95 protein-coding genes and 5 pseudogenes (2 of these 100 cut by a window edge) are annotated in these 115343 nt (G+C 60.9%); 48 read left to right on the top strand and 52 right to left on the bottom strand.

The features are described from left to right. Window positions 1-51 carry the beginning of a tyrosine-type recombinase/integrase gene (locus tag ACEN42_RS42080; RefSeq protein WP_371884248.1) on the bottom strand. It extends 1128 nt beyond the left edge of the window, so the window shows 51 of its 1179 coding nt (coding positions 1-51); the start codon lies at window positions 49-51; the stop codon falls past the left edge of the window. 189 nt (window positions 52-240) lie between these two features. Here ACEN42_RS42080 and ACEN42_RS42075 point away from each other — a divergent pair, with 189 nt between their 5' ends. The 3 genes from ACEN42_RS42075 to ACEN42_RS42065 all read left to right on the top strand — a co-directional run bounded on the left by ACEN42_RS42075 (window position 241) and on the right by ACEN42_RS42065 (window position 1959). Continuing rightward, window positions 241-1248 (top strand): DNA-binding protein, encoded by a 1008-nt coding sequence (locus ACEN42_RS42075; protein WP_371884247.1) that lies wholly within the window; start codon window positions 241-243, stop codon window positions 1246-1248. 85 nt (window positions 1249-1333) lie between these two features. After that, the gene (locus ACEN42_RS42070) at window positions 1334-1609 is read left to right on the top strand and encodes a hypothetical protein (RefSeq protein ID WP_371884246.1); all 276 of its coding nucleotides are present in this window, start codon (window positions 1334-1336) and stop codon (window positions 1607-1609) included. Between the two features lie 71 nt (window positions 1610-1680). Further along, entirely contained in the window at window positions 1681-1959 is a 279-nt protein-coding gene (locus ACEN42_RS42065; RefSeq protein ID WP_371884245.1) for an HU family DNA-binding protein, read from the top strand. Window positions 1960-1987: 28 nt separating this feature from the next. On the opposite strand, the gene ACEN42_RS42060 is transcribed toward ACEN42_RS42065, so the two are convergent. After that, window positions 1988-2191, bottom strand: a complete 204-nt coding sequence (locus ACEN42_RS42060) for a hypothetical protein (protein ID WP_371884244.1) — start codon at window positions 2189-2191, stop codon at window positions 1988-1990. Window positions 2192-2291: 100 nt separating this feature from the next. Between ACEN42_RS42060 and ACEN42_RS42055 the strand changes: the two genes are divergently transcribed. Both ACEN42_RS42055 and ACEN42_RS42050 read left to right on the top strand, forming a co-directional pair. Further along, a complete protein-coding gene (locus tag ACEN42_RS42055) occupies window positions 2292-2732 on the top strand; it encodes an SET domain-containing protein (protein WP_371884243.1) in 441 nt (146 codons plus the stop codon). Window positions 2733-2858: 126 nt separating this feature from the next. After that, on the top strand, window positions 2859-4064 hold the full coding sequence (locus tag ACEN42_RS42050) for a hypothetical protein (RefSeq protein WP_371884242.1): 1206 nt from the start codon (window positions 2859-2861) through the stop codon (window positions 4062-4064). 511 nt (window positions 4065-4575) lie between these two features. Here the strand turns inward: ACEN42_RS42050 and ACEN42_RS42045 are convergent. Beyond that, window positions 4576-5679, bottom strand: coding sequence for a PHB depolymerase family esterase (locus ACEN42_RS42045; protein WP_371884241.1), 1104 nt, complete (start codon window positions 5677-5679; stop codon window positions 4576-4578). Window positions 5680-5712: 33 nt separating this feature from the next. Further along, window positions 5713-6129 (bottom strand): CopG family transcriptional regulator, encoded by a 417-nt coding sequence (locus tag ACEN42_RS42040; RefSeq protein WP_371884240.1) that lies wholly within the window; start codon window positions 6127-6129, stop codon window positions 5713-5715. A gap of 298 nt (window positions 6130-6427) precedes the next feature. On the opposite strand from ACEN42_RS42040, the gene ACEN42_RS42035 reads away from it, so the two are divergent. Beyond that, the gene (locus ACEN42_RS42035; RefSeq protein ID WP_371884239.1) at window positions 6428-7336 is read left to right on the top strand and encodes a hypothetical protein; all 909 of its coding nucleotides are present in this window, start codon (window positions 6428-6430) and stop codon (window positions 7334-7336) included. Window positions 7337-7408: 72 nt separating this feature from the next. Then, the gene (locus tag ACEN42_RS42030) at window positions 7409-7798 is read left to right on the top strand and encodes a hypothetical protein (protein ID WP_371884238.1); all 390 of its coding nucleotides are present in this window, start codon (window positions 7409-7411) and stop codon (window positions 7796-7798) included. Window positions 7799-7826: 28 nt separating this feature from the next. Here the strand turns inward: ACEN42_RS42030 and ACEN42_RS42025 are convergent, their stop codons facing one another. The 3 genes from ACEN42_RS42025 to ACEN42_RS42015 all read right to left on the bottom strand — a co-directional run bounded on the left by ACEN42_RS42025 (window position 7827) and on the right by ACEN42_RS42015 (window position 12488). After that, on the bottom strand, window positions 7827-9293 hold the full coding sequence (locus ACEN42_RS42025) for a 3'-5' exonuclease (protein WP_371884237.1): 1467 nt from the start codon (window positions 9291-9293) through the stop codon (window positions 7827-7829). 453 nt (window positions 9294-9746) lie between these two features. Then, on the bottom strand, window positions 9747-11951 hold the full coding sequence (locus ACEN42_RS42020; protein ID WP_371884236.1) for a TonB-dependent receptor: 2205 nt from the start codon (window positions 11949-11951) through the stop codon (window positions 9747-9749). A 183-nt stretch (window positions 11952-12134) separates the two neighbouring features. After that, on the bottom strand, window positions 12135-12488 hold the full coding sequence (locus ACEN42_RS42015) for a winged helix-turn-helix domain-containing protein (RefSeq protein ID WP_371884235.1): 354 nt from the start codon (window positions 12486-12488) through the stop codon (window positions 12135-12137). A gap of 174 nt (window positions 12489-12662) precedes the next feature. Between ACEN42_RS42015 and ACEN42_RS42010 the strand changes: the two genes are divergently transcribed. The 4 genes from ACEN42_RS42010 to ACEN42_RS41995 all read left to right on the top strand — a co-directional run bounded on the left by ACEN42_RS42010 (window position 12663) and on the right by ACEN42_RS41995 (window position 15080). Then, a complete protein-coding gene (locus ACEN42_RS42010; protein WP_371884234.1) occupies window positions 12663-12974 on the top strand; it encodes a hypothetical protein in 312 nt (103 codons plus the stop codon). A gap of 79 nt (window positions 12975-13053) precedes the next feature. Beyond that, window positions 13054-13626, top strand: coding sequence for a hypothetical protein (locus ACEN42_RS42005; RefSeq protein ID WP_371884233.1), 573 nt, complete (start codon window positions 13054-13056; stop codon window positions 13624-13626). A 152-nt stretch (window positions 13627-13778) separates the two neighbouring features. Then, window positions 13779-14549 (top strand): flagellar brake protein, encoded by a 771-nt coding sequence (locus ACEN42_RS42000; protein WP_371884232.1) that lies wholly within the window; start codon window positions 13779-13781, stop codon window positions 14547-14549. Between the two features lie 327 nt (window positions 14550-14876). Continuing rightward, window positions 14877-15080, top strand: a complete 204-nt coding sequence (locus ACEN42_RS41995; protein WP_371884231.1) for a cold-shock protein — start codon at window positions 14877-14879, stop codon at window positions 15078-15080. Between the two features lie 1049 nt (window positions 15081-16129). Here the strand turns inward: ACEN42_RS41995 and ACEN42_RS41990 are convergent. Next, entirely contained in the window at window positions 16130-16399 is a 270-nt protein-coding gene (locus ACEN42_RS41990) for a hypothetical protein (RefSeq protein ID WP_371884230.1), read from the bottom strand. A gap of 598 nt (window positions 16400-16997) precedes the next feature. Here ACEN42_RS41990 and ACEN42_RS41985 point away from each other — a divergent pair. Further along, window positions 16998-19371, top strand: a pseudogene (locus tag ACEN42_RS41985) (PAS domain S-box protein). A gap of 53 nt (window positions 19372-19424) precedes the next feature. On the opposite strand, the gene ACEN42_RS41980 reads toward ACEN42_RS41985, so the two are convergent. Beyond that, on the bottom strand, window positions 19425-20360 hold the full coding sequence (locus tag ACEN42_RS41980; protein WP_371884692.1) for a Dyp-type peroxidase: 936 nt from the start codon (window positions 20358-20360) through the stop codon (window positions 19425-19427). Between the two features lie 460 nt (window positions 20361-20820). On the opposite strand from ACEN42_RS41980, the gene ACEN42_RS41975 reads away from it, so the two are divergent. Continuing rightward, on the top strand, window positions 20821-21270 hold the full coding sequence (locus ACEN42_RS41975; RefSeq protein ID WP_371884229.1) for a phosphoglycerate mutase family protein: 450 nt from the start codon (window positions 20821-20823) through the stop codon (window positions 21268-21270). A 301-nt stretch (window positions 21271-21571) separates the two neighbouring features. On the opposite strand, the gene lon is transcribed toward ACEN42_RS41975, so the two are convergent. Further along, window positions 21572-23965 (bottom strand): endopeptidase La, encoded by a 2394-nt coding sequence (gene lon / locus ACEN42_RS41970; RefSeq protein ID WP_371884228.1) that lies wholly within the window; start codon window positions 23963-23965, stop codon window positions 21572-21574. A 34-nt stretch (window positions 23966-23999) separates the two neighbouring features. Further along, a complete protein-coding gene (locus tag ACEN42_RS41965; RefSeq protein ID WP_371884227.1) occupies window positions 24000-24404 on the bottom strand; it encodes an Hsp20/alpha crystallin family protein in 405 nt (134 codons plus the stop codon). A 415-nt stretch (window positions 24405-24819) separates the two neighbouring features. Here ACEN42_RS41965 and ACEN42_RS41960 point away from each other — a divergent pair, with 415 nt between their 5' ends. The 4 genes from ACEN42_RS41960 to ACEN42_RS41945 all read left to right on the top strand — a co-directional run bounded on the left by ACEN42_RS41960 (window position 24820) and on the right by ACEN42_RS41945 (window position 30640). Further along, window positions 24820-25218, top strand: coding sequence for a host attachment protein (locus tag ACEN42_RS41960; protein ID WP_371884226.1), 399 nt, complete (start codon window positions 24820-24822; stop codon window positions 25216-25218). A gap of 627 nt (window positions 25219-25845) precedes the next feature. Then, window positions 25846-26916 carry a Dyp-type peroxidase gene (locus ACEN42_RS41955; RefSeq protein WP_371884225.1) on the top strand — a complete coding sequence of 357 codons (1071 nt, stop codon included), beginning with the start codon at window positions 25846-25848 and terminating at the stop codon, window positions 26914-26916. After that, a complete protein-coding gene (locus ACEN42_RS41950) occupies window positions 26909-27712 on the top strand; it encodes a family 1 encapsulin nanocompartment shell protein (protein WP_371884224.1) in 804 nt (267 codons plus the stop codon). Before ACEN42_RS41955 ends, ACEN42_RS41950 begins: the two co-directional genes overlap by 8 nt. A 147-nt stretch (window positions 27713-27859) precedes the next feature. Further along, window positions 27860-30640 (top strand): AAA family ATPase, encoded by a 2781-nt coding sequence (locus tag ACEN42_RS41945; RefSeq protein WP_371884223.1) that lies wholly within the window; start codon window positions 27860-27862, stop codon window positions 30638-30640. A 39-nt stretch (window positions 30641-30679) separates the two neighbouring features. Here the strand turns inward: ACEN42_RS41945 and ACEN42_RS41940 are convergent, their stop codons facing one another. Next, window positions 30680-30895 (bottom strand): hypothetical protein, encoded by a 216-nt coding sequence (locus tag ACEN42_RS41940; protein WP_371884222.1) that lies wholly within the window; start codon window positions 30893-30895, stop codon window positions 30680-30682. A 271-nt stretch (window positions 30896-31166) separates the two neighbouring features. Here ACEN42_RS41940 and ACEN42_RS41935 point away from each other — a divergent pair, with 271 nt between their 5' ends. The 3 genes from ACEN42_RS41935 to ACEN42_RS41925 all read left to right on the top strand — a co-directional run bounded on the left by ACEN42_RS41935 (window position 31167) and on the right by ACEN42_RS41925 (window position 32561). Further along, entirely contained in the window at window positions 31167-31484 is a 318-nt protein-coding gene (locus ACEN42_RS41935) for a DUF6566 family protein (RefSeq protein ID WP_371884221.1), read from the top strand. Between the two features lie 120 nt (window positions 31485-31604). Continuing rightward, a complete protein-coding gene (locus ACEN42_RS41930) occupies window positions 31605-31751 on the top strand; it encodes a hypothetical protein (RefSeq protein ID WP_371884220.1) in 147 nt (48 codons plus the stop codon). Window positions 31752-31904: 153 nt separating this feature from the next. Further along, on the top strand, window positions 31905-32561 hold the full coding sequence (locus tag ACEN42_RS41925) for a DUF1345 domain-containing protein (RefSeq protein WP_371884219.1): 657 nt from the start codon (window positions 31905-31907) through the stop codon (window positions 32559-32561). A gap of 70 nt (window positions 32562-32631) precedes the next feature. Here ACEN42_RS41925 and ACEN42_RS41920 read toward each other — a convergent pair whose 3' ends face one another. The 6 genes from ACEN42_RS41920 to ACEN42_RS41895 all read right to left on the bottom strand — a co-directional run bounded on the left by ACEN42_RS41920 (window position 32632) and on the right by ACEN42_RS41895 (window position 40178). After that, entirely contained in the window at window positions 32632-33081 is a 450-nt protein-coding gene (locus ACEN42_RS41920) for a DUF1269 domain-containing protein (RefSeq protein WP_371884218.1), read from the bottom strand. Between the two features lie 21 nt (window positions 33082-33102). After that, on the bottom strand, window positions 33103-34014 hold the full coding sequence (locus ACEN42_RS41915; RefSeq protein ID WP_371884217.1) for a bestrophin family protein: 912 nt from the start codon (window positions 34012-34014) through the stop codon (window positions 33103-33105). A gap of 99 nt (window positions 34015-34113) precedes the next feature. After that, a complete protein-coding gene (cydB, locus tag ACEN42_RS41910; RefSeq protein ID WP_371884216.1) occupies window positions 34114-35121 on the bottom strand; it encodes a cytochrome d ubiquinol oxidase subunit II in 1008 nt (335 codons plus the stop codon). A gap of 1 nt (window position 35122) precedes the next feature. Beyond that, window positions 35123-36514 (bottom strand): cytochrome ubiquinol oxidase subunit I, encoded by a 1392-nt coding sequence (locus tag ACEN42_RS41905; protein ID WP_371884215.1) that lies wholly within the window; start codon window positions 36512-36514, stop codon window positions 35123-35125. A gap of 157 nt (window positions 36515-36671) precedes the next feature. Next, on the bottom strand, window positions 36672-38951 hold the full coding sequence (locus ACEN42_RS41900) for an FdhF/YdeP family oxidoreductase (RefSeq protein ID WP_371884214.1): 2280 nt from the start codon (window positions 38949-38951) through the stop codon (window positions 36672-36674). A 330-nt stretch (window positions 38952-39281) separates the two neighbouring features. Further along, window positions 39282-40178 carry a LysR family transcriptional regulator gene (locus ACEN42_RS41895; protein WP_371884213.1) on the bottom strand — a complete coding sequence of 299 codons (897 nt, stop codon included), beginning with the start codon at window positions 40176-40178 and terminating at the stop codon, window positions 39282-39284. Window positions 40179-40472: 294 nt separating this feature from the next. Here ACEN42_RS41895 and ACEN42_RS41890 point away from each other — a divergent pair, with 294 nt between their 5' ends. The 3 genes from ACEN42_RS41890 (at window position 40473) to ACEN42_RS41880 (ending at window position 45583) form a co-directional block, all read left to right on the top strand. Further along, on the top strand, window positions 40473-41903 hold the full coding sequence (locus ACEN42_RS41890; protein WP_371884212.1) for a PLP-dependent aminotransferase family protein: 1431 nt from the start codon (window positions 40473-40475) through the stop codon (window positions 41901-41903). Between the two features lie 757 nt (window positions 41904-42660). Next, complete coding sequence (locus ACEN42_RS41885) at window positions 42661-43671, top strand: MerR family transcriptional regulator (RefSeq protein ID WP_371884211.1); 1011 nt, start codon at window positions 42661-42663, stop codon at window positions 43669-43671. Between the two features lie 382 nt (window positions 43672-44053). Then, window positions 44054-45583: a PAS domain S-box protein gene (locus ACEN42_RS41880; RefSeq protein ID WP_371884210.1), complete on the top strand. Its 1530-nt coding sequence runs from the start codon at window positions 44054-44056 to the stop codon at window positions 45581-45583. Between the two features lie 711 nt (window positions 45584-46294). Here ACEN42_RS41880 and ACEN42_RS41875 read toward each other — a convergent pair. The 16 genes from ACEN42_RS41875 to ACEN42_RS41800 form a co-directional block, all read right to left on the bottom strand. Next, the gene (locus ACEN42_RS41875) at window positions 46295-47233 is read right to left on the bottom strand and encodes a substrate-binding domain-containing protein (RefSeq protein ID WP_371884209.1); all 939 of its coding nucleotides are present in this window, start codon (window positions 47231-47233) and stop codon (window positions 46295-46297) included. 27 nt (window positions 47234-47260) lie between these two features. Then, the gene (locus tag ACEN42_RS41870) at window positions 47261-48253 is read right to left on the bottom strand and encodes an ABC transporter permease (protein WP_371884208.1); all 993 of its coding nucleotides are present in this window, start codon (window positions 48251-48253) and stop codon (window positions 47261-47263) included. A gap of 3 nt (window positions 48254-48256) precedes the next feature. Then, entirely contained in the window at window positions 48257-49744 is a 1488-nt protein-coding gene (locus ACEN42_RS41865) for a sugar ABC transporter ATP-binding protein (protein WP_371884207.1), read from the bottom strand. A gap of 38 nt (window positions 49745-49782) precedes the next feature. Further along, window positions 49783-50805, bottom strand: a complete 1023-nt coding sequence (locus ACEN42_RS41860; RefSeq protein WP_371884206.1) for a zinc-binding dehydrogenase — start codon at window positions 50803-50805, stop codon at window positions 49783-49785. Between the two features lie 94 nt (window positions 50806-50899). Then, a complete protein-coding gene (locus ACEN42_RS41855) occupies window positions 50900-51916 on the bottom strand; it encodes an aldo/keto reductase (RefSeq protein ID WP_371884205.1) in 1017 nt (338 codons plus the stop codon). 751 nt (window positions 51917-52667) lie between these two features. Beyond that, a complete protein-coding gene (locus ACEN42_RS41850; protein ID WP_371884204.1) occupies window positions 52668-54119 on the bottom strand; it encodes an MFS transporter in 1452 nt (483 codons plus the stop codon). Window positions 54120-54397: 278 nt separating this feature from the next. Further along, window positions 54398-55306 carry a shikimate dehydrogenase gene (locus ACEN42_RS41845; protein WP_371884203.1) on the bottom strand — a complete coding sequence of 303 codons (909 nt, stop codon included), beginning with the start codon at window positions 55304-55306 and terminating at the stop codon, window positions 54398-54400. Further along, entirely contained in the window at window positions 55303-56310 is a 1008-nt protein-coding gene (locus ACEN42_RS41840) for a Gfo/Idh/MocA family protein (protein WP_371884202.1), read from the bottom strand. Before ACEN42_RS41840 ends, ACEN42_RS41845 begins: the two co-directional genes overlap by 4 nt. Window positions 56311-56334: 24 nt before the next feature. Next, complete coding sequence (locus ACEN42_RS41835; protein ID WP_371884201.1) at window positions 56335-57291, bottom strand: electron transfer flavoprotein subunit alpha/FixB family protein; 957 nt, start codon at window positions 57289-57291, stop codon at window positions 56335-56337. Window positions 57292-57306: 15 nt separating this feature from the next. Beyond that, window positions 57307-58056 carry an electron transfer flavoprotein subunit beta/FixA family protein gene (locus ACEN42_RS41830; RefSeq protein WP_371884200.1) on the bottom strand — a complete coding sequence of 250 codons (750 nt, stop codon included), beginning with the start codon at window positions 58054-58056 and terminating at the stop codon, window positions 57307-57309. Between the two features lie 52 nt (window positions 58057-58108). Then, window positions 58109-59068 (bottom strand): ABC transporter permease, encoded by a 960-nt coding sequence (locus ACEN42_RS41825; RefSeq protein WP_371884199.1) that lies wholly within the window; start codon window positions 59066-59068, stop codon window positions 58109-58111. 7 nt (window positions 59069-59075) lie between these two features. Beyond that, entirely contained in the window at window positions 59076-60575 is a 1500-nt protein-coding gene (locus ACEN42_RS41820) for a sugar ABC transporter ATP-binding protein (RefSeq protein WP_371884198.1), read from the bottom strand. Between the two features lie 17 nt (window positions 60576-60592). After that, window positions 60593-61612: an ABC transporter permease gene (locus ACEN42_RS41815; protein ID WP_371884197.1), complete on the bottom strand. Its 1020-nt coding sequence runs from the start codon at window positions 61610-61612 to the stop codon at window positions 60593-60595. Continuing rightward, complete coding sequence (locus ACEN42_RS41810) at window positions 61609-62688, bottom strand: sugar ABC transporter substrate-binding protein (RefSeq protein ID WP_371884196.1); 1080 nt, start codon at window positions 62686-62688, stop codon at window positions 61609-61611. Before ACEN42_RS41810 ends, ACEN42_RS41815 begins: the two co-directional genes overlap by 4 nt. Before the next feature lie 119 nt (window positions 62689-62807). Beyond that, entirely contained in the window at window positions 62808-64481 is a 1674-nt protein-coding gene (locus ACEN42_RS41805) for a GMC family oxidoreductase (RefSeq protein ID WP_371884195.1), read from the bottom strand. Window positions 64482-64574: 93 nt separating this feature from the next. Beyond that, entirely contained in the window at window positions 64575-66083 is a 1509-nt protein-coding gene (locus ACEN42_RS41800) for an aldehyde dehydrogenase family protein (RefSeq protein WP_371884194.1), read from the bottom strand. A 302-nt stretch (window positions 66084-66385) separates the two neighbouring features. Between ACEN42_RS41800 and ACEN42_RS41795 the strand changes: the two genes are divergently transcribed. Then, complete coding sequence (locus tag ACEN42_RS41795; RefSeq protein ID WP_371884193.1) at window positions 66386-67069, top strand: TetR/AcrR family transcriptional regulator; 684 nt, start codon at window positions 66386-66388, stop codon at window positions 67067-67069. A 44-nt stretch (window positions 67070-67113) separates the two neighbouring features. Here the strand turns inward: ACEN42_RS41795 and ACEN42_RS41790 are convergent, their stop codons facing one another. After that, window positions 67114-68658, bottom strand: coding sequence for an acyl CoA:acetate/3-ketoacid CoA transferase (locus ACEN42_RS41790; protein ID WP_371884192.1), 1545 nt, complete (start codon window positions 68656-68658; stop codon window positions 67114-67116). Between the two features lie 201 nt (window positions 68659-68859). On the opposite strand from ACEN42_RS41790, the gene ACEN42_RS41785 reads away from it, so the two are divergent. From ACEN42_RS41785 to ppc, 8 genes and pseudogenes are all read left to right on the top strand, one after another. Continuing rightward, a complete protein-coding gene (locus ACEN42_RS41785) occupies window positions 68860-70005 on the top strand; it encodes an acyl-CoA dehydrogenase family protein (protein ID WP_371884191.1) in 1146 nt (381 codons plus the stop codon). Then, a complete protein-coding gene (locus tag ACEN42_RS41780) occupies window positions 70002-70781 on the top strand; it encodes a 3-ketoacyl-ACP reductase (RefSeq protein WP_371884190.1) in 780 nt (259 codons plus the stop codon). The genes ACEN42_RS41785 and ACEN42_RS41780 overlap by 4 nt, the downstream gene beginning before the upstream one ends. 8 nt (window positions 70782-70789) lie before the next feature. After that, complete coding sequence (locus tag ACEN42_RS41775) at window positions 70790-71959, top strand: dihydrodipicolinate synthase family protein (RefSeq protein WP_371884189.1); 1170 nt, start codon at window positions 70790-70792, stop codon at window positions 71957-71959. 2 nt (window positions 71960-71961) lie between these two features. Next, a complete protein-coding gene (locus ACEN42_RS41770) occupies window positions 71962-72381 on the top strand; it encodes a Dabb family protein (protein WP_371884188.1) in 420 nt (139 codons plus the stop codon). Further along, complete coding sequence (locus ACEN42_RS41765; protein WP_371884187.1) at window positions 72296-73147, top strand: sugar phosphate isomerase/epimerase family protein; 852 nt, start codon at window positions 72296-72298, stop codon at window positions 73145-73147. Before ACEN42_RS41770 ends, ACEN42_RS41765 begins: the two co-directional genes overlap by 86 nt. After that, window positions 73119-74159 carry a Gfo/Idh/MocA family protein gene (locus tag ACEN42_RS41760; RefSeq protein WP_371884186.1) on the top strand — a complete coding sequence of 347 codons (1041 nt, stop codon included), beginning with the start codon at window positions 73119-73121 and terminating at the stop codon, window positions 74157-74159. Before ACEN42_RS41765 ends, ACEN42_RS41760 begins: the two co-directional genes overlap by 29 nt. A 28-nt stretch (window positions 74160-74187) precedes the next feature. Then, window positions 74188-74424, top strand: coding sequence for a hypothetical protein (locus ACEN42_RS41755; protein ID WP_371884185.1), 237 nt, complete (start codon window positions 74188-74190; stop codon window positions 74422-74424). Window positions 74425-74784: 360 nt separating this feature from the next. Further along, window positions 74785-77577 (top strand): annotated as a pseudogene (gene ppc, locus ACEN42_RS41750) (phosphoenolpyruvate carboxylase); the annotation flags it as partial. Between the two features lie 62 nt (window positions 77578-77639). Here the strand turns inward: ppc and ACEN42_RS41745 are convergent. From ACEN42_RS41745 to ACEN42_RS41725, 5 genes are all read right to left on the bottom strand, one after another. Beyond that, entirely contained in the window at window positions 77640-78482 is an 843-nt protein-coding gene (locus ACEN42_RS41745; protein WP_371884184.1) for a GntR family transcriptional regulator, read from the bottom strand. A 69-nt stretch (window positions 78483-78551) separates the two neighbouring features. Further along, window positions 78552-79514: an ABC transporter permease gene (locus tag ACEN42_RS41740; protein ID WP_371884183.1), complete on the bottom strand. Its 963-nt coding sequence runs from the start codon at window positions 79512-79514 to the stop codon at window positions 78552-78554. Next, window positions 79511-80464, bottom strand: coding sequence for an ABC transporter permease (locus ACEN42_RS41735; RefSeq protein WP_371884182.1), 954 nt, complete (start codon window positions 80462-80464; stop codon window positions 79511-79513). The genes ACEN42_RS41740 and ACEN42_RS41735 overlap by 4 nt, the downstream gene beginning before the upstream one ends. Continuing rightward, on the bottom strand, window positions 80461-81936 hold the full coding sequence (locus ACEN42_RS41730) for an ATP-binding cassette domain-containing protein (protein ID WP_371884181.1): 1476 nt from the start codon (window positions 81934-81936) through the stop codon (window positions 80461-80463). Before ACEN42_RS41730 ends, ACEN42_RS41735 begins: the two co-directional genes overlap by 4 nt. A gap of 84 nt (window positions 81937-82020) precedes the next feature. Continuing rightward, entirely contained in the window at window positions 82021-83055 is a 1035-nt protein-coding gene (locus ACEN42_RS41725; RefSeq protein ID WP_371884180.1) for an ABC transporter substrate-binding protein, read from the bottom strand. 193 nt (window positions 83056-83248) lie between these two features. Between ACEN42_RS41725 and ACEN42_RS41720 the strand changes: the two genes are divergently transcribed. After that, window positions 83249-84358, top strand: coding sequence for a lactonase family protein (locus tag ACEN42_RS41720; protein WP_371884179.1), 1110 nt, complete (start codon window positions 83249-83251; stop codon window positions 84356-84358). Between the two features lie 2 nt (window positions 84359-84360). Here the strand turns inward: ACEN42_RS41720 and ACEN42_RS41715 are convergent, their stop codons facing one another. From ACEN42_RS41715 to manD, 3 genes are read right to left on the bottom strand one after another with little or no spacing between them, the layout of a single operon-like run. Next, window positions 84361-85656 (bottom strand): MFS transporter, encoded by a 1296-nt coding sequence (locus ACEN42_RS41715; RefSeq protein WP_371884178.1) that lies wholly within the window; start codon window positions 85654-85656, stop codon window positions 84361-84363. A gap of 57 nt (window positions 85657-85713) precedes the next feature. After that, window positions 85714-86751 (bottom strand): L-idonate 5-dehydrogenase, encoded by a 1038-nt coding sequence (locus ACEN42_RS41710; RefSeq protein WP_371884177.1) that lies wholly within the window; start codon window positions 86749-86751, stop codon window positions 85714-85716. 34 nt (window positions 86752-86785) lie between these two features. Further along, window positions 86786-87994: a D-mannonate dehydratase ManD gene (gene manD / locus ACEN42_RS41705; protein WP_371884176.1), complete on the bottom strand. Its 1209-nt coding sequence runs from the start codon at window positions 87992-87994 to the stop codon at window positions 86786-86788. A gap of 94 nt (window positions 87995-88088) precedes the next feature. On the opposite strand from manD, the gene ACEN42_RS41700 reads away from it, so the two are divergent. Then, window positions 88089-89552, top strand: a complete 1464-nt coding sequence (locus ACEN42_RS41700; protein ID WP_371884175.1) for a mannitol dehydrogenase family protein — start codon at window positions 88089-88091, stop codon at window positions 89550-89552. Window positions 89553-89821: 269 nt separating this feature from the next. On the opposite strand, the pseudogene ACEN42_RS41695 reads toward ACEN42_RS41700, so the two are convergent. Beyond that, window positions 89822-90004, bottom strand: a pseudogene (locus ACEN42_RS41695) (porin); the annotation flags it as partial. A gap of 159 nt (window positions 90005-90163) precedes the next feature. Between ACEN42_RS41695 and ACEN42_RS41690 the strand changes: the two are divergent. Continuing rightward, window positions 90164-90349 (top strand): hypothetical protein, encoded by a 186-nt coding sequence (locus tag ACEN42_RS41690; protein WP_371884174.1) that lies wholly within the window; start codon window positions 90164-90166, stop codon window positions 90347-90349. A gap of 335 nt (window positions 90350-90684) precedes the next feature. Here ACEN42_RS41690 and ACEN42_RS41685 read toward each other — a convergent pair. The 3 genes and pseudogenes from ACEN42_RS41685 to ACEN42_RS41675 all read right to left on the bottom strand — a co-directional run. After that, window positions 90685-90900 (bottom strand): annotated as a pseudogene (locus tag ACEN42_RS41685) (hypothetical protein); the annotation flags it as partial. Window positions 90901-90993: 93 nt separating this feature from the next. Beyond that, window positions 90994-91224, bottom strand: a complete 231-nt coding sequence (locus ACEN42_RS41680) for a hypothetical protein (RefSeq protein WP_371884173.1) — start codon at window positions 91222-91224, stop codon at window positions 90994-90996. 464 nt (window positions 91225-91688) lie between these two features. Beyond that, the gene (locus ACEN42_RS41675) at window positions 91689-91985 is read right to left on the bottom strand and encodes a DUF6723 family protein (RefSeq protein WP_371884172.1); all 297 of its coding nucleotides are present in this window, start codon (window positions 91983-91985) and stop codon (window positions 91689-91691) included. 317 nt (window positions 91986-92302) lie between these two features. Here ACEN42_RS41675 and ACEN42_RS41670 point away from each other — a divergent pair, with 317 nt between their 5' ends. The 4 genes from ACEN42_RS41670 (at window position 92303) to ACEN42_RS41655 (ending at window position 97736) form a co-directional block, all read left to right on the top strand. Further along, window positions 92303-92536, top strand: a complete 234-nt coding sequence (locus tag ACEN42_RS41670) for a type II toxin-antitoxin system ParD family antitoxin (protein WP_371884171.1) — start codon at window positions 92303-92305, stop codon at window positions 92534-92536. After that, the gene (locus ACEN42_RS41665) at window positions 92533-95667 is read left to right on the top strand and encodes a CheR family methyltransferase (RefSeq protein ID WP_371884170.1); all 3135 of its coding nucleotides are present in this window, start codon (window positions 92533-92535) and stop codon (window positions 95665-95667) included. The genes ACEN42_RS41670 and ACEN42_RS41665 overlap by 4 nt, the downstream gene beginning before the upstream one ends. 9 nt (window positions 95668-95676) lie before the next feature. Beyond that, a complete protein-coding gene (locus tag ACEN42_RS41660; protein ID WP_371884169.1) occupies window positions 95677-96045 on the top strand; it encodes a response regulator in 369 nt (122 codons plus the stop codon). Between the two features lie 389 nt (window positions 96046-96434). Beyond that, the gene (locus ACEN42_RS41655; RefSeq protein WP_371884168.1) at window positions 96435-97736 is read left to right on the top strand and encodes a cation:proton antiporter; all 1302 of its coding nucleotides are present in this window, start codon (window positions 96435-96437) and stop codon (window positions 97734-97736) included. Between the two features lie 207 nt (window positions 97737-97943). On the opposite strand, the gene ACEN42_RS41650 is transcribed toward ACEN42_RS41655, so the two are convergent. Beyond that, entirely contained in the window at window positions 97944-98960 is a 1017-nt protein-coding gene (locus ACEN42_RS41650) for a chemotaxis protein CheB (RefSeq protein WP_371884167.1), read from the bottom strand. A gap of 680 nt (window positions 98961-99640) precedes the next feature. Here ACEN42_RS41650 and ACEN42_RS41645 point away from each other — a divergent pair. From ACEN42_RS41645 to ACEN42_RS41635, 3 genes and pseudogenes are all read left to right on the top strand, one after another. Further along, a pseudogene (locus tag ACEN42_RS41645) lies at window positions 99641-100103 on the top strand (error-prone DNA polymerase); the annotation flags it as partial. A 47-nt stretch (window positions 100104-100150) separates the two neighbouring features. Then, complete coding sequence (locus ACEN42_RS41640) at window positions 100151-100867, top strand: YrzE family protein (protein WP_371884166.1); 717 nt, start codon at window positions 100151-100153, stop codon at window positions 100865-100867. Window positions 100868-101067: 200 nt separating this feature from the next. Beyond that, window positions 101068-101271: a type II toxin-antitoxin system RelE/ParE family toxin gene (locus tag ACEN42_RS41635; RefSeq protein WP_371884165.1), complete on the top strand. Its 204-nt coding sequence runs from the start codon at window positions 101068-101070 to the stop codon at window positions 101269-101271. Between the two features lie 1287 nt (window positions 101272-102558). On the opposite strand, the gene ACEN42_RS41630 is transcribed toward ACEN42_RS41635, so the two are convergent. Together ACEN42_RS41630 and ACEN42_RS41625 are read right to left on the bottom strand one after the other, a co-directional pair. Continuing rightward, window positions 102559-103923: a sensor histidine kinase gene (locus tag ACEN42_RS41630; RefSeq protein ID WP_371884164.1), complete on the bottom strand. Its 1365-nt coding sequence runs from the start codon at window positions 103921-103923 to the stop codon at window positions 102559-102561. After that, window positions 103910-104593 (bottom strand): response regulator transcription factor, encoded by a 684-nt coding sequence (locus tag ACEN42_RS41625; RefSeq protein WP_371884163.1) that lies wholly within the window; start codon window positions 104591-104593, stop codon window positions 103910-103912. The genes ACEN42_RS41630 and ACEN42_RS41625 overlap by 14 nt, the downstream gene beginning before the upstream one ends. A gap of 149 nt (window positions 104594-104742) precedes the next feature. Here ACEN42_RS41625 and ACEN42_RS41620 point away from each other — a divergent pair, with 149 nt between their 5' ends. The 6 genes from ACEN42_RS41620 (at window position 104743) to ACEN42_RS41595 (ending at window position 112647) form a co-directional block, all read left to right on the top strand. Next, entirely contained in the window at window positions 104743-105423 is a 681-nt protein-coding gene (locus tag ACEN42_RS41620; RefSeq protein WP_371884162.1) for a response regulator, read from the top strand. Window positions 105424-105536: 113 nt separating this feature from the next. Further along, window positions 105537-106994: an efflux transporter outer membrane subunit gene (locus ACEN42_RS41615; RefSeq protein ID WP_371884161.1), complete on the top strand. Its 1458-nt coding sequence runs from the start codon at window positions 105537-105539 to the stop codon at window positions 106992-106994. After that, window positions 106991-108202, top strand: a complete 1212-nt coding sequence (locus tag ACEN42_RS41610) for an efflux RND transporter periplasmic adaptor subunit (RefSeq protein WP_371884160.1) — start codon at window positions 106991-106993, stop codon at window positions 108200-108202. Before ACEN42_RS41615 ends, ACEN42_RS41610 begins: the two co-directional genes overlap by 4 nt. Further along, complete coding sequence (locus ACEN42_RS41605; protein ID WP_371884159.1) at window positions 108199-111312, top strand: efflux RND transporter permease subunit; 3114 nt, start codon at window positions 108199-108201, stop codon at window positions 111310-111312. Before ACEN42_RS41610 ends, ACEN42_RS41605 begins: the two co-directional genes overlap by 4 nt. A 71-nt stretch (window positions 111313-111383) precedes the next feature. After that, window positions 111384-112166 carry a hypothetical protein gene (locus ACEN42_RS41600; protein WP_371884158.1) on the top strand — a complete coding sequence of 261 codons (783 nt, stop codon included), beginning with the start codon at window positions 111384-111386 and terminating at the stop codon, window positions 112164-112166. A 28-nt stretch (window positions 112167-112194) separates the two neighbouring features. Further along, a complete protein-coding gene (locus ACEN42_RS41595) occupies window positions 112195-112647 on the top strand; it encodes a hypothetical protein (RefSeq protein ID WP_371884157.1) in 453 nt (150 codons plus the stop codon). 821 nt (window positions 112648-113468) lie between these two features. Here ACEN42_RS41595 and ACEN42_RS41590 read toward each other — a convergent pair. Both ACEN42_RS41590 and ACEN42_RS41585 read right to left on the bottom strand, forming a co-directional pair. After that, on the bottom strand, window positions 113469-114815 hold the full coding sequence (locus ACEN42_RS41590) for a 2-hydroxycarboxylate transporter family protein (RefSeq protein WP_371884691.1): 1347 nt from the start codon (window positions 114813-114815) through the stop codon (window positions 113469-113471). Window positions 114816-115151: 336 nt separating this feature from the next. Continuing rightward, on the bottom strand, window positions 115152-115343 hold the final stretch of the coding sequence (locus ACEN42_RS41585; protein WP_371884156.1) for an ABC transporter substrate-binding protein. Its footprint extends 837 nt past the window's final position; 192 of the gene's 1029 nt are visible here — the last part of the coding sequence; its start codon lies off the right edge, out of view — the gene reads right to left on this strand; the stop codon is at window positions 115152-115154.

The following is a 115343-nucleotide window of genomic DNA, read 5'->3' as shown; positions in this document are numbered from 1 at the left end:
GCCCGTGCTGCCGTCCAACTCGGACGGAATGACGAGCCTCTCCAGCGGCATAGGCTGAAGTGCAAGTAGGGTGGGCGGGGGCGGGGGCGGAGCGGGCGTCAAGATCACGTGAATCCGTTATCGACATTTCGACCATTGTAGCTAACATTATAAGCGTAATGTCAAAAATCCGGCGAGCGATCGTCAGATTTACTGCGAAATACGTTGTACTATAGAGGCGATCTCTGCCTACGTTGATCCATGTCCGACGTTTATTCTGACGAAGCGCGCCTCGCGGCCGATATCGAGCGGCTCAAGGTCGAATTTCCCAAGACGCGCGAGCTCTATCGCGAAGTGTGCGCGCTGCTGTTCTTCCGCTTCGGCGTCGCCCCGACGGCCAACCGGCTCTATAACCTGGTCCGGCGTGGCACCATGAGCACGCCCGCGTCGGTGCTGAGCGAGTTCTGGGCAGAGTTGCGCGCAAAGAGTCGCGTGCGCATCGAGCACCCCGACTTGCCGAAGGATCTGAGCGAGGCGGCGGGCGAACTGATCGGGACGCTGTGGACGCGCGCGACCACATCGGCGCACGCAGAACTGACGTCGCTGCGCGATGAGGTCGAAGCACAGCGCGCCGATGCGGAGCAGAAAGTCATCGCCGCACGGGAAGAGCTGGGCCGCACGGAGACGGCGCTGGAGCAGCGCACCGCGGCGTTGCTGACCGCGCAGGTGGAGATTCGTGAGTTGGAGCGGCAGCAGGCAGAAGAGGCCGCCACGCGTAAGGCGCTCGACGCGGAGATCAAGCGTCTCGGCGACGAAGCGGCCGCGCGCGACCGCGAGCTGGAGAAAATCCGCAGTACATTTTCCCGCGATCTCGAGAAGCTTCGAGAGACGGCGAATCGCGCCGAGGAACGCTTACGCGCATCGGAAAAGCGCGCGCTGTTGGAGATCGATCGCGAACGCAGCGCCGTGGCCAAGGCTCGGAAGGAACTGACGGAGGCAGCCAAACGGGCGGAAAAACGAGAGGCCGAGCATCGGCGCACCGTCGAAGCGCTGCAGGCGCAGCAGGGCGACACGCTCTACCAGAACGGGGTGCTTCAGGGCAAGGTCGCCGCGCTCGAAGCGGCACATCAGTCACTTCAGGAACAGTTGACGTCGTTGCGCACAGATGCGCGGCCGTCCACGCGCGTGCCCGCTTCCGAAGCCCGTTCGGGGCGAGCCGCCCGCAAGGCAGCGGCTGGCAAAACGGCGAGAGTGAAAGGTCGCCCGTAGATAATGACCGGACGGCGCCGGCGAGTCGCGCGGTCCAGGACCGAGTAGCGCGCCAGTCGCATTGTCGGCTGAAAGGAGCGAACAGATGAGAAGATCAGCAGAGAACAGGTTAAGGGTCGTGGCCGTGCGCATCGATCCCGTCATCGAGCAGCGGTTGCGCGTGTTGGCAGAGGCCACGGGGCGCAAGCAATCGTTCTTCCTACAGCGGATGATCGAGGAAGGCATTGAAGCGATGGAAGACACCTGGCTATCGCCGGACACGCTCGCCAAAGTGCGAAATGGTCACTTGGCCGAGTTGCTCGCTGCACACAGTACGACCTCGGATCTGTTCGACCTGGATGCCACCGACGCGGCCTCGTAGCACCGGCGGTCGTTTTTTCTCAAAGCGGTTCGGTAAGATCGCGTACTTTCAATAGTGAGGAAGAGACTTCAATGAACAAGCAGGAACTGATCGACGCGGTTGCGTCGGAGTCGGGTACGAGCAAGGTCGCGGCAGAAGAGACCATCAATGCCGTGTTTGAGACGATTTCGAAAGCGGTGGCTGCCGGTGACGCCGTTCAGCTGATCGGCTTCGGATCGTTTGGGACAGGCGAGCGGGCCGCGCGAACGGGTCGAAATCCGCAGACGGGTGAGACGATCGAGATCGCGGCAGCCAAGACCGTCAAGTTCACGGCCGGCAAAAGTTTCAAAGACGCCGTCAAGCAAGCGTGAACCAGGGCGGCTTCAGTCATGCCGCCGCTTAGAAGAGCTGGTCGTCCAACGGCTGCAGATTGTTCAGCTTGACTGCCGTGAGGCGTTCGCTGCCGTCCGCGTGGATCGAGCGGATCATGATCCGTTGGCCACGCGCTTCGCCCAGCACCTCGACGATGCGGTCCTCATAGCGCACAAGCGTACCGCGAGGCGGTTTGCGTTTGATGCGGTTGCGGCCGGTCGAAGAAGGCATAGGGCGTCAAAGCTCGTGCGTCGATCGCATTATGCCAATTCGCAGCGGCGGCGCCACATCGTTTAGTCGGTTACGACACAAAAAGAGAAGGGGGATCGTCATGCGCCGCATCGTGGTACGTTCTTCGCCGGTCCACGGACGCGGCGTATTTGCACTCACCCAGATCGGTGCTAACGAGAAAATCCTGGAGTACAAGGGAAAGCGCGTGTCGTGGGCCCAAGCGCAGCGCCAGTATGCGCGCTCGGCCGCCGAAGACGGTCACACGTTCTATTTCGATCTCGACGACGGGCGCGTGATCGACGGTGCACTGGGCGGCAACTCAGCGCGCTGGGTCAATCACAGCTGCGCGCCGAACTGCGAAGCCGAGCAAGATGGCAGCCGGGTTTTCTTCCACGCGCTGCGCGACATTGAGCCGGGCGAAGAGTTGTTTATCGACTATCGACTTTTTGTGGAAGGGCGAAAAACAGCTGCGCTCAGGACGCTCTATGCGTGCCGCTGCGGCTCCGATGCGTGTCGAGGCACGATGCTGGCCGGGCCCTGAAACCGCCGACGAAATGATGTTCACGCATCACCGACTATCGCACTTCGACTACGGCACCCCAACTACCGCACCCGCTCGACCGCGACGACTTCGACGCTCTAAATATGCCGACGGAACGTGACTGTCATGCCCTCACCAAAATGGACCTTTGTTTCGCGCTTCCGACGCAACGCATTCGGATGGAGATCGTCGCTGCCCATCCAACGCCTGAAGGAAGCGGTATCTGAGATTCGTTCGGTCGCCCGCGCCGATGGTGCGCTTGCCGCCGAAGGGGCCGTTCTTCTTCTTGAAAAACTGTCGCCGGCACTTGAGCAGGTCGATAGTTCCTCGGGCGCACTGGGCAGCGCGGTCAACCGCGCGATTGAGGCGCTCGTCCCGCTGATCGCCGCCGCCGACGTTGCGCCCGCAGTACGAGAGCGCTGGCTAGAAAGGCTTTTCGAGGCGTTGCAGGACGATCAGATGCCCTACATCGAGAGCCTCGGCGAACATTGGGGAAGCTTATGCGTGACGCCCGAGTTGGCATCTCAATGGGCGGATCGGCTGTTGCCGCTCGTCACGCATGTGCTGCAGGCTGAAGGGTTCAACTACTTCGTCGGTGTCGTGCCGTGCTTGAGTGCGCTTTACGCAGCCGGCCGCTTTGAGGAAATCGTTGAGCTTGTGCATCGCGATCGGCTCAGTTCCTGGTGGTATCGGCGGTGGGCCGTCGAGGCGCTGGTCTGCCTCGGACGTCCGGGCGACGCACTTCGCCTTGCTGAAGCGAGTCGAGGGCTGAATGCGCCCGAAAGCGCGATCGCACGCGTCTGCGAGACGATCCTCCTCGCGTCCGGAATCACTGAGGAAGCCTACCGCTATGCGATTGCCGCCAATCGTGCTGGCACTTACCTCGCAACGTTCCGCGCGATCACCAAGAAATATCCCGGGAAAGCCCCGGAAACGATCTTGTCGGACCTGGTTCGAAGCGAGCCCGGGTCGGAGGGCAAATGGTTTGCCGCCGCCAAAGACGCGGGGCTATTCGATCAGGCCATTGCGCTGTCCAGACGGAGTCCCACCGATCCGAAAACGCTCATACGAGCCGCGCGAGATTTCGAGACGAAGCAGTCCCGGTTCGCGATGGAGTGTGCGCTGTGTGCACTGCAATGGATGGAGGCCGGCTACGGCTATGAAGTCTCGATGACTGACGTCACCGATGCCTATGACGCCCTCGTCGCAGCGGCAAGTGCGAGTCAGGTTTCGAAGGCGGCGGTGGACAACAGCGTGCGACGCCTCATTCGCAATGCGGACTCGCTTGTTGGGCGAGCATTGCACACGCGAATCGATGCCGACAGGCGCTAGAAAAGAAGAAAACGGCATTGCTGATACAGCGCGTCGGCGCCGTTTGCGCCTTTGCAGGAGCCCGGCAAGGACCTAGCCCCTAGTCAAGGTCCGATACACGGCTCCGCATGCTTCCTTGACTTCTCGTGAGCCTCGATACGCTGGTCTCAACGGATCAGGAGATGCACAGCGTATGAAGTCAATCGTAGCGAACCGAAATCATCAAGTGCCGGCTACTTGTCCCGGCGTGCCGAAGCGGACCTCCCTGGAAGCGGATCGTGAACTCGCTCATATACAGAAAGTGGTGAGAGCAGTACGCGCAACATGCATTCCGTTGCCGATAAGCGTTCAATATTGGAGAACGCGCCTTCATGAGCTTCGCATTGGCTATACGTTGCTTCCCGTCCAACTTGCCCGACTGTCCGCGCTTGAGCTTGACGTCGAGAATATCGCACAAGGACAGGTGGACATCGGCACGAGCGACGATCGTCGCGCGGCGTAGAACCTAAGCGCATTGTAAGCGCGCCGTCGATCAGCGACGGCCCGGGTGGTCGAGGAAAAATCGCACCATCTCGGCGCTGGCATCGGGTCCGGCGGGATCGGTATAGCTACCGTTCGAAGAACCGCCTGACCAGGCATGCGGCGCGCCATGGATAGTCCACAGTTCCGCGGCCACGCCCTCCGGGGTCGTCGTCCGACGGACCGTATGTTTGCGTGCTCCGTTACCCATCGACGCGGATGATCCGGATGCGACATCGCTCGCGGTGAATCCGCTCACCAGAGCGATGGCGTTGACGTGATGCACCGTCGCGTCGGCATCGCCGTGAAAGACAATGAGCGGGCACTGAGGTGTCGACGTGCCCGCCAAGTTTGCATGCCCGGCTTTTCCGGTTTTTGCCCTGCTCTTGCCACCGCGCATTGCTGCGAGCGCGGATGGCAGATCGTGTGCGCATCCGACGGGAAGACCAGAGTGAACACCTGCGGCCGCATACAGATCGGCGTAGCGCTGCGCCATGATTGCGGCCATCGCGCCCCCGGCCGACAGGCCCGCTACATAAACCCGGTTCGGGTCCACGTTGTGTTGGGCCATGACCTCGCGAGTGATGCCCGCGATCAGCGACGGTTCGCCCTGCTCACGTTGCTGATCCCCCGGCTTGAACCAGTTCCAGCACTTGGAGGTATTCGCCCCCTGTGACTGAATGGGATACGCGACCATGAAGCCGTGGGCCTCTGCGAGCGCGTTCATTTGCGTGCCTGCCGCGAAATCATCAGCGTCCTGCGTACAGCCATGCAGCATCACGATCAGCGGCACGGGAGCATCGCGATAGCTGCTCGGGGTGTAGAGCTTGTAGTCGCGCTGGCCTGCGCCATTCGCATAACGTCGAGTGGTGAAATATCCGCAATCCTCCACGTCGGCGACCGTTTGCCTGGACTGCGACGCTCGCCGAGGTTGAAAGGCATCGGCAAAGCGCGTGCGCGTCGTGTCGATGCGCTCTTCGTGGCTTGCCGGCGCCTCGTCTGTCAGCTCACCGAGCATGGCACGTTTCACGATCTCCGCCGCCGCGGCGGGATCGCTGTTGCGAAAGCGCGCGAACGCCTCTTTCATCGAGTCCAGAAAGCCTTCGTTGAGTTTCATGTTTTTTCCGTTATCGAGCAAAGGGTCAGGCGGCTAGCGGATTCGATCCGCGAGCGCCGCCTTGACCGCGGGTGATGCATGAAGGGCGCCGCGAACCAGGATCGAGTCAATCGTTGCCAGTGCCAGTTCGGGCGTTACGTCAGGGGCGATGCTGGCTAATCCCAGCACCTGGATCTTGAGTCGCTGATTGGCTGCGCGCGTCGCTTCGAGATCTTGTCGCGAGAAGTACTGGAGCCCTAGCACCAGTTCACGCCGGGTCACCGTATCTTTGACGACCGGTGCATGAATCGACAGTTGATTGCGGATCGCCGTGCGGATCAAGTCCGTGCGATTCGAGTAAAAGCCTTCTTCCACGAGCAGATCGATCTGGCCCAGGTCCACCGGACCGAGGTTGATCGTGATCTTTTCCGTCTCGCTGCCGCGTGACCGTTCCAAGGGTTCTTTCGCCATGCGCCCCTCTAGACCTCCTGCTACCATCCACGTGGATGGTTATAGGCAATTTCAAGGATCCTGCAACGGATAATTCACCCGGCCTAATTTGCCCGGCGATGCGCCTGAGGAGTTGCGGCGAAAAAACGTCAAAGGCGGACAGGGAGGTGGGTGACAATCCCCGGAGCGGGCTCTTGAGACTCATCGGTCGTGCCCAGGGCAATTGCTGTGACTTCTTAGGCAACGAGGCCGGGTTGGCGCCGGTTCCGGACGCGAGTAAATCGACTAATCTGCCTCTTCACAACGTTCTCTGAGCACGATGACGGTACTGCAGACCATGCAACAACTGGATATCTTCGCTGACAGCCGCGACGTGATATTGCGTAACGATGTACTGGAGCCGTTGCAGCGGCGCGCTGCGCAAGCAGCGCAGGCGGCACTGGTGCTTTTGGCCAACGAATATTCGCATGACGGCGCGTTATCCTCGATGACCGTTCTCGTCGAGCACCTTCAGCGCCGATCGAACGCACCCTTCGCTGATCATGCAGCCCTGGCCATCGCCCGTCACGACCTTGAGGGCGCGGTGATACCCGCCGCCCTGCGCGCACTGCCCGCGCACACCGTGCAGGCCTGGCTGACTCCGAGCTGGAGAACGCTCGCCCAGCGGGCCACAGGCCTAGTCTATTCCGGCGCCGAAGCAGAACACCACGCCGCGCCGCTTTGGCTACGCGCGGGCGACTGGCAGTGCGCGCGGGAATCGGTCGAACAGATTGAGTCCTGGTGGCGCATCCCGGCGCCCCTCGCGTGGATGACTGAGGCGCGCTACCGCGCGGATGGCCTGGATGCCGCGTGGCCGCTCCTCGCAGAACTGGCGTGGCTCGCACCCGCCCGGTTCGCAGCGTTGTTATCCTCATTGAGCGACGCTTCGCTTGACGCCCTGCGCCGGCGCTTCGATGCCGAATTCCCTGGCACCGGCGAATTGGACGATTACGCGTGGTTCGCGACGTGGCTGCTGGTGGTCAAGCCAGCACTGGCCGGGCAACTGGAAAAGGCGCGGGTGCGTCGAGACCAGGCGCCATCGCGCGCAATGGCGTTGCTAGGGGAGATCCTGCGTAGGGAGCACGAAGGGGATCAGCACGAACTCATCAGGCTGCGTCAGGAATTCAGCGGGCTGCACGGCGCGCTTTTTGAGGCGTACATGGCCACACGCAAGGTCCAGCACCGATAAGCGCAACGCGATCGACCGGTACGCGCGTCGCCGGCCACTTGTTCGTGTGGGACCGCGAGGCACGGAGGCATCATGACATTGAAGGCGCAGTGGTATCGGGACAAGCTCGCGAAAAAGAGCCGCAAAGGATTCTGCGGCTACCCAGCTGCAACGGTTGCCTTCTATGGGCCAGACGACACACATGCAACGAAGGTCGCGGTCGGCATTGTCCAGTACGAAGGTGCGGATGCCGATCCCATGGAGCGGTGGTTTTGTGCCTCCACCGATGCGAGAACCGATCCGGAAGTCATTGAGGCAGTCGTCCGGTTCATCGACCAGCACAGCGTCAGGTCCGTCGTATCGGCCAACCGCATCATCGGCTGTCCACATGAGGAAGGCATCGATTATCCGGAAGGCGAAAACTGCCCGCTGTGTCCGTTCTGGGGCAATCGTGACCGGTGGAGCGGTCAGAAGATCCGTTGAAGGCGAGAGCCCAGGTGCAGGCGAGGGCTCATCGATGAACGTTGAACAACCTCAACAGTTCTTCGCGGAGGTCCGAAATATCGAGCACGTGTTGCGCGCGCGTCACCGCAACGTAAAGCAGTCGCATCTCGTCTTCATCCAGCGTGAGTCGACCATTGACGAGCACGAAGCGGAAATCGTTCACGAGTCTGACCCGCTTCCATTCAAGCCCTTTGGCGCGGTGGACCGTCGAGATGACGTAGTCGGCTTCGCGTTCGGGCGTCAACCGCTGCGCGAGCGCGCGGAGATAACCGGTGCCGCGCTCGTCAATTATTTGGACAATCGGAAGCAGATCTTGTCCGGGTGCACTGCGCGCGAATGACTGCACCTCCTTCCAGCTTTCGAACAACGCAAAGGCCAACGGGCGGAAAGCGCGTCGACCTGCGAGCAACTGATCCGCGCCGTCCGCGAACGCAACGATTTCGCTGGAATTCATGCGAATCGCCGGCCGATGGCCCATTTCGAGACCTGCAGCCAATTGCCAGATGGCCGTCGCGTTCTTTCGGCACAGGATGGCATCGACCGGCGGCGAAATCGCGGGATCTTCTACCATGATGGAGCCGATGCCCGACTGGCCACGTATCGGTGTGGGTTCACCAAGGAGCGCGAGTATACGGCTCGCGAGCGCGGCGAGCGTCTGTCCAAAGCGGAAGGATTCAGTAAGCGGTCGCTCTGGCGCGTCGATCTGGGCCATGGCATTGACCGCAGCTCGCCATTCGTAGATCTGCTGATAGGGGTCCCCTACGTAGATGATCTGGGCGTGGCGCTGTTGGCCGAGCACGGACAGCATGACGCCATCGCTGTCCTGCGCCTCATCGAAGAGGATGAAGTCGGCGTTGATGCGCGGATCTTGCTGCGCCCAGACCTTGAGATAGACATCCGGCAAGATGGCGCTGCGCCCGCGTGGATGAATGCTTTCGTGCCACAGGCGCTCGACACTCGGAAGCAGGTTTTCACGTAGCCAGTCGGCAGCCGTTTCATGGACCTTCTCGTCGACCGGGATGTGGTACGCGCGTGGCACCGCATCCGGCGAGCGACAGAATCGACCCAACCCGTCGACGATCATTCTTCCGATTTCGAAAGGCGTGATCTCGACGTCTTTGCCAGTGATGGTTGGGACCTCGATCGCGCCGATTCCGTACCGAGCGGACAATTCGTGGAGCGGCTCAGCGGGAAGATTCACACGCGAGGTCAATGTCGAAGGCACGCCCGCGTACGCGAGCGAATGCACGGTGCGCGCGCTGACATTTGGCGGAAATCCGCGGCGCGCCGAATCTGCGATCTCTCGATTGAACGCAAGGTAAGCGCCGCGCCTGCTCGCAAATTGACGAGCGACCAACCGCAAGGTCGACGTCTTTCCGGCCCCGGCATATGCCTTGACTTTGAGATCACCGCCGCCGAGCGCTGCTTCTACGACCGCGTCTTGTTCAGCTGTTGGTTTGAAGGAGGAGGGCATGGTGACCAGGACAAGGGTGCGGTCACGAGTCTACCGGAGTCTCGCACGAGCCGAATCGAAGACGACACCAGATCACAGGCACGGTGAAGGTTGAGGCTCACTTGTCTTAAGGTTTGTTCGACGCCTGCCCATGCCGCCTGCCCGCAAGCGCGAGACAGCGTATGCGGGCAGGCGTTGGACAAACCTGAAGAGTGTCGGTCAAAAATGGAACCGAATGTGAGCCGCGCCGATGCGCGCGAAGTTCGCGCGATGGAAGCAGCCAGAGTTCTTGTGCAATACGGTCCGTGGGACGGGAGGGCAGTTCATGGCCAAGGCCTATGGATGGCCGACCGTGCTTCGTTCAAGAATTGCTTCGTCACAGAAGACGGGCGTCGCGCCGTGTCACGGTCGGCACGAACGGTTCAGGAGCGCGACGCTTCTCGGACAACTTTCGGTCGAGCAGACCTTCGCCGCTCACCAGAAATACGTGGCCTTCACACCGAAGGTACGCGGCGCCGCAAACGCGTAGCGGTACGAGTCATCGAACGTGTATTCCTCGGCGGCCGTGAAGACGCGCTGGTTGGTCACGTTGCGCACATACGCCATCAGCTCGATGTTCTTGCGGTTCGGTATCCAGGTCGCCGAGAGATCCGCGGTTAGATTCGGCTTCTGATAGTCGTCGCCGTAGTTGTATATTGTGAAGTGCTGGCCCGTCTGAAACTTCGCGTTCACGCGGCCGATGAATTTTCCCGCGTCCGTGGTCCACGCATGTTCGAGCCCGACCCCGATGGTGAAGGCCGGGCTTTGCGGCGGCGCGTTGCCCGCCAGCTGCACGTTCTGGCCGCTGCCGTCATCGACGGCGAAATCGGTGAAGCGCGCATGCAGCCACGCCACCGACAACGTCACGAGCCCGACCGGGTCGATCAGCGCACGGATATCCGCATCCGCGCCGTAGATGCGCGTGCGTCCCGCGTTGACGATCTTCGTACCCACGCGCCCGTCCGCGAACGGCACGAGCTGCGCGATCTGCTGGCCCGAATAGTCGTAGTCGAAGACGCTCGCGCTGATCTGCACGCGCTGCGCGTTCCACAGCGACTTCGTGCCGATCTCGATGCCGCGCAACGTCTCCGGCGCATACGATCCCGACGATGAAAAGCCGCCCGACTTGTAGCCGGTGTCGTAGCGCACGTAGTTCATCATCGCCGACGTCGGCGCGTACTCGGCCGCGACGTGGACGGTTGGCTTCGACCACGAGCCCGAGTCGTTCTGCGGCACGTGGGTATAGTCGAACGGCGGCTCTCCCGAGTTCGCGAAGAAGTATTCGCCGTCGCGGCTCTTTTCATCGTGCGTGACGCGCATGCCGGCGGTCAGCCGAATCTTGTCCGTCACCCAGTACGACGACTGGCCATACGCCGCCGTCGATGTCGTGCGAATGCCGTAGGCGAACGCGAGCGTGGGCAGATAGGCGCCGCCATCGAACGGCGACTCGTTCGCGCTGTACAGCGACGAAGACTCGTGGAAGTACGACACGCCCGCCTGCCACGACCATTGTCCATCGCCCAGCGAGCTCACGCGCACTTCGTGCGTCTGCGCCTTCGGAAACTCGTTCTGGCGATATGAAACCGGGTCGGCGAAGCTCGGGCTGCTGTCGGCAGCATGACGCCAGGTGAGATTGTCGTAGCTGCCGGTGTAGCTGAGTTCGACGTGCGGGAAGTCGTACGCGATGCTCCAGCGCGCGACCGTGTCTTCGATGCTCTGCGCTTGCGCGGTCGCGTAGGTGAAGGTGCGCGGATCGGCGGGGAGGGGCGGCTTGTCGTGCGAGAGATTGCCGTTAGCGTCGTAGAGGTAGGGGATGTCGAGCGACACTGGACCCACGCCGTTCAAGGTCGTCTGTTGCGCGGTGAACAGCATGCGCAGATGCGAAGTCGGCTCCAGCGCGACGGAAAGGCGACCCGAGCGCGTGTCCTCGTCGTCGCCGTCGGCCTGCGGCGCGTTGTTCACGTAGCCGTCATGCCGGCGCGAGATCGCCGCCACCCGAAACTGGAGCACGTCGTTCACGGGGACGTTCACCATCGCATCGAGATTGCGCGCGGCGTAGTTGCCGAGATCGACCGATGCGCGGCCTTCGAATGATCTCGAAGGCTTCGACGTCACGATATCGACGATGCCGCCCACCGCGTTGCGCCCGTACAGCGTGCCTTGCGGACCGCGCAGCACGGCGATGTGATCGAGATCATAGAGCGTGCCGCTCAGCGCATACGGCCGATTGTTCGAGCTTCCGTCCGTCACGACGACCACCGAAGGATCGCCGATCTCGGTCGTGTCGCGGCTCGAGATGCCGCGAATCGTGAGCACCGGCACGACGGTCTGCACCTGCGCATAGTTGAGGTCGGGCGCGATCGAGGCGAGGGACTTGATATCGCTGACGCCCGTGCTTTCGATGAAGGCATCGCCATAGACGCTCATGGCGATCGGCGTGCGCTGCTCGGCCGCGGGCTGCCTTTCGGCCTTGACGATGATCGGCGTGAGCTGTTGCGCGGCCGGATCGCTTTCAGCGGCCCACGCGCTCGACAATGGAAGGACGCAAGCCCCGAACGCGCCGACGAAAACGAGACGGATACGACGCGCGGCCGTCGAAGCACGACGGCTGGATGCGACCTCGAAACACGGGAAGGACATGACAATCGCAGACTGGGTGCAGCACAACACCTGCGATTGCGACGGAGGCTGTCGGACACTGCCGGCCGTCCCCGCTCTCCGATGGGAATACGACCTGGTGGAAAATTTACTGCGCCATGGCGCGGGAAAGCGACGAATTATAACGTTCGTTGCCGGTGTTCGTGATATGCCGACCCGCGAGACTCAGCGCTTCTTGGCCTCTTCGAGACACGCCGCCAGTTTTTCGAAGTAGTCGAGCGCCTTGCGCGTGGGCACCACGGTCTTGATGCGCAGATCGTCGCTGCTCTCGTCCACGGACACGAGACCCTGTTTCCTCAGGTTGGTCAGCTTGCGATGCACGGTGGCCGGTGCGCCCGCGACAGAAAGGGCCATCGTCTCCGTGACCGTCAACGTATGGCCCGCATGCCACGACGCCGTGAGCGCTTCCAGGAGGCGTTCCTCGGCGGCATCGAGCTTCGGCACCGAGGGCAAAGCCTGGACAGCCTGAGCCAGATTCAGGAAGCGAAAATAAGCATCGAAGACGCGCTTTCTGGACATGAAGAAGCGGTTGAATGAGAACGGCGTTCATCATAGCATCGGCGAAAATCGATGTATGAGGGCGGCCCTAGTATTTATCAGTGTGATAAGTAAGTGCTAAGATAGTTGAGACAGCGAGGGCCTGGCGAAGACATCGATATTTCTCTTGCCCGAGCGGCTATCGGGGGCACGAGCGTGATTCAACGACGCGATTTCACTTACATCACACCGACTTTCATCGAGCAGGAAATCGATCATCTGGCGAGGATGATCCGTTCACGCCACTGGCATCGAAGCGCCGCGTGGCCGGTGTCGTACTGGCGCGAGCGCATCGAGGAGTTGCGGCACGCCCCGGCCGTCGCGCCGCTCCAGCAGGAGGGGCTACGCTCGCTGCTCGTCGAGCTGGAGCGAATCGCCGCGCAGCTCGATCCCGCTGCGAGCTACGGCGAGCTTCCGCAAGCCGACGCGCACGCGGCCAGCGTGGCTTTTGGCAAGGCGCGGCGATAACGTTTGCTGCGCGCCCGTCCGTGAAGCCGGATGAGCGCTGCGGTAAGATACGTCCGCCGCTTACTGGCTCGTCACGCCAATGTCTTCGTTTCTGCTTCGTTTATGTTCCGTCGTCGGAACGGCGCTCTTTTTCGTCGCTTCGCTCTGGGTCAATCAGGAAATCTTCGTTCACTCCGAGTTCGTGCGCGGGGTGAACTGGGTCTATCTTCCGGCCGGCATCCGGCTGCTCAGCACGCTTCTGCTCGGCGCGGACGGCGCGCTCGGACTGCTGCTCGCGAGCTGGGTCGTCGACTTCTTTTATTTCTTTCCCAATGACCCGGTGCGGTCGTTCGTCGGCGGCATCATCGCGACGGCCGCGCCTTATGCGGTCTATCGGCTGGCGCGCGAGACCTACGGGCTGAACGCATCGCTGTCGAATCTGACGGCGGGCAGGCTCATGATCCTCACCGTCGCGTACGCAATCGCCGGTTCGTTGCTACACAACATCTGGTTCTATCTTCAAGGCGACGCGCAGAACATCACGTCGAGATTCCTTGCGATGTTCGTCGGCGACCTGGCGGGAACCGTCATCGTCATCTACACGCTCAAGGCGCTGCTGCATTTTCTGCCGGTGCCGCGCGGCCCGAAAGCACGTAGCTGGCAAGATCATTAACGGACCCCGCTGGCCCCGGGGCGCCGCTCGTCTCTGAGATTCAGAGTCGTCATACCAGTGATGTCGTCACTCTACCATTTGCTTATCAATTTGATAATATATGGCAAAGAGCGATACGCCGGCAGGCCGCCCAGCAGAATAACGAAATCACGATGATTACCGAACCTACCCTGAGCGGTGCAAGCGCCTCGACAACGAATGCGCGGGAGGCCGACGACCGCTATGCGCAGCGGCATACGCTGCAGATTGCGGTATGCCTGCGGACGTTGCTCGGGCGCCGCGATTTCCTGACAGTCGAGTTCGGCGATATGCAGATCGTCACGCAACTGCTCGACGTCGATTCGGGCCGCGCGCATTTTGTCTTCGATTTCGGCAGTACGGCGAAAGACAATCGCGCGCTCGTCGATGCGGACGAGCTTACGTTCCGCAGCCAGCCGTCGGGCATCCGCACGCATTTCGTGACAGGCGGCGCCGTGGTGGTGACGTTCGAAGGGCGTCCGGCCTTCGAAGTGCCGTTTCCTGCAGTGCTTCATTACGTGCAGCGCCGCGAGTTCCATCGCGTCGATACGCCCATGTTCGATCCCTTCGTCGCGAGCGGGCTCGACGGAGCGGGCGCCGCGTTCCGGCTCGAACTGCAGGACCTTTCGCTTGGCGGCGTGGCGCTGCGTATGCGGGATGCACGCTTCGAAGCGCTTGCGGCGAGAACCGTGTGGAACGACGTGCGGCTTCAGATGGGCGGACTCGGCGCGGTGCCGGTCGATCTGGAGGTCGTCGCGCCCCGGCAGATAGTGACGCCGACGGGCGAGCATCGAACCGTTCTGGGCTGCCGGTTCATTCACCTAAAGGCAAATGCGGAGCGTGTGCTGCAGCGTGCGATCACGCTGCTGGAGACCCGCCGCAAAGAGCATACGGCGCGCGATTAATACGGACACGCGCCGCGCTTCTGGCTCAATCGGAACATTCATTATCAGCGTCGCGAACAAAGTAATTCACTGCGGATGAACTCGCTGCTTTTCTTTCCGCGGTGAAGGCGGGCGGAACGGCGACATTGGAGACGCCGCGACGAAGAACGGCCTCATTTCGCGGCTAAAACACGAGGGTCCCGAGCCAAACCCAAGGACGATCGATCGTGCCGGAAGATTTTTCCTTACCGTTATCAAAATGATAAATATATCTGTTAAACGTCATACTGCGGCGCGCCAGCCGCTGCTATTCTCTTCGATCACAACTTCTTTTGGTAAGGGACGAGCATGGCAACGGGTACTGTGAAGTGGTTCAATGACGCAAAGGGCTATGGATTCATCACGCCGGATGACGGAGGCGACGATCTGTTCGCACATTTCTCCGAGATCCGAACAGAAGGTTTCAAGTCATTGTCCGAAAACCAAAAGGTGAGCTTCGAGATTAGACAAGGACCGAAGGGCAAGCAGGCGGCAAACATCCAGCCGCAATGAGCTAACGCTGATACAACGGCCGGCGCCAGCACGGCTTGTCCAGCAATATGACGGGAAGTTGTTCGGGGCCCCGTCGCAAGGATGAATCTGAGAGATCTATAACAATATGACACTAGCATTTGACGCACTGACCAGCTTCACACCCAGAAACCTCGACTCTGAAATCGAGCATCTTGAACACGTTCTCGCCGGAGACGCGGCGACCTCCCTATTCGGTCGAACTTATTGGCGCAATCGCGTCGTCAAGGCGCGTGCGACGCCAGGACTAGTACCCTCGCAACGCTCACGACTCGAGCGTCTGTTGTCCGTCTTGACTGATCCCGCAAGACGCCCAGGCTAGTCGGCTGCGTCATTGATTTCGCACCGGACGAACCCGGCGTGAAGGGATCTCACAACATAGGGACGCGGATGGAAGGACCTGCGACCGGCGATTGCAAGGTCTTGCCGCAACGATCCATGCCCACGTGGATCGTTTAGAAAATGCTGAGGCGGCAACATTCTGCATTAACGCAGTCGATCGCTCTGTAGGAGAGCAGACGCGTTTTCAAGCACGCGAGTTCAGATACAGAACAGAACTATTAGGATAGTGAGAGTTATCTTAACAGCGGCACCTGAATAGAAATTTGATCGACGCTGAATGATGATTGATCAACTTGTCTTATTCGCATCCCGTGTCTTGAGCCAGTGGCGCGCGGGTATCACCCAGTCGGACTTCGCCTTTTAACTGAAAGCCCTATCTTCAATGCGATTCTCCTGCATGTCCGCCGCGTTAGGAGCGCCTTGCGTTGTGTTAGCCAAGAGAGGGTCGCGTCATCGCAATTGCATTGGAAATAATCGTGACGCCGAGTATCAGAAATCGCGACTTAGCCTGACGCACGATGACCTTGAAGCGGATCGGCTGGCGTCCCTATCTATCTAGCCGGATCGCCAAGAAGGGGCGTTCGGCGGCCGAAGAACATTCCGCGACGATCGGCTGTTGGTGGCGCAGGAGCGAACATGCACATTGCCACGCCTGTTTAACGACTGCTATTGGGCAGTCTGAAGGGCGCTTAGGGTCGACCTCGGTCGACTGGTTTTCGGTGTCTGCGATGCAGCTGCGAGGGAACCGCTGTGCTAATAGCCCGAGCGGGTGAAAAGGGAAGCAGATTCTGTGTGTTATAGGCGTTGATCTCGACTGCCAAGCCTTCGAGATCCGGCGACACTTTGCCGAAGCAAAGCATCGCGACGTCGAGCTGGTAATCCTGCACGCACAGCAATGCGCGTTGCACGGCGACGATGATCCATGCGCGTTCATTGCCGAACGCGCCGCTGCCGACCATGGCAGAAACACCTTCGGATTGCGGTTCGTCAGCGATTGCGCGCGGGCCGACAGCAGCGCCGATTTCTAGCTGGCTTGCATCACCAGCGACGCGAACGGCGCCCAGTCCACACTTGAGGCGGAGTTTTACGCGACAGGCAAGGCACAGCACGAGGCTTGCGCTACGCGTTGTCCGGATGTTGCACCCTCGTCAGCAGTGACCTCCGTGTCACTATGCAGACCGATTCGCAACTGCCTGCGCAGCGCATCCCGTCCGGATTCGTCGAGGCTTCGAATGTGCTGACCGGTTGCCTACACGGTGCGCGTGGCCAGTAGCGCATAGCGTTCTGCATACGAACGCCGGATAAACCGAGCGCCCGGTGGGGCCGTGTAAGGCATCGGATTTTCCATTTCTGTCTTGCCCTGAGTCCACGATAAGGCGCCACACGTATCTCTGGATCGGAATTTGTTCCGTGAATGCTTTCGCTTGCCATCGGGAGCATGCTTGGTGACTATCATCTACTGGGCGAGAGCCGGTAAAATCATCAGCACGCACGCTTTGGATCGCTTTCTTGACCGTAGTTTCGTAGTCGAACTCGAGAACAACACCGCCCATTGTCATGCCGCGCTGTGAGAAAACCACTGACCAAGCCCCGGTGAACTGGGCACAAAAGTGGGTCGATTCGGCTATTGAGCTTGCCGCATTCGCCCTGACGCCCGAAGGGGTGGTTGCTTCCTGGAATCCCGGCGCCGTTGCCATCTATGGGCTACGATGCCGGCGAAATCATTGGCCGGCACTCGTCGGTCTTCCTTCCCGACGACGGTCGCGAAAGGGATGCGCTCGAAACGGAGCTTCGCAAGGCGCGGGCGCAAGGCAGTCGGGTCACCGAAGGCTGGCGCAAGCGCAAGGTCGGGTCCGTGTTCTGGGCGAGTGTCGTGACGACGGCGATATTCGACGACGATCGTCGATTGCTCGGCTTCGCCAAGCTGGTTCGCGACAAAAGCGGAAAGCGCAAGGCGCACGATGCGGTGATCGAAAGCGAGCGGCGATTCAGACTGCTCGTGGAAGGGGTGACCGACTACTCGATCTTCATGCTTTCGCCGCAAGGGCACGTCACCAACTGGAACCAGGGCGCACGGCGCATCAAGGGATACACCGAGCAGGAGATCGTCGGCTCTCACTTCTCCCGGTTCTACGCGCCCGAAGACGTGGCGGCGGGATTGCCCCGGCGTGCACTCGAGATCGCCGCACGCGAGGGGCGTTGCGAGTCCGAGGGGTGGCGCGTGCGTCGCGACGGCACACGCTTCTGGGCGCATGTGATCGTCGACGCCATTCGCGACGAAGCGGGCCTGCTGATCGGCTTTGCGAAGATCACGCGCGATGTCACCGAGAAGCGCGAAGCGGATCGGCTGCTCGAACAGACGCGCGCGGCGCTCTTTCAATCGCAGAAAATGGAAGCTATCGGCAAGCTGACGGGCGGCGTGGCGCACGACTTCAACAACGTGCTCCAAGTCCTGCGCGGAAATCTCGAACTGCTCGAAAGCCGGTGCGCGCGTGACAACTGGACGAGCGAGCGCCTTGCCAGCGCCATCGACGCCGTCGAGCGGGGAGCGAAGCTGGCGGCTCAGTTGCTTGCTTTCGGCCGCCGTCAGGCGTTGCGTCCCGTCTCGGTGAACCTTGGCGCGATGGTGCGGGACATGGACGACCTGTTGCGCCGCGCCCTTGGCGAAACGATCGACGTCGAGACGGTGATATCCGGCGGCCTCTGGAATGCTTTCGTCGATCCTCATCAGCTCGAAAACGTCGTCCTGAACCTGGCGATCAACGCGCGCGATGCCATGCCCGACGGCGGCAAGCTCACGATAGAACTGGCCAACGCCATGCTCGACGACCGCTACGTGCGCTCGTTATCCGACGTTCCCGCCGGACAGTATGTGATGCTGGGCGTGACCGACAATGGCAGTGGCATGACGTCCGAGGTGATCGAGCGCGCGTTCGATCCATTCTTCACCACCAAGCCTGAGGGCGTGGGAAGCGGACTCGGACTCAGCATGGCCTATGGCTTCGTCAAGCAATCGGGCGGGCACATTCGCATCTATAGCGAAGTCGGTCACGGAACAACCGTTCGCATCTATCTGCCGCGATCTTCGGCGGAAGCGCTCGAGCGAAAGGCGCGAATCAATGCGCCCATGATGGGCGGAAGCGAAACGGTGCTCGTGGTCGAGGATGACAAGAAAGTTCAGGCAACTGTGATCGCCATGCTGGAAGACCTCGGCTATCGCGTGCTGAAGGCGGACAACGCCGAACAAGCGCTCGTGGTTCTGAGCAGTGGCGCTCATGTCGATCTGCTGTTTACGGACGTGGTCATGCCGGGCGCGTTGAAGAGTCCGGACATGGCGCGGCGCGCTTTGCAACTGCAACCGCATCTTCGGGTGCTGTTCACGTCGGGATACACGCAGAATGCGATCGTTCACGGGGGGCGACTGGACGCTGGCGTGGAACTGCTGAGCAAGCCCTATAGCCGCGAGGACGTGGCCTACAAGCTCAGGGACGTATTCGGCTCGGCCGGACAGGTGCTCGGAGCCGACGCACAGGGCGAACGGCCGCTCGACGTGTCGACCATCCAGAGAAGCGAGATACGCGTGCTCGTGGTCGACGACGACGAACCCACGCGCGAGGCGGTGAAGGAGTTGCTCATTCTGCTTGGGCACAAGCCCTTCGTCGTCGCCAACGCGACGATTGCGCTGCAGGCCATGAAGGACACGCCATTCGATGCATTGCTCACCGATATCAATCTGCCCGACATGTCGGGCGTCGAGCTGGCGCGATGCATCGTCCGGGTGCACGCGCAGATCAAGGTCATCTTCGCATCGGGCGACCCGGTCGTCGCGGAGGACGTCCAGGACTTCGCCTGGCTGGCGCTGCGTAAGCCGTACACGGTCGATCAGCTCCAGGATGCGATAGTGGGGGCCCCGTTCGCCTCGCGCCGTTGACGCCCGATCCCGGGCTTCGCCGTTCGAAAGAAGCCCGGCGCGAAACCTTCGGGCTAGCCGTCGAGACTGCCCAGAAAGGCATGGCTCGGAGCGAAGAACGTCACCCCGGCCACGGCTTTCGAGAAGTCCAGAATGCGGTCGTGCAGGGGAGGCGGGTCGCCGATGAACATCCGCTCGATCATCTTTTCCATCACCCACAAGTGGCGCGAGTAGCCGATGAAATACGTGCCGTACTGTCCAACGCCCGGCACGGCGAACGGCATGTTGTCTCGGAGGATGGGGTGCTCGCCTGCTTCATCCACGATCGTGCACAGCGTCTTGTGCGATTTCTGGCCGCCCTTGGCGTCCGGCAATTCGACGTTATCGAATTTCGTGCGCCCGATGATTGCTTCCTGGGTCTCGATACGTTGAGCCCTCCAGGCGGAGAGCTCGTGCAGATACTTCTGAATCACGATGTAGCTGCCTCCCGCATGCTCGGGATCTTCGTCGCCGACGATCGTCGACTGCGGCAGGCCGAGACCATCCGGATTGCCCGTGCCATCGACGAATTCGAGCAGGTCGCGGCCGTCGAAGTAACGAAACCCCGCTACATCGTCAATGGCCGTGACGGACGGGCCGAACGCTTCGAGCAGGAGTTTCTCGAACTCCACGATCAGGCCCATCGATCCGGCGCGGATGTGATACAGCAAGTCGCCCGCCGTGGCGACCGCGGTATGTGTGGCGCCTCGCACTTCCTGAAAAGGCCTGAGTTCCCGAGGCATCGGCTTGTTCGTCAGCGCACTCCAGATTCGATGCGAGATCCCGACGTTGCATGTGAATGCCCCGCCATTGGCGCGTAGCAGAATGCCCTTGACGAGGTCGTCCGTGTTATGGGCGATGACGGAGCGCGCGCGAGCAACGGAGGTGTCGTCGTCCTTGACTGTCAGGACGAGGAATGCCGCGGCCGCCGACAACGGCGCGTCGATGGACTGCAGTTCCGTGTCCGGCATTCCTTGCGAATTATGGGGCGGTGCAGTGTTTGGGCTCACAAAGTTCTCCGTAGGGCGGTGAGTGATCCAGTCGAGAAGGACTCGCCGATTCGTCGCAGGGAAGTCAACACACGGCACGATCAGCCGTGAGTCCTTGCTCCGATCGTCTCACGATTTCGACCGGCGTACCTCGATGTCTCCAGCCGGGTGCGCGCCCGCCCGGAAAGCGAGCCACGTCGTTTCGTGCTAAGTTGAAATGCGAGTCGCGCGGCACTCGCGCGACACTCCTAATGCCGGCGCCCGGAGTGCCTCGGCGTTCGTGGCCTCTTCGGCTTCGTGCCGTTTCCTCCCCTGACGCAAGAACCCTACATAGGCCATGTCACCTCAGCGAATCATGTTTATCCGCCATGCGGAAAAACCCGCTCCTTCGATGGGTGCAGGAATCGACGAAGACGGCAAGCCCGACGAGGAAAGTCTGTCCGTGCGCGGCTGGCAGCGCGCCGGAGCGCTGACGCAGTTCTTTCGGTCGGGCGATGCCGCGCAGCGCGAAAAAATGACACCCGGTTGCATTTTCGCCGCGGGCAGCGGTCCCGGCAGTAAAAGCAATCGGTCGATGCAGACGGTCGCGCCTCTGGTCAGGCAGTTGCAGGAAAGCGCCCATATCAAGTATTCGTCGAGTTACCTGAAGGACGATGGCGAAGCGTTGATGCATGAGGTGCTGGCCGAGACCGGGGTGATTCTGATTGCGTGGGAGCACAAGATCCTCCCGTCGCTGATCGGACTGCTGCCCAACGCGCCAACGGTCCCGTCAGCCTGGCCCGAGCACCGGTTCGATATGGTCTGGATCGTCGAGCGCGAAGGCGAGGGGTGGCGCTTTTCACAGCATCCGCAGCTTTTGCTCGCGGGCGATAGCGCCGAGCCGATCAAATAGGGCGTTGCGTATCGCCTTCGACTAGCCTGCTCGTTGCGAGGCGACGGGTGAATCACGTCATCGACGCTCGGGATAACTGATTTTCATCGTGTCCGATCACGCGATGCCGGCGCTTCGCCTCCAGCCTCCGGGTCGTTCACGTCGGCAGGCGGCGCGTGGCGGCCGAGCCGAGTTTCTTCGACGCGATCCGCCGCGCCAGGGAACACTCGTTGCGGCATGGCATCGGCGCGCTGTGATGCGGCGAGGGTTTGCGCGGCTGCCGCCCGCAACGGCGGGACGTCCGCAGCGGCGCTCGGCAGCATCATGCCCCTGCCGGATGGTTGTCGATGATCTCGTGCAGGGCATCGTCCACTGTTTTCAGCGCGACGAATCGCATCTGCTCGCGGGCGTCGGCCGGAATGTCTTCGAGATCGACGACATTGCGCGAGGGAAGGAGCACGGTGCGGATGCCGCCACGCAAGGCGGCCAGCACCTTCTCCTTGATGCCGCCCACGGGCAGCACGACGCCACGAAGACTGATTTCGCCTGTCACGGCGCAATCGCTGCGTACGGGCTTGCCCAAGAGCAGCGACGCGATGGCGACGAACATCGCGACACCCGCGCTGGGTCCGTCCTTGGGCACCGCGCCGGCCGGCACATGGATGTGGATGTCGCGCTTCTCGAATCTGGAACTGTCGATCTGCAGCGTGTCGCAGCGCGATTTGACGAGCGTGAGCGCGGCCTGGGCGCTTTCCTTCATCACTTCGCCCAACTGACCCGTGAGCACCAGCCTGCCGTTGCCGGGCGAGCTGCTCGCTTCAATGAAGAGCAGGTCGCCGCCGACGGGCGTCCACGCCAGCCCGGTCACGACGCCCGGCATGCTGGTGCGCAGGGCCACTTCGTTCTCGAAGCGCCGGTGCCCGAGAATCGCCGTCAGATCGCCGGGCTCGATGCGTTCTCGCGTGGTCTGGTCTTCCGCGACGCGCAACGCAACGTATCGAAACACGGCGCCGATCTGCCGTTCCAGGCTGCGAACGCCGGCCTCGCGCGTGTAGTCGCGAACGATCGAGCGAATGGCGTCGTCGCTGAGCTGGCACTGCGCCTCGGTGAGTCCGCACGCCTTCAGTTGCCGGGGAACGAGAAAACGGCGCGCGATCTCAAACTTCTCGGCTTCCGTGTATCCCGGCAGATCGAGCATTTCCATGCGGTCCCGCAGCGGGCCGGCTATGCCCTCCGCCTGATTGGCGGTCGCAATGAACACGACAGCGGACAGGTCGAAGGGAACGCCCAGGTAGTTGTCGCGGAAGGCACGATTCTGCTCCGGGTCCAGGACTTCAAGCATCGCGGCCGACGGGTCGCCGTGTACGCCGTGCCCCAGCTTGTCCAGTTCGTCGAGCAGCATCACGCAATTGCGCGCGCCGGCCTTGCGGATTGCCTGGATGATGTTGCCCGGCATCGCGCCGATATAGGTACGCCGATGGCCGCGAATCTCCGACTCATCATGCACGCCACCGAGGCTCACGCGCACGAATGGCCGCTCCAGCGCTCGGGCGATGCTCTGGCCCAGCGAGGTCTTGCCGACGCCGGGCGGCCCCAGAAAACAGAGAATCGGGACGTTTCCCTCCGGATTGAGCTTCCTCACGCCCAGATATTCCAGAATGCGCCGCTTCACCTTTTCGAGGCCGAAGTGGGCTTCTTCCAGCACACTCCGGGCGTGCGCGATATCGATGGGCGCCGCCGGCGGAAGACTCCACGGCAGTTCGCTCAGAAGTTCCAGATAGCTCATGCCAATGGCATATTCGGCGGAGCCTTCCGGTGCGCGTTCCAGCCGGGCAAGTTCCTTGCGGGCGTGCTTGTCGACGTCCGTCGGCATATCGGCGGCGGTAACGGCTTGCGCCAGTTGCCTGAGTTCTTCCTCTATTTCGGCGTTTTCGCCAAGCTCGTTCTGGATGGTCTTGAGTTGCTCGCGCAGCATGACTTCGCGCTGTCGTTCGTCGAGCCTCCCGCGTGTCTGCTCACCAATCTCCAGCGACAGACGAAGGACCTCGATTCGTCCCGCAATGGCGTCCAGCACCATGTCGAGGCGCTTGCGGATGTCGAGCGTCTCCAGGATGTCCTGCTTGCGCTCAGGAGCGATATCGAGCAGGCCGGCGACCGTGTCCGCCAGCAGGCCCGGAGCCTCGATCGCGTCGAGCGCTTTCACCAGGTCCGCGCCCGCATTGGGCAACAATGCGATCATTTCTCCGGCGCGTTGGCGCAGGACGAGCACGCGTGCGTCGATTGCGGCATCGGTTTGCGTCGGGTCGGCGATGAACTCCACACGGGCGGCGCGAAAATCCAGGCCATCGATCGGAGCGACGAGCCTGAAACGACTTACTCCCTGGCAGACGAGGTGATGGTTGCCATCCTGAGAGTTCGTCAAATAGCGCAGCACATTGGCCACGGTCCCTACGGCGTGCAATCCGTCGAAAGGCGGCTCCATCACTTGCGGGTCGCGCTGCAGAACGATGCCCAGGGGCGACTGGCGCCTGACGGCCGCCTGCACGTCCTGTTTCAACAGCGCGGTCTCGGCCCTGAGCGGCAGGACCATGCCGGGGAAGAGCACGGTGTTACGCACCGGCAGCAAGATCAGGCCATTCTCGGGCAATGGCGATGGGGCAGGCGGCTCGCTCCCCTGCGTCTCCGTTTCCGGGCGCCTGGTGGTGTCCGTAGTCATCGTCGCTCCTTGAAAACGCTGTCGCCAGCGGGTTTCATTCCAGCGTCTCGATATGCAGCAACAGACACCCGTGCTCGGAATCGCGTCCGGCCAGGCGATAGCGTCCTGCGGGAAGCCGGACTTGTCGCTCGAATCGCCCGTACGGTATTTCGAAGCAATGCACGGTGGCCCTGGACAAAGCGTTGGCGACTTTGCGTTCGGCGGTCACGGTCAAGGTATTGTTTTCGAGGCTGACCTGAACGAGATCCGGCCTGATGCCAGGCAACGCGACGACGACCGACAATCTGCCATGGTCTTCGAAGAACTCTATGGGAGGTTCCCATACCGGCGCCTGTGCTTGCTGTCCCGCCAGCCGAAAGAATTGACGATGCAATTGGGCGGCACGCTCCAGCGCGTCAACGGCAGCTTCCCACATTCTCGCGTGATGCGTGATGGTCATGAGCGAATCCCGATGAGTGGCGCTTAGACAGAAAAACCCTTGACTCATTAAAGGGCGGGCAGCGCGTGAGTGTCAAGAAACAAACTCTCTCTGAACGAGGCGGTACGAATGGGCCACGAGACCGCATGCGAGATGGCCGGGCGCGGCAAGACCGATAGTGCGTTTTGGATGGCTTTGATCTGGCGATCCGATAATAACTATCGGGTCTTAACGATACAGGGCTGCGCCATCATGGATTCAGACGCATGGACCTTAGGCGCATGAGCATTTGAGCACGTCACGTGAACCATGTATCGAGCGCCGTTGACCTGCCATTCAGCTTGACATCCCGACAATACGGGCGTGAAGATGGCCACTGAAATCAGCATGCCGGCTCTTGCGAGCGATTTCTTTTGAGGCTTTGCACCGGAGGAACATGATGCACGACATGACGTGGATTGTGGTGGCGGATGAAGGTCGGGCGCGAGTGTTCCAGGCTCCGGGACTCACACTCGATCTGGAAGAAGTCGATGATTTCGTCAATGTCGCGCATAGCGCCACGACGCTAACCGAGAAGCAGGCGGCCGAATTTTCCGCCAGTGAACGAAAGGAAAAGGAAAGGGATAAATTCGCGACTCAGGTGGCCGAATACCTGGAAAAGGCGCGGTTAGATCAGCGCTTTGGCCGTCTGCGACTGATTGCCGAACCCAAATTCCTTGGCATGGTGCTGTCCGGTCTGAGCGCGCAAACCCGCGAACTCATCTTCGAGAAACTCAGCAAGGATTATTCGTCGCTGAGCACCAGAGAGATACAAGAGCGTCTGCAACAAGGCTGACATCGGCATGATATGAAAGTCCGTTTCGTCATGCGCGACGCAAAACGAAACGGCTTTGGCGTCGTGTCTCGCCGTGCTAGTTAAATCCGTTCACGTTGCGTCAAGACGCATCGGACGGGCCAGTTCGAATGCATAGCCGTAGTGCTCCGATATCTGGCGCGCGCTTCAAGCCGCGAAAGACGCTAGCGTGAAGCCGGCGTTTCTCCGCTTCAGCTTCGCCACTCAAAATTCCAGGCCTATGCTTGAGCGGCGATGCTTTAGGCGCGCAATCAATGACACGCGGCGGCCGGGGCGCGCCACCCATCCGGTGTGATCCGATACTAAGCATCGTTGAACGAACATTCGTCGTCGTGCCCTAAAGGGCTCATGCCTGCTATTTTGTATGGGGCGACGCAGGGTCTCCGTGAAAGCAATAGGTTCTGCCGGAAGCGAGGGAGCCGGGTTGGCGGTGTCGAGCCGTACCGCTTGTCGATGAACGCGCTGTTCTAATGTTCTTGCTTCAGGTTGGCCGAGTGCAGACGGGGCCGCCTTGCTTCGTTTAGGCAATCCAGCAGCTTTTCGGGTCCTTCGCGATCTGCCCTCGTGAATGCCGGCGTGCTTCCCCGGTTGAGCGAGTTCCCTGACGTGATGAAAAAAAAATTTCAGATGCCCAACAACAACACACCAGAACCACAAGCCGTCTGCGATCCGATTTCCCGAAGCGCGATCTTTCTCACCCTGACGGTGGCGCGCGGCGAAGACCACGTTGCCGCCGTGCGTGAATGGTGCGGCGACATCGCCGCGCTCGTTCGTGCGGTCGGCACGCGCGCGCCTACCGCCAACCTCTCCTGCGTGTGCGGTTTCGGCTCCGAAGCGTGGGACTTGCTCTTCGGCGCGCCGCGTCCCGCGTCGCTGCATCCGTTCATCGATTTCGGCTCGGGCGAGCGCCGCGCAATCGCGACGCCGGGCGACATCCTGCTTCATATCCGCGCGGATCATATGGACCTGTGCTTCGAGCTTGCGTCGCAACTGCTCGACAAGCTCGGCGATGCGGTGACGGTCGTCGACGAGGTGCACGGGTTTCGCTACTTCGATCTGCGCGACATGGTGGGCTTCGTCGACGGCACGGAGAATCCATCGGGGAGAAGCGCCGCAAATTGCACGATCATCGGTGAGGAGGATCAGGAATTCGTGGGCGGCAGCTATGTAATCGCGCAGAAGTACTTTCATGACCTAGAGGCATGGAGTGGTCTGACGGTCGAGCAACAGGAAAAGATTATCGGGCGCAAGAAGCTATCCGATGTCGAACTGGACGCGGACGTGAAACCCTCGTGCTCGCACAGTTCGCTCACGACCATCGACGAGAATGGTCAGGAGGTGAAGATCCTGCGGCACAACATGGCCTTCGGCCGTCCCGGCGCCAAGGAGTTTGGCACCTATTTCATCGGTTATGCGCGCGCGCCCGGACCGATCGAGCAGATGATGGAGAACATGTTCGTCGGCCGGCCGCCGGGCAATTACGACCGTCTGCTCGACTACAGTCGCGCGGTGACGGGCGGGCTCTTCTTCGTGCCGTCCGCCGATCTGCTCGACGCGCTTCCCGACAGAACGCCCGCGGCGGCGGTGACAGCCTCGCCCGCCGGCGCGCCTCGGCTCGAAGCGAGCCGCAGCGGAACACTGAATATCGGCTCACTCAAAGGAACGCTACAACATGAATAACCTGCATCGCGAGCTTGCACCGATTTCCGACGACGCATGGGAACAGATCGAAGCCGAAGTGGCGCGCACCTTCAGGCGCTCCGTCGCGGGGCGGCGAGTGATCGACGTGAAGAGCCCGGGCGGCGCCGCGCTCGCGGCCATCGGCACAGGGCATCAGATGAATGTCGCCGCGCCAAGGAAGGGCGTGTCGGCCAGGCTCTACGACGTCCGGCAACTCGTGCAGTTGAGCGTGCCGTTCACGTTGCAGCGCGAGTCGGTCGACAGCGTGGAGCGCGGTTCGAATGACGGCGACTGGCAGCCCGCCAAGACCGCCGCAAGCGATCTGGCGCTCGCCGAGGACAGCGCGATTTTCGATGGCTTCGCGGCCGCGGGCATCGTCGGCATACGCCAGGGCAGCTCGAACGCGCCGACGATGCCGCCCGCCGAGGTCGCCGACTACCCCGCCGCCATCAGCCAGGCGCTGGAAAAGCTGCGGCTCGCGGGCGTCGACGGTCCGTACTCGGTGCTGCTGGGCGCGGATGCCTATACGGCGCTTGCCGAGGCGAGCGATCAGGGCTATCCCGTGATCCAGCACATCAAGCGTATCGTGAGTGGAGAGGTGGTGTGGGCGCCCGCGGTGCAGGGCGGCTGTGTGCTGTCCACGCGCGGCGGCGATTACGAATTACATATCGGACAGGACCTGTCCATTGGCTATACGAGTCATACCGATACGACCGTGCAGTTGTATCTGTGCGAGACGCTGACGTTCCTGATGTTGACGAGCGAGGCTTCGGTATCCATCGCGGCAGGGGAATGACGCCCGGCCGCACCGGATAACACGACGCCATAAAAGACCTTGGGGAGTGAGACCTGGTTACCACGCGGTGGCTCGGGTCGAGTCGCACCGACAGTCGCATATCGGTGGGCCCGATGGTGATCCGCCCGAACATGGAGACGATTGATCATGCCTGCTCTTTGCGAAATTTGTCATGCCCGTCCAGCGGTCGCGCAAGTGACCGTCGTGCAGAACGGCCAGCGCAAGTCGATGTCAATCTGCGAGTACGACTACCGGCAGTTGATGCGGCATCAAAGCATGCTGAATCCGTTCGATTCCCTGTTGGGCGGCGGGGGCTTGTCGCGTCTGATGGGCGGTATGCCCGGCGGCGGCGATGAAGACGACGACGAAGACATAGTGGCCTCGGTGCCGCGCGAGTCCGTCGATGTCACCGATGCCTTCAGCGAACAGACGATGGAACTGCTGCAGCGCGCCGCCGAAAAGGCGCACGAGTTCCAGAAGACCGAACTCGACACCGAACAGGTGCTCTACGTGCTCGCCGACACGGACGTCGTGCAGGCGCTATTCAAGGAACTGAAGCTCGCCCCTGACGACATCAGGCGCTACATCGACGAGCACGCGCAAAAGGGCAAGGCCGAGCCCGATGCGCCCGTCGAGAAGATGACCATCTCGCCGCGCCTGAAGAAAGCATTTCAGTACGCGTTCCAGGCATCGCGCGAACTCGGGCATTCGTATGTCGGTCCGGAGCATGTGTTGATCGGGCTGGCGTCGGTGCCCGACTCCATCGCGGGCGCGCTGCTGAAGAAGTACGGCGTGACGCCGGAAGCGTTGCGTCAGAAGGTGGTGAAAGTCGTCGGCAAGGGCGCGGAAGATGGACGCGTCGATACGCCGAGCGGCACGCCCACGCTCGACAAGTTCGGCCGCGATCTCACCGCGATGGCGCGTGAGGGCAAGCTCGATCCGGTGCTCGGACGCGCGCTGGAAATCGAAAATACGATCGAGGTGCTCGCGCGGCGCAAGAAGAACAATCCGGTGCTGATCGGCGAGCCGGGCGTCGGCAAGACCGCGATCGTGGAAGGGCTCGCGCAGCGGATCGTCAATGACGACGTGCCCGAGGACCTGCGCAACAAGCGGCTCATCGAGATCAACATCAACTCGATGGTCGCGGGCGCGAAGTATCGCGGCGAGTTCGAGGAGCGCGCAAAACAGCTCATCGACGAGGTCACGGCCAAGCAAGGCGAGCTGATCGTGTTCATCGACGAACTGCATACGATCGTCGGCGCGGGGCAAGGCGGCGGCGAAGGCGGTCTCGATATCGCCAACGTGCTGAAGCCGGCGCTCGCGCGCGGCGAGCTGAGTCTCATCGGCGCAACGACACTCAACGAGTATCAGAAGTACATCGAAAAGGATGCGGCGCTCGAACGGCGCTTTCAACCGGTGCTGGTGCCGGAGCCGACGGTGGAGCAGACCATCGTGATCCTGCGTGGCTTGCGCGACAAGCTCGAAGCGCACCATCAGGTCACGTTCGCGGACGATGCGTTCGTCGCCGCGGCCGAGTTGTCGGATCGCTATATCACGTCGCGCTATCTGCCGGACAAGGCCATCGATCTCATCGATCAGGCGGCGGCGCGGGTGCGCATCGGTTCGACTTCGCGGCCGCCGGAGATTCAGGAACTGGAAGCGGAGATGGCGCAGTTGAAGCGCGAGCAGGATTACGCTTCGTCGCGCAAGCGTTTCGACGAAGCAAAGGGCTTCGAGGAACGTATCAAGGAAAAGCAGGCGAAGCTCGACGAGCAGACCGAAGCATGGCAGCGCAAGACCGGCTCGGAGACGCTCGAAGTGACGGTCGCGTCGGTGGCGGAAGTGGTCTCGCGTCTCACCGGCATACCGGTCACCGAACTCACGCAGGAAGAGCGCCAGAAGCTCCTCGACATGGAGAACAAGCTGCGCGAGCGCGTCGTCGGGCAGGACGAAGCGGTGACCGCCGTGAGCGATGCGGTGCGTCTGTCGCGTGCCGGCATGGGTCAGGCGAACCGGCCGATCGCGACCTTCCTGTTCCTGGGACCGACCGGCGTCGGCAAGACCGAGCTTGCGAAGGCGCTTGCGGAAACGGTGTTCGGCGACGAGCAGGCCGTGATCCGTATCGACATGTCGGAATACATGGAGCGGCATGCAGTGGCGCGACTGATCGGTGCGCCGCCGGGATATGTCGGCTATGACGAAGGCGGGCAGCTCACCGAGCGCGTGCGGCGCCGTCCGTACAGCGTGATCCTGCTCGACGAAATCGAGAAGGCGCATCCCGACGTGAACAACGTGCTGCTGCAAGTATTCGACGACGGCCGCCTCACCGATGGCAAGGGCCGTGTGGTCGACTTCAGCAACACCGTCATCATCTCGACGAGCAATCTGGGCGCGTCCATCATCATGGACAACCTTGAAAAGGAAGAGAAGGATCGCGATTCGGAAAAGGACATGCGCGAGAAGCTCATGGACGTGCTGAAAGGCCACTTCCGCCCCGAGTTCCTGAATCGCATCGACGAGATCATCGTGTTCCATGGGCTTTCGCGCGAGAACATCCGCTCGATCGTGCAGATTCAGATCGAGCGCGTCACGCGCACGGCCGCCGCGCAGGACATCACGCTCAAGGTGCAGGACTCGGTCATCGATCATCTCGCCGATGTCGGATATCGGCCGGAATTCGGCGCACGCGAACTGAAGCGCCAGATTCGTCAGGAACTGGAAACGCGGCTCGCGAAGGAAATCCTCGGCGACAAGCTCAAGTCCGGCGACACGGTCGATGTGACCTACGACAAGGACACTGACAAGGTCGCGTTTACCAAGGTCGAAGCGGAAGCGAAGCCAAAGGAGAAGAAGGCCAGGTCGGGAAGCAAGAAGAGCACGGCGAAGCCGGCGGAAGGCGCAAAGGAGTCCGCCAAGAGCGAATCCTGAGCGGGTGAGCGGGCGTTCGCAGGGAACCGGGCGGCGATGTCAGCCGCCCAGCTCCTGAAACGCATGGCCGTTCGCATCCAGTTCCTTGAGAATGTCGGGCGAGAGCTCGCTTTGCCAGACATGCCCGGAGAATTGCCACTGCTTCGCTTCGGCCGCCGCGAAATCCGGCAGGCCCGCTCCTTTGCGAACGTATAGCCCGAGCGACGGTTTGGTGAGGTTGATGTAGAAGTCGAACTCCGACTGTTGCTGTTGCATGGTGCACCTCCGGATGGCTTGAAAAGGGCGTTTCACTCAGCATAGGCCACGCCACGGCAAAGGGGCGATTTTTTAGCGAAGCGTGTGTATGCTCGAAGGGACGAAGAGCCTTCCCAGACGATTTGGGATGCTTAGTTTTAAGGCGAGAGGGAGTTGACGCCAATGCAGAAAATTTATTCAAATTCCGACCGATCATAATTATCGGAGCACGCGGACGCACGACGACGGCCAAACGGCTACATTAGGGGGTGAGCTTCGAACGGAGGGGACTATGCGTCCTGGATTTGATGCGTTTATGGGCTTCAACATCGCGGTCGAAGTCCGTCAGAATCACAGAGGTGCGTGGGTTGCGGAGATCGAGTTCAGCAAGGATGGCCAGCCTCTCGTCGACGTATGGCCCCGGACGACTCAGCCCGAATGGCTGACTCCCGAGGAGGCCACGCGCGACGGGATCGAATGGGCGCGCCGGGTCTTGATGCAACAGTACGGGCAGGCGTCCCATTCCTGGGTCGCCACCCGCGAGCGCGCGTCGGCCTGGGTGCAGTCCGAAGTCGATAGGCGTCGGGATGGAACCACGTTTTACGGTTGACATGACCGCCTTCGACCGAGGTTACCGCGCTCGCCGTACAGGCTATCGGCACGAATCGTTTGATGACGGCGAGAGCGGTCAGCAGCGTGGCGGGAAGGGCAATCTTGCGAGGTCGAGACGATGAAAGCAGACTCCCGAAGCAAGCGCAAAACGCTGGTCATGCAAATGTGCTGGTTTATCGCGCTTTGGGTATTCGGCGTGGCAGCCACCATGATTGCGGTTTATCCGCTCAAGCTGCTTATCAAGCTTGCTTCAAAAAGCGGTTGAGGTGGCCGGGGGCTCTTGAAACGGATGAAGAGGTCTGCGGCATGTCCATGAGGTCGCCTCCGCAGAGCGGATGTCAGGTTATCCGCGAAAGCGGGACGCGGCCGCGGGTCATTCGAACCACCGGGAATCATCTGCCCTAAGCTTAATCGACCCATGAGCCTCTATCCGCAGGCCCTCCGAAATCGGCCGCATATGAGTGCGGCGTTCTGTCTTGGATTGGTGATGGCATTGTCGTCGCCGGCGTCGTTTGGCCCGGTCACTCGCGCCCTCATCGGCTGGGACACCGGCGTATGGGCATTCCTCGCGACGATCTGGTATCAGATGCTGAAGGCGAATCCCGAGGACGTTCGCGCACGCGCCACCGTCAACGACGAGAACGCCGTGACGGTTCTGACCGTGATCTCCATCGCCACGGTAGCAAGCATCATGGCGATCGTTCTTGAATTAGGCTCGACGAAAGGGCTCGCCCTTGAATCCAAGCTCATGCGAGCCGCGCTCACCGGCCTTACGCTGTTCGGCGCGTGGTTTCTGATTCCGACGATCTTCGCACAGCATTACGCTCGAATCTTTTACGCGTCCGATCCGCAGGCGCCTGCGCTGGACTTCCCCGACCAGGGACTGGAGCCGGATTATCTGGATCTGCTTTATTTTTCTTTCACGATCGCCCTGGCATCTCAGACCGCCGATATCGGCTTGCGCGGGCGCAGCGCGCGGCGAACCGCGCTGGCGCAATCCATCCTCGCGTTCTATTTCAATGTCACGGTGTTAGGTCTCTGCGTGAATATTGCGGCAAGCATGGTCGGAGGCTGACGAGGAATCGCGAAGGCATCGACGCCGCGACCGTCATCCGTTTCGAATCGAGCACGCGCACCCCGTCTCCTCAGAGATTGCGACGGAAAACGCTGCCTCCGGTTGCGGCGATCAATGTATCGACCTGCGCGGGTGTGTCCTCGTCGGCTTCCAGGATCAGCGCCACCTGACCGGCCGGAAGGCGCGTAAGGATCGATTTCACCGATTCATCGTCCAGAACATCGGATATGAGTTGCTCGGCGATGCCCGCCGAGGTACCCACGGTGAAACCCAATAGCGCGCCCGCGGGGCCACCGAGCAAGCCCAGAAGCGTGCCGGTAATGGCGCCGATGACCGGGCCCCAAATTGCTCTTGACTGCGTGGAGAGGACGTGGGTGTTGCCGTCGGAACCTTTCTGCACGAGTACGCCGCTATGAATCGTCAGTCCTTCATCTTCGGATGCGAAACGATGGATTTCCCGGCTAGCCTGTTCGGCAGTTGCCACGCTCGAAAACGTGGCGATTATCAGATGGCTCGACATGCTGACCTCCTCGCTTGAACGTCACGTGAATTGATAGGGGTGCCTGGGCCGCAATTCATCGGGCAACGCGCGGCCATAGATCTCGAAGACCGACCGTTCAATGTTCCGTGATATGGAGTCGAGCGCGAGTGCATTGGGCGCCTCGCTGAACGGGTCCGCCACCTCGCTCGCGATTGCCTCCAGTGCGATCAAGGTGTATGAAATGAAGACACAGAGCAGGGGGGTGAAGAACTCCGTGGAATCTACAAGTCCAAAAGGAAGCAAGACACAATACGCGTAGACCGTGCGGTGCAGTAGCACGCTATAGGCGAACGGAATGGGCGTTGAGGCGATACGCTCGCATCCGCCAACTGATCTTTCGAGCTCGGAAATCTGATTGTCCAGAATAATGAGCCTGGTCATCGCGCTTCCATCCAGGTCTTCGAGTTGAGCGAGGCGTTCACGCATTGCGCTCAATATGGCGGCCGGCAGGTAGGCTTTCATTCGAAACGTCGTCTTCTCACCGCCGTCGAGCAATCGGTTGAGGTCGTGCACGGAGTCGGTTCGACGTAACTGATGCTTGAGCGCATAGGGAACCGCGACGATTAAATTGCAGAACCGGACATGATCCATCTGCGTCGGAAAGTAAGAGAGCGTTTGCGAGGCAAGATTGCGACTTGCAATCAGGATGTTGCCCCACAGGTGGCGAGCTTCATTGAACCTCGCGTAACTTTCATTGTTCCGAAACGCCAGAAATATCGCCAGCGCAATGCCTAAGAGCGTGAACGGGGTGGTGTTCAGTGGGATTTTTTCGCCAAAGATTTTTCCCTGGGTCAGGACTGCAAGGCTACTGATGATCAGCATGAAAACAAGCTGAGGGATAATCGATTGGAGCACCGAGCCATTCCATACGAAAAGCAACGTGAACCAGTTTTGATTCGGTCGGACGATCATGGATGCTCTCAATCGGCGGATAGGTCGGGAGTTGGTCGCTTCGGCCGGACTGGTCACGTTTGTTCGGCCCAACGCCACGCTTGGCTCCTGAAGAATGGGCTAGTGATATCCGGCGTCGCCCTCACGGACTTTTCCGCGAAACACCCGATATTGCATCGCGTTGTAGACCAAAATCACCGGCAGAACGATGGCGGTTCCGACCAGTGCAAAAATCTGGCTCGATCGGGTAGACGACGCTTCCCAGATGGTGAGAGAAGGCGGAACGATGTACGGCCAGATGCTGATGATCAGACCGCTGAAACCGAGGAAGCATATCGCCAACGTCAGAAGGAACGGTGTCGCCTCGTGACGTTGTTTGAGGGTGTGGTAAATGCCCCAGGTGCATGCGACAACCAGGATCGGCACCGGTGCAAAATACTTCGTGTTGCCGCTCCCGAACCAGCGCGCCTCCACCCTTGGAAGTCCCAGCACGGTCCAGATGCTGACAACCACGATCGTGCCAAACAAGACCGCAATCAACGGTTTCATCACCGCGCGCATCTTGCTTTGCAGGTCGCCGTCGGTCTTCATGATGAGCCATCCGCACCCCAGGGTCGCGTAGGTGGTCATCAGGCCGAAACCGCAGAACAGGCTGAATGGCGAGAGCCAGTCGAAAGGCGCGCCCGCGAAGCGGCCGTCGACGATCCTGATACCTTGCAGGAGCGAACCGAGAACGACGCCCTGACAGAACGATGCAAGAGCCGATCCGCCAATGAAGGCGAGATCCCAGGCATGTTGCGTTCGCCGGGCCTTTGCCCGGAGTTCGAACGCCGCGCCTCTAAAGATCAAACCGATCACCATCAGGATGAGCGGCATGTAGTTCGCGGGAAGCAGCGTCGAATACGCGATCGGGAACGCGCCATACAGACCCGCACCTCCTAATACGAGGAAGGTCTCGTTGCCGTCCCAGACTGGAGCAACGGTATTGAGCATGACTTCCCGCTCCCCCTTGCTTTCGAAGAACGGGAATAGCAGACCGATGCCGAGATCGAATCCGTCGAGAATGACGTAGATAAAGACGGCGAGGCCGATGATGAGTGCCCAGACAATCGGAAGATCGAGTTGCATTTTATTTTTCTCCCTCCAGCGCGTCGAGCGGACGGTTGCGAAGCACAGGGTGACGCAGATGCGCCCATTGATCGACCACGGCATTCGGTCCACGCTTCATCATCTTGAGCATGTAATAGATGCCGACACCGAACACCAGGAAATAGACCATCACGAAGATCAGAAGGGATACGCCTGCCTGCTGCGCGCCGATCGGAGACACTGAATCGATCGTTCGAAGGACGCCATAGACCGTCCACGGCTGTCTCCCGACCTCGGTGGTAATCCACCCGGCCAGCAAAGCTACAATGCCTGAAGGCCCCATGCAGAATACGAAGCCTTGAAACCAGCGCGCTTCATACAGCCGTCCCTGGAAGCGGAGAAACAAGGCGATTAGCGCAGTCAGCAGCATGAGCATGCCCAGGCCAGCCATCAGCCGAAAGGTCCAGAATATGATCGGCGAATAGGGCCGATCTTCCTTCTTGAACTCCTTCAGTCCGCGGATCTCGCCGGTCCAGCTATGGGTGAGAATAAGACTGCCCAGATGCGGTATCGAGATTGCGTAACGCGTGACCTCCGCTTCCATATCGGGAAGCCCCACAAGGTTCAGAGCTGTCCCGCCTTTTTCCGTATCCCACAGGCCTTCGATGGCTGCGATCTTCGCCGGTTGATGTTCACGCGTGTTCAGCCCGTGTGCGTCACCGACCACGATCTGAAGGGGCGCGAGGAGCAGCAAGATCCAGAGGGCCATCGAAAAGCTGCGCTTGACGGGCTCGTCGGCACGGCCGTTTCGTAGATGCCAGGCGCCACACGCGGCAATGATGAACGCGGCAACGATGAAAGCCGCGATCGTCATGTGCACGAGTCGATACGGAAACGAAGGATTGAAAATGACCTTGAGCCAGTCGGTGGGCACGATGCGGCCGTTGACCATGGCAAACCCTTGAGGGGTGTGCATGAAACTATTGGAGGCAAGAATCCAGAACGTCGAAATCAGCGTTCCAACGGCCACCATGAGCGTCGCAAAGAAATGCGCGCGCGGCCCGACACGGTTCCATCCAAAAAGCATGACGCCCAGAAATCCGGCTTCGAGAAAGAAAGCGGTCAGGACCTCGTAGGTGAGTAGCGGTCCGGTGATGTTGCCTGCGACGTTGGAGAAGCCGCTCCAGTTGGTGCCGAATTCGTAGGCCATCACGACGCCCGACACCACGCCCATGCCAAAGCCGACCGCGAAAATGCGCGACCAGAAGTGGAACATCTCCCGGTAAGCGACGTTGCCGGTTGCAAGCCATCGCCATTCCAGTACCGCGAGGAAGCTGGCCATCCCGATGCTGATTGCCGGAAAAACGATATGGAACGACACGGTGAATGCGAATTGCAATCTCGCAAGATGAAAGGCGTCGAAGATATCCATTTGGCGCGGCTCCAATGGCATGATGCGAGGTCACAACTCAGGCAATGAACTCCAGGGATATCGTCTTCGGGGTGACGGGCCCCTGGAGCGTGCCGAGACGCGGCTATTCTGATTTGTTGTCTAGGCAATTGCCTTTAGACGCTGCTGCTTCAGCATGTCAGGGCGCGGTCGCCTCCGAGCGACGCACGCGCACCGGCACGGATTTGTACGATGGCGTTCCGCTTTCCTTATCGATGTAATCCAGCGGCACGAGGACATTCGCCTCCGGGTAGTACGCGGCGACAGACCCTGGAGCGATCTTGTATTCAATCGCTGTGATCCCCCTTAGCGCGAGTGCCCGGTCGGTGCAGATCGTCTCGATGTCCACGACATCGCCATGTTCGAGGCCGAGCGCAGTTAAATCGGCTTCGTTCATGAAGAGTATGTCGCGTCTGCCGAACACGCCGCGATAGCGATCATCCATTGCGTAGATCGTCGTGTTGTATTGATCGTGGCTACGGATGGTAATCAGGCGCAGCACGCCTTCGGCGCCCAGAACGTCGGCATCCTCCTTGACGCCCTGGTAGATCGAAAACTCGGCTTTGCCGGAGGGGGTATGCCAAACACGTTCGGTAGGCGGGAGGGGAAGCCTGAATCCACCTGGAACGCGAATGCGCTCATTGAACGCTTCGAATCCGGGAATGGTTCGCTCGATGGCATCGCGGATCTTGTCGTAATCCGCGATGAGTTCGTCCCACTTCACCTTGCTCGCTGGCAGGGTCGCTTTCGCCATGCCGGCAACGATCGCGGGCTCGGAGCGCAGGAATTCGGATGCGGGCGTCAACTTGCCCGAGGACGCATGGACCATCGACATCGAGTCCTCGACGGTAATCGACTGCCGGCCGCTGGCCTGCATATCGAGCTCTGTCCGGCCCAGGCACGGCAGCACGTAGGTTTCTTTCCCGACCAGGAGATGGGTTCGATTGAGCTTGGTGCCGATGTGAACGCTGAGATCGAGCTCTCTCATGGCGGGAAAGGCCAGGTCGGAGTCAGGCAGGGCGACGGCGAAGTTGCCGCCAAGGCAGACGAGCGCTTTGGATTTCCCCTCGATCATGGCCTGCATCGCCTGCACGGCATCGTGACCGTGCGCTTGTGGCGGGGAAAAGCCAAAAACCGATTCTAAGCTGCTGAGAAACGCAGTAGAAGGCTTTTCCGTGATCCCGACGGTTCGATTTCCCTGCACGTTGGAGTGCCCTCTGAGAGGGCAAATGCCGGCGCCGGGCTTGCCGAAGTTTCCCTTCAGCAACAGCAGATCAGCGATCAGCCTAACGTTCGCCGTTCCCCGGTTATGCTGAGTGACTCCCATGCCGTAGGTGACGATCGTCGCCTTCGACTTTGCATAGGCGAGCGCGACCTGCTCCAGCCCCGGCCGGTTGAGTCCGCTCGCTTTCTCGATGTCTGCCCATTCCGTCGCTTCGATATCCTGCTTGAATGCCTCGAAGTTGTTAGTGTGCTGGGCGATAAACTCGTGATCGAGCACGTTTCCTTCTTCCTCGTCCATCGCCAGCAATGCCTTGATGACGCCCTTGATCGCGGCCGCGTCGCCTCCGGCGTCCAGCTGATAATAGGTCGATGCGATTCTCGTCGAGCTGAAGGTTGCCATTTCGATGGCATCCTGGGGATCGGCGAAGCGTTCGAGCGCGCGTTCCCGCAACGGATTGAAGACGATGATCGGCACGTTGCGCCGCGAGGCCTCATGCAGGGTGCCCATCATGCGCGGATGGTTCGTGCCGGGATTGTGCCCAATGGATATGATGAGCTCTGCGACGTCGAAATCCTCCAGCGAGACCGTCCCCTTACCAATGCCGATGGATTGCGGGAGGCCGACGCTTGTCGGCTCGTGGCACATGTTCGAGCAATCGGGGAAGTTGTTCGTGCCATGCTCGCGCGCAAACAATTGAAACAGGTAGGCTGCTTCGTTCGATGCTCGGCCCGACGTGTAGAACTCGGCCTCATCCGGAGGCAGATTGCGGAGAATTTCTCCGATGCGGCGGAACGCTTCCTCCCAGTCAACCGGCAGAAATTTGTCGCTTGCCCGATCGTACACCAGCGGGTGCGTCAGTCGCCCCATTCCTTCCAGTTCGAAATCGGTCATGCCGCGCAAGGAGGTGACCGTATTCGCGGCAAAGAAATCAGGGCCGACGCGCTTGGTGGTGGCCTCCCAGGTGACGGCCTTCGCTCCGTTCTCGCAAAACTGGAACGTAGACCGATGCTCCTTGTCGGGCCATGCGCAGCCGGGGCAATCGAAGCCATCGGGCTGATTGGTGCGCATCAGGATGATAGGTGCCTCGACCGTCTCCATCTGCGTTCTCACCGCTTGTGCCGTAGCTTTCAGCGCGCCCCAGCCACCCGCCGGCGAATCATACGGACGAACACCAGGAACCTCTCTTTTTGCCATGCCGGCCTCCGAAGGGATGCGGATAAGAACTGCGGGTCGTTGCTGATCAAGCGATCCGGCGCTGCGCAATCAAGAACGCGTGCAGGTTTGCCGTGTGCGCTTATGGCGAACTTATTCGAATCGAATTCAGCGCGACAAGGGATGAGTCATTGTAGGTGTTGTCACAATGCCTGGTGCGATGTGCTAAACGATGCTAAGTATCGTCAACGACTAAGTCGTAATGTTTTATAGAATATGGCGACCGAGGTAGCGGGGCAGTAAAAGCAAGGCAGAACTTGTTCATTTTCCGATTGGAGACTACCTGAGAGCGCCCTCTCCTGAACGCCGCAATCAGGCACTCGGCAGAAAATTGGGAACGACATTCCTCAGAATGGAGACGATGGTTCGCACTCGCTGCGGCACGGGACGTTGGGCCTGGATCAGCAGATTCAAATCAAGCGGGACGATCTTGAAGCCGGGCAGCATTTTCACGAGATCTCCTTTTTCAAGTGCTTCCGTGGAGGCGTATTCCTCGAACACGCCGATACCCATGCCCATACGGACCATTTCAAACGCCGGGCGCCAATGGCTTGTCTTGATGTCGCTTGGAAAAGGTATGTTCTCCACCACGCCCGAGTCGCTGATCATCGGAATCTGATCCGCTGGGTTGTGGAAGCTGATCAGGGTATGCGAGGCGAGATCACTCGGCGATTCGATAGGACCATTCTTTTCGGCGTAGGCGGGCGAAGCCACGAGAAACCGGCTCACCTTTCCGAGCGGGTAAGCGATGAACGCGCCTTCTCCAAGGGGCCCGGTGCGAAACGATATGTCTACCCCTTCGGTGACCAGATCGACGACCCGGTCATTCAGCGTCAGGCTCAATGGCGTTGGCGGGAAATTGCTTCGGAAGTATTCGATGAGGTGGGGCAGTATCGTCTCTCCGAAGCAATGTGGTGCTGCGATGCGCGTGATGCCATTTGTAAGCTGCTGATCTCCGGTAATCTCGCTTATCGCCTCGGAAGCGGCCTGAAGGATCGTCTTGCTCCGCTCATAGAACGTCTGACCCTCGGGCGTGCAACTGAAGGCTCTCGCGCTTCGCAGAAGCAAGCGGCACCCGACGAACTTCTCAAGCCGCTCGATTCGCTCGCTCACCGTCGACTGGCCGATCTCGAGATCGCGCGCTGCATCGGAGATGCTCGCGCGTTCAACCACCCGTACATAAATACGCATGCTTTCGATGAGATTCATCGACAAGGCCCGCCCGAACTGCCTTGTGCGGGAGCGGGGCGCGAGCACGCCTGATTGCCTCGAAGCGCGGCACGGTCGTCTTCTTGAATCCGGACAGCGGAGCGTCTGTTGTGCACGTTCAATACCTATCAGCTATTTGAATTGCTTCCACGATAGGCGCGTTACCGCAAGTGCATGCATTACAGATCAGGTGGTTTGGTTAGGGTACAGTTTCGAAATATGGTGAAAATGGTTTGCTGTTTCTTCCGCGTTCCAAGCCGGGTGAGCGGCCGGACGACCTTTGTCTGAGGTTTTATGGCGTTGTATGAAAAGCTTGCGAACGATGTTGAGGCGCTTATCCGCGGCGGAGTGTATAGACCGGGTGAGCGGCTGCCATCCGTTCGCGAGTTGAGCAAGCAGCATGGCCGATCCATATCTACGGTCATTCGGGCATACCTGCGCTTGGAAAGTAAGGGCTTGATTTCCTCGCGGCCTCAGTCTGGCTTCTACGTGCGTGAGAGTTCAGCGAGCGCCGACGACCGGCCGATTTTGCCGATCCTTCTCTCCACACCAGCCTCAGTGTCAAGCCCGGTCGACGTGAGCCGACTCGTGCTGTCGACGCTGCGCAGGATTCAAGTGGACAACGCGGTGCCGTTGGGATCGCCGTATCCGGATGCTACGGCGTTTCCTTTCGACAAACTCAACCGCATAGCGGCAAAGATCGGCCGTTCACAAAAGATGTGGGGCGTGGGTGACGCTCTGCCGCCAGGGAATTGCGAACTGATCCGGCAAATAGCGAAGCGTCACCTGGAAGGCGGGCTGCTAGTGGACCCCAATCAGATCATCATCACAGTCGGAGCAACCGAAGCGATCAATCTTGCTTTGCAGGCAGTCGCAAATCCTGGCGACACAATTGCGGTTGAATCGCCCACCTTCTATGCCATGTTGCATGCGATCGAGCGGTTGGGGATGCGGGCCATCGAGGTTCCAACCCATCCGACGCTCGGAATCGATACGGATGCGCTCTCTAGTTTGATCAAACGGGAAAATGTAAAGGCGTGCATGCTCATGCCGAATTTCCAGAATCCGCTTGGGTTCGAAATGCCGGACGAGCGAAAAGAAGCTTTGATGGCTCTGCTCGGCGAGCATGAAATACCCGTCGTGGAAAATGCGGTCTATAACGAGCTGTATTTCGGGAAAACAGCGCCGTCTACGTTAAAGAAATTTGATAAAAAAGGACTGGTCGTGACATGCGCGTCCTTTTCAAAGAGTTTGACGGCGGCGTACCGCATCGGATGGGTAGTCCCAGGAGTGTATCGGGACAAAATTGAAAACCTTAAATTTCTGAACACGCTGACTTCTCCACCCATTCCGCAAATGGCGATCGCGGAATTTTTGGAGTCGGGAGGGTATGAGCGTCATCTCCGACGCCTGCGGAAGATCTACGCGCATCAGACCAAATGGACAAGAGCGTTGATCCACCGATTTTTCCCATCGGGGACGCGGATCTCCGAACCTCGCGGGGGCTACGTCTTGTGGGTGGAGATGCCTGCCAGGGTGGACGCGATGGAAGTCTATCGACAGGCGCTCGACCGCGGCATCACCGTAGGACCGGGTCACATGTTTTCCATCTTCGAGGAAACATATCGGAACTTTCTACGCATTAACTGCAGTAGTCCGTGGTCTATGCGAATGGAAGAGGCGCTGATGACGGTGGGTAAAATCGTCGCTTATCTCGCTCACTAGGCTTGTGAAGCGAGCGGCGCCTGCGCTCGAACGGGCCTGCAGATACCGGAGTCGACAATGCAGATCGGAACGATCATCGTGTTTTTCGAAACCATAGATCGTGCTGAGAGAGCCTTCAACGCATTGGATGCACTTGAAGGGGCCTCTGTCGCGACGCTCGTAAAGTCAAGCAGTCGATGCATAAAAAGTCGTCATCTAACGGCGCATCGCTTCGCGGATTTAGCCTCAATTCGCCTTGCGCCGAAGGCGCGATCAAGGAAATCGCGAGCGCAGGGCTGGCGACAGGAATCGGCCCAACAGGAGCCGTTCGTTCGCACGGTTGCCTCAACATCCACGTCGGTTTCAGTTACGAACCGGCCATTCAATTGGCAATGTTGAAGTATTGCTGTTAGACAGAGGATGGGGCGGCACCGACAGGACAAAGAGTCACGAGTCGTTGGGTGGAGTCCATGGGACACGAGACGAACACGGGAGCGCGGCGTCGCATTGCGGCGTGCAGTGTAAAACGAGCGGCGCGGATTGCGTTCGAACATGCGTTGTGAAACACGTGCTGTTTTCGTGTTCGGTGCACGAAGCTGCATTCAAACTCCGTGCGGCATCGACTTCGACCACTGCACACAACCGCTTCTCAAACCCTCGGCGTTGTGATTTTGTCTATGATGAAGCTTCTGCCGGCGAGAAAGTTTGTCCATCATTTTTGCCGCCGTTAATCTGCATCGAGTGCGACGCGTAGATTTTAAGTCGATCGGTCTATGACATGACAAATGCATCGGAAAAACAGAACTTCGATTCGGAGCGGGCCTTCGATAGCGCGGCAACTCCGGAGCACGTCCCATCGCCCGCACCGGCGGCAGGTGTGCCAGGAATCGGCATTGCGGCGGCCGCGCAAGAAATGGGTCTGGCGAAGGACACGCTGCGTGTCTGGGAACGCCGCTACGGCTTTCCCCAGCCGATGCGGTCTCCCGGCGGCGAACGGCTGTACCCGCAGGAACAGGTGACAAAGCTGCGGCTCGTCAAGCGGCTCCTCGATGCGGGGCACCGACCGAGCAAGATTCTAGGACAATCGATCGACGTGTTGCAGCACTTGGCCAAGAGTGCCGGCGTCGGACGGGATGCGTCGGAGGCGGAGCTCGATCATCTGATCGCACTGTTGCGCGCGAGCGCCTACGACGAGTTCCGTTTTGGCGTGCTGAAGTGGGCGACGCGCGACGGGCTTCGGCGCTTCGTGCTGGACGTCGCGGCACCGCTGTCGGCGCGTTTCGGCAATGCTTCGGCGGCGGGCACTTTGAAGTCCTACCACGAACATCTGTTCAGGGAGACCATCCAGTCCACACTGCGCATGTTGATGGACCCGCTCTCCGAGGCTGTGCGCGGGCGCGGCGTCCGGCCGCGCGTGCTGCTCACAACGCTCTCCAGCGAACGGCACGGCCTCAGCACTCTGATGGCGGAAGCAATGTTCACGCTCGCCGAATGCGAGTGCGAGTGCCTTCGACTTAGCTGGCGGACGTCGCTGCACCATGTCGTTGATGCGGTGGCGGCGCATCAGATTGATATCGTGGCACTCCCTTTCACTGCGACGCGCCCCCCGCAGTCCATCGTGAATGGACTGACCGAACTACGCAAGCGGCTTCCGCCGCACGTGGGCGTCTGGGTCGAAGGAAGCACCCCGGCGCTGCGCCGCAAGTTTCAAGACGGCGTGCAACACCTGACAGACTTGACGCTGATCAATGAAACAGTCGCGGAATGGCGACGATCGACCGTTCAATGACGACGCCGAATCGCGGCTACGAGCGTCATGTTACAGGTAGGTCTTCCGGACCCCCGCAATAGCGGGCGCTCCTCGCTGACGATGCTATTGGCGCGCGAATCGATCCGCCTGTGCGCAGCCTATCTGAAGCGCTGCTTCGACGACGGCGCGGACGAAACCGCGCGCGCCGCAGGGCGAACGAGCGCGCAACGGCGAATCGGCGATCATCGGAGAAGGCGATGCCGTCTGGTCGTTCGTCCTAAGATGCGCGCCCGGGGCATTTGCTCGGCCCGATAATGGGTGGCGTTCGAACGGACGATCGGTTCTCATATACGCATGCGGTCGCTGCGAGCGCTGACAACGGTAGAATCGGTTCTTGGCAGTCAACCGGTACCGAAGAACCATGAGCGACACTGAGAAAGCGCAGGCCACACGTCAGACGGAGGAGCAATTCCGGATTCTCATTCAGGGAGTCACGGACTATGCCATCTTCATGCTTTCGCCGTCGGGCATCGTGACCAGCTGGAACGTCGGTGCTGAACGGATCAAGGGCTATCGTCATTCGGAGATTGTCGGCCAGCACTTCTCGTGTTTCTACACCGACGAGGACAGGGCGGCGGGTGCCCCGGCGCTCATCCTTGCAACGGCGGCGACGGAAGGACGCGTCGAGCGCGAAGGCTGGCGGGTGCGCAAGGATGGGAGCCGTTTCTGGGCGCACGTCGTGGTAGATGCCATTCGCGACGAGGGCGGTTCGCTTGTCGGCTTTGCCAAAGTGACGCGCGATATCACCGAACGCAAGGAGGCGGCCGCCGCGCTTGAAAAGGCCAACTTAGCGCTGTTCCAGGCACAAAAGATGGAGGCCATTGGACGGCTTACGGGCGGCGTCGCTCATGACTTCAACAATCTGCTCGCGGTGCTGTCCAACGGCTTGGAGGTTCTCGCCATGCAGTCGCGTACGCCGCTCGACATGAGGATGGTCGAAGGCATGCGCCGCGCGATCGAACGCGGTGCGACGCTGACGCAACAACTGCTATCGTTCGCGCGTCAGCAGCCATTACAGGCGGAAGTGCACGACGTGAATGAGCTGATCCGTGACTTCGAACCCATGCTTTGCCGGGCCGGCGATCGCAGCACGGTTTGCGAGTTGAAACTAATCGCGGCACGGCTACCCGCACTGGTCGATGCGGCACGGTTCGAAACGACCCTGCTCAACCTTGTCGTCAACGCCATCGGCGCGATGCCCGAAGGCGGGACGGTAACGATCACCACCGATACTGTCGAGTCGGATAGGGAAGTCACGGCGACGCTGCCGGCCGGTTCATATATCCGGATATCAGTCGCGGATACCGGCGCGGGTATGCCGGACCACGTCCGGGCGCAGGCGTTCGAGCCGTTCTTCACCACCAAGCCGCCAGGTAAAGGCACGGGTTTGGGGCTCAGCCAGGTTTACGGATTTATCGCCCAGTCGGGTGGGGACGTCGTCATATCAAGCGTGGAGGGGAAGGGTACGACGGTCCATCTTTATCTGCCCACTGCAGAAGCGCAGAAAACAGGCCGCACGGTGACGGCTGCTTTGCAAGCAGAGACCGTTCTGCTAGTGGAGGATGAGCCCGACGTACTCGGTCTGGCAAGCGAGCTGTTCCGTAGCATCGGGTACAAGGTTCTGGCAGCGAGCAGCGCCTCAGAAGCGGCAACCATCCTTAAGGAGCGCACGGACATAGGCGTCGTCTTCACCGATATTTCCATGCCGCATGGTATCAGCGGAATCGAGCTCGCGCGGCTGGTCCGATCGGAATATCCGGCAGTGAAGGTGGTATTGACGTCCGGCTATCCACTTGCCGTATTGCGCGGCGAGCACGCTGCGCTCGGTGAATTCACGTTCGTCCACAAGCCATACAGGCTTGCCGATCTGGTGAGGGCACTGAGAGCCTGATAAGCTTTTCCGTTACCTGTCCTCGGAAGTTGACCGTTCAGCGTGCATTTGCCGCGTCCGATCAATGTCTGAGATCTCTCGGGTTCTGACTCGGCCCTCGGAATGGTCAGAACCCTTTCGGCCGGGGGCTATTCTCGGCTTTTTTACGAGTTCATCGGCACGCGCGCAGTCTGCGAATTTCGCGCACAATCGAACGGGCAGTATCACCGCAAAACGAGCGTTCAACAAAAACCCAGATGACTGTTGTGCCTTCGAGGCCGCCTTTCGCTTGACTGCTGGACTGTCGTACGAGCGGCAGAAACCTGGAGCACGCTTTTCGCTGAGGGGATGTACCCAGTGTCAAAGAAGCGCTCGGCACTGAAGCGCGGCTCCGCAGCGATCGCCAAAGTCCCGGCCTTAGCGAGACTAATCGAGGACGAAATTCGCTTGTCTCTACGTACGGTGGGCAGCAAAACGCTCCATCGCTAGCGTCGTGTCACTGGGGCAAATCCACGCCGACACTACCGCGATAGGCTCGCCGCATCGCTTCGGTCCTCGGGTCTGCGCGCCGCGAGAGACAAGCGTTCAGAAGGCTTTATCAAACATATGTATTCCTAATGAATATGCGCTAATTCGCTTTATGTCAAGTCTAGCTGTCGAACAGCGAAAGTCTTCTATGAAAGGAATTGCGCCGTCCAAGTACGACGCAATGACGCAATTCCGTTTGTCTCTTTAAAACGCCGGCTTCACCGAATCAATGTTTTCCTTCGTGACCCGCACGGTGGGTAATACGACCTTGGGTGGCACCTTTTCGCCCTTTAAGATCTTGACCGCGACAGCCATACTTTCAGTACCGGCGGGCGGATACAGCCACGTCGCAGCCTCATCGCCCGAGCGGATCGCTTCAAATTCCTCCTTCTGCCCGTCGAGCCCGAGCACCTTGATCTCGCCCGATCGGCCGCTTTCTTTGATCGCCTGGATCGCACCGAGCGCCATCTCGCCGTTCGCTGCGAACACGAGATCGATTGTGCCGGCCGGATGCGCCTGCAAGATGTTCTGCATCGTCGCGTAGGCTTTCGGGCGGCGGTAATCAGCGGGTTGTCTTGCGATCACCTTGATGTCCGCCAATTTTCCGGTCACCGACGTCACACCGCCAATACGATTCACCGAGGTCTCGTCACCCGGAATCCCTTCAAGCAAGACAATGTTGCCTTTGGGCTTGCCATACTTCTTCGTGAGCGATTCGACAATGTATTGACCCGCGTCCGCGCCGAGCGCCCGGTTGTCGCCTGAGACCATCGTGATGGCGCCGGCATTCTCGATGGGTTTGCCGACAAACATGTACGGTACTCCTCGCTCCTTCAATGACGCCAACTCCTGACGCAGCCCTTCGGCTTTCCCGGCTTGCACGAGCAACAGCTTGATGCCTTTGGATTCCATGTCCTCGATACCGGCGATCTGGCCCGCGACGTTGCCCTGCCCGTCGGTGGCAAGAACCTTGATACCGGCGGCCGCTGCAGCTTCGTTGATCTGCTTGCGCTGCGTCGCAAGCCACGGATGATCGAGGCTTTCCTGCGAAAGTCCGATCGTGTCGGCAGCAAGCGCGCTCGCGGCACTACCAAATACGAGCACCGCGGTGGCTGCGAGCTGCATCATTTTTGCATTGAACATGGTTGTCTCCTTGACTATGGAACCGCTCTAGCGGCCTTTTGAACGATTAAGTTGCGCGTGGATCAACACCGCGCCAACGATGATTGCGCCCTTCACGATCAACTGTGTATAGGCGGGGATGTTGAGTAGATTGAGCAGGTTGTTCAAAACGCCGATTAGCAAGACACCGACGATCGTGCCGCCAATGCCGCCCGAGCCGCCCGATAGGCTCGTGCCGCCCACGACCACAGCGGCAATCGCATCGAGTTCAAGCCCCTTGCCGAGATTCGCCTCGCCGATATTGAGTTGCGTCGACATGACGAGGCCACCGAGACCTGCGAACAATCCGGAGAGGCAATAGGCGATAACACGAACCTTGTCCACCGGCACGCCTGACAAACGTGCCGCCTCTGCATTGCCGCCTACCGCGTACACATGTCGCCCATAGCGCGTCATCCGCAATATCACTGCCGACGCGATGGCCATGACGATGAACAGCAACGCCTGCACCGGCACGCCAGCGAGCTTGCCGCGCCCGATCCACGAAAGCGACACCGGCACGCCGATGACTGGTTGTCCATCCGAATACGCGAGGCCGACGCCAACGAGTGCCGTCATCATCCCGAGCGTGACGATGAACGGCTGGATGCGGCCCTTCGTCGTGACGAAGCCGTTGGCCCACCCGCACACGATGGCGATCGCAAGGCCGCCAGCCAGCGACGCGAACGGCCCATAAGGCTTGAGCCCGGCAATCGCGAGCGTGGTGAGCGCGAGAATCGATCCCACCGAAAGATCGATGCCCGCCGTGAGAATCACGAACGTCATGCCGAGCGATGTAAGTCCGACGACCGACACCTGACGCACAACGTTTAACAGGTTCTCCGCCGTGAGGAAGTAAGGCGAGGACACCGCCGCCGTCACGCACAAAAGTATGAAGATGCCGAGAATGCCGAAACGCTGGATAAGTTCGATACGCCGATAAGCACCGCTAGAAAATCGCCCGCTCGAAGTCGCGCTAGAAATGGGTTCTACTAATGCCATGATTTACCTCGCTATCATATGAAGGACCGACTCTTCCGTCGCGCCGTGTGCGGACGCTTCTCCGGTGACCGCGCCGTCGCGCAGCGCGACGATGCGATCGGCCATGCCGAGCAACTCTGGCAATTCCGACGAGATCAGCAGCACCGCCTTGCCAGAACGTGCGATCTCGTCGATCAACCTGTAGAACTCGACCTTCGCGCCGACATCAACGCCGCGCGTCGGCTCGTCCAGAATCAGAAGCGTGTAATCGTGAGCGATCCACTTTCCGAACACGACCTTCTGCTGATTGCCTCCGGACAGTGTGCCGACGAGTACCTCCGCGCTGGACGCCGAAACGGCCAGTTGCTTGCACACGGACGCCACCCGCGCCTGTTCGCGGCGGCGATTGATGAATCCAAACCGGCAAACGCTGTCGAGCGTGGGAAGCATTGCGTTCTCGCGGATGCTAAGGCCGAGTACGAGTCCTTGCGTCTTACGGTCTTCCGGCACCAGTGCGACGCCTGCGTCGATCGCCTGCGCAGCCGTTTTAGGACGATGGATGCGACCTCCGAGCGATATCTCGCCCGATTCGATGTCGTCGAGTCCGAAGATCGCGCGCGCCACTTCCGTGCGCCCCGCGCCGACGAGTCCCGCCAGTCCCACGATTTCGCCTGCTCGAACGCTGAAGGTGACGTCCTTAACTCGTTCCGCGAGCCGTAACGCCTTTACATCGAGCACGATGTCGTTGCCGATCGCGTTACCGTCATCACGCCGATCGGGAAAGCGCGTGTCGACTTCGCGGCCCACCATGAGACGGATCAGCGACGCACGGTCGAGGTCTGCCACCTTGCGCGTGCAGACCGATCGTCCGTCCTTCAGGATCGTGCAGGTGTCGCAGAGGTCGAAGATTTCATCCATCCGATGTGACACATAGAGGATCGTGACGCCATCGCGCGACAACGCCCGCACGACGTTGTAGAGCAGCGTCATCTCGTGATCGGAGAGCGTCGCAGACGGTTCGTCCATGATCAGCACGCGAGCCGAAACCGCGAGCGCCTTCGCGATCTCGACGAGTTGCTGTTCAGCCACCGACAGCGTGCTGACACGCCTGCGCACGTCGATCGGTGCGCCGATGCGCGCGAGCAGTGCCTTGGCTTCGCTGCGCATGGATGCGCCATCGAGGAATCCGTGCGTGATTCGTTCACGGCCAAGGAAGATGTTTTCGGCGACGCTCAACGCGGGAATCAGGTTGAATTCCTGATAGATCGTCGATACGCCCGCGTCCACCGCCTCGCTCGGCGACGCGGGTGCGTAGGCCGCGCCATCAAGTATGAGTTGGCCTTCGTTGGGAGCGATCGCACCGCTCAGGATCTTGATTAACGTCGATTTTCCCGCGCCGTTCTCGCCGACGAGGGCATGCACAGATCCCTTGGCACATGAAAATTCCACACGATCCAGCGCCCGTACGCCGGGGTACGTTTTGCTGATTCCCTTCACTTCCAGAGCGTTCATGGACGGCCTCTGTTGCGCATTGGTGACGATGAGTCGGATCAGGCGATCTGCAACTGAATCTTCAAGACATTCTTGTCTTCAGCCAGTCGCTTGAACGCAGCCTGAACGTCATCGAGCCGATAGATGGTGGTGAGGAACGGCGCGACATCCACGCGTCGATAGCCGAGCAAGGTGGCCGCTTCGTGCATGTCGTCGCCCATGCCGGCGACAGTCCCTTGCACACCCTGCTCGCGCAGCACGAAATCGAGCGCGGAAATCCTGAACGTGTGGCCCGGTTTGGCGAGACCGAACGCAATTACGCGGCCTCCGGGACGGATCAGTGTGAAGGCCTGCTCGTAGAGTTCAATCGAACCAACGCTCTCGATCGCGACATCCACACCCCGTCCATCGGTCGCCTCGCGCACGGTGGCGTCGAGTTGCGCAGGATCGGTGACGACGAAATCCGCGCCCAGCTCTTTCGCAAGTGCCGCGCGCTGCGCATTCGGCTCGACGACGATCACAGGCGCCGCGCCCGCGCGCACCGCCAATTGCATGTGCATCTGGCCGATGGGACCGGCTCCGATCACCAGCACGCTTTCGCCAAGTCGCAGATGTCCTTTGCGGAACGCGCGCACGATGCACGAGAGGGGCTCGACCATCGCGCCCTCCTCCACGGGCATCGCAGCGGGTAGCGGAACGACCGCATACGCTGGCACGCGCACGTACTCAGCCATGCCGCCGTTCACGTGGATGCCGAGCTGGACCATCTGCGTGCAATTGAGGATTTCGTTCTTGCGGCAATAGAAGCAACTGCGGCATCCGAGATTGATGTCGGCAGTCACGGCCTGACCTACCCTCAGGCCTTTCACCGCCGAACCGACTTCAGCAATCGTCCCGGAGAACTCGTGCCCGGGAATCAGCGGCAGGCGGTCGCTGGAGTAGTTGCCGTGATAGATGTGCAAGTCGGTCCCGCAGATGCCGCAACGCTCGACCTTGATTCGCACGTCGGACGCTCCGCATTCCGGAACCGGCACGTCGCGCAACTCGAACTGCATCGGAGCAACGAGAACAGCAGCTTTCATGACTTCTCCCTGACGATAAAACGTTGGCACGAGCTGACCCCGGCGCCGCGGCAACGTGCAGCGGCGGAAACAGGCGCGCACGATAACGGGTGAGTTATTGCGGTGTGGGCGCGTCCTGCCGGATCAGTTCGCGACGCTTCAGCTCGTCCCAGAACGCGGAAGGGATGTCTGCTCGGAAGGTCTGCAAGTTGTCTTCGAGCTGGGCAACGGTACGGACGCCGGGAATATTGGTGGGGATCGCCGGATGGCCGAGCACGAACTGCAACGACGCTGCTTTCAATGGCACCGCGTATTCGTGACACACCTGCTCGATCTTGCGAACCCGTTCGAGAATGGCTTCCGGCGCGGGCGAATAGTTGTATTTCGCGCCGGCAATCGCGCCTGTCGCGAGGATGCCGCTGTTGTATCCGCCCCCGAGGATCACGGATACTTGACGTTCTTCGCATAGCGGCAGGAAACCATCGAGCGCGTCCTGCTCGAGCAGCGTGTAGCGGCCCGCGAGCAGCAAGCAATCGAAGTCGTTTCGCTTGATCGCTTCGTGCGCGACCTGCCATTCGTTGACGCCTACGCCAACCGCTCTGACGACGCCTTCGTCACGCAGCTTCAATAGCGCCTTTGCCGCGCCCGACATCGCCGCGTCGAACATTTCAGGCTGCCGTTTTCCATGCGTATAGGCGTCGATGTCGTGGATCAGCGCGATGTCGATGTGCTCGAGCGCCAACCGCTGCAGGCTGTCTTCGATCGAGCGCATTGCGCCGTCGTAGCTATAGTCGAAGCTCATCTCGAACGGCAGACCGTCGACCCAAGGCGCGAAGTCGATCTCTATGCGTTTGCGCGGCTTGAGAAGCCGACCGACCTTCGTCGAAAGCACGTACTGGTCGCGCGGATACCAGCGCAAACCCTGCCCGCAACGCGCTTCGCTCAAACCGTGGCCGTACATCGGCGCGGTGTCGAAGTACCGCACGCCGGCATCCCACGCGGCCTTGATCAAGGCCATTGAATCTTCTTCCGAAATCGGCCGGAAGATGTTGCCAATCGGCGCGGCACCGAAGCCCATCAGCGTCGTTTCGAGTTCCGAACGCGGCCATTTACGTTTTTCTGCTGGATTCATCGTTGTCTCCTGTCGACGCGAGGTGGCGCTTTCGCCCTTGCCCTGGTGCCGTGTAAGTAGTGCGACTGCGAGTTGATCGTTCGCGAATCTGTCCGGCGTTCATAACCCACCGGATAGTTACTTAGGCCTCATCCTAAGCGCTGTTGCAGGATCAATCAAACGGGGTTTTCCCGGAGCCCCACACGTCGTTGGGTTGACCCAATGAGCGTGCGTGCTGCATACCGTGCCAGATGGGGGGACTTCCGCATAGGCGTCGTCTCGGCACGCGGAGGGCGCCGGCGTTGCGAACACCATTGGGCGCCCTGATGAGCTCCTACTGGCAAGCCCAGGATCCTCACGCATCCACGGTCAGAGCCGGTCGTCGTAACAGGTCCGCGCTACCTGGTAGCGGGTTAGGTTTGTCCGTTGACCTTCGGCGTTGTCTCTCGTGTCATGCCGTCGGTCGAGATGGGAATCGCCATGCGCCCGAGCAGTGGTCCTTTACGCATGTGACGTGAGTACGCGAGCAGTCGTTCGCCGCACTTGAGCCTGTCCAAGATATTCAAGCCGCCGGGTTGTGGCTATGCCGGCACGGAGGTCCTTGCCACCGAGCCCATGTTCGGCTATGGCCCACACAATTGTCTTGGCAGAGGACAACGAACGTCGATTTAGTTATGCGCGGTGACGACGCGGAGCCCAGCGGTCAGGCAACCTCTCATATCTGCTCCGCTAACTCACCAGGCGGCTGGCGGCAAGCCGCTGGGATCTTGTTTCAATCTTTTGCTGATTTTGTGTTTCCGATTGGCGCGATCGACCGCTTTGCCTTGCCCAGTTTCGCGTCGGCTAAAGTCTGCGTCCGGATTCGGCGGTATTCCCGCTGGTCGACGGGCACGGCACCTGGCTTGCCCAGATCGTTCAGGTGGATGCGGTAGGTTTCTCGTGCAGTAAGCGCAGCGACCGCCGCGATGATCGTCGCCACGAACGTGATGGCACCGATTGTGATCGGAACGTTGGCTGACCCTCCCGGGGGTGCCACGGCGACAAACAACGCAGGCAGCAGCGCCGCGATGGTTATTCCGACGTTATGCCCGATCGCCACGCCCGTGACCCGATTTCGAGTGCGGAACAACTCGGGATAAAAACTGGGGAAGATAGCATTGAAGCCCTGGTAGGCGACGCCCCACATCAGCAGCGCCATGATGATCGCCAAGGGCGTGCTATGGATGCTGATGGAATAGAGATAGCCGAACGACAGCAGACCGGAGCCGAGTGCACCGACGACCGCCGGAAGTCTGCGGCCAATTCTGTCCGACAGATTGCCGACATAGGGAATCAGGATTACCGCCAGGATGTTGCCGAGCACCGGGATCCACAGGTAGACGTCCGCATGGAAGCCGATCCCATAGGCTGGCTGCACTGCATACGCAGCGCCGAAGATCGTCGCCACCACGGGAATGACGGTCGTCAATGACATGCATGCAACGCGCAAAATGTTGGCCCAACCGTCGGTGAAGGCATGGATGATCGGCGACTTGGCAATCTCGCCGTGCTCATCCTCTTCGACAAAGGCCGGAGTCTCATCGACATCGCGTCGAATGAAATAACCCGCGACGATGATAAAAAAACTCAAGATGAAGGGTATGCGCCAGCCCCAGGCAGTGAACGCGTCGGTCGGTATGAAGTGCGCGAGCGGCAAGAACACCGCAGCAGCCAAAACCTGGCCAGCTTGCACACCTTGCAGCGTGAAGCTCGCGAAAAAGCCGCGCCGGCCGAACGGGGCGTGCTCAAGAACCATTGAGCTAGCACCCGCGATTTCTCCGGCCACCGCAAAGCCCTGAATCAAGCGCATGGCGACCAATCCGATCGGTGCCCAAAGGCCCACTTGCTCATAGGTAGGCAGCAGGCCGACGGCCATGGTCGAAAAGCCCATCATGAACATGCAAAGAATCAGCACGTACTTGCGGCCGTGGGTGTCGCCCAAGTGACCGAGTACGAGCGCTCCGATCGGACGCGCCACATAGCCGACACCGTAGGTTGCCAGCGACGCGATAATGGCAATCTTGGGATCGCTCTTCGAAAAAAAGATCTGCGGAAAAATAAGTGATGCCGCCGTGGCGTAGATGAAAAAGTCGTAGTACTCCAGCATCGAGCCAATCCAGCCGCTGGCAGCGGCTTTCTTCGACTGGTGCCTGCCTTTCGGCTCGTTATTCTTTGCGTTGGCCATGTGTGTCTCCGAGGTGATAAGCCGCTTCGCTAACCATCGCCAGGTGCTGCTGGGGATAGGTAGCGTAATCGCGGGATGACGTCAGTGCGTATGACGGGTGTGATGGCGCTCGAGCTCAGGCGGCGATGGTTCGCCGTCCTTGAACGCCCACTACCTTGAAAAGCAACGGGGCTTGATCATTTCTGGTCCGTTGACGGCGCGAGGTTTTCTCTGCTTCGCGCAGAGCTACATTCCCGCATGTCACATTTGTAACGTACCGGATAGTTACATAATGGCGTTTACTGTGCCTCGTGACACGGGCGATCAAAAGAGGGTTTTCCCGGTATTTCGCTACCTCCCGCAGACTCGCTCCCTGCCCTGCCTGGCGAAGTTCTGTACTCAGGTGACGACGGCAGGAGGCTCATAAACGCCGCCATCGCCTCGACCGCGTTTTCGAGTAAGTGATGCCCAGGATGGGAGGTCAGATTTCGCACTTTCGCGTCTGCCAAAAGGCGCGTTTCTGCTGGTTTCATGATCAGATCTGCGACGACGGCGTGGCGGGCCGCGTTAGAAAGATCAATCGGGAAGGGGTCGTCGGGGCGCATTCCGCAAGGCGTCGCATTGACGACAAGATCATGCGTCGCCTGGGCGCACGCTTGGCTTTCGCGGATGACCGTTCGGCTCTCACGTGCCCGTAACGCCCCCACGAGCCGCTGCAACGACGCCATATTGTTGTCGAAGAGATCGAGCGACGCGATGCCCGCATCGATCAACGCATGCGCCACCGCCACGCCCGCTCCGCCTGTACCGACAATGAGTGCGGATTTTCCGCACACGACGTGTTGGCGGGCTTGCAAACCCTTGACGAAACCTGTGCCATCGAACATGGCGCCTGTCCACGATCCATCGGCCTCGCGGCGCAAACAGTTGACCGCGCCCGTTTGCCGCGCCGCTTCCGATAATTGCGTGGCATAAGCGGTCGCCTGCAGCTTGTGCGGCGCCGTCACGACCACGCCGGCGAGATTGGCTACGCCGCGCAGTCCTTCAAGGACAATCCCGAGATTCGCAGACGGTACATGAAATGGCACGAGTACGGCATTTATTCCGTATCGATTGAAAAGCGCGTTGAAAATTTGCGGAGACTTTGCCTGTGCGATGGGATCGCCCAGAATCGCGACGATTCGTGTTTCTCCGTCGATATGTGTCATTGGCGTTGTCCTTTGGGGTTGGTGATGCGCTCGATCAGTCGCTGCACGCGCAGCGCGTCGTCCCCGGTTACCAACGAAGCACGATCCTCGTGACTGGCGCCGAAGAAGTCCCTCAACAGATCACGATGGGCCGTGTGAGAGAAGTCCATCGGTTTCGCACCGAAGCCGGACGACGATGGGTCATCAAACTCATCGAAACGGCCGTCATGGAAGAACACTCGCAGATGCCCGCCATCGAGCACGGCCGTCCCGTTGTCGCCAATCAGTTCAACGCGCTCAGGAAAGCCGGGGAATGCCGCCGTCGTCGCGAGTATTTGACCGGCGGCGCCACTCTCAAATGTGAGCGCGGCGCTCGCGAAATCTTCCGCCTCCATTGAATGGAGACAGGTTGTCGCGCTTGCCGACACGACGGATGACGCCTCACCTGCCAGCCACATCAGGATGTCGAGCGAGTGAATGGCCTGCGTCATCAGCACTCCGCCGCCGTCGCGTGCATACGTGCCGCGGCCGGGCTCGTCGTAGTAGGACTGCGGCCGCCACCAGCGCAAATCGACACCCGCATAGGCGAGCCGCCCGAGCGCGCCACTCTCGGCTAGCGCTGCAAGTCGCTGGACAGCGGGACGGAAGCGGTTCTGGAAGACCACGCCAAGTTGTACGCCGGCATCCCGGCAGGCTTGGACGGCAAGTTCGGCGCGAGCCATCGATATGTCGAGCGGTTTTTCAAGCAGCACGTGCTTGCATGCGGCAGCGGCTTGCTCGACGAATTCCAGATGCGTGTGCGGCGGTGTCAGAACCAGAATGGCATCGACCCGTGGATCGGCCAATACGGCGTCGAATGACTCGCTAACTGGGAAGCCGTACGTGCTGGCAAAGTGCTTCAGCCGTTCTGGTGAACGGCCGACCACGCTCACCACTTCCACTTCGTCATTCAGTTCCTTTAGCGCAAGCGCATGAGGCGTTGAAGCGAGCCCCGCACCAATTATCGCAATTCGAATCTTTCGCATCGGCGCGTCCTTGGTGAGGATGGGTCAAATTAATGCGATCAATTCCGGAACGGCTTGGAACAGGTCCTGAGCCAGTCCGTAATCCGCGACGCTAAAAATCGGCGCTTCAGGATCCTTGTTGATCGCGACGATGACCTTCGAGTCTTTCATCCCGGCCAGATGCTGGATCGCACCGGAGATGCCGACTGCCACGTACAACTGCGGCGCAACGATCTTTCCGGTTTGTCCGACCTGGTAATCGTTCGGGACGAAACCGGCATCGACTGCTGCGCGCGAGGCGCCCAGCGCTGCGCCAAGCTTGTCTGCCAGCGGTTCGAGCACCTTCGTGTAGTTCTCGCCGCTGCCGAGACCTCGGCCGCCTGACACAATAACTTTCGCCGAGGTCAATTCCGGACGATCCAGCTTGGTCAACTCGCGGCTAACGAATTGCGAAATGCCCGCATCAGCAGCCGCTTCGATCTTTTCCAGCGATGCGCTGCCGCTCCCTGCCGCTACGGGATCGAAACCCGTCGCGCGGACGGTGATCACCTTGATCGGATCGCTCGATTGCACGATGGCGATCGCGTTACCGGCGTAGATCGGGCGCTCGAAGGTATCGGCGGAATCTACGGCGGTGATGTCGCTGATTTGCGCGACGTCCAGATGCGCAGCAATACGCGGCGCGATGTTCTTACCGTAAGCCGTAGCGGGCGCAAGAATATGCGAATAATCCTTTGCCGGGTCATTCACAATCGTCAGCACCGTCCCTTCGACGTTCTCAGCCAGTCCATCGGCGAGTTGGGGAGCATCAGCGAGGAGTACCTTCGAAACACCTGCGATCTTCGCGGCAGCTTCGGCTGCGCCCTGCGCGTTATGGCCGGCCACCAGCACGTGCACGTCCTGCCCGCTGAATGTCGCGATCATCGCAGCAGCGGCTAGCGTGTTCAGCGTCGCGGCCTTGATCGATGCGTTGTCGTGTTCTGCAATTACCAGAATCGTCATTTTCGTGCGTCTCCCTCACAGAACCTTGGCTTCGTTCTTCAGCTTGTCGACCAGCGTCTTCACGTTCGGCACCATCACGCCAGCAGAGCGCTTCGCCGGCTCGGTAACTTTCAGCGTCTTCAGACGCGGCGTCACGTCGACACCAAGGTCAGCGGGCTTCACCGTTTCCAAAGGCTTCTTCTTCGCCTTCATGATGTTTGGCAGCGTGACGTAGCGCGGCTCGTTCAGGCGCAGATCGGTGGTGATCACGGCGGGCAGCTTCAGTGAGAGCGTTTCCGCGCCACCATCGACTTCGCGCGATACGGTGGCTTTGCCATCGGCGACTACAATTTTCGATGCAAACGTCGCCTGCGGCAGGCCAGCCAAGGCGGCGAGCATCTGACCGGTCTGGTTGGAATCGTCATCGATGGCTTGCTTGCCTAGAATGACCAACTGAGGCTGCTCCTTGTCGGCCAGCGCCTTCAGGATCTTCGCGACCGCCAGCGGCTGCAGTTCCTCAGCCGATTCGACGAGAATCGCGCGATCGGCGCCAATCGCAAGCGCCATGCGCAACGTCTCCTGACACTGCGTCACGCCGCAGGACACCGCAACGACCTCAGTCGCCACGCCCGCATCGCGCAACCGGACGGCTTCTTCAACAGCGATCTCGTCAAACGGATTCATCGACATCTTCACGTTCGCGATATCGACGCCGCTGCCATCTGACTTCACGCGAACCTTCACGTTGTAGTCGACCACTCTTTTCACTGCCACTAGAATTTTCATGAACAAACCTCTCCTTCAACAAAAGCCGGCGGAAATCAGGCGGTATCGGATCTCACTTGATGACCAACACCTTCGACCGATCGAAAGCCACGGTCACCGCGACGATCAAAATCACGCCGAACACGATCTGTTGCGCGAACACGCTGATGCCGACGAACGTCATGCCCACACGTGCCACCGACACGAGAAGCGCACCGACCAGTGTCCGGCCGATGCCGCCCGCGCCACCCGTCAACGCCGTGCCGCCAACGATCACCGCAGCGATGGCCGGAAGCAGAAACTGGTCCGCCAGCGTGGGAGAGCCGCTTCCCAGGCGCCCCGCCATCACGACACCCGCCAGCCCGGCGAAAAGCGACGACGTGCCGAACACGAGACACTTGGTCACCGACACGCGCACGCCCGACGCAATCGCCGCTGGTTCGCCGGCACCGATCGCGTCCGTACGACGACCGAAGACCGTCGAGCGATGCAGGAACACGCAGAATGCAAACACCGCGACGCCGAGCAGGATTTCGTGCGGCACGCCGAACGACGAGCCGGTGGTCCAGCCAAGCGATGCGTTGCGCATCTCGTCGCTGATACCGATGGAGCGTGTACCCGAAAGCGTAAGAGCGGCCGCCGACGCAATCCCGCCCACCGCAAGCGTCGCGATGAAGGAAGGAATCCGCAACAGGGTCTGAATCACGCCGGAGAGCAGACCAATGCCGAACGACGCAGCGAGCGCGACAACCGCGGCCATCGCGCCATAACGCGGCAGCAGCATCGCGACGATCACGCTCGATAACGACGCCACTGCCTGCAGCGAAAGATCGATGCTGCCGAGCAATACGACGAAGGTTGTGCCGGCCGCCATGATGAAGAGCGTCGAACTGTCGGCGAGCAGGCCGAGTTGCGTCGGCGGAGCGAGGAAGCTCGGCTGGGCAATCTCGATCAGCACGTACAGCACGATAAGAGCGAGGAACGGCGCGTTGTCGCGCAGCTTCGCCGTGAGTGATGCGTTCAGTTGTGGCATGTTGACCTCAGACCATGTGTTCGACGATTTCGACCTGCGAGGGCTTGCGGCCGACCTCGCACGGCAGGATCTTTTCCGCGCGTCCGTCGCGCATCACCATCACGCGGTGACTGAGCCCCAGAATCTCTTCGAGCGTGTCGCCGGTCAGCACGACAGCAACACCTTCTGCCGTCAGTTCACGGATCAGTTGATAAACCTCCTCCTTCGCACCGACATCGAGACCGCGCGTCGGATGATCGAGCACGAGAATCCGGCTGCCGGCGAAACGCCACTTTGCGAGCACGACCTTCTGCTGATTCCCCCCCGAGAGGTTGCGGCACGATGCGTCAGGCCCCGGCGTCTTGATGTGCAGACGACCAATCCACTCGTTAGCAATCGCCCGTTCGCTTGCCTTGCGCACTACGCCGGCACGGCTGACCGCGCCGAGGCGAGGCAGCGTCAGGTTTTGCGCAACGCTCATCTGCGTGATGAGCCCTTCGACCTTCCGCTCACGCGGAACGTACCCGATGCCGAGAGAAACAGCGTGATTCGCTTGCGGCTTGAGACGCGTGTTACCCACCATCACCTCGCCCGCATCGAGCTTTTCCAGCCCGGCGATGACCCGGCACAGCTCCTCACGCCCGGACCCGACCACGCCCGCCACGCCAAACACTTCGCCGCAGCGAACCTCAAAGGACACGTCGTTGAGCACATGACCCAGCGAAGCGTTACGCATCGAAAGGGCCACTTCCGCTCGGCAGGGCTTTTGCAGATTCTCGCGGTAATACTCGCTGTGCAGCGACCGGCCGACCATGAGCTCATGAAGCTTCGCGACCGACGCCGTACCCGAAGCCATTTCGGATACAACCTTCCCGTCCTTCATCACATACACGCGATCGCTCAACGACAGCAATTCATCGAGACGATGCGAGACGAACACGAACGACGCACGCGACTTCAGTTCGCGCACGAGCCCGAACAGAATCTCGATCTCCCCGGCCTCGAGCACCGAAGTGGGCTCGTCGAGCAGAATGATGGGAGTACCGCCGGTGCGGCTTGCGAGTGATAAGGCGCGTGCGAGTTCCACCATCTGGCGCTGGCCGAACGACATGTCCTCACACAGCGTCAGCGGATCAACGTCCAGATGCACCGTAGCAAGCTCATTCTTCGCCGCGCGCTTGAGCTTCGTCCAGTTCACCCGCCCAAATGTGACGAACTCTTCCTCGCGCCCGAGAAACAGGTTCTCCGCAACCGTCAGGTTAGGCAGAATCGACTGCTCCTGATAGACCATCGCGATGCCCTTGGAGGTCGCGTCGCGCGGATTGCGGATCACGAGCGGCTTGCCGCCGAGTTCGATCTCGCCGGTGTCCTGGCGATATGCGCCGGTCAACAGCTTCATCAGCGTGGACTTGCCCGCGCCGTTCTCACCGATCAAGCCGACGATTTCATTCGGGCGGACTTCGATCGATACATTGTCCAGCGCAAGCACGCCCGGGAAGCGCTTGGTGACGTTCTTGAGTGAAAGCATGTCTATTCTCCTCACGCTCACTTGACGATGCGCCGGCGCGAGCGGTTCAGCGCGAGCGTCACGGCGGCGATGATCAACACGCCCTGGATGCCCTGTTGTACATAGGGAGGTACGCCGAGAAGAATCATGCCGTTGCCGAGCACGATCACGATCAGCGTGCCGATCAACGTGTTCATGGGGGTGCCATTGCCGCCTGAGAGCGACGTCCCGCCGACCACGATCGCGGTAATCGCAACAAAGAGCTGACCATCAGCGATGCGCGCGTGTCCCTGTCCGTATTGCGCCACGGCGAGGATGCCGGCGACGCCATAGAACACACCCGCGAGCGCGAACACTGCGATGCGCACGCGCGACACCCGCACGCCGCTCAGCCGCGCCAGATCCTCACCACCACCGATCGCCAGTGTGTGACGGCCGAGCAGCGTGTGCTTGTAGACGAACCAGGCGAGCCCGAGCATCGCCACCGCGATCCAGACGGACAGTGGCACCCCCAGATAACGCGTGATCGAGATCGCACGCAAGGACGGGTCGCTCACACGGATCGTGTTACCCGACAGCCACGCAGTTCCGATCCCCGTTGCGACAAAGCCGATCGCCAGCGTCGTGATGAATGAAGGAATGCGCAGGAACACGTGCAGCACGCCGTTGACGAGGCCCAACACCGCGCCAGCGGCCAGGGCCGCGGCCAGCACCCAGAGGCCAAAATGGTTGTCGTTATACGAGTTCTCGACCAGCGTCGACACTGCAATCGCCGCGACCGCGACAATCCCTTCGGCCGACAAATCGATACTGCCGAGCTGAATGACAAACGCGGCACCGAGTGCGATGGTGAGCGGAATCGCGGCACCCACCGCAATCCGCGACAGGTTCATTGGATCGAAGAAGTCGTGGTTCAGCGCGCCGATGCAAAGACCGAGCGCCACCAATACGAGCAATGGTGCAAAACGCCGCACGAGTGCTCGCTTCGATACGATTGGAGTCCCGGTTGTTTTTGAGGGCGTGGCCTGCCGGGTGGGCGCTGCGGTCAGCTTGTTCATCGATACACCACGGGACCCGCGACACGGGCATAGAGGTTGTTCCAATCGACACTGGGCGCGCTCGCGCGCTTCATGACGTCCTGGATGTTCGCTTTGGTCACGAACGTCGCCTTGCAATACGACTCGCGGCGGTCCTTGGGCAGCGTCGCCACATCGATCTTTTTCTGCTTCGCCTGCAACCCCATCGACAGGCCGATGCCACCCAGCCAGTACGGGTCCCAGTCGACCGACGCGATCAACTCACCCGCCTTGATCGCGCTGAGTCCGGGCGGCGTGCCGTCCATGCCGGTTACCGGCATCTGGCCCGCAAGGCCCTCCGCGCGCAGCGCCTCGATCGCGCCGAGCGCCATGTCGTCGTTCGCGGCCCATACGCCCTTGATCTTCGCGTTGAAACGCGTCATCCAGGCCTGCATGATTGGGAACGCTTTCTGCGAATTCCAGTCGGCGACCTGGAAGTCGAGCAACTGGATATCGGGAAACTTCTTCAGCGCTGCGTCGAGACCGGCTTTGCGCTCGATCGCGGGCACGTTGCTGAAAATCCCGCCGAGCGCGACCACGCCGCCCTTGCCACCCATCGCCTTGAACAGTTGCGTCGCGGCTTCCTCCCCGTAGGCCACGCCGTCATAGGAAAGATGCGCGACATAGTTCGGGTTGTAGTCCCACGGATGCAGGTCTTTCGGCTTGTTCCAGATCGTCGTGACGAACGCGCCCGCCTTTGAGCACGCTTCGACGATCACGCGCGCGTCGGCGGAATCGTTCGGATCGACGTTGAGCACGAGGTTGCCGTTGGTCCTTTGCAGCAGCGCACGAATATCGGCGATGCCCTTCTCCGAGCTGCCTTCAGTCGTCAGCGGCACGTACGGCAGGCCCACGCTCGTCGCGAAGGCTTGCGCACCTTTGTTGAAGGCCGCGTGATACGGGTTGGTGAGCGAGCGGAAGGAGCAGGCGAGCGTGGTCTGATCCGCGCCGAGCGAAAGGCGCGAAAGGCTGCCGCCGGCCACGGCAAATGCCGCGCCCGCGCCAAGCCTGATGAAATCACGGCGTGAAAAGACCGGGCAGTTTTCTTGTCTGGACATGGTGTCTCCTGCAATCAGCGGGCTTACGCCCTTGTTGATAAATAAATATGCAGATAGTTACTGTATCGACGAGGCTTCCATTGCCGGCGCGATCCCTGGGGTGCGCCTCGCGTCGGTAATTACGCCGCCGTCGTGGTGGCGTCGCGCACCGCGCGCCCCGAATAGCCAGCCAGTTGACCGGCAACCGGCGCCTGATTCGCCACGCGCCCGCGAATCAAGTCGGCTGCTTTCTCGGCGATCATCAGCGTTGGCGCATTGGTGTTCGAACTGACGATACGCGGCATCACCGAGGAATCCGCGACGCGCAGCCCTTCGATCCCGTGCACCCGCAATTGCGGATCGACCACCGACATCTCGTCGACACCCATCTTGCAAGTGCCGACCGGGTGATAACCGGTGCGCCCGTATTGCTGCGCATACTCCTCGTACTGCGCTTGCGTGCGCACGGCAGCTCCTGGGAAATGCTCGCTTTTGATGTACTTGGAGAGCGCGTGCTGGCTCATGATTTCGCGGCTTTGGCGAATGCCTTCCACCGCTACCTTCAAGTCATACGGGTCGCGAATGTAGGCAGGATCGATGATGGGCGCATCGGCGGGGTCGGCGCTGTTGAGCGTGACGCTGCCGCGGCTCTTCGGGCGCAGGAAATAGGAGTTGAGTGTGCACCCCGAGCCAGAAGGAACCGGTGGCACACCGGCCTCCACACCGGCGCCGGGCAGGAAGTGAAACTGCAGGTCGGGGGTCGGCACGCTGCTGTCCGAGTACCAAAACGCCCCGCCCTCGGCAATGTTCGACGTGACCGGGCCCTTGTTGAAGATTTTGTATTCGAGGCCGGCGAGCAGCATCAGGTGCTTCTTCGCGTACTTGTCGAGGCTATAGGGGCCGTTGAGTTCGTACACGATATCGATGTCGAAATGATCCTGCAAGTTCTCTCCAACGCCATGCAGCACGTGCAAGGGCTTGACGCCCACGCGCTCGAGATCGACTGCACGACCGATGCCGGAGAGCATCAGCAGCTTGGGCGACCCGATCGCGCCCGCCGTCACGATCACCTCGCGCTCGGCCCGTGCAACCTCGACGTTCGAGCGCGCGTTCTGGTCGGCGAATTCGACGCCCACCGCACGTCCATTTTCGATCACGATACGCGACACCAGACAGTTCGTCTTGACGGTCAGGTTGCTGCGGGTGCGCGCCTCGCGAAGATAGCCGACCGCCGCGCTGCAACGCCGTCCGCCACGCTGCGTGACCTGATAAACCCCGACGCCCTCCTGCTGTGCGCCGTTGAAATCGCTGTTGTAGGGCAAGCCCGCTTCCTGGCCAGCCAGCACGAAGGCTTTAGTCACTTCGTTGACGCTGATGAGATCCGATACGCCGAGCGGTCCGCCTACGCCGTGATATTCGTTGCACAGGCGCTCGTTGTCTTCCATACGACGCAGATAAGGCAGCACGCCGTCGCGAAAGCCCCAGCCGGTGCAACCATCGCGCTCCCAGCAGTCGTAGTCTTCCGGCTGGCCGCGGGTATAGACCATCGCATTGATCGAGCCGCCGCCGCCGAGCACACGGCCCTGAGCGAAAGGAATCTGCCGGCGTTGCGTTTCCGCCGCCGCTGCCGTGCGATAGCCCCACGTCAACGGGCCGCCCGTCATCTTGAAGAAACCGACCGGCATATGGATGTAGGGGTCAGTATCGGCAGGACCGGCTTCAAGCAACAGCACTCGGCTGCTGGCGTCTTCGCTCAGACGCGCTGCCAGCGCACATCCCGCCGCGCCACCGCCCACGATCACATAGTCATACATTGCTGTCTCCGGTTCTTTGTTCCGCCGCCCGCTTTGCGCGGACAAGCTTTCCGTGCGACTCTTTGTGGCCGCTTTCGTTGAAATGAATGCGCCTTAGGCGATCCAGCGCGGCCGGTTACCGAGTTGGACATGCACCGACTTGAGTTCCGTGTATTCCTCGACGCCATAGCGCCCTGTCTCACGGCCAATCCCCGATTGCTTGACACCGCCGATTGGCAGCTCAGGGCCGCCGGTGATCGTACAATTGACCCAGATGCGCCCGGCCTGCACGTCGCGCAGGCTCTTGAACGCGCCTTGCAAATCGCGTGTCCAGATGCTTGCCGCGAGCCCGTAAGGCACGCCGTTCGCGAATTGGATGGCCTGATCGAAGGTGTCGAACGCGGTCACCGAGAGGACCGGCCCAAAAATTTCTTCCTGCGCAAGCGTGCTGCAGGGTTGCACGTTGCGAAACACCGTCGGCTGGATAAAGTAGCGCTCGCCTTCGCTGCTTGTCGTGCCGCCGCAGACGAGCTGGGCGCCCTCGTGCGTGCCGGCGTCGATGAAGCCGCGAATCTTCTCGAACTGACGCGCCTCGACGATCGCGCCGACGTGATTCGACGCGTCAAGCGGATCGCCGACTCGCACCTTCGCGAGCACCGCCTGTACACGCTCGACAAGTTCCTGCTCGACGGAGCGGTGCACGACGAGCCGGCTGCCCGATACGCAGCACTGGCCCGCGTTGAACGCGATGCCGAAGGCGATGGCATCGGCTGCATCGTCCAGATCGGCGTCGGCAAAGACGATCTGCGGATTTTTTCCACCCAGCTCCAGCCCGACCTTCTTCATGTTGCCGCCGGCGGCAGCCAGCACCGAGCGGCCGACCGGCGTTGAGCCCGTGAATGAGATCATGTCGACGTCCATGTGTTCCGCGAGCGCCTGGCCGACCACCGAGCCGAGCCCCGTCACCACGTTGACGACGCCATCGGGCAGGCCCGCTTCGGTCAGCAGTGCGGCGAGCTTGAGCGTCGTGCTGGACGTAAGTTCCGCGGGCTTGACGACCACCGTGCATCCCGCCGCGAGGGCAAACGGCAGGCGCTCCGACAGGATGAAGAACGGGAAATTCCACGGCGTGACGATGCCCACCACGCCAACCGGCTGCCGCACGACTAGCCCGAACATATCGTGGCCGAGCGTGTCGTGCGAGTCGCCGTGCACGACGCGGGCGAGGCCCGCCGCGTATTCCCAGATGCCTGCTGCCGCGGTGACTTCGCCGCGCGACTGGCCAATGGGCTTGCCACTTTCGAGCGTCTCAAGATAGGCGAGTGTTTCGACGTTGTCGCGGATCAGTTGTGCTGCCTTGAGCAGCACCGTTGCGCGTTGCTCGCCTGTGAGCCGCGACCAGCGGCCGTCATCGAATGCGCGCCGCGCTGATGCGACCGCGAAGTCGAGGTCGCTTCTCGACGCCCGCATCGTGGCAGTTACCGGGACACCATGGCCGGGACTCTTGCGTGTCACCCACTCGCTATTCGCGCCAGCATAGTCCTTGCCGTCGACGAACATCGGCGTGCGCACCGGCTGGGTGGGTAGGCGCAGCGCGGCTGCCAGTTCGCTCAAATCCGTCATTCCTGTCTCCAAATAAGAATTCTTCACGGTTGACGCTTAAAACCCAGGTATCGAGCCAGCGCGACCAAATTGCACCGATCCTTGCTATCCACCATACAGTTACTTACTAAGGTAAAATTTTTCCATTTAAAGTCAGTCACCTGGCGCGCGATACGTCGAGTGATTGCAATAGCGTCTCAGCTCTGAAACAAGGCTTCATTCTGCACCACCCGGTTACTTCCTGGCAACTATTTTTTGGTTTATAGTTACCGCCAAGGCGTCGACGAGATTGACGTCCCGATCCCTCTCCTTTCGACGACCCTATGTCCCCTGAAACAATCCCCCAAAGTCGCGCATCAAAGTCCGCCGAAGCGGCTGTCACGCGGCAGCCGAGGCAGCGAGATCCGGAGGTCACGCGCGCTCGCATTCTTGAGGCCGCGAAAAAGGAATTCGCGAAGCTCGGTCTCGCCGGCGCCCGTGTGGAAGCGATCGCGACGCGCTCCAAAGCCAATAAGCGGATGATCTATCACTATTTCGGCAGCAAGGAGGAACTCTTCGTCGCTGTGCTTGAGGACGCCTACGCCGATATCCGCTCAGCCGAATTGAAGCTGAACCTTGATCACCTGTCGCCCGAGGACGCGATCGTTGCGCTCACCACGCATACCTGGAATTACTACCTGCGAAACCCCGAGTTCATGACGCTCGTGAACAGCGAGAACCTTCATAAGGCTCGGCACGTCAAGAAGTCTCAGCGGTTTCACGAACTCCACAAGGGTTTCATCTCGATGTTGCAGGGCATACTTGATCGCGGCGTCGAAGCGGGCGTTTTTCGAAGCGGCGTCGATGTACGTCAGTTGCACATCACCATGGCCGCCATCGGCTACTACTATCTAACGAACCGCTTCACGAGCGGCGTGATCTTCGACATCGACTTCATGGACAAAGCCGCCCTGAAAAGCCGTCTTGACTTCAACATCGAGACCATCCTGCGGCTCGTGCGCCCCTGATATCTGTGGCGCGTGGAGAGTGGATCAATCCACGCGCCGTGGGTTCAAGCCACCTTTTCCTGCGCCGGGGACGCACCTGGTTGTGTCCGCGCCAGCAATGCTTCATCGACGAGCGGGCGGAATGCCATGCGCGCGAGGACATCGCGTTCGACATCGATTCCGTCCGCCACTTCGATCAAGCGCACGCCGTCGGTTTCGAGACGGAACACCGCGCGCTCGGTCACATACAGCACTTCCTGATCGGTGAGGCGTGCCTGCTCACCGCTGAACGTGATGTGCTGCACCCGCTCGACGAGCTTCGGCACGCTCCCCGGCGACACGATGCTCAATCGCGCACCCACTTGCTCGACTTCCAAACCCTTCGCTTCGAAGCTGCCGCAAAATACGATCTTGCGAGCGCCCTGCGTGATGTCAATGAAGCCGCCCGGCCCCACCACCGTCGAGCCGAGTTTCGACACGTTGATGTTGCCGTCGCCGTCCATTTCGCCCATGCCGAGGAACGAGACGTCGACACCGCCACCGCTATAGAAATCAAACTGATCGACGCTTGAGAGGATCGCGTCAGCATTGCGCGCTGTACCGAACATCGGACCGTCGAGCATCGCGCCGTTGTGGATGCCCTGCTCGACCGAGCCCCAGAACGTGCCGAGCCGTCCCTGTTCCGCCAGCAAAGCAGGGATGCCGCCGGGAATGCCGAAGCCGAAATTCGCCGACTGTCCGGCGTGCAATTCATGCGCTGCGCGAGCGGCGATGATGCGGCGAATGCCTGTAGGAACTTCGTAGAAGCCATCGCCGATCGCGCTGAGCGCCTCGCCGCTCAGCGTCGGGTCGTAGTCCGATACGACGCATTGCACCTGCTCGGGCGTCTCGACGAGCGCATCAACGAGGATGCCCGGAATGCGCACGAGACGCGCCGGCACATAGCCCGCGGGCTCGCGCTCTTTCACTTGCACGATCACGCGGCCGTTGCAGTTGTGCGCCGCGAGCGCGGCGGCGTAGACGTCGAGATCGGCGGGTTCGCGGCGCAGCGTGACATTGCCGCTCTCATCCGCAGACGAGCCGCGCAGAACCGCAAAATCCACCTTGATCGGCTTGTAGCGCAGATATTCACGCCCATCCAGCTCGATCAGCTCCACCAGGTCCTCGGTTGCGCGCTCGTTGATCTTGCCGCCATCGATACGCGGATCGACGAACGTGCGCAGGCCCACGTGCGTGATGAGGCCGGGCCGGCCGGCACCGATTTCCCGCAGCAACGTGGAGATCGCGCCAGCGGGAAAACTGTACGCCTCGAACGCATTTTCTTTCGCCAGTTTCTGCATTGCGGGCGCCCAGCTCCAATGGCCGCCGATCACGCGCTTCACCATTCCCGGGTGTGCAAAGCGGCCAAGTCCGCTGCCTTTTCCGTCGCCAATTCCAAGCGCGTGCACGAGCGTCAGGTCGCGCGGATGGCCGGTCGCGAGAAACCGCTCTTCGAGCTTCGCAAGTATCGCGTCCGCTTCTAGGAGACCACCTCCGGAACCTGCCAGCGCGATCGTCGCGCCGTCGAAAATCTGCTCAACCGCGTCGACAGCCGCCGTCCATTTGTTCACTCTATCCTCCGTTCTGATCGGCCGCAAAACCCATTGACAGCGGCCACTCGTTGGTTTTAAATAACCCACCAGATGGTTACATGTCGCGAATGTTGGCACACGAAACCTCTGAATTCAAGGGGTAATGCACAGCGCTCGGGTTTACCTGAGCCGGTGTGTTGCACCGCAAAATCAGGTATGACGATTACCATTGGAGACAGCATGAGACTCTCGGAAACCCACGAGCAGATTCGCGATACGACGCGGCGCTTTGCACAGGAAGTGATTCGCCCCCTGGCCGAAGAACTGGACCGCGAAGAGCGCTTTCCAGCGGAGATTTACAAGCAGATGGGCGAACTCGGCTTGTTCGGCATCACGGTGCCGGAGCAATTCGGCGGCGCCGGCCTTGATGTCACTGCTTACGCGCTCGTGATGGAAGAGTTGTCGCGCGGTTACGCGTCGGTGGCCGACCAATGCGGCCTGCTTGAGCTGGTCGGCACGCTGCTCAGCGTGCACGGCTCCGATGAGCAGCGTGTGAAGTACATGGAACCGCTGCTGCGCGCCGAATTGCGGCCGGCTTACTGCATCACCGAATCGGACGCGGGTACCGATGTGTCCGGCATTCGCACCACCGCAACGCGCACCGCCGAAGGCTGGGAACTCAGCGGCGCGAAGCTCTGGATCCACAACGCGCCCGTCGCGGATCTCGCTTTCGTGCTCGCACGCACCGACCCGACAGCCGGCAAGCGCGGCATGAGCATCTTCATCGTCGACTGTCATCTGCCGGGCGTGGCGAAGGGTCCGAAGGAACACAAGATGGGCCAGCGCGCATCGCAAGTCGGCGAGCTGCATTTTGATCGCGTGAAGCTCCCGCATGACGCCTTGCTCGGCCAAGAAGGCCGCGGTTTTCACATCATGATGAGCGCCCTCGACAAGGGCCGCGTGGGCATTGCTTCGCTCGCCGTGGGGATCGCGCAGGCGGGCCTCGAAGCCGCGCTGGACTATGCGCAGACCCGCAAGCAGTTCGGCAGCCACATCGCCGATTTCCAGGGCGTTCAGTGGATGCTCGCTGACATGGCGAAGGACATTCAAGCCGCGCGCCTGCTGGTGCGCGATGCGGCCGAACGACTTGAAGCCGGCGAGCGCGCAAGCATCGCCTGCTCGATGGCCAAGTGCTTCGCCGGCGACACCGCGGTCAAGCACAGCGCGAATGCCGTGCAGATCTTCGGCGGTAGCGGCTACATTCGCGGCTATGAAGTTGAGCGGCTCTATCGCGATGCGAAGATCACGCAGATCTATGAAGGCACGAACCAGATCCAGCGTACGATCATCGCCCGCGACCTGATCGCGAATGGAGCCCAGTTATGAGCGGCCGCCCTATTGCACTCGTCACGGGCAGCCGGCGCGGCATCGGACGGGCGATTGCGGTCGAACTCGGCCGCGCCGGGTTCGATGTCGCATTGACGGACGCGGTGGCATCCGACGAGCTCGACCAAGCGGTCGCCGAAGTCGAACAGACCGGTGCCCGCGCGATTGCGGTCGTCTCCGATCTCGCCGACATCGGCTCGCATCAGGTCACGTTGCTCGATATCGAGGCGCGACTCGGTGGCCCGATCGATTGCCTCGTGAACAACGCGGGCGTATCTGTGATGTCGCGCGGCGATTTGCTTGACGTGACGCCCGAGAGTTTCGACCGCTGCATCGCTGTGAATACGCGCGGCACGTTCTTTCTGACCCAGACGTTCGCCAAACACTTTCTCGGCCGCGCGCAAGCTAGCGTCGCGCCTCATCCGAGCGTCATCACGATCACGTCATCGAACGCGGTCGCCGCGTCGCCTTTGCGCGGCGAGTACTGCGTGTCGAAGGCAGGTCTCTCGATGGCGAACACGTTGTTTGCACTGCGCCTCGCCGAGAACGGCGTCGACGTCTATGAAGTGCAGCCCGGCTTGATCGAAACCGAGATGACCGCGCCCTCCCGTGCGCGCTACGACGCCCAGATGGAACAGGGCCTCACGGCCATCCAGCGTTGGGGCACGCCTCAGGAAGTCGCGACCGCAGTGCGCACGCTCGCGACAGGCGGACTTCCCTACAGCGTCGGACAGGCTATCCGTGTCGACGGCGGCCTCCTCGTAACCAAATACTGACCACGCAAATGAACCCGACAATCAAGCTGCCGACGGCCCTCGGTACGATGGACAGCTATCGCCTGCAAGGCACGCCCCTCGACGTTCGTGAGCCTGCACGGCCGTTCAACCGCATCGCTTACTCGGCCGCACACGTCGTGGCCGATCCGCTTCGCGCGGGCGAACTGAACGCCGCGCCTGCCATCGATTGGGAACGCACGCTCGAATACCGCCGGTATCTCATCAAGCAGGGTCTCGGTATTGCTGAAGCGATGGACACCGCGCAACGAGGCATGGGTCTACCCTGGAACAGCGCACTCGAGTTGATCACGCGCACGGTCGAAGGTACACACGATATTCCTGGCGCGTCGATCGCATCCGGTTGCGGGACCGATCACGTTGCGCTCAGTTCGATCACGAACTGCGACCAGGTGATCCGCGCCTACGCGGAGCAGTTGGAAGCCGTACAACGCGTCGGCGGATGCGTCATTCTGATGGCAAGCCGCGCGCTGGCTCGTGTCGCACGTTCCCCGCACGACTACCGCCGCGTCTATCGCGAAGTGCTGGCCATGAGCGATCAGCCGGTGATCCTGCACTGGCTCGGTGAGATGTTCGATCCTGAACTTGCGGGCTACTGGGGGGTGTCAGACTATGAAAGCGCGGCGCAGGTCTGTCTCGACGTGATTGGCGCGAGCGCCGATCACGTCGACGGCATCAAGATCTCGCTGCTCGACGACGCCAAGGAAATCGCCTTCCGTCGTCAACTTCCGTCGACCGTGAAGATGTACACCGGCGATGACTTCAACTATCCGTCGCTCATCGCGGGAGATGAAGCAGGCTTTTCGCACGCGCTGCTCGGCATCTTCGATGCGATTGCGCCGGCCGCATCGCAGGCCCTCGACGCGCTCGCCGCCAACAACCTCGAAACATTCAACGCACTGCTTGCGCCGACCGTGCCGCTATCGCGCCACATCTTCCGCGCGCCGACGCAGTACTACAAGACCGGCGTCGTGTTCCTCGCTTACCTAAACGGCTTCCAGGACCACTTCTTCATGCTGGGCGGTCACCACGGCATGCGCCCACCTGCCTATCTCGCGGATGTTTTCCGCCTAGCCGATCAGGCTGGACTGTTGCGCAATCCGGAAGACGCGATCGAGCGCGTGCGCAAGGTCATGGCGTCGCTCGGCTGCGGAGAGTGATCATGACCAGCTCAAAGGGGACAGTGCGACACATCGTTCTATGCAAATTTCGGAGCGAAGTGGCGGCTTCGAGTCGCCTAGCCTTCTTCGAACAGATCCGGCGGTTGGCGGAGATTCCGGGCATCGCATTCACGAACTTCCAGTGCGGACCGAACGTCTCGCCGGAAGGTTACGGCATGGACTTCGCCGATGGGTTCATGATGGACTTCGAGAGTCGCGACGCGTGCTTTGCATACCTTGCGCATCCGACGCATCGCGCGATCGGCGCGCGGCTCATCGAAGCGCTGGAAGGCGGCGTTCGTGGGCTGCTCGTCTTCGATATCACTTTGGACAATCATGAGAAACCTGAAGGGAAGACTCGACCAGTGCTCCATCAACACCGCGACGCTCGGTCATCGCGAAGCGCTCAGCCTCACGATTGATCGTATCGCGCGCGCCGGGTTTGGTGGCATTGCGCCGTGGCGTCATGAGGTGGAGAAAGCGGACGTGGCGCAGATCGCGAAGCAGATCAAGGCGCTCGACTTGACCGTGACTGGCTACTGCCGTTCAACGTATTTGCCGGCGGCAACGCGTGCCCAGTTCCTTGTGAACGTCAACGAGAACAAGGCGGCATTACGCGACGCCGCGACACTCGGCGCACGCTGCTTCGTGATGGTGGTCGGCGGCTTGCCGGAGGGAAGCCGCGATCTGAGCGGCGCGCGCGCACAGGTCTGTGATGGGATTGCGGAGCTGCTTGAAACGGCGCGCGATTGCGGCGTCCCGCTCGCGCTCGAACCGCTGCATCCGATGTACGCTGCTGACCGCGCCGTGCTCAACACACTGGCGCAGGCGCTGGACATCTGCGATGCGCTCGATCGTGAGCGCTCAGGCTTTCTCGGCGTTGCCATCGACGTCTACCACTGCTGGTGGGATCCGGCCTTGCAATCGTCGATCGCGGCGGCGGGACAGGCCAATCGCATCTTCGCCTACCACGCATGCGACTGGCTGCGCGAAACCCGCGACATGTTGCTCGACCGCGGCATGATGGGCGACGGGGTCGTTGATCTATCCGCCATGCGTGAAAGCGTCGAACGTGCCGGCTATGATGGGTTGGTCGAGGTCGAGATATTTTCGAACGAGAACTGGTGGCGCCGCGATCCGGATGAGGTGCTTCGCATCTGTGCAGATCGCCTTCAGACGGTGGTTTGATCATGCATTTGAACATCCCAAGGAAGCGACCATGCGCGACCTGATCCGATGGGGCGTACTTGGCGCCGCCAGAATCGCTGACAATTTCGTGGTGCCGGCAATCCAACGATCGAGCAATGGCCGTGTCGTCTGCGTGGCTGCCCGCGATGGCGAGCGTGCCGCAGCATTCGCTACGAAGCACGGCATAGCGGGCACGTGCGCGAATTACGATGAAGTCATCGTGAACGAAGCGGTCGATGCCGTGTACATCCCGTTGCCGACCGCTGGCCACTTCGGATGGTGTAAGAAGGCGCTTCTCGCCGGCAAGCACGTGTTGTGCGAAAAGCCGATCGCAATGACTGCCTCGCAGGTCCGCGAACTAATCGCGATTCGAGATGCAACCGGGCGCTTGTGCGGCGAGGCGTTCATGGTTGCGCATCATCCGCAATGGGCATTCGTGCGTGAACGTATCGCCGATGCATCGCTCGGCAATCTCGAACTCGTCGAAGGCTCCTTCAGCTACTTCAACGACGATCCCAAGGCACTCAAGAACGATCTCGCACTTGGCGGCGGCGGCGTGCGGGACATTGGCGTCTATCCGGTGGTGACGACGCGCATCGCGACTGGCATGGAGCCGCTCTCGGTACGCGCGGACATCACGATCGATCCGCGCTACGGCACCGACAAGCTCGCGATTTGCGATCTGACATTTCCAGGATTTCGCCTGAACTTCTATTGCGGAACGCAGCTGGCGCGGCGCCAGCACATGGTTTTCCATGGCTCCAAGGGCTGGCTTTCCGTGGATGCGCCGTTCAATCCGGGCGTCTACGCCGAGGCCAGCATCAGGATTCGCACCGATCTTAGCGGAAAAGTCGAGACAATCAAGTTCGGCGAGGTCGACCAGTATCAGTTGATGGTGGAGAATTTCGCCTCAGTGCTAATGGGTCATAGCAAATCAATCGCATTTTCGCTCGAGAACTCGCTCGGCAACCAACTGATCATCGACCGGATTCTCGGACAAGCGAGGTGCTAGCGTGCTCACGACAAAAGGCGAGACACATATGATCGACGTTCACGAACTTCGAGAGGCGCGCGCACAGGCCGCCGCATGCGCCAATGCGGAGGACGCCTCTGTATGGCGATGGTTCTCCGCACTATTGGAGGGCGGAAAGATTCGCTGGTGTTTGTCGGCCAATGGATGGCTTGTCAGCGTCAACCACCGGCATGTAGCGACCGCCATGTCTTTCGACGAGGCGATTCGAACAGCGAAGGATCGATCTGACCTCTTGCCCATATGATATCGGCGTGGCTCCTGGCCATCGCGCAACAAGTCGAGATTTTCTTGCGCGATAACTGGTGGCAACTGCCACCCGATCAAGTCTTGCAGACGAGCGAAGCGCGACTGCTATCGGTCTGCTGAGGCGGCTGGCAGCAAGAAGTCATTGCGATCCTCATTGAAGGATGCGGCATCGCCGCGTCCCTGCCCACAAAGCGCTCCAACTGCTCGGTTCGTTCGTGGCGACAGACGTTAGCCGTCTTCCCACGATTCGCGCCGTCACGCGCCAATGTTTTCCTCTTCACCGGTAATCAGCATGGACACACGAGTCTCTTCGTCGCATGAGCTAACGGAACAGAGCGAAACACCGTCAAACGACCCGCGCGATGACAAGGACAGGCCGCTGGCTGAGGATATTCGCTTTCTCGGTCGCCTATTGGGCGAAGTGTTGCGCGAGCAGGAAGGCGATACCGTGTTCGATGTGGTTGAGGCGATCCGCCAGTCTGCCGTGAAGGTTCGTCGTGAGGACAATGCCGAAGCCTCGCAAGCGCTGGAAAGGAAGCTGCAGTCGCTATCGCCCGAGCAGACCGTTTCTGTCGTGCGCGCGTTTAGCCATTTCTCAAGCCTCGCGAACATTGCCGAGGATCGGCACCACAACCGCAGACGCCGCGTTCATGAACTCGCACAACCGGGCACCATTGCCTACGCACTCGAACGCATGCACGAAAGCGCTCACGCGACGCCCGAGCTGCTGGAGAAATTCTTTGGCGACGCGCTCATCGTGCCTGTTCTGACTGCGCATCCGACCGAAGTCTCCCGCAAAAGCATTCTCGATGCGCAACATGATATTGCGCGTCTGCTCGCCAAGCGCGACCAGGAACTGACCGCACGGGAACGTGCCCACAACGAAGCAGCGCTTCGTGCCCGCGTGACGTCGCTGTGGCAGACACGCATGCTGCGCGATACCCGCCTGAGCGTCGCCGATGAAATTGAAAACGCACTGTCCTTCTATCGTGTGACCTTCCTTGAGGAGATCCCCGCGCTTTATGCCGACATTGAGCGCGCGGTCGCCGAACACGGCCTTCCGACACGTTTGCCTGCGTTCCTGCAGATGGGAAGCTGGATCGGTGGCGACCGGGACGGTAATCCGTTTGTCACCGGCGAAACGCTTGATACTGCCATCACCCGTCAGGCGACGGTGATCTTCGAACACTATATGGAGCAGGTTCACAAACTGGGCGCCGAACTATCCGTGTCGGATCGACTGGCCGGTTCGAGCAAGAAGTTGAAAGCCCTGGCGGACGCGTCGCCGGATCAGTCGTTGCATCGCACGGACGAGCCGTACCGGCGCGCGCTCATCGGCATGTACACGCGGCTTGCGGCGAGCGCTCGCGTGCGGCTCGGCGAAGGCGTCGTCGCGGTGCGCAGCGCGGGCCCCGGCCAGCCGCAGATTCGTGCGAAGCCCTACGCCGACGCCTCAGAATTCGTGCGCGACCTGCACGTATTGATCGATTCGCTCGCGGAGCATCACGGCGCGTCGATGTCGACCTTGCGCCTTTCGCCGCTCGCGCGAGCCGCCGAAGTGTTCGGCTTCCATCTCGCGAGCATCGACTTGCGGCAGAGCTCGGACATTCACGAAGCGGTCGTGACCGAGTTGCTCGCGCGCGCGGGCGTCGTCGCGGATTACGCGGCGCTGTCCGAAGAGCATAAGCGCGACGTGCTGCTGAAGGAACTGGCGCAGCCGCGTCCGCTGCGTCTTCCCTACGCGCAATATTCCGATCTGGCGAAGAGCGAGCTCGGCGTTCTAGAAGCCGCGCGCGAGACGCGTCAGAAGTTCGGCGCGCGCGCGGTGCGCAACTACATCATCTCGCACACGGAAACCGTCAGCGACCTGCTCGAAGTGATGCTGCTGCAGAAGGAAACCGGCGTGCTGCAAGGCTATCTGGGCGCTAAAGACGATTCACCGCGCGACGGCCTGATGGTGATTCCGCTCTTCGAGACCATCGCCGACTTGCGCAATGCGCCGGTCATCATGGGCGAATTCTTTGCGCTGCCGGGCATCGACAAGCTGATCGAAAATCAGGGCAACGAGCAGGAAGTGATGCTCGGTTATTCGGACAGCAACAAGGACGGCGGCTTCCTCACGTCGAACTGGGAGCTGTATCGCGCGGAATTGGCGCTGGTTACGCTCTTCAAGGAACGCGGCACGACCCTGCGACTGTTTCACGGCCGCGGCGGCACGGTCGGACGCGGCGGCGGCCCGACCTATCAGGCGATTCTGTCGCAGCCGCCCGGCACCGTCGACGGGCAAATCCGTCTGACCGAGCAAGGCGAAGTGGTCGCGAGCAAGTTCGCCAATGCGGAGATCGGGCGGCGCAATCTGGAGAGGGTCGTCGCCGCGACGCTCGAAGCATCGCTGCTGCCGCACGAGAATGCGCCCGCGCAGTTGCCGCAATTCGAAGCGACGATGCAGACGCTCTCCGATTCCGCGATGGCCGCATACCGCGCGCTGGTCTACGAGACGCCCGGTTTCACCGACTACTTCTTCCTGTCGAGGCCGATCTCAGAAATCGCGGAGCTGAACATCGGCAGCCGGCCGGCGTCGCGCAAGCTGCAGGACCCGAAGCAGTGCAAGATCGAGGATTTGCGCGCGATTCCGTGGGGCTCCTCGTGGGGACAATGCCGTTTGTTGCTGACGGGCTGGTACGGCTTCGGCAGCGCGGTCACGGCGTATCTCGCCAAGGCCGGCTCCGACGAAGAACACGCGAAGCGCCTCGCGACGCTGCGCAAGATGCACAAGAAATGGCCGTTCTTCAAGAGCCTACTGTCGAACATGGACATGGTGCTCGCGAAGACCGATCTCGCGGTTGGGTCGCGCTATGCCCGGCTTGTCGCCGACCAAAACCTCAGGAAGACTGTGTTTGATCGCATTGTCGCGGAACATCAGCGCACATCGGACATGCTCGCGCAGATCACCGAGAAAAGTGAGCGGCTCGCAGACAACCCGCTGCTTGCGCGTTCGATCAAGAACCGCTTCCCGTATCTCGATCCGCTCAATCACCTCCAGGTTGAGCTACTCAAGCGACACCGAGCGGGCGATCAAAATGTTCGGCTGAGACGGGGGATTCACTTGACGATCAACGGCGTTGCCGCTGGGCTGCGGAATACGGGTTAGTCAGCGCCCGCGCTCGCAAAGCAATACGCTGTGCCCTCACGGAACGTCGTCGTGCGTCCATCTCAGCCAGACAAGGGCACCGTCTCCGCCTCGTCCGCTTCGAACCAGTTCGGATTACGCGCCGCAATAGGACCGAGCGTGACCAGAATCTCTCGCAGATGCGCGCGCATCGCGTCTTCCGCTGCTACTGGATCATGCGCGCGCAACGCGGCAAGAATCTTCGCATGCTGCTTGATGAGGTGATCCAGCGGCGAATCGTCCGGCAGACTCAGATAACGCACGCGATCCATCTGCGCCTTGATGTCCTGGATCGCCTCCCAGGCCGCGCCGCAATCGATGGTTTGGGCAATCGTGAAGTGGAACGCTTCGTCGAGAGCGAGAAACGCGGCGGTATCATTCGCCTTTGCGGCGACGCGCTGATCGCGGATATTGTCGGTCAGCAGTTTGAGTTGAGCATCGGTGATGTGTTCGGCGGCCTTGCGTGCCACAGCGGTTTCGATCGCCTCGCGAATGAAGCGCCCTTCGCGCACGCGACGCGGCGAAATGCGCTTCACGAAGGTGCCACGCTGCGGCAGCACCTGAAGCACACCCACTTCCACCAGCTTGATGAACGCCTCGCGCACCGGCTGACGCGACACATGAAACATGTCCGATACTTCCTTCTCCGACAGCGGCGTGCCTGGCACCATCTCGCCCGCGAAAATCGCCTGACGCAGCGCGCGATAGATTTGACGCGTGATCGGCTCGGGCGAATCCATCGACACTTGCGCGCGCAGATCGGGCAGCGTCGCGCCTTCTACATCCCCTCCCCCCAGCCGACGACGCGCACGCTTGCGCGCCGGACTCGCAAGTTCGGCGCTGCCGGCGTTGGTCGCAATGGTGTTGTCGATTTTCGAGGCTTTCATGGTGATCGCTGCGGTGAAGAAAGTCGTGCTTGCCGCCATACTACTATGTTTGATCGGCGTCAAAAACAATCAGCGGCGTGCAGCGGGTGAACCGCCTGCAATGGTCGTGACTGCGATGATCAACGCGCCGTACACCACCGCGCGCACGCCTGCCCCGGCGCCGCTCGCATTCAGCAGCGCATTGATGAGGAACAGGAAGCACGCCGCGCCCCACACCCCGGTCGGGCTCGCGCGGCCGCCCGACACCTGCGTGCCGCCGATCACCACGACCGCGACCGAAAGCAGCATGTAGTCCGCGCCCATGTCGAGCGTCGCGCCGCCCGAGAACGATGACAACAGCAGCGCCGCAATCGCCACGAGCACGGAACAGCTTACGTAGGTCGCACAGCGCACACGTTCGACGCGCACGCCTGCCAGATTCGCCGCCCGCGCGTTCTGTCCCACCGCCGACAAGCTGCGTCCCGGCACGAGGCGAAATAGCACGATCGCCACCACTGCCGTCGCGAGCAACGCCACGAACGCAAGACTCGACACGCCCGCGACGTGACCGAGCGCGAAGTTTTCGAGCATCGGCGGCGGCGCTGCGCTGCCGCGTCCGAGGCTGATGGCAATCGACTGCAACACGAAGCTCGACGACAACGTTGCGATGATCGGCGGAATGCGCAATGCGCGGATCAGCAGGTAATTGAACAGGCCGATGCCGACGCCCACCACGACCGCCGCCGCAATGCCCGCGAGCAGCATGCCGTCGTGCGCCGCCATCACACGCATGGCGATGCCGCCGGAGAGCGCGATGGTCGCGGGTATCGACAGATCGATGTTGCCGGGGCCGCTCGTCACGACGAGCATCTGCCCGAGCCCGACGAGCACCGTGAACACAACGAACGCCGATGCCGCCGACAACATGTTGCCCGCCGTGAACGCGCCGAACGCGATCATAGCCGCGATGCCGACGATTACCGCGCCCGCGACCGACCATAGCCACGGCAATTCGCGTGTGCGAGCGATGAATCCGTTTTCGATGGCTTTCATTGACGGCCTCCACGATTGCGGAACACGAGCCGCAGCGACAGCACGAGAATCAGGATCAGCCCTTGCAGACCGATCTGCCATTCCGGCGCGATCTGTAAGAACGACAGGAACGATGACGCCAGCGTCAGCGTAATTGCGCCGAGCACCGCGCCCCAGGCCGACACGCGTCCGCCGACGAACTCGCCGCCGCCGAGAATCACGCCCGCGACGGACAGCAGCGTGTAGCGCAACGCGATATTCGCATCCGCCGACGTCGTCAGGCCGAGCAGCGACAGTCCCGAGAACACGCCGAACAGTCCCGCGCAGCCGAACAGCAGCGCCTTCGAGCGGATGATCGACCAGCCAAAGCGGCGCATGGCCTGCGGATTGCCGCCGACGCCGCGCAACGCGACGCCCGCCGATGAACGCATCAGCAAAAGATGCGCGACGATGGCGATACCTGCCGTCCACACGAGCGGCGCGGGAATCACCGGCGACTTGAAGCCCATTAGCGTGGAAAGCCAGTCGGGACTCGTGCCGCCCGGCGACGGCAGCAAGAGCACCGCCAGCCCGTTCCAGATGAACGACAGGCCTAGCGTCATCACCACCGACGAGATGCGCCGGTACTCGATTAGCGCGCCGACCAGCGCATACAGCACGACGCACCCCGCCAGCGCGAGGATGCCGAGCCACGGCGTCTTCACCAGCAGCGTCGCGCCGATGCACGCCACCAGGCTCACGAACGAGCCGATCGACAAGTCGAGTTCGTTGGCGGTGATGACCGCGAGCTGCGATAGCGTCGCGAGGACGATCGGCACGCCGAGATTCAGCAGCATCACCATGCCGAAGTAGCTGAGCGTGTTTGGCTGGATGACGGCCATCGGAATCAGCACGGCCAGCAGTGAAACGATCGGCAGCGCGGCGCGTAAATCGAAGCTGCGCTTCACGCGCGTCGTGGAAAGCGTGCTCATGCGGGAACCTCATCGAAACTGGCGGCGAGCAAAGTGTCTTCGGTGCATTCGCTGGCATCGAGCACGCGCGTGACGTGGCCCGAGCGGAACACGTAGGTCTTGTCGCAGTAGGCGAATTCGTCGTTTTCGGTCGTGTACCAGAGGAACGTGCGGCCCTTCGCGGCTTCGGCTTGCAGCAGCGTATAGATTTCGAGCTTCGTGCCGATGTCCACGCCGCGCATCGGATCGTCCATCAGGACGAGTTCGGCATCCGATGCGAGTGCTCGGGCAAATAGCACCTTTTGCTGATTGCCGCCTGACAGCGTGAGGATTGGATCGACCGGACCCGCGCCGCGGATGGTGATGCGCGTCTTCCATGTATCGAACAACGCGCGCAGGTTCTTGCGGTCGATCCACGTCTTGCTTTGCCGATCGTAGAGCGAGCGGATATCGAAGTTCTCCGCGATGCTCCAGTCCGCGAAGATGCCATCAGCGCGGCGGTCGCCTGCGACGAAGGCCACGGCTTGATTCGAGCCGCGTTTCCGTGCTTGAGCGTAGATGGCGAGCAAGGCATCGGTTTGACCCTGGCCTGCAAGTCCCGCAAACCCGACGATGCTTCCGCGCGCCGCTTCGATCGTCGTACGTGCGCGCGGGCCGACGGACCATTTGAACGCCGCGGCCGCTTGCTTTTTATCTGCACGTTTCTGAGCGACAGGCTCGGCTGCTTCCGTGAACTGCCCCATCGCCCGAATGATGTGTTCTTTTTCCAGATTCAAGGCAGGCAGCGTCGACACGATCCTGCCATCGCGCATGACCATCACACGGTCGGCGCTGTGTAGCATCTCTTCGAGCATGTGCGTGATCAGAATGCAGGTTATGCCCTTCGCCGCGCACGCGCGTATGTGCGAAAGCAACTGCTGCGCAGTGTAACGGTCGAGACTGGAGGTCGGTTCATCGAGAATCACGAGGCGCACGGGTGCATCGACTTTGGCGAAACCTCGCGCGATTTCGACCATCTGCTGCTGCGTCAATGACAAATCGCCGACGATATCCGCGCCGCGCAAACCGTGGCCCGGAAAGATGGCATCGAGTTCGGCTTCGATAATCTGCCGCGCCCGCAAGCGCCATCCGTAGCCGCGCAATTGCGGATGCACCGCGCGCATGTTCTCTTCGATGGTCAGATTCGGACAGAGCGACAATTCCTGGAACACGCATCGAATGCCCAGCGCGCGTGCCGTCGATGCTTCGAAACCGTTTGCATGTCGTTCGCCATCCATTTCGATGACGCCATCGCCTGCGCGCCGCGCGCCGGACAGGACCGACATCAGTGTTGACTTGCCCGCGCCGTTGTGCCCCGCAATGGCGACGCATTCGCCAGCCGCGAAATCGAAATCGGCGTCCTGCAACGCGCGCACCGCGCCGAACGATACGGCGAGCTTGCGTATCGACAGAAGCGTCGGCGAAGGCATGTTGAGTGGGGGCGCGTCCAGCATCGTGCTCTCGGAATGGTTCATCCGCTTGAGACCCTTGAGAAGCGACCCGCGCTTCAGCAAGCACAGGCCGCGCGTTGGATGCGCTTACTTCTTCGCGCCCTGCACCATATCGACGACCTGCTCGCGCGAGAACACGTTACTCGCGACCGTGCCCGGCGCGGTCTTCGGCAACACCGTGTTCAGCGACTCCGGCGTGACCGTAAGTGTCGGCAGCGACATGTCGTGCGGCAGCTTGTTGCCCGCGAGAATCTGCTGCGCGGCCCAAAACGCGAACGTCGACGAACCCGGATCGGCGGCAATCGACATAGTCTTGTACGTGCCGGTGCCCTGCTGCTTCCACCACGCGAGTTCTTCCTGGCGATTGCCAAGGATGATGGTCGGCACCTTGCGCCCCGCCGCACGGAACGCCTGCGCGACGCCGTAACCATCGCCGCCTTGCGTGACGACGCCATCCACTTGCGGCAGCGACGGCAAAATGCCCGCCACTTCCTTCTGCGCGACTGTCTGCGTCCATTGACCATAGACCGAGCCGACGATCTTCATGCCCGGATACTTCTTAATTTCATCGACGATACCCTGATGGATATCATCATCCACCGACACGCCTGCAAGCCCGCGAACCTCGAGCAGATTGCCTTTGCCGCCCAGTTGCTTCGCGAGAAAATCGACCTGCTCCGCGCCCATCTTGTGAAAGTCCGCCGCGATGCGATACGCGCACGGTTCGGTGACGATGCCATCGAACGAGACGACCACCACGCCCGCCGCGCACGCCTGCTTGATGGAGCCATTGAGCGCCGTCGGTGATGCCGCGTTGATGACGATCGCCTTATAGCCTTGCAGCACGAGGTTCTGGATCTGCTGCGCCTGTTCCGTGGCCTGATTCTCGGCGGTGGTGAAGGCGGGAGCATCGGCTACCAGACCGGCTTTCTTCGCCTCTTTCGCGACTTCGGCCCAGCTCTTCAACTGCTGCTGGCGGAACGTGTTGCCCGCATAGCTGTTCGACAGCGCGATCTTGTCTTTCGATGTATCGCCGGTCGCGACGGCTGCGGATGCCGCTGCACTAGCCGCGACAAGCGCGAGCACGGCGATTCTTGCAACACGAAGGGAAGTGGATGCCAAGGTCGTCTCCTGAATCTGATCTTGATTGAACGGTCGTTTCTGGGCTGCCGCACTTGACCGTCTGAATGCGGCCCGACTATGGTTGAATCATAAACATTAACCTACTACCATACAAGTAGGTACTTGTCCTAAAACGTCGAACATGATGTCTTGCGTAACCTTCGGTTGACGGACATCCACATGAGGGAGATCGATGAAGCAACATAAGGAAACGCTCGTGTTCGTAGGCAGCCTCAATCGCGCTGTGCCGCATTTCGCGGCGGCGAATGGTCGAGGCATCAGCATACTTTCGCTCGATGAAGAAAGCGGCAAGCTTCGGCAGTTAAATGAACTGGGCGGCATGGACAATCCGACCTATCTCGCGGTGGTCCCTTCGCGCACGATGCTTTATGCGACCAGCGAAACCTTCGGCGATGCGGAAGGCTTCATCGCCTCATATCGCTACGACGATGCGACCGGCACGATGACGGAAATCGGAGAGCGGCGTGCGACGCGCGGCAGTCTTTCCGCGCATTGTTCGACAGATCGTGACGGCCGTTATGCGTTCGTTGCAAACTATGCTCACGAGACGCCGGGCGAAGCGCCCGGGCGGCATGTCGTTGCTTATGCCGTTCAGGCCGACGGGTCGCTGTCGGCTGCCGTCAGAGAGTTTGCGCATTCCGGCTCGGGGCCAAACCAGGAAAGGCAAGGCGTGCCGCATGCCCATTGCGTGGTGGCGTCGCCAGATAACCAGTTTGCGCTCGTCACGGACCTTGGCACGGACACGATATCGACTTACCGCATCGGCGGCGAAGAATGCGCTTTGCTCGCGCCGGAAATCGAGGCGCTGCGAGTGAAACCGGCCAGCGGCCCGCGTCATCTCGTGTTTCATCCGACGCTCGATTGCGTGTATGTCGTGAACGAGCTGAATAACACCTTGTGCCGGCTCTCTTACGACCGGGCGAGCGGCGCGCTTGCCATCGAACAAACCATCGAAGTCGATGTTGCTTCGAGCGCCGCCGCCGATATCGCCATTGCCAACGATGGCCGGTTTCTCTACGCATCGTTCAGAGGCGCCGATTGCATCGGTGTTTTTGCGCTCGCGGAGGATGGGTGCATCGTCGAATGTTGCGGCACGCACCCGAGCGGCGGACGCACGCCGCGCAGCTTCACGCTGTCGCCGTCGGGACGCTTCCTGCTTGCGGCGAATCAGAACAGCGATAATCTCGTCGTGTGGCGTCTCGACGATGCGAACGGATGCATCGTCGAGAAAGCCGATCAAGTCGAGATCGGCACGCCGATGTGCATCAAGTGCGTCGCGTAAGATCAAGCCGTGCGGGTCCGCGCTTCGCGGCTCGCCTGGCCTTTCGGCTCGCGGATAAAGACGAATGCACACAATGCGCCTAGCACCGCGATACAAGCTGCCAGCACGAACGCCGCACCATAGGCGCCATGCGCCGCTTCGACGATAAAGCCCGTCACCGCCGGCCCGATCACACCTGCCAGATTTGCCAGCAGATGCACGAAGCCGCTCACGCCCCCAACACGCTCGCGCCGCACGGTATCCTGAATCACGGCCCAATAGACCGAACCGGTGACATAGAGGAAGAAGATCGTCACCGACATTAGCGCAACGGCGCCCTGCATCGTCTGCACGCGGCCCGCGAAACCGACGCACAGCGCCGCCATCCCCAGACACACCGACAACACGATGCGCCGTGCCAGCAGCGGCTTGCCGGTGACGCGCAAGATTTTGTCCGTGACGAACCCGCCCGCCGCCAGTCCGATGCTGCCCAGCAACCACGGAACCACCGTCGCGACGCTCATATCGCGCAAAGACATGTGATGTGCTTCGGTCAGATACGTGGGGAACCACGAGAGGAAAAAGAACAACACGTAGTTGTAGGCAAAAAACGCGAACGCCGTAGCAAGAATGATCGGCTGACGCAGATAGAAGCCGAGGCGCGTTTCGCCGTGCGCGACCTTGTCCATCGATTCATCGGTTTGCTGGCCTGCAACGATCAGCGCGAGTTCGCTCTTCGATACGCGCTTGTTCTGCTGCGGAAGCTCGGTCGTCGTCAACGCCCACAGGACGAGCCACACAAAGCCGATACACATGATGATGACGAACGCCCAGCGCCAGCCAAATTGCACCGCCATGTAACCGACGATCGGTCCCGCCAGCGCACCGCCGAGCGGCGTGCCTGAATTCAGCACGCCGATGGCGCTCGCCACTTCACGTCGTGGAAACCAGTTGTTGATCATCTTGCTATTCGATGAGCTGAACGGCCCTTCGCCCATCCCGAACAGTACCCGCAATACGATCAGCGATGCAAGGCTGCTCGCAAGCGCCGTCGCGCCGCAGAACAGCGACCAGATGCCCATCGCGCCGCCGAAGACTTTCTTCGCTCCGATCTTGTCCGACAATAAGCCGCCGACAAAGTTGAACAGCGCATAGCCGATAAAGAAGCTGCTGAACACCACGCCCATTTCCGCATGCGTGAAGTGCAGGTCCTTCTGGATCAGCGGCGCGGCGATCGAGAGCGCCGCGCGATCGAGATAGTTGATGACGCCCGCAAGAAACAGCAACGCGACGACGAACCATCGCTGGCTTTTGAACATGTGAGTCTCCGATGCGCCGCCTTGTTTTTCTCGTGCTTGGTTAGCGGCTCGTTGATATCAGTCGAACTGGATATGAACCTTCATCGACTGATCGCGGTCGTGCGCGACTTCGAAAGCCTGATTCGCGTCTTCGAGCGCAAACGAGTGCGTCATCAAGGGCTTCAAGTCGATGCGGCGCGATGCCAGCATTTCGGCGGCGACGGCGTATTCATCCGTGAAACGGAAGGAGCCTTGGTAGCGCAGTTCCTTCGCCATCACGAGATTCGCCGCGATCGGCGACTGGCCTGCGGGAAGGTTGCCGAGCTGGATCACCGTGCCGCCCGCGCTTGCTGCGCGCAACGCGGTATCCAGACCCGCAGGGCTGCCCGAAGCCTCGATCACGACATCGAATGTGCCGCGGTTGCGCGACCATTCGTCGATCTTCGCGGTATCGCTGGCGAGGACGGTTTCATCGGCGCCGAGTGTGACGGCCATCTGCAATGCTTTCGGTGCAAGATCGAGCGCTACGATGCGATGTGCACCTGCCCGGCGCGCGGCAGCTAGCACGATGCAGCCGATCGGCCCGCAACCGACGAGCAGCATTTTCGCGCCGACCAGCGTTCCCGCCTGCCTCAAGGCATGCAGCGCCACCGCAAGCGGTTCCGCCATCGATGCCTGCGCGTAGTCCAGCGAATCGGGCACCGGCACGCACTGGCGCGCCGCCGCCGTGATGTACTGGCGGAACATACCCTGCATATGCGGAAACGTCGATGCGCTGCCCATGAAGCGCATATTCAGGCAGTGATTCGGCATGCCCTTCACGCAGAACCGGCACTCGCCGCAATTTAGACCTGGATTCACCGCAACACGCTGACCGACGCGCAGACCCGTCACGCCTTCGCCCAGCGCCGCGATTTCACCGGCGACTTCGTGGCCCAGCACGAACGGCTCGCGCACTGCGAAATCGCCGCTCTTTCCTTTGAAGTAATACGACAGGTCCGAACCGCAGATGCCGCCCGCGCGCACGCGAATCTGCACTTGTCCGGCTAATGGCTGCGGCGTTTCGATTTCATCGATGGAAAGTTTCTTTGCTTCGTGAAGTACGGCTGCGAGCATGGTTTGTCTCTTCTCTCTGAATTTAGTGGGCGTATCACCAGTTCCACAGCGTGCCGTCTTCCAGACGCGCGACCGGGAGATAAGCGGGATCGTAGGGATACTTCGCTGCAAGTGCCTCGTCGATATCGACGCCATGACCGGGCGCATCGCCGGGATGCATCATGCCGCGATCGAACGACCAGGCATGCGGGAACACGTCGTACGCCTCTTTGGGGAAGCCCATGTATTCCTGCACGCCGAAGTTCGGCACCCACAAGTCGAAGTGCAACGCCGCGCCCATGCAGACCGGCGACAAATCCGACGGCCCATGACAACCCGTGCGCACCTGATACAGCGACGCGAAATCCGCAATCCGCCTGAGATGCGTGATGCCGCCCGCATGCGTCAGCGTCGCGCGGATATAGTCGATCAGTTGCTCTTCAATCAGCTCCTTGCAATCCCAGATGCTGTTGAACACTTCGCCGACGGCAATCGGCGTGACCGTGTGCTCGCGGATCAGACGGAAGCCCGCCTGATTTTCCGCGGGAGTCGGATCCTCCATCCAGAACAGCCGATATGGCTCGACCGATTTACCCAGCCGCGCCGCTTCGATCGGCGTCAAACGGTGATGCACGTCGTGCAGCAGATGCGTATCGAACCCGAACTTGTCGCGCACGGCTTCAAAGAGCTTCGGCACGAAGTCAAGATACTTTTCCGTCGACCAGCTTTGCTCTTCCACCGCGCCCTTCGTCGCAGGTTCGTACATGTCGTCGCCTTTCGACACGCCATAGACCGAGCGCATGTTCGGCACGCCGCATTGAATGCGGATCGCCTTGTAGCCTTGCTCGATGTGCTCCTCATACTTGTCGAGCGCTTCGGAAATGTCGCGGCCTGTCGCGTGGCCGTAGACCATCACGCTATCGCGAGATGCGCCGCCAAGCAGCTTGTACAGCGGCGTATTCGTGACCTTGCCGAGAATGTCCCACAGCGCCATATCGACGGCGGCGATAGCGGTCATCGTCACCGGGCCGCGCCGCCAGTACGCGCCCTTGTAGAGCAATTGCCAGGTATCTTCGATACGGCCCGGATCGCGCCCGATCAGCATCGGACACACGTGGTCCTTCAAGTACGATGCAACGGCGAGTTCGCGGCCGTTGAGCGTGGCATCGCCGATGCCGTACACGCCTTCGTCCGTCACCACCTTGAGCGTGACGAAGTTGCGGCCCGGACACGTCACGATGACATCAGCGCGAATGATCTTCATAGGGGAATTCCTTAGATAGCGAAGCCTTCGAGACAATACTACCATACCAGTATGTTACTCAGTCACCTGGGTTTTCCCTTCATCGCTCAAACATATGACCAGACTTTCACGCGCTCGTATCGATGCTCTGCAGGCTCATCTACTCTCGCCCGAATGGCGTGCGCCGGAGATCGGCATCGTGCATTTGGGGATCGGCAATTTTCATCGGGCGCATCAGGCGCTCTATACCGAGGAGGCAATGCTCGCGCGCGGCGGCGACTGGGGCATCTGCGGCGTCACGCTGCAAGGCGATGTCACCAAGCGCAATGCGTTGATGGCACAGGACGGCCTCTATAGCGTCGTTGAACGCGGCCCGGATGGCGTGCGCGTGACGGTCGCGCGTGCGCTGTGCGAAGTGCTCGCCATGCCGGCCGACCGCGCGAGTCTGTTCGAATTGCTCGCGAACGCACGTGTGCGCATTGTGTCGTTGACCGTGACCGAGAAAGGTTATTGCCGCGACGCCAAAACCGGCGATGCGGACTTCTCTAACGAAGGCGTTATTCGCGATCTCGCGCAACCTGAGGAACCGTCTACGGTACCTGGCATTCTCACGACTGCATTGAAAGCGCGCCTCGATGCTAACGTGTCGCCGTTCACCGTGCTCTCATGCGACAACCTCTCGCATAACGGCGCAGCGCTGAAGCAGGTCGTGGTGTCGTACGCGGCGCGGCTCGACAAGGAGCTTGCGGCGTGGATCTATGCGGAAGTGTCGTTTCCATCAACGATGGTTGACCGCATCGTGCCTGCGACGACGGATGCGGATCGCGAGGCGGCTCGTGACGCGCTCGGTTTCATCGACGAAGCGCCGGTTCCGTGCGAACCGTTCCGGCAATGGGTGATCGAAGACCGCTTTCCCGCGGGGCGTCCCGCCTGGGAAGTCGCGGGCGCGCAACTGGTGGAAGAGGTCGGGCCATTTGAAATCGCGAAGCTGCGCATGCTCAATGCGACCCATTCGACGCTTGCCTATCTGTCGATGCTTGCGGGCTTCGAAACCATCAGCGATGCTATCGGCCACGCGCCCCTGCGCCAGCTCATCCACGCGATGATGACGGAAGAGATCGCGCCGACGCTGAACGTGCCCGCATCGTTCAATCTGCTCGCCTATCGTGATGCGTTGCTCGAACGTTACGCGAATCCTGCGCTGAAGCATCGCTGCGCGCAGATTGCGATGGATGGCAGTCAGAAGATGCCGCCGCGCATTCTTTCGACCATCGATGCGCGTCTGCGGAGCGGCGAGCCGTTCGAGCGGCTCGCGCTTGGCGTGGCGGCGTGGTTCTTGTTTCTGCGCGGCACGGCGGAAGACGGCACGCGTTACGCGGTCAGCGATCCGTACGCCGAACAGCTCACGCAACTCGCTTCGTCCGCGCAAGATGCGGAACATCTCGTCGATGCCATGCTCGGCGTGCCTGACGTATTTCCTGCGTCGCTTGCGGCTTCATCCGCGTTGCGAGATGCGCTGGTGCGCGCCGCGTGTTCGCTGGAAAGGGGAACGCGCGGCGCGATCGAAGGCTATGCTTAAGAAGATAGCTGCGGCACTATCCGTTTGTGCTGGCTGTCGAAAAGCGTAGCGCCGCCTCCATTCCCGACCTCGACGGCGATCGCTTAGGTGATGATTACCCGAGAGACCTGACGTTTTCCGACCATCCGCTGGAATCAGCAATCGTTCGAGATCTTGCTCTATGCGACATGCACGATCCATAACGTCTCTTGTATCAGGGCGAAGCTGAAAGGGTCGGGAGTTGCGATCCTCCTGCCGAGGATCAAACGATTGAACGGCCCCGGTCGACGTCAGAAGCGGTGTTGCAGCCCCGCCGTTACCCCCGCTTGCAGATCGGCAGCTCCGGTGAGGTCGCGAGAAAGACTCACATTTTGGTAATGCTGCGCAAAAGCATACCCACCCGAGAGATAAAGGGTGGTTCGTTTCGAAAGCGAATAATTCGCCCGAACCGAGATAAGCGTCGGGTCCGCAGGCGCGCCAACGCGGGCACGCCGTACGGAGACGGCGCTCAGGTCAAGTTCGCAGGGCCCGCGCCGTTAGCAGGGCCCGCGCCGTTAACCAGGGCATGCCTGGCCGCGCGCCGCTTTACGCCGCGGCAAACGTTCAACAAGCAAACACGGAGAAGGAAAAGCATGTCCTGGCTCGCCTACGCCATTGAGGAAACGCCCGACGGTCGGTTCGACTGGATGCTCACTTTCGACGAGCTGCGCGCTCGTCATGAAGCGGAGGGCGACGGGTTCGCCGGCGTGCTCGACGTCGAACTGGAAACGGCGCAAGAAGAACGTTACTTCCTCATAGTCTTTTCGGCGATGGAATGAGATCGTCACCTCGTCGACGTTTGTCGTGTAGGAACGGAGAAGTTGCCAGACTGCTCCTACCCGGAGCCCGCCGGGTGCGGCACGAACCCTTAAATGACGGCTTCTGGAGACAGACAAGGACTGCTCGATCTTCATATCGACCGGGACGCCCTTCATGGAACATCTCCTAGAACGATTATTCCGACGAGAAGCTTTTCGCGATCGGCCACGGCCAGTCGCCTGATCTACGAAGCAGGTCGCAACGATACGTGTTCCGACTACCAGATTTCGAGTGTAGTCAAAACAGGGCGCGAGGCCACCGCGGCATCCCGCCCTCCATTGCTGCAACAGAACAATCAAAGATCCATACGCGTTACCTTGGTTCCCGTCGACGATACGTCGCCCATCAGGCCGGCGTTAGTCAGGATGACGACTTGAACCGGAGCGGTTGCCGTGGTCGTATCGATGGCGCCATTCGCACCAAGCTTTACAAGCGCCACCGGTCCTGTGCCGCCAGCGGTCCAACCCTTGGAACTGCGGAAATCATCGAGTGTATTTTGCGTCATGAACATCACTGTTCCGCTCAATTTTAGGCGTGGTTGCAGGCTGCATCCACGGCTGCGAGCACAGCTGTTCGATGGAAGTGTCCCCGAAGCGCCGATCGATTATTGTGTCGTGACTTTGAAAGGCGGGAGCGGCAGCGATTCCCCATCGACGAAAGCGAATGCGCATTTGATGGCGAACCGGTATGCACCGTCTTTGCTCGCGAATGCACCGAGGTCTCCGAGAGAGGTCGCTTCGCCGTCTTCTTCGAGGATGGATGCACGCGCGACGTAGGTACAACCGATCCGCGTTACCGATGGTTGAATGGCTGCACCGTGGTGATAGAAGATCATCTTCTCTGTCTCCCTCCGTGTCATAAGGATCAAATCAGCATAGCGCGAAAAAATCCAGAGCGAAGCATTTTCCTTTCACGACCGACGTCCTACGAGGACATGCGATGGCCGAACTGGCTCGCAATCGTCGGCACATCGCTGTCGATGCAAGGGTTGAAAGTGTTGAGGTTCGCTATTTCCGCTGATCGGTGCAACATTTCCGCTTATACAGAGCTTGCGACCCGGGCTAGCATTCCTCTCGCGCAACCGAATCATCGCAGAGTCATTGATTCACTGGCACGAACAGTTCGTCGCGAAATAGATTGATCAGAGAGACACCGTGATATTCCCGTGCTTGGTGAGGGAGCGTCGCAGACGCCGCGTCGGAAGAGACGGCCACGAGGTCCTGCCAGGGCTACCGATGAATCCGCTGACACCGTTCGAGGCGATGCGTCGCCGGACCGCCCAGTGCGCAATACGCCCCTTCAAAGCTCCGGGCAAGCAAGATCGGCGCTGACGATCTCCTCACCGCGTTGTTGTGCCGCGCGGATGGCCTCTTCTTTCGTCGAATATAGACCGATCGCGTCAGCGCCGTCGAAAGGATAGAGTAGCCGCCCGTCCGTGACTCTTACAACCTTCAAGGTTCCCAAATACCCAGCGGTCTTGCTCCCGCGATACGAGGCATAGATACGGAAGTCGTCTTCGCTGGCTGCAGGCCTGGGCGGACTCTTTCGCGTCGGATAGAAGACCAACTTGGGACGCTTTCCAGTCAAATGGGTCATTCGTCCACCGCAGCTCAGACGTGTGGAAGTGTGCTTTAACAACCACGGTAAGCCCGTGTAATGGGAACTTCCCTATATTCGCGCGCACCGATCAACTGAAAAGCAGCACGAATAGTGCCGCAACAGCCAAATAATTCGGTTCGTCGAGGCGACGGCCTTCGACAGGCCTGTATTGAGCGCTGATCTTTAGCCTCTCGCCGACGGATCCGTGCGGGGCACCGGATCCGGCCGGATGCGGTCGTCGGATGGAAAATGTATGAGCGCACTGCGGCCGAAGGGATACTATAGGGTGATACCCAACCAGTCACCAGTCGCCCATGCCAAGCAAGCACGCGTTCAGCGTCAGTCTAACGGAGCGTCTCGCTACGTTCATACGAACGGAAGTCGCCTCAGGTCGATATAGCTCAGCCAGCGAGGTTGTCCGTGCCGGTCTGCGGCTTCTCGAAGAGCAGGCGTCACACCGCGCCTCGTCGGGCCGCACGGTTACTGCGCGAACGAAGCAACCGGCGCGCGCGCACGGGAAGGCGCGCGCCGCGATGGAGAAAGCATGAGATCAGCGGCCGATTTTCCGATTGTAGGCGTGGGTGCCTCCGCAGGTGCGGTTGAGGCACTGGAGGGGTTTTTTCACGGCATGCCCGAGAAGCCCGGCTTGGCGTGCGTGATCATCACCCATTTAAGCCCCGATCGCGAAAGCATGCTGCCGGAGATCGTATCGCGCTTCACCGCCATGCCGGTGCACGCCATTACCGATAACACGTCCATTGAAGTCGATACCGTGTATCTGTTACCGGCCGACGCGGTCGTCACCGTGGAGGAACGTACGCTTCGCGTCCACGCGCAGGATGCTCACCGGCGGGAGCGCAAACCCATCGATCTCTTTTTCAGCGCGCTCGCGGCCGACGTTGGCGAATTGGCCGCCGGGGTAGTGCTGTCCGGTGGCGACTCTGACGGGACACTGGGCATCAAGGCCATCAAGGAGCACGGCGGACTCACCTTGGCACAGGCGGCCGACGGTTTCGGCCCCAACCATGCGGACATGCCCAGGAGCGCAATTTCCACCGGCCTGGTCGACTTCGCCGTATCCGCCGAACAGATGGGCGCGAAACTGGCCAGCTTTGCAGCGGGTGGCTTCATGCTCGACATGCTGGCCGGGAACGCCGGTGCGCAACCCGAAGGCGCCGTTTTTGATGAACCTCGCAATGCAATTTATGCGATCCTGCGCAACCAGGTTGGACATGATTTCAGCGGCTACAAAGTGAGCACCTTCCTGCGCCGTGTGCAGCGGCGCATGCAGGTGCTGGAAATGGAAACGCCTGAAGCGTATGTCGAACGACTGTCCTCGGACGCGGAAGAGGTCGCGGCATTGTTTCGCGACCTGCTGATCAATGTCACCAGCTTCTTTCGCGACGCCCACGCATTTGAAGCGCTCGCTGACATCGTCTTGCCGAAGCTTTTTGAAGGGCGCGGGGTCAACGACACGGTTCGGGTTTGGGTGCCGGGTTGCGCCACCGGCGAGGAAGTTTATTCCATCGCCATGCTCATGCGCGAGCACATCGATGGGTTCGAACGCGCACCGCGCGTGCAAATCTTTGCGACCGACATTGACGACGCGGCGCTCGGTGTTGCTCGGTCAGCGCGCTACCCGCTGCCGTTGCTGGACGGTGTGTCGGAGGAGCGGCGACAGCGATTCTTCGTTCGCGATGGCAGTAGTTACGTTCTCGCCAAGGAAGTCCGCGATCTCTGCATCTTCTCGCCGCACAGCATCATTCGTGATCCGCCCTTTTCGCGCATTGACCTCGTCTCCTGCCGCAATCTGCTGATCTACTTCGGCACCGAGATTCAGAACCAGGTCATCCCGACGTTCCACTACGCGCTGCGCCCGGATGGCTACCTGTTTCTCGGTACGTCCGAAGGCGTGAGCCAGTTCGACGAGCTTTTCGTACCCGTTGAAAAGAAGCACCGGATCTTCCGCCGCCGCGCCGATGTTTTGCCGCAGCTTCGCGTGCCGCTGTCGGTGTCATCCCTAAAAGTCGGTCAAATCGCCGAACTCGCACCCGGTCGTCCCGCGCTGACAGGCGCGGCGTTGCGCCACGTGGTCGACAACCACATGCTGGAGCGTTTCACGCCTCCGCATGTGCTCGCTTCGCGCGATGGCGATGTCCTGTATTACTCCGCACGCACCGGCAAGTATCTGGAGGCGGCATCCGGTGCGCCGACGCGCCAGCTATTCACCATGGCCCGAAAGGGACTAGGCCTGGATCTGCGCTCAGTGTTTCGTGAGGCCGTCGAATCGGGTCGCCCGGTCACGCGCGAGGGCGTGGTAATCGAAGGCGACGAAGATCGCGTACAGGCGATCAGCCTGAGCGTCGAGCCGGTGACTGGCCAGAACAACGGTGAGCGCATGTATCTCGTCGTGTTCAACGATCAGGGCCCCGTGCTCTCACGCGAGGAGGCGCTTGTGCGCGCCCAGGCCACGCACTACGGAACGACCGTGCAGATCGAAAAGGAGTTGCGCGACACCCGCGAACGCCTTCAGTCGATGATCGAAGAGTATGAGACCGCGCTCGAGGAACTCAAGTCATCGAATGAGGAACTGGTGTCGGTCAACGAGGAAATGCAGTCGTCGAATGAAGAGCTGGAGGCGTCGAAGGAAGAACTGGTGTCGCTTAACGAAGAGTTGCACACCGTCAATCTCGAACTGAGCCGCAAGATCGAAGCGCTCGATCGCTCGAACAGCGACCTGCAGAACCTGTTCGAGAGCACGTCGGTTGCAACCGTGTTTCTTGACCGTAATCTGGTGATCCGTTCGTTCACGCCGGCCATGGACGGCATTTTTCACATCCGCGCGATTGATCGAGGTCGACCTATCACGGAACTCGTCAGCCGGCTGGAACTGCCGGGATTAGAGGCAGATATCGAGGCTGTGTTCAACAATGACAAGCCGCGCGAACGCCACGTGTGCAGCAAGGACGGCCTGAGGCATTTCTTGGTGCGCCTGGCACCCTATCGCAATGGAGAGCGAAAATCCGACGGCGTCGTGATCACCTTCGTCGACGTTACTGGCATGGTGCATGCGGAGGAAAGGCAAAACGTGTTGATCGCCGAGCTGCAGCACCGCACGCGCAACCTGCTGACGGTGATTCAGTCGATTGCCCAGCAGACGCTCAAGCAGGACGTCGCACTCGAGACGTTCAACAGCCGCTTGGCAGCACTCGGTCGTCTACAAGGACTCATCGGCGAGGCGGACGGCAATCTGATCAACCTCGGCGACATCGTGAAGCTCGAGTTTGATGCGCTTGGCGTCGCGGACGGTGACCGGATTGTTTTGGGCGGCCCGGTGGTGCCGCTCGGGTTCCGCAATGTACAAACCATCGCGCTCGTTTTACACGAGCTGACGACCAACGCCGTTAAGTATGGTGCGCTGAGGGATGCGGCCGCACGCCTGGAGGTTCGCTGGAAGGTTGAGCCCGAGGGGCATGATACCGCCTCACTCGTGATCGACTGGGTCGAAAGCGGTGTGCGCGTGGCGCCCGACCGCTCGAAGAGCGGTTTCGGACGCCAGTTGATTGAGAAAGCGCTGAGATTTACCCTGCGTGCCCGCACAGAACTGGCGTTCAATCGCGACGGCGTTTCATGTCACATCGAAATACCGTTGCCGCCGGCCACCTCGCATGACGTATAGAAGGCGGACATGAACGAACGGGCAAGAATACTGGACGGTCGAAGCATCATGGTGGTCGAGGACGACTATCTGGTGGCGCTCGCGCTTTCGACCGTACTCGAGGAAGCGGGAGCCCGCGTCGTCGGGCCGATCGCCAGCGCGCAAGAAGCCGTCGCGCTGCTCGAGGCAGGTCGCGAAAAGGTGGACGCCGCGGTTCTGGACGTCGACCTGAACGGCGAGAAGTCGTATCCGGTGGCCGATGCGCTCGCGTCGCGGGACATCCGCTTCGTTTTTGCGACGGGCTACGGCATCGATGCTCTTGCTGAAGACTATCGACATTATCCGCGTTGCCAAAAGCCATTTGACCACCGGGCGATCTTGAACGCCCTCAAAGCGTGATGGGCCGGAGGCATGAATCCCCCCGTCGTCCCCGCCGCCGAATGACAATTTGTGGCTGGACTGAGAAACTTGTGCTTGCGGCGGCTCAGGGCTCTCATCCCAGCGTGACGTGCTCGGGCGGCTCGCTGCGTCCAGAAGGCGGTGCGATCCGTGGTTAAGGGTCCCCTGTTGCAATTACCTCGCAGTGCGTGCGGCAAACGCCAGCGTCGCTTCGTTGGCGCCGCTGCGAAGCTGAGCCTTGCGTCACGGCAACGCCCACGCCACTGAACGTTGCTCTGTTCCTATGGCCCCTATCTCGCTTTTCCATGCCGGTGAAGCGAAGCGACCAATGCCGCTTTTTATCCAAGCTTTTTTCGGAAGCTGTAGCAGACTGCCGCGAGGAGGCGACCTTGACGATTGAAGCCGTTTGGTTCCTGATCGTCGGGGCGCTAATGGTCCTGATGGCGATCGGCCGAAAGTTCGTTGAGCGGTTGCCGATGACGGGCGCGATGGTGTATCTGGTTGTCGGCTTCGCACTCGGTCCGGCGTGCGCCGGCTTGTTGACGCTCGACCTCGAGCGAGACGTTACGCTGCTGCGCACGCTCGTCGAAGCGGGACTCATGGTCTCCCTGTTTGCTATCGGGATGTACCTGCGAATCGAACTTTCAAATCCGCTTCGGAAATTGACGCTGCGACTCGCCGGCCCTGCCATGCTGATCCCCATCGCCGTGATGTTTGTCGCAACGCGGTGGGGTCTCGGGCTTGCCGTTGGCCCAGCGCTGCTGCTCGCCTCGGTGCTGGCGCCGACCGACCCCGTGCTGGCCAATGAACTCCGGGTCGAGGAAGCGGGCGACGATGAGCCGCTGCGCTTCGCCTTGTCATCGGAGGGTGGACTCAACGACGGCGCGGCCTCGCCGATGGTCTACATCGCGCTCGCCTTGTGCGGCGTCCATAGCCTCGGCAGCGGTGAACCTTGGACGTTCGCCCTTGCGATCCTGTGGGGTCTTTGCGCCGCTGTCGTCATCGGATGGGCGTTGGGCGCCGGTGTCGTCGTTCTCGTGACCAGGCTGCGCATACGCTACGACCTGGCGTTGGGCCTGGAAGGTTTCCTCGCGCTCGGGCTAGTGGCACTGACGTACGGGGCGACACTCATCGTCGACGGATACGCCTTTATTGCGGTTTTTGTGGCAGGCGTCGCTCTCAGGCGGCAGGAAATGAAGGCCACCGGCGAAACACCGCCCAACGAGGCGTTGCAATCAGTCGAGCGCGGCGAGCGCGAACAAGCGGCCAAGGACCCTGAACTGGCCCACGCCTATATCGCTGAATCGATGATGGGCTTTTCCGTCGAAATGGAACGGTTCATCGAACTGGGGCTCATGGTCATCATCGGCAGCACAGTGTCTGCGCACTGGCGGGAGTTGCTTCACTGGTCGGTGATCTGGCCCGTCCTTTTCCTTTTCGTCATCGCTCGACCACTTGGCAGCAGCCTCTCGCTCATCGGCTCATCGATGGATCGCCACCAGCGCGTCCTGTCGGCGTGGCTGGGACTGCGCGGGGTCAGCGCGTTTTACTACCTGCTGTTTTCGTTAGAGAAGGCCGGGCACGGCACGGTTGCTCAACTCCTGCCGATCATCTTGGCGGCCATTGTATTGTCCGTGCTCTTGCATGGCGCCACTGCGACCGTGCTGCTCGACCGCTATCTGAAGAAGTGATCGCGTCCCGAAGGTCGCTTTCTGCAAAGGGCGGAACAACCGCGATGAACATGAAAGTGCCGACAGAAGAGGCGATTGCCGCCGGTCGACCGAGCCGCCCGGGGCGGCGGTCCAAATGGCGCAAGCGATCTTCTTTCGAGCCGTTGTCAGCCAGCGAGTACCTACCGACGGACAACCCCGGAGCGAAGCCGCGGACCTTCAACCTTTCTACGCCAGTTTTTCCGCCGTCGACGTGCTGGACTCCAGCGCCAATTGCCTAGTTGCTTCTATGGTCGCCTGCAAACGGTCTTTTCGAACGCGTAGCTCTTTCACTTCGGAGCGACGTTCGGATTCGGCCAGCGAGACGAGTTCCTCTACAAGGAGCAAGCTCTCCTGCAAATGCCGCACAGCCGACCATAGCGCGTTCTCAGCCCCGTTCCGCTGCTCCGACTCAAGCGACAGCGCCGAAAATGCATGCCCGGTATGACAGCGGAATCGAAGTGGTAAATCATTTCCGATGCGCCACACGACGCCTCCGCAATCAGGGCATGTCATGCTCGACCGATGACCGAGCCGCTCGAGATCGCTAGGCGATGAATTTCCTGTCAAGGCTATTTTCGTTTCCAGGACAATCCGCTCGCGGCCGTCCATGCTGAATCCTCTATGCGAATCGTCAGTGAGTCCACTGATGATAGCTGCGGCCATGCTTTCGATGGGCACAACCCTGTTCGGTGAAACGGCCTGCAGAGCGGCTTTTGGCATATCGGGCGCGGCGCAGGACGACGGTTCCTGAACGATCGTAAAGCCACCGCACGCGTCAACAGCTTTGAGCCCCGCAGCGCCATCATCAAGCTTACCTGTCAAGACTACGCCGATCACACGGGGGCCGTACTCGACTGCTGCGCAACGAAACAAAGGGTCAGCGGCCGGGCGGGCAAAATTCTCCTTTGGTCCGGATGACAGAACAATAACGCCGTCGCGCATCAGCATGTGGCGGTCGGGTGGCGCCACATATATCGTCGCTTTGGCGATGGGCTGGCCGTCCAGCGCATGGAGGACCGGCAGGGGGCAGTCAGCCTGAAGAATCTCGGGGAGCTGGCTGGGCCACGCCCCAATATGCATTACGATGAAGATACTCGCAGGAAAATCAGCGGGCAACGAGGACAGGATCGTCCGCAGTGCCTGTAGGCCGCCAAGCGACGCGGCCACAACCACGATATCTCGCGCGTTCATCGTTTTCATCATGGTTTCTGCCTCGTTTTGAAGTGCTGGGAGCAAAATCCAAACCTGTCGTTTCAGGGCACTGTGGCGCGGAATCACCCCCACTCGGCAGCACGGTCTCGCTTGTTGGCTCGTCGATGGACTGCCATCAACGTGCCCTTTGCGGCTAGGAATGCGCAACGTCAGCGCGCTCTATACATTCGTTATCCCTGGACAAAGCGAACAGAAGCACGGTCGGGCAGACTCGCGCCGATAATTTTTGCGGCCTTCGTGCTACCCGTTTTTCTGCCTGGACCCGCTGCCAGGGTGCGCTCGCGCGGTATTTGAGGAAGGCGCATTGAGCCGCAAACCAGCTGTAGCTGTTTTCAAATGACAGTGCGCCTCCCGACGGCCCCTCGCACTGAACTCGTCCGCTCGCCTGCTAGGGCCGTTGGGCAAGCCATTTCCGTTCGCGGGAATGGAGGCACGGCCATTGCGCATAGACGAGGGCTCCCCGTGGAGTGACGTTGTAACGTGCGTAGTACTTCGGCCCGTTTGCCCATGGCGGCGGGCTTTTTCTTCACCAGTCACCGCGTCGCTGATCCCTCCGTAGCTGATCGCGAGGCATGTTTCCTCGACGGCAGTCCTAAACTCGAATGCAGAGTTTTCAGCCAAAGCAAAGGCAAATGATCCTAAAGGGGATCAGATGCGCAGTGGCCGTGCGCATTGCCATGTGGGTAAATCTCGCGGCGCAGATACTGAATTTTCCGCGGCATTTGGCACAGCACTCGGGCGGCTTTGTGATCAGCCGCGGCAAGCTGACGCGCCTGGTGCCGGTCGAAAACGCAGCGATGCCGGATCGAAGCGCCATCCAATGGGATAAGGACGGTCTGGAAGCGCTCGGCTTGCTGAAGATCGACGTGCTCGCGCTCGGCATGTTGTCGGCCATTCGACGTGCGCTGGACATCGTGTCGGAACAACGCGGCGAGCGTTTCAAATGCAGGACATCCCGGCGGAAGACGCAGCGACCTATGAGATGATTTCGCGCCCGGACAGAGTCGGTGTCTTCCAGATCGAGTCACGTGCGCAGATGAGCGTGCTGCCCCGCATGCAGCCACGAGGTTCTACGATCTTGTGATCGAAGTCGCGTCCGCTATTTTGCCAATGCCAGTGAAAGCGGCATGCCTATTGCGCAGCGTCAGGACCATCCCCAAAACGCCCTGACGGAGACCATCATGCGACTTCTAACGACCAAAGACGGCCTGCCGCGGCTGTCGTGGGGTTCCATCATCGCCGGCGTCATTCTTTCGATGATTGTCTATCTGATCATGAGCGTGCTCGGTACGGCCATCGGCGCCTCGCTGCTGTCGCCGATGTCGAAGCCCGATCCATTGCATGGGTTCGGCTTCGGGTCGGGGGTCTGGGTCATCGTCACCACCGTCCTGGCGGTTTTCGTCGGCTCGTACTACGCAGGCCGCTGCGCTCCAGTGCTCGGATGGCTTCATGGTCTGCTGTCTTGGGCGGTGATGACGCTGCTCGTCGTGTACGGCATGACCTCATTGATTACCGGCGCAGTAAGCACTGCGGGTAGTGTTGCAGCGACGAGCGCACAGGTCAGCGCGACTGCCGCAAATCAATCCGGCACAACCCCGTCGATTGTGGATAACGCCAAGCAGCAAGTACAGGCAGCGGTTGCATCGGCGGCGTCGGCCGCTTCAAGTCCGCAGGCCGAACAGACGGCGCGCGAGACGGCAGACGCCGCGGCACGAGGCGTCGCACGAGCGAGTTGGTTCTCCTTTGCCGCGCTCATTGTAGGGGCCATCATCGCCATCGTCTCGGGCGGCGCTGGCTTTCGGCATCAACCGCCCTTTGAAGAAAGCGGTGGTACGGCTACTGGCGCCGATACGCCGCCGGTGCGCAGCCGTGCCGTGCCAGGAGGCGGTCGTCTCTAAGCGAGTGCGTTTTCGACCAGCCGACGCACTTCCGGCGGTCCGGTGCAAAAGGAGATGGCCGACAAGAAGGCCTCTTTGCGCAAGCGACTCGCGGCGAGCGGAGGGCTAAATCTTGATCTGGAGTGGCGCGCACGCGCGCACGAGGACCGCAGCAAAATCTTTGACTACATCGCAGAGGACGACCCACGGCCGCGCTCGAGTTGGACGACGAGATAGAAAAGAAGACCGACTCCCTGCCCGAGCATCCGGAGTTATACCGCATCGGTCGCGTGCGCTGCACGCGCGAAATGGTGTCGGCGCCCAATCACGTGCTGGTGTATCGAATCCTGAAGCGAAAGGCGATTATCGACATCGTCCGCATCGTCGGCGCGCGGCAGCGCTACGGACGTCGGGCGAAGGCATGACAAACGGAAGCATCGACCTGGCCGACGTGGCAATGCGAGCGAGCCATATCGACGTGGCCTGTTCTCGCTGTGAAAGACCCGCTATCAGTTTGCGCGGCTCGTTCACGCCGTTGGCGCAGACTCTCCGATGACGGATCTCGGCGCGCAGTTATCGAACATCCGCTTCGCGAGGACGCATTGCATGCAAAGCGATGCAACGTATATTTTCCTGGCCTGTGAAAACTTGTACGGCGACGAGCAAGCATCATAGACGGAATCGTCCGTGCTTGACACGCAGTTACATTAGTGCTCCATATTAAAAACGCTAAATTCCTTTATGTCAAACTATCTTTACGCTCGCCAGCTTTTGGCCGGAGAGAACATGCCCGCGCACCGGATTAACATGCGCATGTATCAACGACGGTTGTACGACTTATATAAGTTCGACGGCGGTTTCTCGCACGATCGCCACGTCGCTGGGCATTTCCAAGGGCATGGTCACGAAGTACCTCGGACTGGCGGGTGCCACCGGCCTGGATTGGGCAAGCGCCTGTGAGATGCGAGTGGCGGCTTCTTGGCAAGCCCACCGGACCCTCTCTCACGTTCAACCAGTGACTGGAATAGCTAGCGAATCGATAGTTAGATAGCTAATTAAGCTTATACAGGACCGAGCTTTGGCTTCTCTTGATATTGGCGAGAGCCCAGTCACCGCAAACAAGGTCACCGCTAGCAGTTCGAGCAAAGCCTTTCTGTTCTGCGCGAGCACAACATTGTCGCGCGCAAGGAGCGCCTTGAAAGCGGGATTGCGTAGCCACTCCCGATGCTGGGCGGCTTTGATTTCAGTTGCTCAATCATGAACGACAACTGAAACGGCATAGCCTGCTCGCTCCAGAGGATGCCATCGTTATCAAAGACCCCGCGATACGAGCCTCGAGAGGGACGTAAGTCGCGGAGCCCTCGTGCGTCACGTCCGCAATGAACTTGAGGATGCTGGGGCGTGCGGCATCGTCCCTCCACGATGGCAAAGCAGTGGCTGCCGCTTCGTTGGCAGGCGTCCGTTCTGCGCTGGCGGCCACGATTGACGTCGTGTCATGGTCCGGAAAGTGAATGGCCGTTCCGATGACGTAGGCCCGGGCACCGATGGATCATCGGTCTGAACTACCATACGAGGCAACTGCCGGTCGTACGGCAGGTCACGGCACGGCACGGCGAGCCGCGCGTGACAAGACAGAAACAGACTTTGCCATCCACTACCTTGCCGATTTATGTCCGGCGGACGGCGACACGTGTCGCACGGGGATTTTGTACCTAGCTTGACGCCTTTGCGCGCTTGACGAGTGCTATGCGACAACCGCATTGGGCGTCCTCGAAACACACGCTCATGCCATGCATCCCCGCGACGGCATTGACAAGGCTCAGTCCAAGTCCGCTTCCTGGCGTGTGCCGACTCGCCTCGCCTCGATAGAAGCGCCTGAGGACGGCATCGCGCTCCTCGAGCGCGATGCCCGGGCCGTCATCGATGACGCGGATACCCATGTCATCCTGGTTGCGAAACAGTTCGATTTCCACATGACCCTCTGCCGGCGCGAACTTGATGGCATTTTCCGTAAGATTGGCGACGGCCTCGAATAGCAGGTTCGCATCGCCTTGCGTCGCGAAGCGGGATGATTCGTCGCGATGTAGCGTGAACGAGATCTTGCGCTCGTCGGCAGCCGGCTCGTAGAACTCGAACACGTCGGCGGCGACGGCTCCAAGATCAACCTCGGCGAAATGCTCGCGGCGAGCACCGCTCTCGATCTCCGAGATGCGCAACATCGCGTTGAACGTGCGCTGGATCCCGAACGCTTCCGTGATCACGTCGTCGATCGTGGCTCGGTATTCGGCTTCGTTCATCGCGCGCCGCTGGGCCCGTTCGAGGCTCCCAATCAGTCGTGTAAGCGGCGTGCGAAGATCATGCGCGATCGCATCGCAAACGCCCTTCACCTCGTGCATCAGGCGTTCGATCTCGTCGAGCATGTCGTTCACCACGCGGACGAGCCGGTCCAGATCGTCATTCTTCGCATGCACCGGAAGGCGTCGACTCAGATCACCGGCGACGATCTCCTTGATCGAAGCCGTCACCGCGTCGAGGCGCCGCATCGAGCCGACGCCGATCAGGACCGCGCCCAACAGCCCCACCGAAAGCGTGAGTACCCCTGCGCTCACGAGCGCGTGTAGCAACTCCTCGTCGAAGTGATCGAGATCGCGAATGTTCTGGCACTGCAGAGCAATGCGCGCGTCCGGCAAGCGGGCGGCAATGCATCGCGCGGGCGCGTGTCCAGGCAGTCCTTCGAGCCGCGCGGGAAACGGTTTGTCGAAATAGGGGATTGTCGGCAAATCGGCCGCATACCCCCCAGCGATGCGGTGCCCGCCCGGATCGAAAAGACCGAACGGGCGTTGGCGCCGCGTGTCGTACTGACTCTGCTGGTCGAAGTTCGCAGCGAGATCGGTCGCCGACTCACGCCTGAGCGAGGCGTTCTCGCGCACGAGCCAGTCGTCGATGCGCTCCTTCTCGAATCCGGTGATCTCCACGTACAGGTAGCTGAAGAGCACAAGCGCAGCGGCGCCGAACAAGGCGAGAAACAGCGTCGCAAGACGAAAGCCCGTCGTTCGGTGAAGGTCAGTCAGGCGCACGCAGCATGTACCCCGATCCGCGGACGGTTTCGATCATTGGCGCATGGCCACATGCGTCGAGCTTTTTTCTGAGCCGGCTAATATGCACGTCGATCACGTTGGTGCGCTCTTCGAGCCGATAGTCCCATACCGCCTCGAAGAGCATCGTCCGGCTTACGACCTGCCCCTCGTGCTCCATCAGATACTCGAGCAGCCGATACTCGCGCGGTAGCAACGCGATGAGCTGCCCCGAGCACATGACTTCGCGCTTGAGCAGATCGAGCCGAAGCGGTCCGACCTGATAGGTCTGTACGCCGGGCGCGCTATCGCGGCGGCGCATCAGGGCGTCGAGACGCGCCGTGAGTTCAATGAAATCGAACGGCTTGGTCAGATAGTCATCACCACCGGCACGCAGGCCGCGCACACGCTCGTCGACAGCGGACAAGGCGCTCAGGATCAGCACCGGCGTTTGAATGCCTGCGCCACGCAGCGCCGCGAGCATCCCGAGCCCCTCCAGACCTCCAGGCAGCATACGATCGAGCACGATGGCGTCGTAGTCGTTGCTCACCGCATGAACTAGGCCGTCCTTGCCCGTCGGCGCCGTATCGACCGCACATCCGTGATCGGTGAGCGCCTCGACGATTTCGGCGAGCGTCTGTTCGTCGTCCTCGACCACTAATACCTTTGACATGCCGTTTGATCCGCGGAATGAGTATGTCGCGCGTTTTCGATTTGCGCTACGCTAGGAATCACGCGAATGCAGTATGCCGCCCTGCACCCTTCAACGATTTCGCGCGAACGTGAAAGAATTTTAATCCAGGCGACTCCCGTGATCCACGCATGCGCATCTTGCTGATCGAAGACGACCCGCGCACGAGCCAGTTCCTAACGCGCGGCCTAACCGAGACCGGCCATATCGTCGATCAGGTCGACGATGGCGCAACCGGTCTTACCTACGCGCGAGAGCCCATCTACGACGTGATCGTCACGGATCGGCGGCTGCCCGCGCTCGATGGTCTCGCACTTGTTCGCCAGTTGCGTGCCGGAGGCAGCGACACACCCGTTCTGATGCTTTCTGCTGCAGGCGAATTGTGCGAGCGTGTGGAAGGCATCCGCGCCGGTTGTGACGACTATCTTGCCAAACCTTACGCGTTTGCGGAACTGCTCGCGAGAGTGGAGGCGCTCGCCCGCCGCGCGGACCGACAGCGTTTGGACGTCCTCTTGCACTGTGCGGACCTCACGCTCGACCGGCGTGCGCGTTCCGGCACGCGCGCAGGCCGCGACCTGCTGTTGCAGCATCGGGAGTTTCTGCTGCTCGAATACTTGATGCGTCACGAAGGACAGGTTGTCACGCGCAGCATGCTGCTGGAGGCCGCCTGGAACTACGACTTCGAGCCGCGCGGCAGTATCGTAGACATGCACGTTCATCGTCTGCGCAAGAAGGTGGATCGTGATTTTGCGGTTCCGCTTATTCACACGGTGATCGGTGGAGGCTACATGCTGAGCGCAATCCCCCGCTGATCGCTTCTCGGGTACGTCCTAGTGTGCATGAACGAAATTTAATCTTCGCGCGAATGACCTGACAGGACACGTTGACTAAGCTCGCACCATCCGTGTTGCGAGAGGTTTCTTTCATGTCCTGGCTGCCTGGATCGGCGCCGTCGTCGATTCGTCTGCTTCCCATCATTACTTGCGTAATGACAACGCTTGTCGCTGGCTGTTCGCTCGTGCCCGCGTATCAACGGCCCGATACGCCGATGCCCAGCGCTTTCGCGGGCGCGCCTTCGGGTTCGCTCGACGCAACTGTACCGGTGCGCGCCGGCTGGTGGCGCGCCTACCGCGACCCTGCGCTCGATGCGCTCGTCGACGACAGCCTCGCTCACAACTACTCGCTGGCGTCGGCGGTCGCCGCGGTCGAGGAGGCGCGAGGCGTCGCGGAAAAAGCGGGGGCGGCGCAGTATCCGACGCTCTCAGCCGGCGCAAGCTTCGACCGCAGTCATCAGGGTGGCCATCACGGATCGAACAGCAAGGGCCAAAGCCTGTTTGCCGAAGCACACTACGAAGTTGACTTCTGGGGCCTGAACGCCGCAACCGCCGACGCATCCGCGTTGCTCGCGCGCGCATCCGAATTTGATCGTGACACGGTCGCGCTCACTCTGACCGCGTCAGTGGTTGACACATACTTCAGCGTACAAAGCCTGCGGCGGCGGCTGGCGCTCGCCCGCACGATCGCCGACGACGCCTCCCGTGTCCTGCAATTGCTCCTCGCCCAGCAGGCAGCGGGCGTCGCGACAGAACTTCAGGTGCAGCAGCAGCGCAACGCGCTTGCGACGTTTCAGGCCGCAGTCCCGGCACTGGAACAACAGCTCGAAATTGCGCAACACGCATTGGCCGTGCTAACCGGCCGCGCACCGGAGCAATTCGCGGTACAGGAGGTGCCGCTTACTGGCATCCCGGTCCCGCAACCACGTCCCGGTCTTCCGGCGAGCCTGCTGCAAACGCGGCCCGACGTTCGTGCGAAGGAAGCGCAGGTGCAGTCGGCCAATTTCGATGTCGGCGCGGCGCGCGCCGCGTTCTTGCCGAGCCTCGTACTCACGGCCGACGGCGGACTTGCCAGCAAGTCGCTTTCACACTTCCTGTCAAGCCCGTTCGCGAGCATCGCGGCGGCGCTGGTCGCCCCGCTCTTCGACGGCGGCGCATTGCGCGGGCAGCTTCACACGAGCCAGGGCGCAGCGGCGAAAAGCATCGCCGATTACCAGCAGACGGTGATCACCGCCTTGCAAGAAGTCGAGGATTCGCTGACAACCGCGCATCAGCAGGAACTCGTCGAGGCGGCTAACCGAAGCGCCGCCGACGCCGCGGCGAAGGCGGCCACGCTCGCCGAAGCGCAGTACCGACTCGGCACGATCGACTTTCTGACGGTGCTTGACGCACAGCGTACGCGCTACCAGGCCGAGGACACCCTCTTGCAGGCGCGCCTTGCCCGCCTGCAAGCGTCGGTGAGCGTGTACCGCGCCTTCGGCGGCGGCTTTGGCGTAACCGAGGCCGCCGACATGAGCCCCACCCCTTCCACGAATCCGTCCACCTCATGAAAATCGACGATCTTCCGCGCGAGAATGCGCCCCGCCACGATCGCAGCGGCGGACGAGGCGGCTTGCTGCTGATCGCCGCAATGGTCGCCTTCGTCACCCTCGCCGGATGGTGGCTGTGGCCCAAACATCCGCCGCCAGCCGCAGTTGCACCGGTGCCGGTCAACGCCGGACATCCGGTGCGGCAAGACTTCCCTGTCCGGGTGGCCGCCACCGGGGCCGTTCAAGCGATTAACACGGTCGACGTGAAGGTGCGCGTCGACGGCCAATTGCAACGCATCGCGTTCACTGAAGGTCAGGACGTGCAGGCTGGCCAACTGCTCGCTCAGCTCGACCAAGGGCCGTTGAAGGCGCAATTGCAGCAGGCTGAGGCCGCTCAGCGCAAGGATCAGGCGAGCCTCGACAATGCCCGGCTGGACCTCGACCGATACACGAAGCTGGTGGGTATTGGCGCGGCTACCTCGCAGAGCGTCGACAACGCGAAAGCGCAGGTGGCCTCGTACGCTGCGATGGTGGCCGCCGACGCCGCGTTCGTACAGAACATCAGGCTCCAACTCGGCTTCACGACGCTCTATGCGCCCTTTGACGGGCGCGTGGGCGCGCGCGAGGCGGACATCGGCGCGATCGTGCGCGCAGGCGATGCGACGGGCATCGCAACCGTCACGCAAATGGAGCCGATAACCGTGGTCTTCTCCGTGCCGCAGGATATCTTGCCCGAGCTGCTCGACAATCACGCGAAGGCGCCGCTGCCGGTTCACGTCACAACGCGCGCGGGCAGCGCCGCGCTGGCCGACGGCCAGCTCGTCTTCATCGACAGCATGGTGGACTCCGCCACCGGACAGGTCAGACTCAAAGCATCCTTCGCGAACAAAGACCGCAAGCTCTGGCCGGGCGAGCTGGTCAACGCGCGCGTTCTCGTGCGGACCGATCTCAGCCGCGTCGCCGTACCGAGCCGAGCGATCGTCAATACGCAGGATGGCACGCAGCTGTATGTCGTCGCGGCGGACGGCCGCGCGCAACTGCGCCCCGTGATGACGGGAGCGAGCGTTGACGGCATGACCGAGGTTCGCTCGGGCGTCACGTCGGCGGACCTCGTCGTCCTCGACGGGCAGAGCAGGCTGAATCCCGGCGTGCGCGTCACGGCGAGCATCGTCGCGACGACGGCCGAAGCGCCGGGCCATGCGGCAAACCGTACGGGAGACGCATCATGAGCCTGCTCGAACGTTTCATCGAACGACGCATCGCGACCGCTTTTCTCGCCATCGCCGTATTGCTCGCTGGCGTAGTCGCATATTTTTTGTTACCTGTCGCGCCGCTGCCGCAGGTCGATTTTCCGACCATCCAGATTGTCGCAAAGCTCCCCGGTGCCAGTGCGGAGACGATGGCCACCTCGGTCGCGACACCACTTGAGCGGCAGCTCTCCAATATTTCGGGCATCACGCAGATGACCTCTGCGAGCTCACTCGGAACGACCGGCATTACCGTACAGTTCGATCTGTCGCGTGATATTAACGGTGCGGCACAGGACGTGCAGACCGCAATCAACGCGGCCGGCGGCCAGTTGCCGAAGAACCTGCCGAACCCCCCTACTTACGAGAAGGTAAATCCGGCCGACTTCACGATGCTCTCGCTCGCGCTGACGTCCTCGTCTTTGACCCTGACGCAACTCGACGACTACGCCGAAAACTATCTCGCGCAGCAGATCTCGCAGATGCCGGGTGTCGGTCTCGTCGATTTCCATGGACAGCAGCGGCCGGCCGTGCGCATCCGGCTCGACCCGGACAAGCTTACTGCACGCGGACTTACGCTGGAGGACGTCCGTTCGATCGTCGGGGTGCAGACCGTCAATGCTCCCAAAGGCAGCCTAAATGGAACGGACCGATCGGTTGTCTTCAACGCGACCGACCAGCTCACCAGTGCTGCTGACTATCGCGACCTCGTGGTGGCCTACAAGAACGGCGCACCGGTGCGCGTTCAGGACCTCGGAACTGTCATCGACGCGCCCGAGGATACACAGCAGGCAGCTTGGCTTCAGCATGACCGCGCGATCATCCTCGACGTTCACAAGCAGCCCGGTTTCAACGTCGTGCAGACCATCGCGAATATCAAGGCGCGGCTGCCGGCGCTGCAGGCGAGCCTTCCGGCGGCGGCCAACCTGCATGTGGTCGGCGACCGCACGCAGACCATCGACGCATCCGTACGCGATGTGCAGTTCACGCTCATTTTAACCATCGCGCTCGTCGTGATGGTTATCTTCTCGTTCCTCCGCAACGTGTGGGCGACGGTCATACCCAGTCTGACCATTCCGCTCTCGCTCGTCGCGACCTTCGGCGTGATGTACCTGCTCGGTTACAGCCTCGACAATCTGTCACTAATGGGCCTGACGATCGCCGTCGGCTTCGTGGTCGATGATGCGATCGTCGTCATCGAGAATGTGATGCGACATATTGAGGAAGGGGTGCCAAAGATGCGCGCGGCATTGCTTGGGGCGCGAGAGGTGCGCTTTACGATCGTCTCGATGACAATCTCGCTTGTCGCCGTGTTCATTCCGATCCTGTTGATGGGGGGCATCGTCGGGCGGCTTTTTCGCGAGTTCGCCGTGACCGTGAGCGCAGCGATCGTCATGTCGTCGATCGTCTCCTTGACCGTCACGCCGATGTTGTGCGGCTGGCTCATCCAGCCGCCGGGCACCGACCGCGGTTGGCTAAAGACAACCGAGCGCTGGCTTGAAAAAGGCTTCGTCGCGATGGAGCGCGCCTACGAACGGGGGCTCGATCGCGTACTGCAGCACCAGAACATCATGCTCGCCGTGACGATGGCGACCGTGCTCGCCACTGGGGCTCTGTTCATCGCGATCCCGAAAGGCTTTTTTCCGCAGGAAGACTCCGGACTCATCATGGGCGTGACCCAGGCCGCGCCCGACATCTCGCCGCGCGCGATGGCCAAAAAAATGCGTGAACTCGGAGCGATCATCGAGGCCGATCCGGCGGTGGGCAACGTCTATTTCTGGGTCGGGCCGAATCCCACCGTGAGCCAGGGCCGCATGATGATCAATCTGAAGCCGTTCGATACCCGTACCGCCAGCGCGGGACAGGTGCTGAGCCGCCTTAAGCCGAAACTCGCGACCGTGCAAGGCATTTCACTGTCGATGCAGGTTCGCCAGGACATCCAAGTCGGCGGGCGCATCAGCGCGGCGCAGTACCAGTACACGTTGCAAAGCTCGGACATCGCCCAACTGAATCATTGGGCGCAAGTGCTGACCAAAAAGCTCGCGAGCCTGCCCGAACTCGCCGATGTCACCTCGGACCAGCAGGCTTCCGCGACCAGCGCGACGCTCGTGATCGACCGCAACACCGCGGCTCGGTTTGGCATTACCGCGCAGATGGTCGACGACACGCTCTACGACGCCTTCGGCCAGCGCCAAATCGCGACGATGTTCACCCAACTCAATCAGTATCACGTCATCGAGGAAGTGGATCCAAAGTATCAACTGACGACCGATGCACTGACTCACCTCTACATCCGTTCGCCACTGACGAGCCAGCTCGTGCCGCTCAGCACGCTTGCGAGGGTCGACAACAATGTTTCGCCGATCTCCGTGAATCATCAGGGTCTTTTCCCTTCCGTGACGATCTCGTTCAACCTCGCGCCTGGTGAGTCGCTCGGCAACGCAGTGACGGCCATACACAAGGCCGAGGCCACCGTTGGCAAACCCGATTCGATTACAGGCACCTTCCAAGGCACTGCGCAGGCGTTTCAGGCGTCGTTGCAGAGCGAGCCGTACCTGATCGCCGCGGCCTTGATCGCCGTCTACCTCGTGCTCGGCGTCCTGTATGAAAGCGCCATTCATCCGCTCACGATCATCTCGACGCTGCCCTCGGCGGGTATCGGCGCCCTGCTCGCTCTGATGCTATGTGGGCAGGACCTATCAATCATGGGGATGATCGGTGTGATTCTTCTTATTGGCATTGTGAAGAAGAACGCGATCATGATGATTGATTTCGCCCTCGTGGCCGAACGTGAGCAAGGGCTCTCGCCCGTCGAGGCGATTCGTCAAGCGTGTGTGCTGCGCTTCCGGCCAATCATGATGACCACGCTCGCCGCGCTGTTTGGAGCGCTTCCACTTGCGCTCGGCCACGGTGCCGGTGCGGAGTTGCGCGTGCCGCTTGGCATCTCAATCGTCGGCGGACTGATCGTTTCCCAGATGCTCACCCTCTTTACTACACCCGTCGTGCATTTATGGTTTGATCGACTGTCCCACTGGCTCGCCAGGCGACGCGTGCGGGACATGGCATCGGTGGAACGGGCAACGATCCAGTAACGCATCAGATCTTTTCGCTCACTCCTGGTCGAGCGGAAAGATAACCCAAAGGTGAATCGCGGGAGAAATCCATGAATAGCATGCCCACGGTAAAGTCAAGCGATTGGCCCAGCAAAGTCCCAAACATCACGCTGTCCTTCTGGATCATCAAGATCATGTCGACAACAGTGGGAGAAACCGGCGCCGATTATTTGAGCGTTAACTTGGGTTGGGGCTCAGCGGTTACCGGACTAGTCATGGCCGCAATGCTGGCGATTGCCTTGTTTCTGCAGTTGCGTACACGACACTACACCCCGTGGATTTATTGGCTAACCGTGGTATTGGTAAGCGTTGTTGGGACCCAACTCACCGATGCGCTGACCGATAGACTGGGCATCAGCCTTTATCTGAGCACCGCAGTGTTCGCCATGACGCTCGCTGCAATCTTCCTGGCCTGGTATCGGGTCGAACGAACCCTTTCCATTCACGACATCGTGACTCGCCGCCAGGAGCTTTTCTATTGGGCGGCCGTCCTATGCACGTTCGCGTCGGGCACCGCTGCCGGCGACCTGACTACTGAGGCTCTGGGACTCGGCTTTTCCTGGGGTGTCTTTGATTTTGGCATGCTGATCGGCCTCACATATACCATCTGGTGCATCCGCGGCAACGCTGTACTGTGCTTCTGGATTGCCTACATTCTGACCCGTCCGTTTGGAGCATCTTTCGGCGATCTACTTACGCAGGACAAGACGTACGGTGGACTCGGAATCGGCGCAATGGGAACCAGTGCTCTGTTCCTCTCGCTGATCGTCACCCTGGTTGCCATCGCCCAAGGTCGAATGAACGCACACCGGTGCGCCAAAGCTGTCCAATAGTCCGCTTCCAATTTCTCGAGGAGAAGATATGCTCACAAAATACGCTTTTTCCCGCTCAATTGTCGCCGGTTCGGCGATCCTGTGCTTAGTCCTCTTCGATGGTTGTTCCAAGTCCACCGATCAAAACGACAGCGACGCATCGCCCCGCTCAAATACGCAGGCCGCATCGACATCACACGCCAACTCGAGCTCCAGGCTCGGCGACCTCTCAGCGTTCCGCAGCATCGCAGTTGACGTGGCCGCCATCGTTGACAGGAACGATCTGCCGGCAGCAAAGACGCGAATCAAGGATCTGGAGCTTGCCTGGGATTCGGCCGAAGCCGGTTTGAAGCCTCGTGCTGCCGACGAATGGCATTTGCTTGACAACGCCATTGACCGCGCGTTGGATGCACTGCGCGCTGACGCGCCGACCCAAACAGACTGCAAGATGGCAATGGCTAATCTGGTGAAAACCTTTGACCGGCTACAAGGCAAAATATAACCGGGGAAACCGCTATGTGGAAATGGCTACAGACAAGGACAATTTAATCTGCATGACGAATCTTCCTACAGGTTTGCTCGACCCCTTCAATCAGCTTGAACCCTACCGACAAGAAGGCCGAGCGCGACAGACTGCAATGCGCGACCGTGAACGTTCGACAGCCGCTGTGTCGCGCCGTGAACATGACTGCGTCGGCGGAGCCGGCGGTGCCTCACACGGACAGGTGGGCCACCGGCGATTGGCATTCCGGACTTCAATCGCCCAGATGGTTCGGTCTGACTGGCGCTGCTCGATCAGTTATAGCCAAGAATAGCGATCGATTGCACGTCGGGACGATTCACTTCATCACTGACGAGTGATGCAACCGGACCCTCGAGCAACGTCGTATAAACACTTGCAGGGCGGACTTGCGCAGACTCGTTATTGACCATTTGCGAATAGGCAGCAGCTGGCACGACTGCTACGCCCGCGAATAAAGGTGTGTGAGCTTTCATTTTTAGCTGAGTTGTGTTCAAGGACTGACGCTGAAGGATCGATTCCTGTAGAGGCCTGATCTCGGTCTAACCACGCCGCTTTGCGCGTTCGATGCATGCACCACATAGAATGGACAGGTTACGCCCATAGCCGCCCTGTTTTACATTGTGAGTCGGCACGCGTGAGTCAAGAGCCCAGGAATCCGTTCACAAAGACTCGTACGAATTGTATGCTACGGGCCCGACGGCGAGCCGATTGAGGGTGGTTGACCTACCCCGTCTCGTGGCCGAATGGTTCGTCATAGTCGGCGTCTGACCTGGGCTTTCTCCCTGTGCGCGCTGCCCTTCTCATCCGAAGTGTGCCAGTACCAGCAAGGTCAGCGTGACCACGATTGCACCGCCGATGCGGGTCGCGATCTGCGCGAAGGGCATCAGCGTCATGCGGTTCGCGGCGGTGAGAATCGCCACGTCGCCCGTGCCGCCCTGGCCGCTGTGGCAGGCGTTCACGATCGCGGTGTCGATAGGGTACATCTTCATCAGCCGGCCCACCACGAAGCCCGTGCCCATCAGCGTCGCCACCGTCACGACGATCGTCACGATATTGGCGAGGGTGAACGCCGCCATCAGCTTGTCCCACGGCGTCATCGCCACGCCGATCGCGAACAGCAGCGGATACGTCACCGCCGTCGAGAAGAACTTGTACACCACAAACGCGCCTTCCTGAAGCTGCGGCGACACCGCGCGCGCGAGCTTCACCAGCACCGCCAGGAACAGCATCGCCACCGGCGCCGGCAGGCCGAAGATGTTTCTGCACATCAGGCCGAGCAGATACAGCGTGATCGCCGTGATGCCCGCCGCCGCGATGTGCGTCACGTCGATATGCCCGCTGATCTCTTCTTTCACCGGGTCCATCTCGTCCTGCTCGCCGACTTGCAAACGGCCCTGGCCCGTCAGATGCGGAAAGCGGCGGCCGACCATGTCGAGCACGCCGGACAGCACGATCGCGGTGAGACTGCCGAGCATCACGGGCGGCAAGACCTGCGCGAAAAGCTCGCCCTGCGGCAGATGCATGATCTCCGAGTAGCCCACCGACAGCGGAATCGCGCCTTCGCCGACGCCGCCCGCCATGATCGGCACGACGATATAGAGCAGCGTGTGACGCGCGCCGAGTCCGAGCGCGGTGCCGACCAGCGTGCCCACGATCGCCGCCACGATCGAGCCTGCGGCGAGCGGAATGAAGATCTTGACGAAGCCCTGGATCAGCACGCGCCGGTCCATGCTCAGAATGCTGCCGACGATGATCGACGCGATGAAGAGATAGAGGAAGTTGGTCTGCTTCGTGAACTCCGTCGTGAGATGCAGGATCGGCTTCGGCAGCAGATGGTAGTAGGTGAGCGCCGACGGAATGAAGGTCGCGAAGATCGCGGCCGCGCCGATGTTGCGCACGAGCGGCATGCGCTTGCCGATCTCGGCGCAGGTGAAGCCGAAGAAGGCGAGCACGGCGATCGCCATCGAGATTTCGCCGGGCACCTTGCCCGTCACCGCGAACCCGGCGATCAGGCCGAGCAGCAGCACGTACACCGGCAGCGGAATGACGCCGATGCGCGTTTCCATCAGCTTCCACCAGCCCTCGGGCCAGAAGCGCTTCTTGTTTGTCGATGACGCCGTTTCCGTCGGGGTGCTTGCTTGCGGCACATCGTCGTGCGGTTCGGTATGGGGTGTGATGTGCACAAATGCCTCCTTGCTCTGTCAGGGCCGGCGACGTGTGACGCCGACCCATCGTTGTGTCGGTTGACCAGTACTGGCGACGCCGGCGTTCACCGTATTTCGGCCGTCGTCCGGGCGAGCAGGGTCCTGGCGGTACGTTCGTGCCGGCGAGCGCCGCGCCCGGCACGCTCCGCTGCACCGGCGGCGGCCGTGGTTGAGTGATAAGCGGGCACGACGTGCACGCCGTCAACGCCCTCAAGGCCGTCAATGCGCAGAGGATGCCGCTCTCCCGAAGCGCGAAATATCGCTCAATGCGTCGCGCGCTCAATGCGTCGCGCGCAGCGCGGTATCGACGAACGCGTTCGTGTAGGTCTGATCGACCTTCACCGACGCATACGCCGGATTAGCCGCCGTGAGCACCCGCAATTCGTTCGCCGCGCCATCGGCCGGCATCCGCCCGTCGTTCGCGAACATGGGTATCTCTTCCTTCAGCACCTTCAGATACGCGGTGCGGTC

This window comes from Caballeronia sp. S22 (genome assembly GCF_964261745.1).
Lineage (GTDB): Bacteria > Pseudomonadota > Gammaproteobacteria > Burkholderiales > Burkholderiaceae > Caballeronia > Caballeronia jiangsuensis.
Note: the sequence above shows the minus strand (reverse complement) of the source record. Positions and strands in the feature narration are given on the sequence as shown.

Coding starts and splice junctions, on each gene's coding strand:
- ACEN42_RS41610 (WP_371884160.1), top strand. CDS start 106,991: ATGAAAATCGACGATCTTCCGCGCGAGAATGCGCCCCGCCACGATCGC.
- ACEN42_RS41950 (WP_371884224.1), top strand. CDS start 26,909: ATGAATAACCTGCATCGCGAGCTTGCACCGATTTCCGACGACGCATGG.
- ACEN42_RS42035 (WP_371884239.1), top strand. CDS start 6,428: ATGACGGTACTGCAGACCATGCAACAACTGGATATCTTCGCTGACAGC.
- ACEN42_RS41600 (WP_371884158.1), top strand. CDS start 111,384: ATGAATAGCATGCCCACGGTAAAGTCAAGCGATTGGCCCAGCAAAGTC.
- ACEN42_RS42020 (WP_371884236.1), bottom strand. CDS start 11,951: ATGTCCTTCCCGTGTTTCGAGGTCGCATCCAGCCGTCGTGCTTCGACG.
- ACEN42_RS41865 (WP_371884207.1), bottom strand. CDS start 49,744: ATGAACGCTCTGGAAGTGAAGGGAATCAGCAAAACGTACCCCGGCGTA.
- ACEN42_RS41995 (WP_371884231.1), top strand. CDS start 14,877: ATGGCAACGGGTACTGTGAAGTGGTTCAATGACGCAAAGGGCTATGGA.
- ACEN42_RS41870 (WP_371884208.1), bottom strand. CDS start 48,253: ATGGCATTAGTAGAACCCATTTCTAGCGCGACTTCGAGCGGGCGATTT.
- ACEN42_RS42040 (WP_371884240.1), bottom strand. CDS start 6,129: ATGGCGAAAGAACCCTTGGAACGGTCACGCGGCAGCGAGACGGAAAAG.
- ACEN42_RS41605 (WP_371884159.1), top strand. CDS start 108,199: ATGAGCCTGCTCGAACGTTTCATCGAACGACGCATCGCGACCGCTTTT.
- ACEN42_RS41925 (WP_371884219.1), top strand. CDS start 31,905: ATGAGCCTCTATCCGCAGGCCCTCCGAAATCGGCCGCATATGAGTGCG.
- ACEN42_RS41765 (WP_371884187.1), top strand. CDS start 72,296: ATGAGAAACCTGAAGGGAAGACTCGACCAGTGCTCCATCAACACCGCG.
- ACEN42_RS41710 (WP_371884177.1), bottom strand. CDS start 86,751: ATGCTCGCAGCCGTACTTCACGAAGCAAAGAAACTTTCCATCGATGAA.
- ACEN42_RS41810 (WP_371884196.1), bottom strand. CDS start 62,688: ATGTCCAGACAAGAAAACTGCCCGGTCTTTTCACGCCGTGATTTCATC.
- ACEN42_RS41930 (WP_371884220.1), top strand. CDS start 31,605: ATGAAAGCAGACTCCCGAAGCAAGCGCAAAACGCTGGTCATGCAAATG.
- ACEN42_RS41835 (WP_371884201.1), bottom strand. CDS start 57,291: ATGACGATTCTGGTAATTGCAGAACACGACAACGCATCGATCAAGGCC.
- ACEN42_RS41885 (WP_371884211.1), top strand. CDS start 42,661: ATGACAAATGCATCGGAAAAACAGAACTTCGATTCGGAGCGGGCCTTC.
- ACEN42_RS42065 (WP_371884245.1), top strand. CDS start 1,681: ATGAACAAGCAGGAACTGATCGACGCGGTTGCGTCGGAGTCGGGTACG.
- ACEN42_RS41660 (WP_371884169.1), top strand. CDS start 95,677: ATGAACGAACGGGCAAGAATACTGGACGGTCGAAGCATCATGGTGGTC.
- ACEN42_RS42005 (WP_371884233.1), top strand. CDS start 13,054: ATGTCTTCGTTTCTGCTTCGTTTATGTTCCGTCGTCGGAACGGCGCTC.
- ACEN42_RS41940 (WP_371884222.1), bottom strand. CDS start 30,895: ATGCAACAGCAACAGTCGGAGTTCGACTTCTACATCAACCTCACCAAA.
- ACEN42_RS41960 (WP_371884226.1), top strand. CDS start 24,820: ATGATGCACGACATGACGTGGATTGTGGTGGCGGATGAAGGTCGGGCG.
- ACEN42_RS41875 (WP_371884209.1), bottom strand. CDS start 47,233: ATGTTCAATGCAAAAATGATGCAGCTCGCAGCCACCGCGGTGCTCGTA.
- ACEN42_RS41895 (WP_371884213.1), bottom strand. CDS start 40,178: ATGAATCTCATCGAAAGCATGCGTATTTATGTACGGGTGGTTGAACGC.
- ACEN42_RS41850 (WP_371884204.1), bottom strand. CDS start 54,119: ATGGCCAACGCAAAGAATAACGAGCCGAAAGGCAGGCACCAGTCGAAG.
- ACEN42_RS41905 (WP_371884215.1), bottom strand. CDS start 36,514: ATGGATATCTTCGACGCCTTTCATCTTGCGAGATTGCAATTCGCATTC.
- ACEN42_RS41755 (WP_371884185.1), top strand. CDS start 74,188: ATGATCGACGTTCACGAACTTCGAGAGGCGCGCGCACAGGCCGCCGCA.
- ACEN42_RS41665 (WP_371884170.1), top strand. CDS start 92,533: ATGAGATCAGCGGCCGATTTTCCGATTGTAGGCGTGGGTGCCTCCGCA.
- ACEN42_RS41675 (WP_371884172.1), bottom strand. CDS start 91,985: ATGACCCATTTGACTGGAAAGCGTCCCAAGTTGGTCTTCTATCCGACG.
- manD (WP_371884176.1), bottom strand. CDS start 87,994: ATGAAGATCATTCGCGCTGATGTCATCGTGACGTGTCCGGGCCGCAAC.
- ACEN42_RS41720 (WP_371884179.1), top strand. CDS start 83,249: ATGAAGCAACATAAGGAAACGCTCGTGTTCGTAGGCAGCCTCAATCGC.
- ACEN42_RS41615 (WP_371884161.1), top strand. CDS start 105,537: ATGTCCTGGCTGCCTGGATCGGCGCCGTCGTCGATTCGTCTGCTTCCC.
- ACEN42_RS41920 (WP_371884218.1), bottom strand. CDS start 33,081: ATGTCGAGCCATCTGATAATCGCCACGTTTTCGAGCGTGGCAACTGCC.
- ACEN42_RS42000 (WP_371884232.1), top strand. CDS start 13,779: ATGATTACCGAACCTACCCTGAGCGGTGCAAGCGCCTCGACAACGAAT.
- ACEN42_RS41980 (WP_371884692.1), bottom strand. CDS start 20,360: ATGCCGGACACGGAACTGCAGTCCATCGACGCGCCGTTGTCGGCGGCC.
- ACEN42_RS41915 (WP_371884217.1), bottom strand. CDS start 34,014: ATGATCGTCCGACCGAATCAAAACTGGTTCACGTTGCTTTTCGTATGG.
- ACEN42_RS41800 (WP_371884194.1), bottom strand. CDS start 66,083: ATGACGGATTTGAGCGAACTGGCAGCCGCGCTGCGCCTACCCACCCAG.
- ACEN42_RS41650 (WP_371884167.1), bottom strand. CDS start 98,960: ATGATGAAAACGATGAACGCGCGAGATATCGTGGTTGTGGCCGCGTCG.
- ACEN42_RS42050 (WP_371884242.1), top strand. CDS start 2,859: ATGCCCTCACCAAAATGGACCTTTGTTTCGCGCTTCCGACGCAACGCA.
- ACEN42_RS41735 (WP_371884182.1), bottom strand. CDS start 80,464: ATGAGCACGCTTTCCACGACGCGCGTGAAGCGCAGCTTCGATTTACGC.
- ACEN42_RS41690 (WP_371884174.1), top strand. CDS start 90,164: ATGTCCTGGCTCGCCTACGCCATTGAGGAAACGCCCGACGGTCGGTTC.
- ACEN42_RS41900 (WP_371884214.1), bottom strand. CDS start 38,951: ATGGCAAAAAGAGAGGTTCCTGGTGTTCGTCCGTATGATTCGCCGGCG.
- ACEN42_RS41880 (WP_371884210.1), top strand. CDS start 44,054: ATGAGCGACACTGAGAAAGCGCAGGCCACACGTCAGACGGAGGAGCAA.
- ACEN42_RS41625 (WP_371884163.1), bottom strand. CDS start 104,593: ATGTCAAAGGTATTAGTGGTCGAGGACGACGAACAGACGCTCGCCGAA.
- ACEN42_RS41780 (WP_371884190.1), top strand. CDS start 70,002: ATGAGCGGCCGCCCTATTGCACTCGTCACGGGCAGCCGGCGCGGCATC.
- lon (WP_371884228.1), bottom strand. CDS start 23,965: ATGACTACGGACACCACCAGGCGCCCGGAAACGGAGACGCAGGGGAGC.
- ACEN42_RS41795 (WP_371884193.1), top strand. CDS start 66,386: ATGTCCCCTGAAACAATCCCCCAAAGTCGCGCATCAAAGTCCGCCGAA.
- ACEN42_RS41965 (WP_371884227.1), bottom strand. CDS start 24,404: ATGACCATCACGCATCACGCGAGAATGTGGGAAGCTGCCGTTGACGCG.
- ACEN42_RS41840 (WP_371884202.1), bottom strand. CDS start 56,310: ATGCGAAAGATTCGAATTGCGATAATTGGTGCGGGGCTCGCTTCAACG.
- ACEN42_RS41620 (WP_371884162.1), top strand. CDS start 104,743: ATGCGCATCTTGCTGATCGAAGACGACCCGCGCACGAGCCAGTTCCTA.
- ACEN42_RS41945 (WP_371884223.1), top strand. CDS start 27,860: ATGCCTGCTCTTTGCGAAATTTGTCATGCCCGTCCAGCGGTCGCGCAA.
- ACEN42_RS42045 (WP_371884241.1), bottom strand. CDS start 5,679: ATGAAACTCAACGAAGGCTTTCTGGACTCGATGAAAGAGGCGTTCGCG.
- ACEN42_RS41785 (WP_371884191.1), top strand. CDS start 68,860: ATGAGACTCTCGGAAACCCACGAGCAGATTCGCGATACGACGCGGCGC.
- ACEN42_RS41825 (WP_371884199.1), bottom strand. CDS start 59,068: ATGCCACAACTGAACGCATCACTCACGGCGAAGCTGCGCGACAACGCG.
- ACEN42_RS41815 (WP_371884197.1), bottom strand. CDS start 61,612: ATGAACAAGCTGACCGCAGCGCCCACCCGGCAGGCCACGCCCTCAAAA.
- ACEN42_RS42015 (WP_371884235.1), bottom strand. CDS start 12,488: ATGTCCAGAAAGCGCGTCTTCGATGCTTATTTTCGCTTCCTGAATCTG.
- ACEN42_RS41890 (WP_371884212.1), top strand. CDS start 40,473: ATGGCGTTGTATGAAAAGCTTGCGAACGATGTTGAGGCGCTTATCCGC.
- ACEN42_RS41670 (WP_371884171.1), top strand. CDS start 92,303: ATGCCAAGCAAGCACGCGTTCAGCGTCAGTCTAACGGAGCGTCTCGCT.
- ACEN42_RS41830 (WP_371884200.1), bottom strand. CDS start 58,056: ATGAAAATTCTAGTGGCAGTGAAAAGAGTGGTCGACTACAACGTGAAG.
- ACEN42_RS42055 (WP_371884243.1), top strand. CDS start 2,292: ATGCGCCGCATCGTGGTACGTTCTTCGCCGGTCCACGGACGCGGCGTA.
- ACEN42_RS41955 (WP_371884225.1), top strand. CDS start 25,846: ATGAAAAAAAAATTTCAGATGCCCAACAACAACACACCAGAACCACAA.
- ACEN42_RS41820 (WP_371884198.1), bottom strand. CDS start 60,575: ATGCTTTCACTCAAGAACGTCACCAAGCGCTTCCCGGGCGTGCTTGCG.
- ACEN42_RS41855 (WP_371884205.1), bottom strand. CDS start 51,916: ATGAATCCAGCAGAAAAACGTAAATGGCCGCGTTCGGAACTCGAAACG.
- ACEN42_RS41730 (WP_371884181.1), bottom strand. CDS start 81,936: ATGCTGGACGCGCCCCCACTCAACATGCCTTCGCCGACGCTTCTGTCG.
- ACEN42_RS41860 (WP_371884206.1), bottom strand. CDS start 50,805: ATGAAAGCTGCTGTTCTCGTTGCTCCGATGCAGTTCGAGTTGCGCGAC.
- ACEN42_RS41640 (WP_371884166.1), top strand. CDS start 100,151: ATGCGACTTCTAACGACCAAAGACGGCCTGCCGCGGCTGTCGTGGGGT.
- ACEN42_RS42025 (WP_371884237.1), bottom strand. CDS start 9,293: ATGCCCTCCTCCTTCAAACCAACAGCTGAACAAGACGCGGTCGTAGAA.
- ACEN42_RS41770 (WP_371884188.1), top strand. CDS start 71,962: ATGACCAGCTCAAAGGGGACAGTGCGACACATCGTTCTATGCAAATTT.
- ACEN42_RS41775 (WP_371884189.1), top strand. CDS start 70,790: ATGAACCCGACAATCAAGCTGCCGACGGCCCTCGGTACGATGGACAGC.
- ACEN42_RS41715 (WP_371884178.1), bottom strand. CDS start 85,656: ATGTTCAAAAGCCAGCGATGGTTCGTCGTCGCGTTGCTGTTTCTTGCG.
- ACEN42_RS41700 (WP_371884175.1), top strand. CDS start 88,089: ATGACCAGACTTTCACGCGCTCGTATCGATGCTCTGCAGGCTCATCTA.
- ACEN42_RS42075 (WP_371884247.1), top strand. CDS start 241: ATGTCCGACGTTTATTCTGACGAAGCGCGCCTCGCGGCCGATATCGAG.
- ACEN42_RS41740 (WP_371884183.1), bottom strand. CDS start 79,514: ATGAAAGCCATCGAAAACGGATTCATCGCTCGCACACGCGAATTGCCG.
- ACEN42_RS42070 (WP_371884246.1), top strand. CDS start 1,334: ATGAGAAGATCAGCAGAGAACAGGTTAAGGGTCGTGGCCGTGCGCATC.
- ACEN42_RS41990 (WP_371884230.1), bottom strand. CDS start 16,399: ATGGTCGGCAGCGGCGCGTTCGGCAATGAACGCGCATGGATCATCGTC.
- cydB (WP_371884216.1), bottom strand. CDS start 35,121: ATGCAACTCGATCTTCCGATTGTCTGGGCACTCATCATCGGCCTCGCC.
- ACEN42_RS41845 (WP_371884203.1), bottom strand. CDS start 55,306: ATGACACATATCGACGGAGAAACACGAATCGTCGCGATTCTGGGCGAT.
- ACEN42_RS42030 (WP_371884238.1), top strand. CDS start 7,409: ATGACATTGAAGGCGCAGTGGTATCGGGACAAGCTCGCGAAAAAGAGC.
- ACEN42_RS41595 (WP_371884157.1), top strand. CDS start 112,195: ATGCTCACAAAATACGCTTTTTCCCGCTCAATTGTCGCCGGTTCGGCG.
- ACEN42_RS41935 (WP_371884221.1), top strand. CDS start 31,167: ATGCGTCCTGGATTTGATGCGTTTATGGGCTTCAACATCGCGGTCGAA.
- ACEN42_RS41680 (WP_371884173.1), bottom strand. CDS start 91,224: ATGATCTTCTATCACCACGGTGCAGCCATTCAACCATCGGTAACGCGG.
- ACEN42_RS42060 (WP_371884244.1), bottom strand. CDS start 2,191: ATGCCTTCTTCGACCGGCCGCAACCGCATCAAACGCAAACCGCCTCGC.
- ACEN42_RS41745 (WP_371884184.1), bottom strand. CDS start 78,482: ATGAAAGCCTCGAAAATCGACAACACCATTGCGACCAACGCCGGCAGC.
- ACEN42_RS41805 (WP_371884195.1), bottom strand. CDS start 64,481: ATGTATGACTATGTGATCGTGGGCGGTGGCGCGGCGGGATGTGCGCTG.